The following is a 115,343-nucleotide window of genomic DNA, read 5'->3' as shown; positions in this document are numbered from 1 at the left end:
GATGGGGATATCTACTACATCTGGGTCACAGTTTGTATCCAGCATGGACACAATCGGAATATTCAGCTTTTGACATTCTTGAACTGCGTTATACTCCCGCCGTTGGTCTACAATTACCACGATATCGGGCACTTTGCGCATTGTTTTAATGCCGCCTAAGTATTTCTGAAGCTTCGTCATTTCCCGACGTAGCATTGATGCTTCTTTTTTCGGTAATAAATCTAGTGCGCCAGTTTCCTCACGGCGTTCTAAATCTTTCAGACGGTCTACCCGTGTTTTGATGGTTGCCCAGTTGGTCAACATTCCGCCCAACCAGCGTTGGTTAATGTAGTGGGAACCACAACGGCTGGCTTCTTGGGCAATAATTCCAGCTGCTTGACGCTTAGTGCCGACAAAAAGAAATTTCTTCCCTTGTTCTGCGTGCGATCGCATGTAGTTGTAAGCATTATCCATCAACTGGGCAGTTTGCACCAAGTCGATAATATGTACACCATTGCGGGAAGTATAAATGTAAGGAGACATTTTTGGGTTCCAACGCCGGGTCTGATGCCCAAAGTGAACCCCTGACTCCATCATTTGAGCCAATGAAACTACTGGCATATATTTTCTAACTCCTATTCGGGTTAAACCTCCATCCAAGCGTATTTCCAACTGGAAACACCCGAATTCTTAGATGTGCGAGATTATTAGTTAACCATACTAGGTTAACACATTATGTTGACATGTAGATTGATTGACAGAGCGAGGGCAATAAAATAGCGCTGCCCACTCAACAATTGGGAAGCGCTATGCTTGCTAGTGATGAAAATGTTGCTATTTTAAACATCTACTCGCGGTCTTCTTGATCCTTGGGCTTAGGTTTTTGTCGCCGTTGTTCGATCTGGTCGTCAATAGTTTCTCTCATTTTCCGATCAGCAGCGTCCATCGCAGAATACTTAAAGCGGTTGATTACGCCACTGAACAAGTTGCCAAAGAATCTTTCAATTTCTTGCATAATTTTATACCTCGATATTTAAAGGTAAATTTTTGACTCTACATTGGTCTTGGACTTTCAAGTGGAAGTTGGAAATAAAACGCTAACCTGTCCTAGAAGTATCTATTTGTCTCTGAGCGTCTCTGAGTGCTTAAAGGTCTGGCGGTTTATTTATCCCTTTGATTCAGTTTTGCTTGCGAATTACTGTATAAAACAGTCTTCTCAATTAAATCAGTATTGTTGAGACTTACTAGATTGAAACGCTATAGACATTCATCTATTGTATTCTGTCTAAGGTAATAAATGTAGCAAAGACGCAGGTAACAAATTGTTTACTTGGCATTTAGCTGAGATATAACCAAAAACCTGCAAGATGATCTGGAAAGGCTTGATTTTCTGTTGTAAATTATGGGTGAAAAACTTAGATATAGCAAATTTTCAAACCCAGACAGGATAAAGTTTTACAACCCGTATTGCAGAAAACTACACATATATCGATTTCATGTATTGTCTAAAATACTACTCATTTCTTGCTGATAACGCTTGGAAGTTATGTGTAGCATTTAAAACACAGATGTCACAAAAACATTGGTGATTTTAATAAAGTTAGAGATGCTAGTACCTAAAATGGAATTTTAACTAAAGCTGGAAACTGCGTGAAGAGTGCCTTCATTCTACTTCTCCGATTATGAGTATTATTACTCGTCAGGAAAGTGGAAGAAGTGTAAAAATATAATATTGTGGGCAATCTGGGTTGTCTTTACTACAGCGTGCAGCAATTTTTATAGTCCAGCGACGACCCTGTGTGTTACTCAATAGTATCGGGGTCTACATTGAGCGATCGCAACCTTGCCTTTAACTGTTCTATCTGCAATTCTGCCTGTTCTGCTCGTTGACGTTCTTGTTCTACTAGTTTTTCTGCCTGCTGTCTTGCTAAAACTTCCTGTCGTAAAGCTTCTACCAGTTCATCAGGAATCAGTAATTTTTCACCCGTATCCTCTCGATAAAACCCAATTAGCCTTTCCTCAACTACCAAGCGTAGTTGTAACGGTTCACTACGTCCATCTTGTATAGGTTCGTAGATTTCTCCCCGCAAGCGATAGCCACGTAGCTGCTGTTCTACCCACTCGCCTTTAGGGTCAAATAGCCAGTATTCCTTGACGCCTAGCTGCTCATAGAGGGTCTTTTTGAAGATTTCGTCTTGTCCCTTAGTACCAAAGGATGTCATTTCAAAAATAACTGTGGGTACTTGGCCCTCTTCCCAGATTTTATAGTTGTCCCGACCGCCAGGTGCAACATCAAAAATCACCATCACATCTGGAGCTACCCGCAACTTGGGAAAGCCTTGTGCATAGTAAAGAAATTGATTTGCCAATACTGTTGCCTGACGATTTGCCAGATACTGTTTCAGGACTTCCAAAGTAGTTAGCAAAGCATAAAGATGGTCGTAGGTTTCTGCCACTGGTTGACCATCAGCACTAGGGTAGAAGATTTCTGATTCGACATTAACAGGTACAGTAGCCGTCATGGTTGTAAAATCAGTGCTACGAGATTATTGTAGAATAACTCTACTTCTCCCTAAATTGGGATGTACAAGCTTTTCAAAATATAACTAGATAACTCACAAAATCCTTCGCCTTCGGTAGCGTTAGTAATGTAAGCAGGGTGATATTTTAACTGATTTACATATTCCAGCACATTGGCCACGCCTACAGAAACAGGAAAATAACGCCGATCAAATAAACTTTCATCATTGGGACTATCGCCCACAGTAACAATTTGCTCTGATGAATACTGGGGCAAATATTCGCGCAATACCTGCAACAATCCCACAGCTTTATCTTGTCCTTGGGGTTTAATGTGACACTGCACGTTGCTATAAGTAAATCCCCAACCCATTTGTTGACAGAGATTATCTAGGGTTTTTAGTTCGTCTTCACGCAAACCAGCTACATCAAAAGTCCAGTCAGTGATACGAAACCGATTATCAGCAGATTCTTGGATTTGAGGAAATTTAGTTTGTAAATTCTCAAAAGTCATAGCCAAGTGCTGGCGATGTTTAGCTAAATCGGCAATGGGTGTTAAGACTACTGGTTTTTTGTTTTCAGGGGGAAAGTACAAACCGCCATTTTCTGCCATAGCACCTGCCACTGGCATCAAGCTACTCAATCCACTCACCCACCCAGCAGAACGTCCTGTGACTATCAGCACCTTAATGTCAGCTGCTACTAAATCCTCTAAAGCTTGCAGCAGTGCGGGAGTAAATTTTCCTCGTCTAGTTAGCGTGCCATCCATATCTGTGGCTATCAGACGAATATTGCTCAGGCAAGTAGATGAAACCTCAGACAGAGCAGGGAGGTTCAAATGTCTGGACATATGCGGTTTGTAAAAAGCTGTAAAAAATATTAATGATACAGCAAGATGGCATTGAAGATTTGGGCATCCTAAACATCAGGAGTCAAGTTTTTCAGTTTCCAACCATGCCCACTTCGATGTTTCTTGCCCAATCGCCAGGGTCAAAGCTTAAAAAAGCATCCCAGGAAGTGCCAGCAAGTAATCCTCAAATACCACCATTATTGTTGGTAACCTCTGGAGGACTGGCTTTAGCGGTGATTGCTTTAATTGTGTATAGTAAGCTCCAGATGAATCAGCTGGAGAAAAAACTTAAGTTTGAACAATTCCGCGCGCGAGAACTAGAGAAAAAATTTAAGCTGGCGCTGGAAACAATTCGCAAAATGGAAACTAATCCCGATTTGGTCAACTCACGGGACTTTAACCTAGATTATCTGCGAATGCGGATGTCAGAGGAGGTGTTTCATTTTGCAATCCTTAATCAAATAAAGATTCAGATCAAAGAAAAAGTTACTCAAGCCCTGCGTCCAAATCAAGCACAACTTGGATCAGTCGGAATTGCTAATAGCGCTGGACGGCAAGTAGATGAAATTTTTGATGTAGAGTATGAAACTGGTAGTCCAGGGAACTCTGCCAAGCGAGTGCTGTTTCGCATTCAAATCCGGTTAATGAAGTTACCGACACAAGCAACTTCTGCGACTATTAGCCAAATTATTGACTGTATAGAAACTTACCTAAGCCCTATAGAAGACGAAGATAGTTGGCAACCAACAATTCAAGGTCGGATTGCTACCATGCATTGGGATCAAAAGGCTAAACCTACGCCTCTACTGGTGCTGGAGCAATCGAATGAAGGCGTAAATGTGACTTTTCGTACTAGTCGCCAACCAAATGCCTCAACTCAACAAAAGCCACCTGGAATGAAAAAATCAGGCTCGGCTAGACAATAATTATGGCTGGCATTAGTCATTCACAAAGGACAAATGACTAAAATCATGACTGAATAGCTGCATTTGGGGAATTACGGGTTAAAAGACCATCTTCCATTTCCACGATGCGATCGGCTATATCTAAAATGCGGTTGTCGTGTGTCACTAACAAGATAGTAGTTCCCTGATTTTTGGCTAGACTCTGCATTATTTCTACGACATCGCGTCCTGATTGTTTGTCTAATGCTGCTGTTGGTTCGTCTGCTAGCACCAGGGGAGGACGATTAACTAAGGCGCGGGCGATCGCAATTCTTTGTTTTTGTCCACCAGAAAGATTGTCTGGATAGTAATCAACTCTTTCTTCTAGACCCACAGACCCCAGCATGGCTTTTGATTTAGCCATTGCTTCTGTTTGAGAAATATTATCATTCAACTCTACCGCCATTTGCACATTTTGCTTGGCAGTCAAGAATCCTAGCAAATTGTGAGCTTGGAAAATATAACCAATGTTGCGCCGCATCTGCACCAGTTTGTTTTGACTGACACCAACAAGTTCTTCACCTAAAAATTTCAAACTTCCCTCTTGTACAGACCGCAAACCACCAATCAAGCTCAGTAATGTGGTTTTACCTGAACCTGATGGCCCGGTCATAATTACAATTTCACCAGAATAAATTTCTAGGTTGATGTCAAATAATATCTGTTTTCTAAGTGCCCCTTTGCCATAGTAGTGATTAAGATTTTTAATGGCAATCACAGGTTCTTTTTCTGTCATATTATTGTTAGTTATAACGTTAGCTTTTTTGAAATGGAACTGTAGTGCCTACTAAAAAGCAAGGTTTCTTAATTATTAATTGTAAGCTATGTTTTTAACCAATATCTTTTAATTAATATTGAATTAATTAAAAGATATCTGCTGGATCAGCAGAACGTAATTTTCGGACTGCGATCGCACCAGAGATAATGCACATTAGCATAGTCAAAATCAACACCATCACTGCACGTTCTAAACTCATAAAAACTGGCAAAAGTGTTGCTTCTCTGGCACTTTTATACATAAATAAAGCAAAAACTATACCAGGAAAATATCCTAAAACTGCTAATAATAAAGCTTCTTGAAGAATGACTGATAATAAATAGTTTTGTGTGTAACCTATTGCCTTAAGAGTAGCGTATTCAGCTAAGTGATCTGCAACTTCTGTATAAAGGATTTGATAAACAATCACAGTCCCCACAATAAAACCCATGACAGTCCCTAATGTGAAGATAAACCCAATCGCTGTACTATTTGCCCAGTAATTCCGCTCAAAATCAATAAATTCTTGCTTAGTTAAAACATTTACCTCGTTGGGTAAATATTTTCGTAATTCTTGAGCAACAACTTTAGCATCTGCTCCTGGTTTTAATCTAATCAGCCCAATATCAATTAATCCTTTTTGACGATTGTTGAATATCCGCAAAAAGTTAATATCGCTCGTAATTAAATTACCATCTGCACCAAAGGATGCACCTAATGTAAATAGTCCTTCGACTTTAATTCGCCGTCTTCGCACTTCTGCTGTTACAGTATTTCCTTGGTCATAATTAGCAGCAATTGGGCCATACTCCACTCTAGAAGAACGATCAAATAGAACTACATCAGGTAGTTTAAGTTTATCTAAATTTTCCTGAACTCCAGGTAAGTTAACTAGGTTATTTTCTGGGTTCATTCCAAATATCAGGATACTACGAGGGCGGCCTGTTACAGGATTTTTCCAGATTGTAAAGTCTAAATATATTGGATGTACTGATTGTACTGCGGGTAACTCTAAAGCTTTATATAATCGCCGTTGAGAAAAACTTCTCATGGCCAGAACAGCACTAGATTGACTATTGATTAAAACAATATCGCCCTGCAAGCTGCTATGAAATCGAACGTTACTATAATACAAAGCATCTCGAAAACCGAGTTGCATAAACATTAAAATATCAGCAAAAGAAATTCCAGCCAAAGCCACAGCTAGGCGAGTTTTTTCCCTTGTCAGTTGTAGCCACGACAGAGGTATTTTTTGATTCATTTTCTAAGCATCCAAGCACAGTTCAAATAATTCGTAATTCGTAATTCGTAATTAACTGTTGCTATTGACTTAAACCTACGATATTAGTTAGAAGGTTTAGATTTTTCATTCAACTCGGGTAAATTTAGTATCGAATTTATAGAATGTTTAAAGTTAATTAAACAGTCTATTGAAGAACATTTATCATCCAAAGTATCAAATTATGAATTGGTGTTACTGCTCACCTATAACTTAATTAGTTATTAATTTCGACAACAACTTTAGCGTAAGTTAAACCAGAAACTTTCTCGCTATCTTCTGGAGGCAGAGCAATTTTGACTTCTACGACTCTGGCATCCACATCTGCTGCTGGATCTGTATTCAGCACATCTTTTTTACCAATTTTTCTGCCAATTTCAGTGACAGTTCCCTTTAATTCGCCGCTAAATGCTCCATTATCGCTGGTGATAGTGGCGTTTTGACCAATACGCACTTTTCCAATACTGTCTTCGGCGACTTCAGCAATCACAAACATTTGGCTGGTTTGTCCAATTTCAGCAATGCCATTTGCACCTATGGCTTCGCCTGATTTGGTGTAAACTTTTAAAATCTCTCCAGCGATTGGTGCTTGAACGTAGCTCAATCTCAGTTCTGCTTCGGCTTTTCTGACATTTGCGATCGCATTACTAACTTGGGCTTGCGCTACTTGTACATCGGTGGGACTAACGTCCACAATTCTGCTCAGTTTGGCCTTTTCTTCATCGATTTGTCTTTGCAAAGTTGCTACGGTTTTATCGCGGTTAACTTTGGCTTCGATTAGCTGCTGTTGCAAAACTGCTAAATTTTGTATTTGGTTAGCTCTAGCCTCAGCAAGTTGTTGTCGTAGGGTTGCCAATGTCTGCTTTAGCGTAGCTTGGCTTTCAACAACCTGCTGATTAGCAGTTACTGCACTCAAGCGTCTTCTGTCCCGCTCTTGCTGAGAAATAGCACCTTCTCTGTATAAATAATCATAGCGTCCAGCATCGACTTGAGCATTGCGCTGTTCGGCTTGAATACGTGTAATTGTCGCTCTTAGAGCATCTCTTTGCCCACTAAGTTCAGCTTCTAGGCGATTCACGGTTGCTTGTTGGACAAGTTTATCACCACTTAACTGGGCTGCAATCCGCGCGATCGCAGCTTGTTGAGCATTCCTTTCGCCAATTAACTGCGCTTGTAGGCGAGCAATAACAGCTCTTTGAGCTTGAATATCTCTTGGAGATCCAGCCCTAACTTGCGCTAAATTCGCACGGGCTTCTTGCACTTTGGCTTTTGCCTCTTCTAGTCCGGCTATTTGGGTATCGCGGTTGTCCAAAATTGCCACAATTTGACCTTGTTTTACCTGTTCACCTTCTCTCACCAGAAGTTGCTGAATTCGTGACGATGGTGCTAATCCTGAGGATGGGGCGGACAATTTAACAACTTCCCCTCGCGGTTCCAAACGCCCAACAGCACTAATGCTATTGGTAGATGGCATTACGGGTGCCGATGTAGTTAGTTTTCTTAACTGCTCAATTTTAGCCGTACCTAGTATCCCAGCAGCGATTACTATTGGCACGGCTACAGCGATACCCCACCAAATCTTAGGTTGTTCTTCATTAAATGCCTGCTCACTTGGCTTTGGCTTTTCAGTCACCCTTGACATAGTATGTTGCCCGTTTACCTGAATTGTGCTGATGGAAGTAAAAATAAAAGGGTTTTTAATCAACGGCCAGCCACTTAGGACAAACAACACTGGTTTAAAGCTGGGTATGGCTTAAAATCCATTGTGTGATAAACATTCAACACTATGGCTTTGCAAAATGGTGTTTTCTATAGCGATGTCTTACGACAAGCCACTTCGCGTCTATGCTCGTTTGTATGCAATACACTGACCTAACTTCCATTCCTCTCTCCTTTTAGGAGGGAGGCTTTGAGGCTTACTTACTCCCCAACGCTACAAGGGTTGGGGTTGTTATTGTTAGGTCTGTATTGGAACCCAGAAGCGCTATAGTAGCTGGCTATTCAATAACTCTGAGTATTATTGAGACATGAGTGCAATGGAAGTTAGCAGAATTCACAAGCAGTATGAATCTAGATGTAGAAATGCGATATATCTTGTCTCTACACCAAATCCCAAATTGGTATGATGCGGTACTGTACTGCTACATTCACTACGGCTACAGTTAGTCACAAAATTGAAAAGAAACATCAAAAATAGACTGTTACCTTTGCTGGATACAATCTTGCTACAAAAGTTAGTCTTCCTTAAGTCAATGAACGATTAACTAACTAAAAAATATCTGTCAACTTGAGCATTTTTAACATTAGAGTTTCCTTAACTTTCTGGTCAATGAGTTAGCAGGGCCACTTGCTTGCACCTACCAAGACAACAAACCATCTTGTGATATTTGCTTCAAAGACCTTACCACTCTTCCTGTTGCTGTTTTGGGACTCCATTAAACTCTCGTTGAATGAATTCTACATTTATCCATTACGCGAAAACGTAACAGAGCCTACAGATGGAGGATATGGGCGAAATGGGGGAGATGAGGAAGTAAATTCTTCCTTATCTTCCTTGTCGTCCTTGTTTTTGAGCAATTAGAGATTTTTTTATTTTGAAGTCTCTTGTGGGAGGTCGAATAGAACTGTGGTCATGTAATGTTCTGCCCAAGCTGGGCCAAAGGCTTTTTCTAGTACACGGCGGGTTTTATCGTTTTGCTGCTGTTTGGTGCAGTAGTTGTGTTGTCCGGCGAGATTTTGTGTGACTTGTTCAACTGAAACAGGATGTGAGGCGATCGCTTGGGTGCAATGAATGTCTAAAAATTCTCGCACCCGCGAGAGAAACATTGTTTCTTCTTCTGGGGAACTGGGGCGCACAAAGATGCAAAAATCAGAAAAAATATTTCCCCATTCAGGTAATTCACGGGGTTGGGAAAAGTCAAGCACTGTTAACTGTGTCAGTGCAGAACTATAAGATTCTGGTAAGGTGCGCTCTAATTGGATAGGAGAAAGATCTGCGATCGCTGCACTAATTTGCCCTCTACCCCCAACTAAATCGCAACCAAACATCGGCAGGTTGTATTCTGGACGGGGAAACATGACGCAGTGCAAAATATCCAGCATATTTCCGATTTTTGCCAGTTCCAAGTGCATTTTTCGGAACTGTGGCGTTTGATAGCAGCGGTTTTCAATCGTCAGTTTTTCGCCTTCTAGTCTACCTTCCACATACCCCAACTCATCAGGCAAATGGTAGGGCGATAGATCCAGGTGCTGATGCCAAGCTGCCTCAATACAATCAGCTAGCTGACGAATTAGGGGATGTTGTTGCTCACGCAGCGAGGGCATAGAAGTAAATGACATATTCTAGTTGGGAATGCGATCTAGTGGCCAGTCTACAACCTGTGGTGCCATACCTGTTGTGGTCTGCAATATAAGCAAACACTTGCACCCAGCCAACGTAAATTTATAAGACAGCTACTTTTCACAATGATTATTTATTTTGTATTCTAGGTTACAGAAATAATTTTAGATTAGCCCATTCCTGAAGGCTAATAGAAAGCTATGAAACTAGATTCTCATAGACCAGATTTTGCTGTGCAACCAAAAAGGCATAATCTGGAAGGTTTACAGCAGTTAAGAACTTCTACTTGGGTAACCCTTTTGCAACTTCCCAATCCCTTTAGCTTTGACGAAGCACTTTTATTGTGTCCGGTTTCAGCAGATGAGTGGCTAGTCTGGATTCCAGATCATGGGGAGGCAATACTCAATATTAGTCATTTGTCATTGGTCGATAACTTTGGACAAAGGACTATTGCCAGAAATCTGTGACATCGTATCCCAGTTCTTCTAGCATCTGCCGCAGCAGGGGTAAACTGAGTCCAATTACATTGGTGTGACAGCCTGCGATTTTTTCGACGAAGAAACTACCAAAACCCTCAATGGCAAAGGCACCAGCACACTTAAGGGGTTCACCTGTGGCAACATAGGCTTTAATTGCTTTGTCGCTCATTTGAGCAAAGTAAACTCTTGTAACTTGAGACTTGACTAAAGTGCGATTTTGATATGTATCAATTAAGGCGTGACCTGTGTACAAGTCGCCAAAGTTACCTTGCATTATCTGCCAACGTGCGATCGCTTCAGAGAAGTCTGCTGGTTTGCCGTAAATTTCACCATTGATAGACAAAACTGAATCACAACCCATAATCAAAGCCGATTCAAACTGCGGGGCTACAGTTTCTGCTTTGTACTGGGCAAGAGTTTTGACCAATTGCGCTGGTTCACTTAATTGAATTTGTGACTCATCAAAGTCACTTGCTCGAACTATCGGTTCAATACCAACAGTTTGCAACAAGCGACGCCGCGCTGGGGAAGCTGAAGCAAGTACAAAAGGTGGGATTTTCATGAGATTTCTGAAAAATTTGACAATTGGGCATTGGTAATTAAGTTTCTTCTTTATCCCCTATCCCCTATTCCCCAATTAATAAACAGAAAAAGAATTTACAACCTCATCAATCATTCGTTTAACTTTCTGCCAGCGTTTTTCAGGAATTGAGGCGTTGAGGGTAAAAACTTTACCACGACTAACAGCGACGCTGGCGATGTTGTGTCGTTGCTGTTGATTGGGGAGTTTAACCTCATACTCTAAAAGGTAGTATGTTTTACCGTCTACTTCTCGCTGTGCGGCGTTGACTAATTCAGCTGAACGACCAGAGTCAGGAGGCGCCAGAGCTGCTTTTCCTAATTTATATCCTACTTCTGTTGGGGTTCCCAATTCTGATAAAGTTTTGCCTTCTGGAACTGGGCTAATCACAACAGAAACATTTTCAGACACCTCAATCAAATCGTGGAAAACCACATCTGGCCCGTTGGCAACTTTAACTTGCAGCCAGCCGTTAGGATATAAAAACTGATAGCCATCATTAGTGTCTACAAAGCTTTTGAGTCCAGCCGCAGCCGCTACACCAGAATTACTCAGGCTGAAGCTCAACACCAATAGCAAAATTAATATAATTCGTTTCCACATTTCTACAGATTCCTTTGGGCTGGAGACAACACCAGACTTGCATCATTTCTTGTTATTATTCTCCCACCAACCGGGACGCTTCGGATGACGCATTAATGGGGAGAGATAAATGCTCAAATGTCGGCAGATAGTCCCTGATTCCCTGGTGTATTGCAAGTGGTGTGGAATGCTTAAGCGTAGGTTATCGTAGACATCGCCTACCCGCCTCGGAATGAATTCCAAGGCTAATAGCTCAAGTCAGCTCAAGCTGACTAGAAGATTTTTAATCATTCCGGGAATACTAGACATAGGAAATTGCATCAAAAACGGCTCATACATGTCTCTGTGGCGACTTTACTATCATCTTGTTTGGGCGACAAAAGAGCGTCAGCCACTAATTACCCCCGAACGCGAAACCCAACTTTATAGTTACATCATTGGCAAAACCAATGCACTTGGTAGCATTGTCCATGCTGTGGGCGGAATAGAAAACCACATCCATGTAGTGGCTTCTATACCACCGAGATTTTCTATCTCTGATTTTGTCCAAAATCTTAAAGGCAGTAGCGCTCATCATCTCAATCATCTCTCGCCCTCACAAGATTTGTTTGGTTGGCAACGCGGATATGGCGTTTTTTTAATGGGAAGCAAACAACTTGAGCAAGCTGTTGTGTATGTAGAGAATCAGAAAGCGCATCATTCCAATGGAAGTACAATTTCATCTTTGGAACGGCATAATCATGAAGATGATGGGCCAAAACTCACGCAGCTAAACCAATGAATCCCATTAATCTTCACGTTCATTAAACCGTAGTCAGCTTAAGCTGACTTAAGCTATAAGCCTCAGAATTCATTCTGAGGCGGACTTGTGGTTAAGCCAATCATAGATGGATTTCCAATCTCGCGCCTGAACCATCACCCGCCATAGGTTAGAAACCCACGGCTCATAGCTCAAGTCATCTCAAAGATGACTAAAGAAAAGTTAAAGAAATTAAAGGCTAATTAAAAATACAAAAAACCCCGACTTGATAGCCGAGGTAGATGGGAGAAGTCCAAATGTCGATGGGATATACCAATACCGAAATCTTTTTTTCTTAGCCAACAACAGTTAGATAGTTAAGTTTAGTCTTTGCTAAGTTATGTAAATAAATTTAACAATAATATTACAAATAGTCAACTAGACTTGACAAAAAAAGACTCATAGATTTTATAAGAATTACTTATCAGCGACAGCATGGGATTATTTTTGAAGGCGTGGTGGGTGAAGTAGCGAAAATACAACAGTTACTGGCTAAGATAGGGAGATGAAAATGAGAACCGATCTGCTGTAGAGAGTAGAAAACTAAGCGATTAGCTGCATAAATTTAGGTAGTCGGAATTAAGCCAGTGATTTGAGAAGCTAGCTACCAGATCACCAAAGTCTTTACAATTCCCTTGTTAGCTCAAAAAGTATTTCTCGACCTATGACGAATCAAGCTCCTATCCCGGTTATTGTCAACGGTGCTGCTGGTAAAATGGGCCGTGAGGTGATTAAGGCTGTGGCGCTTGCGCCTGACTTAAACCTAGTGGGTGCAATTGACCACAGTTTGGAACATCAAGATAAAGACGCTGGAGAGTTGGCGGGTTTAAGCGAACCCTTGGAAGTGCCAATTACCAATCAATTAGAACCGATGTTGGGTTATGTGGCTGGTGACAGACAGTCTCCTCCAGGAGTGATTGTAGACTTTACCCATCCCGATTCAGTTTATGACAATATTCGTAGTGCGATCGCTTACGGTATTCGTCCTGTAGTCGGTACTACTGGGTTAAGTCCAGAACAAATTCAAGACTTGGCAGACTTTGCTGACAAAGCTAGCACTGGTTGTCTAATTATTCCTAACTTCTCTATTGGTATGGTGCTGTTGCAACAAGCCGCAGTCGCAGCCTCAAAATATTTTGACCATGTGGAAATTATCGAACTGCATCACAATCAAAAAGCTGATGCTCCTAGTGGTACTGCCATTCAAACAGCACAGTTACTAGGAGAATTAGGTAAAACTTTTAACCCTGCTCTTGTAGAAGAAACGGAGAAATTACCAGGAGCTAGGGGCAGTGTAGCAGATGAGGGGATTAGAATTCATAGCGTGCGCTTGCCTGGATTGATTGCTCATCAAGAAGTTATTTTTGGCGCAGCGGGACAGATTTATACTTTACGACATGATACGAGCGATCGCGCTTGCTATATGCCAGGAGTACTACTAGCGATTCGCAAAGTATTAGCGCTAAAGTCGTTAGTATATGGATTAGAAAAGATACTTTAAACTTTAAACACACTATTGGGCATTCATCACTGAGCACTCATGTTAGTACCACTGACTCGTCAAAAATTTGAACAAGTTGTTCCCCTAATTGCTACTGGTTTGCAATACAAGTACTACTGGGGGAAGTTCTCAAATTTTTTGCAACGGCTGTTAATTTCTGTAGTTGCCGTAGTTGTTATATTGCTTGTGACAGTCGTTTTTAGGCTTGAGTTTGCTTCAATAGAATTTGTGTTGGGGATAGTTAGCGCTTTTTTTTGGCTGTGGTATCCAGTGTTTCAAGCAAGTATGCGGAATTTGCAATGCCGCCGTTATAAATATGGTGGCTTTTTCCGTGGTCGAGTTTTAGATTGGTGGATTACAGACCAGTTGATGGGTAAACAAGAAACAGTCAACAGCAAAGGCGAATTGGTGATTGTCGAAAACCGAGAAAAACAAATTAACTTAGAAGTGGGTGATGAAACAGGATTTAGCATTGAGTTTGTAGCACCATTACGTCCTGCCCACAAAGTTATTACTCGTGGTCAAATCGCAGAAATGGTAGTAATGTCAAATCGCCCAGATTTGAGCACTATTGAAGAATTTAGCGATATATACTTTCCCAGTCGTGACCTGTGGGTTAGCGATTATCCTTATTTGCGGCGAGATTTCTTTAACGAAGTCGGTCGCCGCTTGCGTGAAGACCAACAACAAAGTCCGCGTCGGCGGCGTCGTAGAGCCGAGGATTAAAGAAGTCAAAATAATTCGTAATTAATCATGACGTTTAGTTATATCTTGCACCTACCTACTTTCCCCCCAGAGAATAAATTATCGGGCTAATAGCGCCAGTCCACTCAAGTGGACTCCAATCCTTATTCAGTCTTCTTTAAAAGACTTTAGCTAGTAGCCCCAGAATTCATTCTAAGGAGGTTATTGGGACTGGTGCAAGTTCTGTTTGCGGACTCGCTAACGTCATTTGTACTTCCAATCAGTCCTTGCGCTGTAACTTTTAATTACGAATTACAAGTTATTTGGTCAGCAATTAAAAGATTACGATTGGGAGCATCCTACTTTGATGAGTTTCCCTTTCAACTTATAGGTAACTGGTTCACAAACAAAACCTCCTGACTTAGGCTGTATATAAGTCCGCGTAGGTGGATTTTGTTTATTTAACTGCGATTTCCAATCGCCAGCTATTTTTTTCAAGATAGAATGCTTCCCTATAAACTCCGGGTCTGCAACAATATCATTAGGGCCATTAACACTTACCTTGGCACTATTAATGTATATATTATAGTCATAAATCACATTTGTACTTTTCCACTTACTGTTAACATTTTTGCCAGGAAAAGCATAGAGAATGTTATTTAAAATTTTGATGTCAGATGACTCATTAGCAAATATTTGCCCACCTGTAATCTCTGGACTTTGATTATTTAAAAACGCTGTGTTATTGACAATATCAACACGCTCGCTTACGTATGTATGAATGCCTGAACCACCATTATTAAATGTGAGATTGTTTTTAACTAAAGTACGTCCTTTATATGCCTTCAATGTTGAGTTCTTATGGTTATTTCTTAAAGTATCAATAATAATGCCATTACCGTCCGTGATCGTCCCGGTTTTTATCCAGGGAATGTATTGTCGATTGTTGTATATCTTGTTATTCCTCACGAACATTTTATATCCTTGGTAGCTATCAAAGCTCCAATTATTCAACATCGAAATGCCACTGCAAGCATAAACGTTGTACCAAGCATTATCGAACACTACGTTATTATCTACTGTCACATAGTCCGATTCAATCGCTGAAATGCCTGCTCCTCCACACTGATGTACCTTGTTGTTGACAATACGAATATGGTGAGTATGACCATTTTTTCGTCCATCCACACTGATGCAGTTTCCATTCGTTAGCGGGTTGAGTCTGTTAGTCTTCTGACTCATAGCATAATCAAGGGTTACGTTAGCATTGTTTCCTATTACCTCAAGACCGTTTACTTCAATATATGACGCTCCATTGTGAATCAAAATCCCATGCCATCCATTGTGCTGAATTTTCGGCTTATGGCCAGGATATGCTTTAAACTTAATCCATGCATTTGCTGTTCCAGAGCGAGTAATAGATAATACATCCCCATTCGGGGTTGCATTCCTGTACACTCCGTTCATAATCAGTACAGTGTCCCCAGGCTTCGTAAGATTTGCGGCCTTTTGAATGGTTTTAAAGGGGGATGAGGAAGAAACTCCGCTATTTTTGTCGTTTCCAGTACCACTAACATAATATGTTTTCGGAGTCGCTTTAGTGCTGATTAGCTGGCGGCTGGATAGGATAATTTCCTTGTTAGTGGATACCTGAGGGACTTTTTCAACTACAGATAATTTTATCTTTTCTCCCTCTGCCAAAAGACTTAACACCACGGGAATTGCAAGATATACGCTTAAACTGAAACCTTGAATTACCACAAGAAAAGGCTCCTTGATCGGCGGTACTTAACAACAATATCGGTATCTTCAGTATTTTAAAATACTATTTGGCATAAAGGGTATGATAGAGCCGACTTTCCTAACTTCCCTGATTTTTATCTTGTCCATAAGCTTGCCAAGCCAAGTCTACCAATCCATCAACGATCGCAGCTGCCACAACTGCATTACCTTTGCGACTGTCAATTGTAATGTGAGGCACTAGAGAGTCTTGTAAGCGCCCCTTCGCTTCATCAACATTTACAAATCCCACTGGAGTCGCAATTATCAAAGCAGGTCTAATTTCCTCAGCTTCAATTAAATCCACTAGTGCTGTTAGTGCTGTTTGCGCTTGTCCCACCACAAAAATGCCCTCTGGATAACGCTTTGCTAAGGTTTCTATTCCCCATGCTGCCCGAGTTTTTTCTTTTTGAGGGCGTGTCAGTGCTTCCATGCTGCAATATACCGGATTGGCAAAGGTGTTTTGAATCTCGTAGGCAATACCTACTTGTACCATTGGGACATCTACCACAATCGTAGTACGTGCAGCTAATGCTGCTGCTCCTGCTTGCAAGGCACGCTCAGAGAAACGAATCAAAGACTTATACTCAAAGTCAGCTGTAGAGTATATTACCCGACGCACAATCTCATACTCTGCGGGTGAAAAGACATGATTTTCAATTTCACTATCAATGATTGCTAAACTTTGAGCATCAGTTAGGTGCCATTCCATTTTTGTTGAGCTTCTCAAATATTAGCTTTCAGCTTATCAGCTTCAGAGAGTTAGGAGTTAGGAGTTATAAGTTAATTAAAAACTCATAACTCCTAACTCAGCCCTCATAACTCATTACTGGAAGAAGGCCGACTGAAAACAGGAGATAGGTAGGCAACCAAGACACCAATGAGAAACCCAGAGATATTGCGAACTAAAGGTAACCAGTCGCTTGTGCGTGTCACTACTGGCCCAATGCCAAAGGCAAGAAATAAGATTCCCCACAAAGGTGAGAAAATTAAAGCCCATTGCCAAGCGAAAACTTGTCCTTTATCGCGGGGTTGAGCAGCAAATCCACAAATCACCCCACCAATCACTGAGGTAATCAAGGTGAGAATCCACTGCTCTCGTGGCAGTCCGGGGACAACATTGCAACCACCCTTGAGTAAACAGCCTTTAACCGATTCTAAGGCTTGCAAAATGGCTTGGTCTTCGCCTTGTTCGCGGACAAAGTACAAATTACCGAAGCGGGTTTGCAGTTCTATCCAGAACGTCCGGGGTAAAAGTTCATAAACAGCATCGCCGACGCTAAAACTGAGGATGTTACCGCCACGAGAATCGGCAACTAGTAGAATGCTTTTGTCATCCAAACCCCAATATTTTATGACTGCCCGACCTGGGGTGCGGTCATACTGAGTCAATACTCGTAGTTTCCAGCCCGTATCGGCTTCAAACTGCTCTAAATCTTTGACAAGCTTTTCTTCTTGCAGGACAGGAAGAGATTTTGCTAAGTCTACAACTGGGGTAAAGGTGCTAGGAAGTAAGTCAGGATTGTCATAAGCCAGCGCTGGGGGAGAATGCATCACCCAAATTGACCCAGCCAGGAAAAATACTGCAATAGATACCAGAATTCGTCGCCAAAAACAAGATTGCATGGACGTTTTTATACAAATATCAACGGTAGAACTGAACAAGTTGTTTTAAAAGAGTACTGGAAAAGTGATACTTCTTTACACTTGTTTACTTTACTCTAATCTAAGGGATCAAAGCAAAGCGTTTTTGAGGAGTGGCAAATAGGGGATAGGAACTAGAAAATTCTCTAATCCTTACCAATCCTCTTGTCAAGAATTAAAAATTAAAAATTATTATTTATTTAGTTATTAATTATTTTTGAATTTCTAGAGAAGCCCCAGCGGCGGCTTGTCATCATTCGTCCATGTGCAGGGTGCACCTTCAAAGGTGTAATCAGCGCATTCATCAGAATGGTTCCGATGATACATGGTTTAGATATTGGTAGCTAATTTGAGATCCCAGGGCATGATTTTGGATTGGAGCAAAGCGACGATCAATCTTCATCATCAAAATTGGTTTCCCAGCTAGCGGCATCGCTGTAACTGTCATTAACGCGGTATACTTCTGCTTTGGCCCGACGATTTTCTTGCCTGAGCACTTCTCGTTCTCGCAACGTTAGTGGTGGTTTTTCATTGCTTGGCAAGCGATCGCTTGTTCGCCTCGCTGGTTTTTGGCGTGTGAAGTTTCTCCAAGCAGCTTTCGCGCCCACAAAAATGCTGCGTGTACCTACTTGCAGATTTTGAGCCTGAATTCTTGCACTATCAAGGCTTTGATCGACTTGTTTCACGACTTTATTAGCACTTTTTACACCTTCACTAACATCATCAGTTAAGTCAGTGATTTCCAAACCAGTCACACGGATTGCTTCTAGAGTGGGCGGTAACTCCCGTGAGAGTGTATCAAATAGCTTTTCTGCACTACGAGCAGCGCGTGCTAACTCCTGCAAAGCAGGTATTGCCGCCACTAAAACCGCAGTCAAACTTGTGGCGACTAAGAGTAAGGAAAGTCCCAACCAAAACAGGGGATCAATCACGGTTATGTCATTTATGAGCGTTCTAATTGCTGGGGAAGAGAATCTGAGTCTTCAACAGATGTTTGCCGCTTCAAGACTTGGCTTTCTCTCTGACTAGCATCTACACCTGCTGCGATCGCTTCTCGTAATCTATCTAAAGTCTCATCCCAGTTTCGCAGTGCGCTAGCAGAGAGACGATCTGCCTGGATTTGCACACTCGTTGATAAATCTTCTGCCAATTCTGGGATAGCATTAGCAGATTTTTTCAAAATTTTACGCGTTTCGCGCCCTGTGCGGGGAGCCGCAAGCAAACCGGTCAAAGCACCGATGGTAGCTCCCAGCATCAAACCGCCAATAAATACTCCAGAACGGTTATTAGACATCTTGTTGTTTCTCTCCTTACACCCATTTTAGGTGGGTTTTCTCTCCTTGCAAGACTCCACCGATTTTATTCAGTTAATCTATGGTGACAAAATATCAGCCAAAAATGTTGCTTTTATTCATAAGCTTACGAAAATAACGCTGCCAGATTTGCCGTCCTAGCAAAAGGAGACTGATAATTTGCCGCACTTGTAGGATTTGCATTTGTAGCGCTTGATTTTTTTGCCGTAAGTTATAAATATTTTCCTGGCTGAGATAAATATTTTCAGGTGCTTTATTCAGTGCTGCATGGGTACAACTTTCATAGACAGTTAACCTATCTGATATGTATGCTAGCTGCTGCTTGAGTTGCCATACCCGCCAAGCCACATAAAATAGTATCAGCGAAACGAGGGTGTTAACGAGGATAACTAAAATTACCATTGTTTATCTTCACCAATATCAGCTTTGAGGAATTGTTCTATATACTTGACTTGGCTCTTATTTAATGATGAAGAAACTAAAGGATGAAAATTCTGGCACATTCAGCCGGGATGATGGCAAGAAAGAGCAGTTAAATGATGCTGTGAGGGCTATTGAAAGGCTTTACTCGGTGAAAATTAGTGTAACAAAGGCTGATGCCTAAAAAATCGCCAATTCGCCAATTTTGTAACAACCATATGCTCACACCTCGCAAAACCACAGCTACAATTGCCTTAGATTCACGACTCGGTTTGCGAAATCAACCCGTATGCTCAATAAGCCCCAGCATTACTACGTTCTACTCCCTAATCTGATAATCCTAGTCAATTTGCGACCTTTGTGGGATGTAAGCACAATGGTATAGCCCCTTCAACAGACGGTAAGAGAACTACACTACACTCTTTACCGGAGCCTCCCCAGCATCACCTTTATTATTGTGCTCTTACCTCTACCAGTTTTCTAGTCTGTCGCATCAAGTTAACCAACATTTTGCCTGTAAACACCTCACTAGTAGTTCACCAAGCAAAAATTGCTAGATGTAGGCTGGTGAAAAAGAAAGTGGTCAAGGAGGGAGTTTATTAATTCCTCTTCCCTTATCTTTTACAATTTTCCCAGTCGAAGGCTTACTCATCTTCCTTTAACCTTTTCCTTGTTGAAAGCTTAACCCTAGTATTTCACTAGTTTGTTACTGATAATGATTATTTTTTCTATACATCCAGTAGGAGTTGAGGATGTCAAAAAAATTACCATCAACTAAATCCTTTCGAGCTATTTTTGTTGCCTTAACGATTGGATTTGTTGGGTGTGGAAATCAAACTGCAAGAACTACATTCACTCAAACTACCACCCAGGTAAATGAGAATCTTCCCCAAGTCGTAGCAACTACAAGTGTACTATGCGACTTAACCAGACAGGTTGCGGGGAATACTGTTAACCTTACCTGCTTGATTTCTCCTCCTGCTGACCCCCAATTTTATAAACCAAAACCGGAAGATCGTAAAGCCATTGAGCAAGCTAATCTTATTCTCTATAGTGGCTATAATTTAGAACCAAATCTGATCAAATTGATTAAAGCAACTAAAAACACTGCACCGAAAATAGCTGTCGGACAACTTGCGGTGTCTAAGCCACAAAAATTCCAGAAAGGCGGTAAGAATGTAACTGATCCTCATCTTTGGCACAATACTAAGAATGCTATCAGGATGGTAGAGGTAATTAATAGTAACCTGACAAAATTAGAATCTACTGATGCAGTGACTTATAACAGCAATACCAAAAAAATCACAAATGAACTTACTCAACTAGATAGCTGGATTAAGTCAAGAATTGCCACTATTCCTGCCAAAGAACGCAAGTTGGTTACAAACTCTGATGCACTGGGCTATTACGCCAAAGCATACGGTATTCCATTAGCAGGGAGATTACAAGGTATTAGTACTGACGAAAACCTGAGAGATCCAAGAGGGAAAAATTTAGTTGCAAATATTAAACGGGCTAAAGTGTCAACAATTTTTCCTGAAGCAGTAATTAACCCTAATGTTCTTCAATCTGTAGCCAGAGAAGCCGAAGTGAAAATTTCTGATAGGAAGTTATATGCTGAGGGACTTGGTGAACCCGGAAGCGAGGCGGACACTTATCAGAAAATGATGATTGCCAATACACGAACAATTGTAGAAGGGTTAGGAGGAACGTATTTAATGTTTCAAATGAAAGCTGCAAAGTAGCTATAAAATCAGTTTATTAATCTGATAAACTGATTTTATAGCTTAGATAAAATTCGGTTTATCAGATTAAATTTAGAAACCGAAAATGTGAATGCTATTTGTCTTTTAATCTGATATCAATAACAGTTGCATTGAAGTTGTAGTTAAAGCCTTCCAACTCAAATGGCATTCCAATTTTAACTTTACTACTACCTAGCACTAGTCCGCTTTCTGTACTTTTGGCTTTACCTTCTAAGGTCAAAAGCATATCTGTACTAAAATTGTTGGTTTTTGGATCTGGCAATTCTTTAACAGTGCCATCAGGTTGGAAAACATTGACTGTTCTAGGTAGCTGTTGAACGGATTTAATCTCAATCTCTCCGTAAGGTTGATTGCGGATAATAACATTAGTTTTTCCGCCTTTTTTTAAACCGTTATTGAATAATTGCTCAGGATCGCGGACATTCAAACCACGAACTACTAAATCTACTTCTATGGGTACTATTTTCTCACCAACTTGGGCAACACCCAAGCTAGATAAGATGCTAGACGAGACGACAAATATAACTAGCAGAGTTACCAGCGCAGCACCTAAATCTAGAAGGTTGATTTTGCCGAACAAACGGCCTTTTGAATCTAAAATAGCCATAAAAACTTTTCCGAGGTAATAGCGAAGTAATTGATTGTAGCAAGAAGGCTTTCGATGGGAACGGCAATTTTCCCTATTTGGTAATAACTCAAAGCGGCTGGGCGTTAGGTTATGCGACAGTTTATCACGAGTTCGTGCGGCAGCTAACGTTCAAATTTTTGCCCGTTAAGACTGACGCACCAGAAAGCAATATCTAGTGTTTAAGCCTAACTCTAGAGGGAATCTTTAACCCCCCGCAATTCGGTAGATTTGCGTAAGCATTAGCTGGATCACAACTCCTTTGCTCTTGAGTTAAGAATGCAACTTAGAATACTCTAAATCCGTCTCATCATTTGTCCCATTTATGTTCTCCCGAAATAATCTTCAGAGCGTATTATGTTTAATTGGAAAGGTTTTGTTGCAAGTTACCGTGTGTGGCGGCGTCGCTGGTTTTATCCCCTAATTTCGGTGGTAGTCGCCCTGAGTCTGTGCCTGAGTACACCCTTGCCTGGAAGAACTTTAGACTTCTTGCCTCTTATATTGCAGGGAGTCCAGGTACTTCAGCTTTCTAATATATCCGATCGCCAGGAAAGTGATATTGGCAAGCAGATTAATCAGCAAATACTGGGGAGTCAAGTCAAACTTTACCGGAATTCTGAAGTTAATCGCTATGTAGAACAAATTGGTCGGCGTTTAGTAGCTAGTAGCGATCGCCCCAACCTTCCCTTTACCTTCCAAGTAGTTGATGATGATGCTATTAATGCCTTTGCAACTTTAGGAGGCTATGTATATGTCCACACAGGTTTGCTGAAAGCCGCAGATAATGAAGCAGAACTCGCAAGTGTTATTGCCCACGAAATTGGTCACATTGGCGGGAAACACCTGGTTAAACAGATGCGGCAAAAAGCGATCGCTAGCGGTTTAGCAACAGCAACTGGTTTAGATCGCAATACAGCTGTAGGCATTGGTGTAGAACTTGCTTTAAATCGTCCCCGCAGTCGTAGTGATGAATTTGATGCCGATCAAAGAGGGTTGAGAACTTTGACACGCGCTGGTTATGCCCAGTCTGGGATGGTTACTTTTATGCAAAAGCTGCTGAAAAAGGGTGGTTCTGTGCCGACATTTTTGAGTACGCACCCCGGAACCAGCGATCGCATTGAGGGTCTCAGACGTGCAATTAACTCTCAACCGAGTAATGGAAATTATGGGTTGGATAATGCTAGTTATAAAGCTAATATTCGACCATTAGCGCGGTCTTAATCCTACTGGGAAGCTACTGCGTTGGGCCGGCAATGTCCGGCTTGTACTCCTAGGTCGAAGCAAGCTACGCACAGCGTCTCCGGTAGGAGAAGCAACTGAAATTATTAGGAAAAGACTTTCTTTATCCCTTCATCTACCTGATCTCGGATGATACTCATTTTTTGTTACGGCGATCAACTTTGATTTTAGCTGGATCAATTCTGATCGCTACATCTTCTAAGGGCAAGGTACGGAGATAATTTTTATAAATGTTAACTTGATAAACCAAGTTATTCGTGACATCTAGTCCAGTCAACCAGCCACTCCGGGGATGATAAGCGCCAGTATCTATGTCTAGCCATCCCTCTCCTTGTGCCAATTTACCAGGAGAAACACCCGGCAGAGTAAAAGTAATCGTGTGACCGATGATAATTAGCTTATCTGGAAAATAGGGTTTTTCAATGCTGTGAAATTCCTCTCGTATCCAGCACAGTTCATCGGCAGTTTGTTTTGCCACCGACTTGGAAGGGTCAACACCAGCATGAGTTAACCAAATATCCCCCAAGTCGAGATATGTAGGCAAACTCTTGAACCAATCCAAATGGTCATCGGGGATTGGAGCCTCATGGTAACTGGCTACGGTAGCTTGCCCCCCACTGCACAACCATGCTTGCATAGTCGGGGAGGAAGTTCTTTCATTGGTCAGAATGTTTAATAACATCTGCTCATGATTTCCCAGCAAACATGGGTAGTTATGCCGCTTGACAAAATTAACTACTTGTGAACTATGGGGCCCACGATCAATTAAGTCTCCCAGAAAATAGATTTGATCGTCTGACGTGGGGGCGATCGCCTCCAACAATGTCATCAAACCTTCATAGTGTCCATGCACATCCCCAATTACAATTCGTCTGGGGCTAGTTTCGCTCATTGTCTCTTAGCTTCAATAGTTTGGCTAATACTTCTGCTACAGTTTAAGCTGTCTGGTTTCCGTAATAGAAGGTAAAAATACTGAATAAGTTTTATTTTAATTTAATTATTCTCCCAAAAATAAAATTAATTTATGATGGCAATGGGTTGAAATGCATAGTCTTTAGTGCTATTCATTTGCGTTGTTAGCTTAAAATTTAAGCTGTTGCTGTATTACTCACTTTCTATCTCAACAATGTCTAAGGATTTTTCTGCTGATATTAGTTCGCGCATCTGCAAGCATATGAATGATGATCATGCTGATGCCATAGTTATTTATGCTAAGGCTTTTGGCGGTGTAACAGATGCGATCGCAGCACAAATGCTGTCAATTGATGCACAAGGTATGGATTTAACAGCGCAAGTGAATGGGGAAGCTGTGCCAGTTCGCATTCAGTTTGATCATGTTTTAGCAGATGCGGAAGATGCCCATCAAACTCTAATTGCGATGGTGAAGCAGGCGCGGGTGAAGGCAAAGTAGAAATTGGGATAATTATCGTATGACTAATGTTGACTTCTTCTCTGCCTAAAGACAAGGAGATTTTAATATAGCGATCGCTTCCATTTGTTAAGGTTGTGATAGAGTCTCACAATCTTGTTTTTCTAAAGCAATCGTACTTATCAGAGCAACAACCAAATCTTAAAGATTGTATGCCTCAAATCAGTCGTGGGTATAAGCCCCGACTGCATTCATCTCCCTTACCTCTTCCTTTACCACTGCGGCATAAGACTTGGTTTGGATAATTTCAAACTTCCAGTCTGAAGAATAATCAGGCAACTCATAACCAACACTCTTAATATGAGCCAACATCAACTCATCCCGTTGATGCCAAACTGCAAATATTTTCTCTCTGCCATCATAAAGGGTTTCTAGGTCGATTTGATAAACCTCGTTTACCCGCTTCAGTTTCAAGCCCAACAAATTTAACAGTCGGCTGAGTATTTTTATTGCTGAAACCTGCTCTTTTTCCCCAACTAAGTTAATACCAAGCGCTCTTTTAATATGCTTACTATGCTGAAAAACAACATTTTTCAGCATTATCAAATCTGGATTACTCTCCGTAAATTCTCTTCCTTCTTCGAGAAAGTGAAGCATTCCCAAAGCTCTCATCGCCTCAACTTTGAGCGTGTAAGTTTTTAAATCTGGTAGAAAAACTTTCCCTTCACCCCAAGACAATTGCTGATGCCATTCTTGCTGATCTCTGACGTGAAAATACTCGCTTTCGTGAGTTAGATAATAATGAATTAACAGTTGACGATAATATCCGTGGTCATCTTGCAATTTCAGCCAAGGAGTAACTTCTACACCATACCTTTGTCTGAGAACATATTTATTGATTTGGTTGCGTTCTCCATCAGACAGGGAGTGCTTCACTAATAGCTGATCATATTCTACATAATCGATATCTTTAGCATTAGCTACAGCAGTTGCTACAGATAGTTGATTTTGCTGCTTAATATCCTTAATTTTACGTTTAATTTCTTTGGCTTTTTGACGGCTTTGCGCCCAATCTTTTTGAACTTTGACAATTTCTAAAACTAATCTTCTGCGGGTAGCTAAATCATTAGCATCGGTTGCCAAAAACGCAAGGCGTAAATCTCGAATAATATTATTGTGAACAGCATTACTCCGCATCTGAATTTGATGCCCATCAGCAATCAAACCATCTTGCATCGATTGACGATAGAGGCGGATAGAGGCATTTACCCGTGCAGATAACTTAGCCCAAGTTCGCAAATGAATCGGGTCATGAACTAAAGGTAAATCCACATCTATTTTATGTAGTGGACTAAGCAAAGCTAAGTTTTCTTTTTGATTTTCTTGATACCAATCAGATAGCAAGCGATAATTTGTACTACCACTACCAATTAAGCCAATACCTCGTTTAGCGCACCAGACAACACGCGGCACATCATCCCGCACTCTCGCTAATGCTTGTCTTGCTTCCGAGTCAGGAATTACCCCTTGAAAAATGCCATAAACTCGGTCGAAATGTTGGACATCAATACTAATTCCCGTACCCAGGCTAGGGGTAACAAAAACGCCGTCATATTCAGATATTTTTTGATTGATTGCTGCGATAAAATCAACGGCTGCATGGCCAGGTGTGTTTGTAGTGTGGCTACTAACTACCAAGGTTTTGGGAAATTGCCTGCGTAATTTTTGTAAACGTTCTTTCAGATAACGTTCAATTGTTTCACAACTGTAACGCCCAGCGCGACTATCGGTAGTAACATAACATTTACGTCCAGCAAGTAAATCCAATTCCAGTTGGTGAATTAGCGGTGTTGGGTTCGGCGAATCATAAAAAGTTACATCCCAACCATGCTGAGGTTTCCACTGGTTAAGAACTACCCAAGGTGTTAATTTGATTCCTGCCAATCCCTGTAAATATTCAAGTGACACATCTGATAAATCAGCATCTTGGGCAATGACTAAACCCCCAGTTGTTAAAACCGTAGAAATTAATTGCTGGAATAATCTTAATATTTTTACACGCTTGTGTTTACAAGTATTACTGTTTAATAGATGCCACAAAGACTGCTCTACTTCATCCAAAATTACTATTGCTCCCTGCCAATTTTCAGGGTTAAGTTTCCAAATAGAATCAACGCACAATCCAAGAGAGTGTTGAGGAGAGAGAGAGCGGAGAATGGGAGGAGCGGGGGTAAGTGTTTTATCAATCCTTTTATCCCCATCTTCTTTATGTGTTCCCCATTGAATACCAATTTTCTCACACAAAAATCTTCCTAGTAGAATTCTGTGAGTAATTAATAAAACGGGTTGATTTCTAATTTTTGCCTGCTTAACAACGGCTTGCAATGCTGTAGTTTTACCTGTTCCTTTTGCAGACTTTACTCCTATTAATCCAGAAGTTGGGAAAGGGATTTCACCTATATAAGGGCGATTCAAAGTGAGAGCAGCAGGAATATTTAACTCAGTATGGGGTTTGGTTTGAGCAAGATAAATTTCTAAATCAACACTTTGACGATAAACTTTATCGAAACTACTTGCACCTTTAGCAACGATAAACTCATCAACTCCTTTTTCTATTCCTGGAAGTTCGATAATTTTAACAGTACATTTTTCTTGCTGAAATAAACAACCAAGTTGAGAAATAGCATTATTTACAGCAGCAATTGTTTTAGGTTGAGTTTCAAAATCAAAGCAAATATAAAAGCTACGTTTTGTAATTGCAAAGGCTGCTAAATCGGGAATCAACTGACGACGCGTAACTTTGCCAAATTCATCTTTGACAACCCGATAACCACTGGTAATTCCGGGAATAGCAATAGCTGCATATCCTTGTGTCAACAGTGTGGCTGCTTTCTTCACGCCTTCACAGAGAATGAGGGGAATGTTCTGTTGCATCACCCATTGCCAAAAGCCTCTAGCTTCTCCATCAGCAGTAATGGTGATCTCGTCAGGCATGACCAGATTGTAACGTCCAGCGACTTGCTGCCACACTTGCAGCGTTACCCGCAAACAAAACACCCGCGTTGGTGTGCTGGGGGGATGCTCGTATTTGATGGACTTACCATTGTGATTTTGTCGGGGTTGGTTTGGCTTAAAGCATCCCCATTCCATCATTTGCCAATTATTCAAAGGGTCTAGCCCCGAACACCACCAGCCACCTTCAGTAATATGAGCATAACGCTGCAACCATCCACTTTTCACCATTCCAGTATTGCTGCGGGGAAGCAGTTCAGAAATCAATAGGTACTCATAAGCAGTTACGCCTTGGAGTGACTTAAAATTGAGTTGCACTAAGTGTAAGTCTATACCACTACTCTTGACTAATTCCTCAAGGTGTTGGGGGTGTAAATAGTGCAGATGCATAGGAAAAGGTTTGAAGGGAAGTCAATGAGATTAAAACATTAACATGCATCTGCTTTTTTACTATAAGAGATATTGCGAGGCTTTTGTGATGCTTTTTTTACCTTGTTATGGGAGACACATCGGTTAAGCCTCTAGTGGGTTATTCTGCCTATTAGATCCCCGAAGTAATAATTTTGTATTGTGATATTTGTTCGCAATTAATTTTTATTTATCAGTAAATTTCTGAGTTAAGGAATGCGATCGCTAGAGGGGTTGCAGCAGCGATCGCCATAGGGTAACATCTTCATCTACTTCAGTAAAAACTTTACACTCAGCATCCACCTACTACCACGCCTCATGTTTGGGACGTGACATTTCTGATAAATCAAGACAAAAACGCTTACTCGACAGAACCCTTTAACCTCACTCCAAAGGTGTGCTAACAAAGTTTTGAGATAGCCTTGGCTGTTAATTTTTCTTTCGCAAACAAGGCTAATACAGATAACTTAACGTAACACTTTTACTCAAGTAGCACGGTAACTTCAAAAGCTGATTGGAGGTAAAATAGACAACAACTTTTAAAACAAGTTCAATCTGCTTTATAAACCCTTTGCTTTTAGTTCCGAATGTAGGAAATATGGCTTTATACTTTTTGAGTATACCGTGTGCTTGTTTCATCACTGGCTATTTTTTATTAAAAAAAAGTAATAATGAAATCTCACATTTAGTGGCTGTATTTGCAGCTATCAGCCTGATTTTGGGTTTAATGTTAGCTCCTTGGCAGATTTTACTTCTACTATTAATTCTTATTCTTATCAGTACAAGCTACGAATACTACACAAGCAAGGTAGTCAACAGGGAAATAGAATATACACAACAGCCAGTTCCCAAATCTGAACCAGATTATAATTTAATCTACCGTGGGGCTTCCTATCGTGCTGATCTTGATACTAAATCAAATGGAGTAAGTGTACCATTAGTAACCCATAAATTGAGCTTTAGGGGATGTACTTATTTTGTTTGCGCTGATCCTAATGCCCAATCGGCTGAAATCATTACACCACCAGTAACCTATAAATTGAGCTTTAGAGGAAGCACCTATTCTATAAACAGAACTGCACACAAAGAAATTAAATAGCAAAGAGTGTAGTAAAAGCAACTCAAATCATTTGTAAAGCAGACCTAATTCAAAGCTTGACAAAAAAGCCTATTTTGAAAGATAGGGGCTATGAGTTACACTGTTCATTAAAAATAGTGGCTGTAAGTATGGATTCTCTCAAAGACAAGATTTTAGAGAAATTAGAACACATCCCAAAAAATGCACAGTAGGAAGTTCTAGATTTTGTTGAGTTTCTAGAGTGGCGAAAGGAGAATCGTCAAGAATCTCAGTTATCTGTAGTCAGTGAAGAATCTGATGCGGGATGGCTAGAGACTGACTTATCAAATTTGGGTAACTATGAACCTTATGATTGGCAACCTGGCGAACTAGATAAGGGTGTACCTGTTAAGTGTGTTCCTGGTAATCGCTATTTCAATAGTGATATCGAGCTTGAAGAAAATCAATTCGGTCATCACTTACTAGATAAACAATCCGGTGTTGTTGAGTAAGTCGCCGCGACCAAGCATTTGAATCTAAATATTTCAATGGTTCAGGTTTGCCAATACCTGTAAAAGGATCTCGCATAATCGCTTCAACCAAGTTAAAAGCGCGAAGCGCTGTTTTGCGGTTTGTCTCTACCCAATAGGCGAGGTCTTCCCGAAATTCTGGATGAAATACAGCATCTCGAACTTTATTGTCTTGAGGTTGGGTTTCATCCTTATTCTTCGTCAATTCCCAACTCCTGACGTAGTTCGTTAATATTTTGAGGTTTTAAAGTTCTAGCTTTTGCTCTTTCCAAAGCAGTTAACAGACGGACTGCATTTTTAGGTGAACGAAGTAAATAAGATGTTTCTAGTAAACTATCTAGTTCATCAACAGCAATTAGGGCGACGCTTTCGCCTTCTTGCCGATTAATAATTATTACTTCTCTATCTGCAACTACTTGATCGCAAAGTTCGGCTAAGTTGTTACGAGCATCAGTCAAGTTTGTCTGGTTGGACATGGTGGGATATTTCCTAATGCTGTAGGCTTTACACTACATAATAGCTTGAGTGGTTGGAGGCGTGAGCGTTCTTTCAGTAATGTAATAAAAGTAACTAAAATTATCTGTAAAGTCATACCTAATTAAAAGCTGATAAAAAAAAGTCTATTCTAAAAAATAGGAGCTATAAGTTACACTGTTCAGTAAAGATCGTGGCTGTAAGCATGGATTCTCTCAAAGAAAAGATTTTAGAGAAACTAGAACGCCTTCCAGGAACAAGCAAAGCAGTGGTTTCAACATAAGCGTCAGCAAAATCAAGCAATGGTAACAACCAATTATGTTGTTATTGAACTGGTGGTTTTGCTAAATAGCCCTTTACGCGTACCTCGTTCGCAGTTATTTAAATACGTAGAAGCTGTCAGAACTGCTCCTTATATCAACTTGATTTATATTGAACCAACAATAGATTCAGCAGCTTGGGAGTTGCTCAAAACTAGAGAAGATAAAACTTGGTCTTTGGTGGATAGCACTTCTTTTATAGTCATGCAACAGCTTGAGATAAAAGAGGCACTAACCACAGATCACCACTTTGAACAAGCTGGCTTTATTCGTCTGCTGAAGTCAGAATAAGTAATAATAAAAGGCATTCATCTAAGATATGCCCTTTATTATTAAAAATTGCTAAACCGTTAACCTACGCTCCGACAGCTTCCTTCGCGGCGTACAATACCTCAGCGTTGATTTCTTTGAAACCGCGATCGCGGGCAAATTTCTCAGTATTTCGCTTCACTTTCCCGCGAACAAATCCAGGAATCTTATTCAATTCTGCTTGACCATCTTTTGTCCAATTCAAATCAGAATCAGCAGAAATTCCCCTAGTAATAACTTCTTTGGTATCGTGACCACCGAAGATTTCTAATAGGTGATCTTCCATTCCCAAAGTGAAGGAATTGTAGATCAAATCTGTAATCTGATTTGTACCTTCGTAACCCATAAATGGTTTGTAACCAATGGGGAAGTTTTGCACGTGGATTGGTGCAGCAATTACGCCGCAAGGGATGTCTAAGCGTTTACCAACGTGGCGTTCCATTTGAGTGCCGAAAATGGCAGAGGGTTCAACGCGGGCGATCGCATCCCCAATTTCACCATGATCTTCGGAGATTAGCACTTCATCGCAATACTCGCTAACCTGTTCGCGGAACCAGTCTGCATCATATTTGCAGTAGGTTCCAGCCCAAACAACATGAATCCCCATTTCTCGCGCCAGAATCTTGGTAATGGCGGCGGCGTGGGTGTTATCACCAAAGACCACAGCTTTTTTGCCAGTCAAGTTTTGACAGTCAATCGAACGGGAGAACCAAGCAGCCTGAGATACATGCAAGGTTTGCTCATTGATGAAGTTTTCGTAGTCAACTTCTGCACCTTGAGCGTTAATTACCTGCTGAATCTTGCGAATACAACGGGCAGTTTCCACTACACCCATTGGAGTAATGTCTATATAAGGTGTGCCAAATTGTTCTTCCAAGTAACGCGCTGTGGTCAAACCGAGTTCACGATAAGGCACTAGGTTAAACCAGGCTTGGGACATCTTTTTCAAGTCGTTCACCGAAGCACCTTCGGGAATTAAGGTATTTACCTCAATTCCCAAGTCAGCCATCAACCGTTTCAGTTCGGTGCAGTCGTGATTGTTGTGGAAACCGAGGGTGGTAGTACCGATAATGTTAACTGAGGGCTTTGCTGTTTTGCCCTCTGGCAATTCGCTCCGCTTCCGCGCCTTTTCAATGTAATATTGGACGATTTGATCCAAAGTGCGATCGGCGGCTTGCAGTTCGTTGTAGCGGTAGTGGTTTACATCCGCCAGCATTACGTCTCCTTTTGCCTCCAACTGCGATCGCTCAACAAAGTTGTGCAGGTCTTCTTGTAAAATGCTGGAGGTGCAGGTGGGAGTTAACACAATCAAATCTGGGTGTTCCTCGGCATCCTTGCGGATGATGTTATCTACCACCTTCTCTTGGGAGCCACGTGCCAAAACGTTGCGGTCAACGACACTGGTTGTCACTGGAGTGAAATCCCTCTCCCGCGATAGCATGGAGCGCATGACGTTAAAGTAGTCATCGCCAATGGGGGCGTGCATAATCGCATGGACATTTTTAAAAGAACTAGCGATTCGCAGAGTGCCGATGTGGGCTGGGCCTGCATACATCCAGTAAGCTAATTTCATGTTTGTGTTCTCCCTTTTCAACAGAAATAACACGGAGTCCGATAAGAGTGGACTATAAGTGCTTGATTATTATTAAATCGTTTCTGATTGTCTCAAAAGTTGTATCCCTGATGAAGTGAAGACTTGTAAGGGTTTTAGCTGCGGTGTGTAGGTGTAGGTATCGCTCAAACCTTGTTCCTGATTGGAATCTAGCTTCTGAATTTAACAATGTTACTGTTACTTTATTAAAATAAATCTTAATTTTTCGGCAAATTTATTTTCCATTTGGGGCGGTGTGTTAACCATCACCAATAAATTTATAAAATTTATGTACAACTTCTCCAAAAATACAAACATCCTCTAAGAGGATGTTTGTAAAGAATCAGGTTGTATAAATATCCCCCCTAACGGGACTTAAACAAGGAAAAAAAGGGGGAATAACACGAGCGCAATTTCTTCATTCGATCGAGTAGAAATTAACCTAGAGATGTGTTATTTACTGCCGAAAAATTTCTACTTTTTCTAACACTACATCTTGATTTGGACGATCTCTAGTCGTAGGTACATTGGCAATACGGTTGACTATATCCATACCTTCAATAACTTTACCAAAAACACTGTGTTTGCGGTCAAGATGAGGCGTTGGCCCTTCTGTAATGAACCATTGCGAACCATTAGTACCGCGTCCTGCATTTGCCATTGAGAGGATACCCGCACTAGAGTGCTTTAATTCAGGATGAAACTCATCTTCAAATTGATATCCTGGCCCACCAGTACCCCAGCGGTTAGCCATATCCGTATAACGACTAAGGGGATCGCCACACTGAATCATAAAATCAGGGATGACTCGGTGAAAGCGAACTCCATCGTAGGCAGGAGTCCCCTTTTGAGATTGACCTGTCTTAGGGTCTTTCCAATCGATTGTCCCGGTTGCTAAACCTACGAAATTTTTGACGGTGTTGGGGGTTTTGTCTTCCTCCAAACGAACTATAATTTGACCCAAGGAAGTAATTAAACGAGCGTGCAGTGTGCCTTCACCGGGAATATTAATTTCTGGAAAATTCATGAGGTATCCTATTTTGAAAACTGCCAATTTTGGGACTACGATAAGCTTATCAGCATTCAAGTTACAGGTTTACAGATTGCGAAAAAAATGAACCAAGGAAACTTTAGAAAACGAATATTTTACTCTGGTAAATTAATCGCTGGATTCCGGCTAAAGAATCCTCTAGGTACTAGCTTAAAGCCAACTCTGTGAACAGGCATCACAGGCCAATCTTCTGATCGCGGAATATGAGTTACGCCCATTGTGTACCACAGCACGATATCTTCACCCATCAAGGATTCATCGTCTGCAATATATTGTGGTAAACCCTGTCCAGGTTGAGTCTGGTTGGGATAATCTCCCCCAGCATAAAGTTCAGTAGGTTTATATTTTGTTACCCAAACGTGATGAGTCGCAAATTCTGCCCTTTGACGGATGTTTGAGCGTTCCACAGGCAAAAATATGGAGTTACCTCCAGGCATCAGCATATATCCAGGTGCAGCCCCTAGCATATTTTTCTTATCTGCACTAACAATCATCCATTCTCGACTGCTTTTCATATCCAGATCGCGCACAGCAGCCGTTTCTTTTGTTAGTGGGTTTTCTGCAACTGCGATCGCATTTCCTAAAGGATTTTTATCATCCATCGGCAAAGCTTTCACGTTCATTTCCATCACAGAATTAGCTTGACCATCGACATCGAAATCTAGGCGGTAGTTGAAAAAGTGTTGGTGATTCACCCCCACAATGTTTTTTGCGATCAATCGACCATAGGAATGATCGGCAGATTGATTTTCAGAAGCTGTTCCCTGCGCCAGTACGATACCCGTTAATTCATTTTGGACTTCCAAAGTCCCATCTTGATGAAAGATCCAATTAATGCTGTAATCATAGTTGTCAATCGCCACCGTCATCGTCATGACTAATTCTCTACTGCGACGGACATCATTACGCTGAGTGCCATACTCATAGTGCTTCCAGAGCATACCGTTATTTCGCTCGTATATGCCGATAACTCCTGGCATAACATAAGGTTCTCCGTCGCCATTAGCAAAGACAGCATCCAGCAAAAGACCATTTTCAGGAATTTCCTTACCTAACTCCATCGTGGTTGCTAGGGAACCAAAATTGTATTCCCCAACATCAAAGGCATTTCTGAATGACCAAGTGGGATCTGGATCGCCGTAAGGCACTACTGTCTCTGATAAGCTAGCGCGGTATAAAACTGGTCGGACATTTTCCCCGTCGTTGTGTGTGACTTGGTACAGCACTAATCCACTGCGGGGATGCATTACATAGCGAAATTTCCAACCTTGCCAGCTAATTTCATTGCCTTTGATCTGGAAACTTGCACCATTTGGTTGCAGTATCTTTAATGCTTTAAGTGGTGAAAGTAATTTACCCAAGGACTTTACATCGTAGTTCCAGTTTTCCTTGGAAAAAGGAACTATCCCCCTATCCACGAAACTGGAAATTTTACCTGTGTTCAAATTAACGGTTCCCAATATTCCTTCAATTGGACTGCCGTAATAATTCCAGTGTTGGCCTTTGTAGTAGAACAAACCCCGACAAAGACGGTTTCCTGCTGCTTCTTCCTGTTTAGTTAGGATTCCTGGGGCCCAACAACTAATTTTGACTTGGTTGAAGTCTGTAATTCCCCGCTTTCGCATCGCTGTTTGCCATCGGGGATCGGATTTAAAAGCTTGAGTTGCCAATTCATATTCTGAAGCAATGATCGCAGGTTGAACTGAGGGTATTTCTTTCCAAGAATTTAAGGTTTTGCTTGTTAGATCAACAATTGCTTCATAGGTTTTATTTAGCGTAGGACAGAGTCCTTGCCGCAGGCATCGCTCATAGATTACCAAAAAAGCTTTTCGTTGGAAAGCTTTACCTGGTGTAAATTTCAGAACTTCTTCTTTATCTGGTTCTTGTAAAGCAATAAGTGGAAAAGCTGCCATTTCGCTCAAAGTTCTTTCTCTTTTGATGACCGAAACGGCTGTACTAATTTCTGCCTCTGTTAGCGAAGTGAGAGGATGGAAAATCGAAGGCTGTTGAGCCGTCAATATTCCCATTAGTCCCAGTGAGATAGAAATGACGACAATGATGGCAATAGGTAGCCACAAAAAACGCTTTAGCCGCTTAATCATCTTTTACATTTTTACAAAAGACTTATAGTTATCTATTTCCATGCCTAAGCCTGAAAACCGATAAATTAAGAGGCTAAAGCCAAATTAATTTGTTGATAGTTGGGGGGATTAGGAATTAGGGATTAAGGACTGGAGACTAGTGAAGAGTTTTCTTTTCCCATACCCAATGCCCTTAATTTACGCAGAAACTAAACGGCGTAAAGATTCGGCACGACGTTTCGCAATAGAGTTATTTGGAGCAAACTTTAGTGCTTCTTCGTAAGTTTGTAACGCCTGAGTAGTTAACTTTTTTTTCTCGTAGGCGTGAGCAAGATTATTCAACCCTGTTACGTAGTCTGGTTTAGATTTCAAGGCTTCTTTATACTGACGAATTGCAAGGTCATATTGCTCTTGGGTAAAATAAACATAACCCAGCCCGTTGTAAATAGGGGCAATATTTTCTTCTTCCTCTTCTTGGGCAGCCTTGAGAGCTTTTTGAAACAGCGCGATCGCTTGAGAATACAGTTTTTTGTCTGAATAAATACTGGCTAACTCATAATATTCTTGAGTCGTACCCTTTTCTTTCTCTAACTTCTTTCGCAATCTTGCAAAGGAGCCTTCAATCTTGCGAGTTTTGAAAATCTGGCGAAAAACACCCACGGCTGCAATTGTGAGTATAACCACCAAAACTGAGAGATAAACAACGGCTAGACTGTTATCCATTGCTGCAAATACAAATATTAAAAGTTGTTTCTCTATCTATTATCAGCCTATTGTCCTTTGTCATTTGTGAATGACTAATGACTAATGACCAACTTACGGTAAGCCCCAATATTGAACACGTTGCTGGAGCCAACCTTCTGCTAAGTAACGAGCGATCGCTTCATTCACATTTCGTCTTAACTTATCGTACTGCAATCCCTTGGGCATCACTACAGACAAGGGTTCAGTTGATAGCTTAATTGGCAGTAAGCGATATTGGGGATATTGTTGCACCCAACCGCTCAGAACGCTAGCATCTGCGGCAAAGGCAAAAGCTGCATTACTTTCTATTTTCTCTCGCGCTTCGTCATAAGAATTCACTCCTACCAACTCGGCGTTTGACACAAAGTAACGCACTTTAGGAATGGTGCTGGAGTTATTTAATACAGCAATTTTTTGTTTTGCCAAATCACTTAACTGCTGTACAGAGGCATCTTTTGTAACTAATACAGTGCTATCCAAATAGTAGGGAACACTGAAACTAACTATGCGGCTGCGAGATTCAGTTGCTGTTACCCTAGCGATCGCAAAATCAACTTTCTTGTCTAAGACTACAGACAAGCGATCGCGATTCGCTACAGGTTTAAATTTTACAGCCTCGGCTTTACCAACTAAGTCAAGTGCTAATCGCTGTGCCAAGTCAATTTCCAAGCCTTGCAAATTACCGTTAGCATCTCTAAATCCCAACGGACGCAAGTTATCTTTAACGGCAACAGTTAGATAGCCCCGCTGCTGAATTTCTGGCATTTCGGCAGCAGATGCAGTTAATCCTGTCCCCACTATGGAAAAGCAAGATATCCAAAAAATAGTGGCGGATAATACCAGATGTAACCGAGTAATTATTTCCCATCTGTTACATCTGTTATACATCCCTTGCCACCTTTATCCTTTAGCTTGATTTGCTAGTTCAGCAACTTTGCCAAAGCTAGCTGGATCGAGGACTGCTAATTGTGCCAACATCTTGCGATTTAGTTGGATATCAGCTTTTTTCAAGTTACCGATCAACTGGCTGTAGCTCAACCCGTGTTGCCTTGAAGCAGCGTTGATCCGGGTGATCCAGAGACGACGAAAATCGCGCTTTTTCTTTTTGCGATCGCGGTAGGCACTCCGTAGTGCCTTCATCACTTGTTGGTTGGCAGTTCTAAACAGAGTTGAGTGAGAACCGCGAAAACCTTTAGCTAGTTTGAGAATTTTATTGCGGCGCTTCCGAGCTACATTACCGCGTTTTACCCGAGTCATAACTTATTTCCTAAAATACTTACAAATATGGGAGCATCAAGCGCACGTTAAGTTCATCGCGTTCATGTACAAGCGCACTCTGACGCATACTACGCTTTTTGTCAGAAGATTTGTGCTCTAAAAGGTGGCTTTTGAACGCTTTACGACGGACGATTTTGCCGGTGCCGGTGGCACGGAATCGCTTCGCTGCGGCTTTACGAGTCTTTAGTTTAGGCATGGTATAGCTTTAATTCGACACGATCCATTATTATATACTATAAAAATTGCTCGAATGGAAATTAAGTTAAATCGGTGCTCATAAACCGCTTCTAGACGAAGCGTTACTCAACTAAGTGGGTTTCAAACCCTCAATTTTTACTTAAGTAAAGACAAAGACAATTATGCGCGAGTGTTTCACCAATAGTTCCGAATTACGAATTAGTTAATTCGCTGCTGTTTGGGCTTCTTGATAAACTATTTCTTGAAATTGGATCATATCTTTTTGCGGATCGGCATGGCTAACTTTCACCACTATCTGTTCGCCCAAGTTAACAGAACGCTTGAAAACCATTGGTAACTGCAAACCCAAATCTTCGATCAAAATTAGGGCCAAGTTGCTGTCTTCCCGCAGCCACATCAACACTGTTACATCCCAAGTTTCCTCTGGATGACGGCGTAAATACTCTAAAGCATAATATCTATTAGTTTGCCGTTCCACCATCGTCACCTCTTGGGTGATGCTGGTGACAGTCATCATCACTTCTTTAAGTTGATCTGCGGAAAATGGCAGAACTTCACCCCGCAAATGCGCTTTAATTTGGAAGTGGGTAAGTAAGTCACTGTAACGGCGGATGGGAGAGGTTGCTTGGGTGTAGGTATCCAAACCCAAACCAGCATGGCGCAGAGGCGTAATACTCATTTCGCTTTTGGGCATACAACGACGCATAGCGCAAGCGCGAACGAATCCGGCGGGAAGTAGGAGTAATTCCTCTTCTGGAGGTAATTCCGGTTGGGGCTGACCACGAAAGGGCAAAGGTATATTATGAGCTTTACCATAACGTGCCGCAACTTCACCGGCAACAATCATCATTTCTGCTACTACTTGCCGCGACGGCGAATCGTCCAAAATGTCAATATTGATCTCATCATCTTTGACTTTGATCATCGCTTCGGGCATGGTGATGCTAATTGCCCCTTGAGCGAAACGCCAAGCTTTGCGCCGCTGTGCCCAAGTTGCGATCGCTGCAATTTCTGGTTCTGCTTGTACCCGTAATTGCAGCATTTCATCTACATCTTCGTAGGTGAGGCGATAAGTCGGCTTAATCGAGCTGGTATGAATGCTGTAATCTTCTACTCCCCCAGTTGTACCTAAAATAATCCCAAAACTGAGGGCGCAACAAACCCGTCCCTGGATCAGACTCATTGGCCCAGTCGCCAATACCTCTGGGAACATGGGAATCATTCCCGTAGGTAAATAGACTGTACTACCCCGCTTTCTGGCTTCCAAATCTAATTCATCTTCCGGCACTAACCATCGAGTGGGATCGGCGATATGCACCCACAGGCGTTCCCGGCCATCGGGGAGTACTTCCCAACTTAGACCATCGTCGATCTCTGTGGTAGTTTCATCATCAATGGTGTAGACCTTCAGGTGAGTCAGATCAAGGCGGTTTGTATCTGAGTCAATCGGCGGGAAATCCAAACGCTGTTGCGCCACTTCTAATACCTTATTAGGAAATTGGATCGGAATTGAAGAACGACGCAGGAACAAGTTTTCATAAGGACTCCAGCAACCCAAATCCACCAATAGTTGAAAGGCCCCTTGGGGTGTTGTAGGCCGTCCCAGCATGGTCATAGTTTCTAATACTGGAGCGCTTGGCGGATAAGCGCGAGCCAAGGAGTCATAATTGACCCCTGTTCGCACGGTGTCAGCAATCAGCGCGGCGTATTTTTCGAGTCCTTCTAAGCGCTGGCGATCGTGGCGCTGCCACTCTACTGCTTCGCCTTTGAGCGCCTGCTCTACACGAGTTAAAAATTCCTGCTGTCCCTTAGCTTTTAGTGCCTCTACTTCCATCTGGTGCTTGCGTTCTGCCACTTGAGCAGCAGTTCGGGCTTCGTAAGCGTCTCCTTTTTGCTTGAAATAGAGTTTGTCGTCTGATAACAAGCAATAGGCGGCGTAACAAGGAGGCGCAGTTGATTCAGAAAATAGCAAATTTGCCATTTGATCTGGGGTGACTGTTTCCCCATCTTCAACCAGTAATTCCCAAGCTACTTCTAAGCTAGATGGATCTAAATAAGGCTTGACCTGCTCCAAAAAACTGGCAATCTCAGAGGGCTTGTAGGTCTCTTTGGTAACTGTATAAGTTATTTGTCTAGGCGCGAGGCTGTGGGATTGACCACGTTCGTCTACCACAAACCAGCGGGTTTTACCATCTGGGCGTTCTACGATGCCCAGACGGCGATCGCCTTGAACCCTAAATTCAACTAGCGTCCCCTTCTCCACAACTCTCGCACTTTAATTTGGTGAACAGTTTAAAAAATAGTTTTAAGTATAGGAGTTAGGAGTTAGGAGTTTTGATTCTTAACTCCTGTACGCGATTCATCGCGTCTCTCCTGTACAGACGCGTAGACGCTCAAAGAGCGGCTTCTCGTAAGAGTATAATCGCGTCTCTCCTCTTTTTAGCCTTCCGCATTGATAAATGGCAACAAAGCCACAATCCGCGAACGTTTAATTGCTAATGTCAACTCTCGCTGTTGCTGAGATGTCAGCCCAGTAATCCGACGTGGCAGTATTTTACCGCGCTCGGTGACAAACTTACGCAATAAATCAACATCTTTATAATCGATTGGTTCTCCTGGCTTGATCGGAGAAAGGCGACGACGGAAATAACTCATCTCTACTTAATTTCCTTATGAACGGTATGTTTGTTGCAGTGGGTGCAGAACTTTTTCAGTTCTAGCCGGTTAGTGGTGTTGCGGCGATTCTTGGTGCTGGTATAACGTGAAACACCAGCAGAACGCTTGTCTGAATTTGTCCGACACTCGGTACACTCTAGTGTCACAATAATGCGGGCACCTTTACTCTTAGCCATAATCTTACAAACAGTGAAGCCTGAAGAGAATTAACACAAATGACTATCTTCTCACATTCCGCCGCATATTTTCAACTAATCTTTTAATTTTTATATCAAGCGAGTAGCCACGACGTGACGAAACTACGAAAGTTCCGCAATAGCGATCGTGTAAAGCTTGCCGCATCTGGGCATCAGATAAGGCAGTTCCACAATCAATTGCTAGGGGAAGTACTAGCAGTATAGCAGTGGGATTGGCTCTAATATTGCTGAGGGCAATTGACACTAAAAGGGCACCCAAGCCTACGATCGCCTCTCGCTTCACTAATGAGAGCAAATCTGGAATTCTGCCGACTACTTCCCCATCTTCAACTTCCAACACCTTTAAATCGAACGCCCAACGCCCTAAACTTTGCCCTTGATTGTTGTATACCACCAGCACCCGCAAAATCAGCCAAAATATCGCAAAAACTAGGATTTGCACAAATTGAATCCCGATATCGCCGCCTCCCAATAGGGAACTGAATAACCAGACACCAAGGAAATCAAGTCCCAATGCCATACCTCGCCGCCCAATTTCAGCCTTGGGATAGTGTTTTTGGGGAAGTCGTTCGATAGTCATACAAAATAGGTATTTTTATTTAGGGGTTGGGAAATAATGATTGCTCCTGTTTTTTATATTAAGGTGATGACTTGGGTTTGGCGTTTAAACTGTTGCCCATATAACTACGACACAACAACTGCTCTAAGCGTCATTTCTGAGGCAGGTTTGGGAGCTACGAATAACTTGCAGTCCAGAGAAATTCAATCCAAAATCCAAAATCTAAAATTGGTCAGTGTTACTTTACAGGGATACAGGTAAAAAGTCGGAGGCGATCGCTATGCTATCAGTCAACGATGCACAAGCAATTATTTTAAATTTGGTGCAGCCGTTGGATCATCAACGGGATACAGAAGTTGTAGATTTATTGACAGCCGATAGTCGCATTTTGGCAACACCTGTCACTAGTCCGCTAGATTTTCCCCATTGGGATAATTCGGCAATGGATGGCTACGCAGTTCGCTATCAAGATGTGCAGCACTCTAACCCCGAAAATCCCACCGTTTTAGAAATTGTTGAAGATATTCCGGCTGGGTATCAGCCCAAGTCTACGATTCAAGCAGGGCAAGCAGCAAGGATTTTTACAGGTGCGGTGATTCCAGCAGGTGCAGATACTATAGTCATCCAAGAAAAGACACGTCGGGAGGAAAACCGCGTATTTATCCTGGATACACCAAAACCGCAAGAATTTGTCAGACACAAAGCATCTTTTTATCAAGCTGGAACACAACTACTATCAGCAGGAATCAAGTTAAATGCCCCAGAAATTGCCGTATTGGCAGCAGCACAGTCTCCAAAATTAAGTGTTTATCGCCGTCCGCGTGTGGCAATTTTTTCCACTGGTGATGAGTTGGTGACAGTTGATCAACCGTTGCAACCAGGGCAAATTGTGGATTCTAATCAGTATGCGCTGGCAGCTTTGGTGAGACAAAGTGGGGCAGAACCGTTAATTTTAAGTATTGTCAAAGATGATCCAGTTGCTCTGGAGAAAGTTATTACCCACGCCGTTGCGATCGCTGATATAGTTCTCTCTTCTGGTGGTGTCTCAGTAGGAGATTATGACTATGTTGACAAAATTTTAGAGTCACTAGGAGCAAAAATCCACATTCGGGCTGTACAGATGAGACCAGGGAAACCCCTCACCGTCGCCACTTTCCCCAGTACAGACGCGATTAATCGCGTCTCTACAAACTCCCCACTCTACTTTGGTTTACCAGGAAACCCTGCGGCTGTGTTGGTGACATTTTGGCGGTTTGTGCTACCAGCAATCAAGAAACTTTCGGGAATTACTGAAGGTTGGGAACCAGTGTTTTTGAAAGTGCGATCGCATGATGAATTGCGATCCGATGGCAAGCGTGAAACTTACCTTTGGGGTAAATTGCATTTAATTGATGGAGTTTACGAATTTCACAAAGCTGGTGGTAGTCATAGTTCTGGCAATTTAATTAATTTAGCTCAAACCAATGCTTTAGCTGTTCTCCCGGTGGGTAAAACATTAATTTACCCACAAGAAGAGGTGCAAGTTTTGCAGCTTAGTAACGGTTAAAATACTTGCTCAAAAGCTTCAATCAAGCTGTTAACTTCCTCAAGGGTGTTGTAATGCACCATACTCACCCGGACTATTCCACCTTGGGATGCTAACCCCAGGTATTCAATCAGCCGTTTAGCATAAAAGTCACCGTAGCGAATCCCAATATAATGTTGGTCAATTTTTGCCGGAATGGTTGAACTATGCATTCCATCTACCACAAAAGATATAGTTGGCACACGGTATTGACGATCAGCCTTTGATTGACCAATCACTCGCACATTAGACTTGCTATTGAGGTAATTTAGGAGGCGATCGCTAATTTTTTCTTCATGTATGCTAATTAAATCAAACGCCTGCATCATTTGATTTCTCAAATCAGTTGCAGTTTGATCGCCGTAGTGCAGTTGTGCTAATTGACTTAAATAATCACATAAACCCAACATTCCGTAACTTAATTCAAAATTGACATTTCCTAACTGAAATTTATAAGGTATATCTGTCTGCTCAATAAAATAATGATTAAGACCAGGTAATCTTAATAAATGTTCTTCTTTGCCATAAAGTAAGGCATGATGTGGGCCATAGACTTTATAACAACTCAAAGTATAGAAATCAACATCCAAATCTTGGACATCAACTAATCTGTGGGGTGCATAAGCTACACCATCCACACAAATCATCGCGTTGCGATCGTGTACAAATGCAGCAATTTCTTTGATCGGGTTGATAGTTCCCAGAACATTAGAAGCATGAGTCAAGGCTACTAATTTTGTCCGCTGACTCATCAATGGTTCTAAATCTGCTAAATGAAGTTCCAAGGTATCGGGTCGAACTTGCCACACTTTAACCTTCATTCCTTGTTTTTCAAGAGCGACCCAAGCACCAATATTGGACTCATGGTCACAATTAGTAACAATAATCTCATCCCCAGGTGTGAAGGTTTGACCCAGACAAATTGAGAGAACTTTCAACATCATTGTAGTAGATGGCCCCATGACCACTTCTTTAGAAGAATTGGCATTAATGAAAGTAGCCATTCCCTGAGTTGCTAGAGCTAATCGTTCTCCTGCAAGTTGAGAAACCGCATAAGAAGCTCCCAACTGGACATCAGAACTTAGGAGGAATTCGCTAATTCTATCTACTACTTTCTTCAGGGTTTGTGACCCGCCGGCATTATCAAAAAAAGTCCATTCACCAGCTAGGGCGGGAAAATATTGCCGAACTTTATCAAGATTCAGGAGCATAGTATAAGTTTTCTAGAGAATGTTCTTTACCCTAGCCTACCTTTTGGCAAGTCGCCCAGAGAGCATCTACATCATCTTTTGGTGTTTACAGCTTGTTGTGCTAGCCTTCTTGCTCTGCAAAAATCTCTCTAGAGGAGTATACTTGGGAACCCAAAGAGTATCTTACTGATATATCTAACTTCCAGCAAGGGTTAATGTCTTGATTCTTCACAATTCTCGTCAGTTTTATTTGATAAGTTTAAGATACAGTCAAAGCAACTTTGTTTTGATTTTTAATTCCTTGATTGAAAATAAAGGAACTAGCTATGAACACTACGGTTAAATACGACATCGAAGTTATCAAGGAAGAAGCACTTCAACTTGTTAAAAGGGGACTTATTAACCGTCAGCAGCCAATTTATACCCTTTGTAAATATATTCCTCACCGGGATTGGGTTAATTTTGAACTTGAGTTAGAAAAAAACGAATTTCTACTCAGAGATAGAATTATCGATCTACTGAATCATGAATCTTGGGAAGACGATTGAGACTGTATCTAGAAGCTCAACTTTATTAGCAGCATCCCCATAAAAACAAAATTACAAATTCATTTTTCAGTATTAAAAACCCTCGAATTAAGTCGGGGGTTATAAGCAAGGATTATTAAAGTAAGCAATAAATCTCAGCTACGGTGTACACAAAAGTCTTCTAGAACTGCTCCACAAGGTTTTAATCTCCCCAACCCGTCTTAAAAAGCAAAAACTTCTCAAAGTCGCTCTTTTTAAGGCGAGCCACTGCGGTCTATTGGTGTCAACTTAACCCAAAACTCCTTTAAAAACTCGTTTCCAGCCAGAGCTTGGAAATGCATCTCATTGGGCTGCTACCTGCTGTTTGCCAGTAACGGAGGCGGTAGCACCCCTAGTAGGCATTCCCAGTCTCCGACTGGGAACGAGACAAATTCCCCGTTTTATCTTTCTGTTTTATCTTTCTAGCTGTGTCAGGTAATACCTCATGGATGAGCCACAGCCTGGAATTTTACGACAATTAATTGCTGGAATCAAGAAAAAATTATACTAAACAAATTTCAGTGATTTGGTATTAGGCAGACAATTCTTGTACCCCTATCCATTCAGTAATAGATTGCAATTGTCCTGCGTAAACAGTAGTACTTTTACGTTCTTGTTTTTCAGCTTTTCTAGGTAGTTTTCCTACGATAGCTTCGGTGAATGAACTGGAGTCGTTCAGATTATAAACAGGCATTTCTTGCCAGCAGTGGCGACAAAACCAGTAACTCTCTGCACCGCGTATATGTTCTAAAAGTATACTTGAACAGCAAGGACAGTAATTCATATTCTTCTCAAATCGTGTTGATAAAAGTGTTATTGCAAATCAGGATAGGCAGTTGACCAGCCCGTAAGTATTTAAAACTAGGTGTCTATATTTTGACTATAGTGTAAAAAAATGAGGAACTTGTGAGGAAATTCAAAACACTTAATAATTACGTATGATTTATACATATTTCTTAAGTAATGACCTCAGGGTTATTTAGCTATCTCTTCACAAGATCCTCAAATTATCTTCGTATAAATTCGTATAACTATAAATATGAAATGTGTGACTTAAGAGCAGCCTTACTTATGGCGTGCCATCTCCTATAAATACAATAAACAAGTCAAATCCTCTTCCTCGTGACCTTCTGGACTTCGGGTGATACTCCTACGTCACTACCGCTTAACACTAGCCGACTGGCTGCTTTATGCCCTGAAACCGTCTATTTGAGTAGCTCACCTGCTGCCTTGTTTATTGAAAGTCTTGCTGGAGGTTTATCAAAACAGCCGAAACACAACCTTTATGGCGACATTTGGCAACAAGGGTTTAATATTTCCACTCAACAATTCATTTCAAAGATTTCACACTAACAAGACTACCAAGACCATCAATTAAGGTAATCTCTTGAGATAGATGATCTGCTATCTCTAATTTGACAATAGAATGAGTTTGTCGGCTCTAAAATTCTATCTACTTCCTGGTTTAGTTCATAACTTGCATTGTGTTCCCTGTATAAGGTCTTGTAAAATTTATAGGATAAACTTATCAATTTAATTGATTGATAGTTGATTTATTATCAATTACAGCATAATAATTCCTGATTTTTAACAATTTACTTACTCTAGCTTCTGCTAGTTCCTCCTGATATCAAAGAGATCATTAGAATTGACGAATTCACTATGCGATTCAACGATCATCTGATTAACGTACCTAGCTTAAATCATGTTATTAATCGTTCTCCCTTAACGATTAACTCTGATAGTTTTGTAGTTGAAGCTATTGGCTTGATGAGTCAGGAAAGATGTAGTAATTATTCATCTAAAAATTTAAATTCGACATTAGGTTTAAGCTCTGCAAGTAAACCTTTAACTGGTTGCATCTTGGTTCTGGAAGGAGCAAAAATATTAGGTATTTTTACAGAGAAAGATGTAGTTAAGCTTCTAGCTTCGGGAGTAGACTTATCCACAGTAACAATGGCTGAAGTGATGACGCAGCCAGTAGTTACCCTTAGACAATCAGATTCTAATGATATTTTCATCGCCTTATCGTTATTGCGTCAGCATCAGACTCACTATTTGCCCGTTTTGGACGATCGCGGGCAATTGCTAGGAATCATCACTGAGACTAGCTTGCTACAAGCCTTTGACCTGATAAAAATGGTTGGGGTCATTGAAGGCTTACAGCAATATTTACAAAAATCCCCAGATGAATTCCGACGAGTTAATCAGCCAATTGAGATAGAGCAAGTCCGCTCTCAAACTCAAAACAACTTAAAACTATGGGTTGAGGCGCAATCGGCTGAGATCATGCAAGTTAATCATGAACTTCAGGTAGCCCTCGAAGAACTCCAGGTTGTGGAAGAAGAACTGCGCGAACAAAACGAAGAGTTGGCCGTTGCCCGTGAGCTAGTAGAATTGGAGCGCCAGCGTTACCAGGATTTATTTGAGTTCGCTCCAGATGGTTACTTGGTCACTGATACAGCAGGGGTTATCCAAGAGGCTAACCGAGCAGCAGCAACCTTGCTAGCTGTCCGCCAAAAATATTTGGTAAACAAACCATTAATTTTATTTATTGCTCCCCAAGACCGTCAGACTTTTACCACCCGGTTGAATAATTGGCAGCAGGTACAGGAGTGGGAAGTTTACCTAAAGCCACGAGGAGGTAGAAATTTTCCGGCTAGCATTAGAGCCGCTGCCATGTACGATTCAGAGGGTAAGCAAGTTGGCTGGCGCTGGTTACTCTGCGATATTAGCGAACGCCAACAGGCAAAGGAGTTACTGCGCCAAGTTAATGAGGAATTAGAACAACAAGTGGCGGAACGGACAGCAGAACTTGTTATGTCCAACGTCCTGTTGCAACAAGAAATTACCGTTAGCGAAGCTGCCCAAAGGGAACGCCAACGTGTAGAAGTTGCATTACGGCAGAGCGAAAACCTCTATCGCCAACTCGTTGAAAGCCAAACTGACATAATTCTCCGCATTGATTTGCAAGGACAGATTACCTTTGCCAACGTAGCCGCTTGTCAAACCTTCGGCTGGAAACAAGATGAGTTTTGTGGTCAGTCATTTTTCCCGTTTATTTATCCAGATGACTTACCTGAAGCGATGGAAGATATGACAATTTTAGAATCTTCATTGCATCCCTTGATTAATTGTGAGCGACGTGCATTGACAGCCAACGGTATCCGCTGGTTTCAATGGAATGCGATCGCAATTCATGATGACAAAGGAGAGGTTGTTGAAATACAAGGCGTAGGCAGAGACATTACCGAACAGAAAGCAGCGCTGCACGAACGCCAACTTGCAGAAACAGCACTGCGCCAAAGTGAGAACAAATTTCGCAGTTTTGCCGAAAACACCCAGGTCATCATCAGTATTGCTAGCCCAGATTCATTCCATCCCTTGTACATTAGTCCTGCTTATGAGAAGATTTGGGGCCGCTCTTGCCAAAGTCTTTACGACCAGCCAGACTCTTGGCTAGATGCAATTCATCCAGACGATCGCGATCGCGCCACCAAATCAGTAGAGCAACTACTTAGTACTAAATCTAGTTCAGTAGAATATCGGATTTTGCGACCTGATGGATCGATGCGCTGGATTTGGAATCGGGGCTTTGCTGTCTATGGTGACCAAGGAGAAGTTGACTACTATGGTTGCATTGCCGAAGATATCACCGAGCGCAAACTGGCAGAAGAGGCACTGCGCCAAAGTGAAGAGAAATTTCGCAATTATGCCGAAAACACCCACGCAGTTATCTGGATTGCCAACCTAGATTCATTCCTAACCTTGTACGTTAATCCTGCTTATGAAAAAATTTGGGGTCGCTCTTGCCAAAGTCTATTGGAGCACCCTGAGTCCTGGATAGAGAGCATTCATCCAGATGATCGCGATCGCTTAACCATTGCAGCAAAGCAAAAGTTTATTGATGAGTCCATTTCACTAGAATATCGAATTTTGCGACCTGATGGATCGATGCGCTGGATCTGGGATCGGGGCTTTGCTATGTATGATGGCCAAGGAAAAGTTCAGTACTATGGTGGCATCGCCGAAGATATCACCGAACGCAAACTGGCCGAAGAATTACTGCAAGAAAGTGAAGCGCGATTGAGTTTAGCTACCGAAGCAGCCCAAATGGGCATATGGGATCGGAACCTGATTACCAATACTTGTATTTGGTCTGCCAATATGGGGCCACTTTATGGTCTGCCGAACAACACCTTGTGTCCAACCGTTGAAGACTATTTCAATTTAATCCATCCAGAAGACCGGGAATCTGTGGCTGCGAGTGTAGCTCGGATGATTGAAGAAGGAAAGGGATCTACAGAATATCGAGTTGTCTGGCCCGACGGCAGCCTACACTGGTTAAACTGCAAAGGTCAGGTCTACTATAACGAAATCGGTCAGCCGATTCGGATGATCGGCACAAATAGGGATGTCACTGAGCGCAAGCTGGCAGAACAAAAAATCTTGGAACAAGCCGCTCTCCTTGATATTGCCACCGATGCCATATTAGTTCGAGATTTCCAGTCTCAAATTTTATTCTGGAATAAAGGTGCAGAGCGGATATACGGTTGGCTTTCTTCAGAGGTGATCGGAAAAAACCTCCACGAGATTTTTTACCCAGAAGGAACTCAGCACCAAATAGAAGAACCGCTAAAAAACGTAATTGAGAGTGGCTCGTGGCAAGGTGAGTTATGTCAAGTTACGAAATCTGGTAAGAAAATTATTGTGGAAAGTCGCTGGACATTGATGCGTAATTCTGCGGGAGAACCCAAATCTATCCTGACTGTTGACACTGATATCACCGAAAAGAAACAACTCGAAGAGCAGTTTTTTCGCACCCAGCGATTGGAAAGCCTTGGTACCCTTGCAAGTGGTATTGCCCACGATTTGAATAATATATTGACACCAATTTTGGCAGCGGCTCAATTGGTACAGGGAAATTTTTTCCAAAACGAGGAGCGTTCTGGACAACTGCTGGCACTTGTAGAAACCAATGCCAAACGCGGAGCAGCTTTAGTGAAGCAAGTCTTGTCCTTTGCGCGAGGATTCAAAGGAGAGCAGACAATTATCCAAGTCGAGTACCTGATTTCAGAAATTATCCAAATTGCTAAAGAGACATTTCCCAAATCGATTGAATTTTCCACAGTGATTTCAGAAGACATTTGGGCTGTCATTGGGGACACCACACAACTGCATCAAGTGCTGATGAATCTGGTATTAAATGCCCGCGATGCTTTACCAGATGGTGGCAATATCACAATTTCTGCGGAAAATAAGTTTATTGATGAAGCTTATACCAGAATGAACCTCGATGCTAAAGTTGGGCATTATATTATGATCACGGTTGCCGATAACGGAATTGGCATACCACCAGAAATATTAGATAGAATTTTTGAGCCGTTTTTTACTACAAAAGAGGTAAGTACAAATTCAGGCCTCGGTCTTTCAACAGTGCTTGGCATCATTAGAAGCCACGATGGTTTTATCAAAGTGTCTAGTAATGTTGGTAGAGGCAGCAAATTTGACCTGTTTTTACCAGCAGTGGAAGCAACTCAAGCATTCAAAATAGAAGACAAGGATCTGCTCCCAGGAGAGGGAGAATTGATTTTAGTTGTAGATGATGAAGCCCAAATTCGGGAGATTGCCACAATCATCCTGGAAAACCATAACTATCGAATACTAGTTGCCAGTAATGGCATAGAGGCGATCGCACTATATGCCCAACACAAGCATCAAATCAATGCCGTAGTGATGGATATAATGATGCCAGAGATGGACGGAATCACTGCTATTCGCACCTTGCAAAGAATGAACAAGCAGGTTCAAATTATTGCCTGTAGCGGACTTAACTCAATGGAAGTCTTTGCTCAAGCTGCTGATGCTAATGTGCAAGCAGTTTTATCAAAACCTTATACGGCCAGAGAATTATTGAAAAGTTTACACCACCTATTCAGAGGCTAGTAGCGCTACACCTCATTCGGAATACTCTAAAATCAATGCTTGAGATTGCTTTTCATTGCGATCGCAATGAGGTAATTTTGTCACGTTTTACCCTGCCTTCTGCTGCCTTGCCTGCCAATCTTTGTCTCCTGAGATGGATGGCAGAAAACCGGATCATTGACAAGGTAAAATTAGGACTTAATGCTGGACTATATACTAATGTAAAATGCCGCATATATTACTAGTAGATGATGAAGCACCTCTACGCGAAAGCCTAACTTACACGCTGCAAAAAGAAGGCTATACAGTGACAACAGCAGCAGATGGGCATAGTGCGATCAAACAGTTCCACAAGGAAGTACCGGATGTAATTTTGCTCGACCTCATGCTGCCGGAGGTTGGCGGTATGGAAATCTGTTGGCGAATTCGGGCTTTTTCGGATGTTCCCATAGTCATGCTGACAGCAAAAGATCAAGATATTGATAAAATTTGGGGCTTGGAAGCAGGAGCAGATGATTATGTCACCAAGCCATTCAATACCCGTGAACTACTGGCACGGATAAAAGCAGTGTTGCGCCGTCGTTCTGGGGATTAGTATTAAAGATGGGCTGGTTGCCTCGCATCAAATTAAATTCCATTCATGCTAAATTGCTAGCGACTTACCTGATACTGATCACCTTGGGAACCTCCTTGATGGCAGGCTATATCCTGTGGTCATTCCATGCCTACTTTATGCGATCGCGGCAAATGGATTTGGATAACTGGACAGCTGCTTTGAGCGAAAGTGCAGCAGATGCTTTAGAGGCAAATAATCTGCAACGCGTAGAATTATTGGTGCGGCGGTATGGGGCACCACAAACTGTCACACTTCGTATTTTTAATCAACAAGGTCGTCTCTTAGCAACTTCTGACCCAAAGCGAGACAAACAGGTTAAAGACTGGTACAAAGTTCCCGGAGTATGGGAAGCTCTGCAAAATCGTCCGGGACAAGGGGTCGCAAAAGGAATTTTATCAACTGAAGATCGCCTCTACATCGCTAGACCAATTGTGCGTAACGGTCAGTTTTTGGGTGTGCTGCGAATGTCCATCACTTTAGATCAGCTTCAGCGTCAGTTCGCTAGGGTGATTTGGAGTGTTTTGGGAACGCTGGCGCTGACAATCTTGCTATGTGCGCTAATCAGTACTCGCTTTGCTCGGAGTCTGTCAAAACCAATTGAAACTATGCGGAACTTTGCGATTCGCTTAGGTAGTGGTCATTTTGGTGACAAGCTGATTATCCATGAAAACAATGAGTTAGATCAGTTGGCCGCAGAGTTAAACCGAATGAGTGAACGGTTGGCTTCGCTAGATCAAGAACGCCGGGCTTTTTTAGCAAATGTCTCCCACGAACTCCGCACACCGATCAGCAATGTTCAGGTAACGATAGATGCACTCAGAAGTGGCGCATACGAAGAACCGCAATTGCGCGATCGCTTTTTTCAAACTATTGAGAACGAAATCAAACGCCTAGCACGACTGGTTCATGACCTGCTGGATCTCGGACGCTTGGAAGCAGGAGTTACTCAACTCGAACAGCAGACATTCTCACTGCGCGGTCTGATTAACCGTGCTGTCAGCGCGATGGAACCTCGAATGCAAGCCATTGGCGTATCTGTGCGCCTAAACGTGATTGACCTACAACTAGAAGGCGATCCAGAGCGGCTATTACAAGCTATTTTAAATGTGCTAGACAACGCTATCAAACATTCAGTACCCAATTCTTTAGTCTTTATTTCTGGGTACAGCGAGAGTAAGCAAGCAGTTGTGAAAATTCAAGACCAGGGAACAGGTATTAGTGAGGGTGATTTGCCCCGAATTTTTGAGCAGTTTTATACAACAGACCCCTCCCGTAAAGGCAGTAGTAACGGCCTAGGGTTAGCGATCGCCAAGCGCATTGTAGAAGCCCATAAAGGCAGCATCACAGCCAACAGCGTCGCTAGTCAGGGTGCAACTTTTACGATTTGCCTACCGCTAAAAGCGATCGCAAATGACCCATGAACCATGCCCCATTTCCTAATCGCTTTTAATTCGATGATTTCCTCACAAGTTCCTCAAATTATTTGCCTAAATTTAGAATGTGGGCAAAATCGGCAAAATGGGGTTAATCCAGCTGATGAATACTGTTAGGAAGATTAATGATGAGTTAGCGATCGCTGGACAAATTACACTAGACCAGCTAGAACAAATAGCTAATGAGGGTTATAAGTCTATATTAAACCTACGTTTGCCCGACGAAATAGACTTGCTGGCTAATGAACAGGAGAAAACTGAGTTTTTGGGGTTGTACTACCTTAACGTGCCAACTAAAACTGAAGACATAAATCATGAAGGTATGCTCCAGATATATCAGACCATCACTGAATTACCCAAACCCACTCTGATACATTGTGATAATTCAATTCGTTCAGCCGCAATAGTATTGTTGTATATCGCCATCAAACAGGGCATAACATTTGAAAAAGCGCTGCAAAAAGTTATTACCTTAGGCTTAATATAGTAGGAAATCACATCTGTGCATTGGTGTCAACTTAAGGTGAAAGCCAGCCTAGAAAAAGCTTTTAAACATTTTCTCTTACCTCGTTCCCAGTTGGAGACTGGGAATGCCCGTCGTTGAGGCTGCCGCCTCTCTTGCTGGCGGCAGAGCCGCTTTTAAGTTGCATTTCCAGCAAGAGGCTGGAAACGAGGTTTTAAAGGAGTTTTAGCGCCCCACGGGAATCTAATTTATATTCAAGATTTTGTGAAATGGTATTATACCATTTCACTTTAATAATGATACAAATACGCTGGTAAGGGCATGGCAATGCCATGCCCCTACGAGAAATCTATATGTATCAGGATTTTTGTGAAATGGTATAACATGGTGCATTAGGCACTCATGTCATGTTTTTTAAATTAAATTATTAATTTAAATTTTTCAGCATATTTAAAACTTGAGAAGATGCTTGACCACTAGAGCTAGTCACAGAGGATTTAGTATTTACTTGGTTCTGATTGGTTGTAGATGCAGGCGAGTTTGGAAGATGGTTATTGTCTTTGATTAAACGACTGTAAGTCCGTTGGGGAATGAAATGCAGTGGATTGTAACCAACAAAACGTAAAATCAGTACACAAGCCCAGGAATATCGACCATCGGAAATGGCTTCCATAACTTGGTCTAATTGTTCTGGACTAATGGCTTTTTGAAAATTTTTCTGAGAAGAAGAAATTTGGTAGTTCATAGCTAACCCTGATGTAACTTATCTAAATCGAGGTGTATCAGTTTATCCCACAATATTCTGTTTCCTGAATTGGGTTGAACAGTATATCTGCAATACAACGACGACAGATGATAATTTTGGCAGTGACTGTTTTAAGCTGATGCGCGTCTAAAGTATATAAACACTCTTGATGGTCGTTAACTGTTAACTGTTGACGGTTAACAGTCATCAGTCATTAGGTAAATATACAAATTAAATGCGTAACAGCTTATCAACCTTTAATCTGCTTACATTTGGTTTGATTATGCTAAAACTTGCTGGATTTAATTTATTTATAGGGTGATGTTCTACTGGCGATCGCGCACATTTCACTGTACTGCTTGACCGGGAATAGTGTTTTATGCCTGATTAAGAACTAACTTATATACATAGAATAATCTCTCTTTGCCACTACTCCAGCCAAATTGGCAGTTTTTTGTTTAAATTGGGCATTAGGTTCTCGCACTCCCCCAACTTCCTGATCTCTCTCATCCCATAGATTTGAAGTCCTCACAGCGTTTCATCCCAGAGCTAGAAGCGAGGGGTTTTCATGGTTGTATAGCATTAAAGGGGAAATGTACCTCACAGAACTGGAGAAAAATATGAGGTCGTGACCTAACTAAAGTTCTGGAATTCGTCATCATGTATGAACTAGTTCAAGCTGTCTTCAACGGTGATGAAAAAACTGCTCTACGTCAGTTAATTTATGCGTTGAGTGCTTCAGGGAAGCGTTACTTCCTAAGAAATGAGATTTTGCTCTTCTTTGCCGATTACTGTCATCAATCCCAAAAGCCAGCCTATTTTTATTACTCTTCTTCTGTTGGCAAACTGATCCAGTACACCCACGAAATAATTCTCGAAGAGGAAAGTACCTGGTTCGTAGTTCGTCCCAGGATTGCTAGCGAGGAAGTTTGGCAACTAACAGCCGATTTTAGTAGTTTCGAGCAGATGACGCCTCAAGCGCTGCTAGATGTGAGCGATCGCTTAGTCAATCGTTACCAACCCCACATTCTCGAAATCGACCTCCACCCCTTTTACGAAAGTTCCCCAAGAATTGACGACCCCAGAAATATTGGTCAAGGTTTAGCTTTCCTTAATCGTTACCTGTGCAATCAATTGTTGGCTGACCCCCAATATTGGCTTGAAATGTTATTTCAAGCATTACAGGGGCTGCAACACGATGGAATTCGCCTGTTGTTGAGCGATCGCATTCCCTCAGGGATTCACCTAGCCAAACAAATTAAGCTAGCACTCAAATTGCTGAATCAGCGATCGCCTGATGAACCTTATGAAAAATTCCGCTTTGCTCTCCAAGAACTCGGCTTTGAGCCGGGTTGGGGTAACACTGCGGTGCGAGTCTCCGAAACCCTAGAACTCCTCGACCGACTCATTTACTCTCCAGAACCTGGCATCTTAGAAGCATTTGTAGCCCGCGTCCCCGCTGTCTTCCGCGTCGTCCTGATTTCCATCCACGGCTGGGTTGGACAGGAAGATGTTTTAGGAAGAGATGAAACACTCGGTCAAGTTATCTACGTCCTCGAACAAGCCCGCAGCTTAGAAAACGAACTGCGTGAACAAATCAAACTCGCTGGACTCGATCAGCTAGGTATTAAACCCCATATAATTATTCTCACTCGGCTAATCCCTAACTGTGAAGGGACATTTTGCAACCTGCGCTTAGAAAAAGTTCAAGATACTGAAAATGCTTGGATATTGCGCGTTCCCTTTGGTGAATTCAATCCCGAAATTACTAACAATTGGATTTCTAAATTTGAGATTTGGCCCTATTTAGAACAATTTGCCCTAGATGCAGAAAAAGAATTACTAGCCCAATTCCACGGTAAACCGAATCTTCTTATTGGCAACTACAGCGACGGTAACTTAGTAGCTTTTCTTTTATCTCGCCGGATGAAAGTTACCCAATGCAACATTGCCCATTCCTTGGAAAAACCCAAATATCTATTTAGTAATTTATATTGGCAAGATTTAGAAGACCAATATCACTTCTCGGTACAATTCACTGCCGATTTGATTAGCATGAATGCAGCCGAATTTATCATTACATCTTCCTATCAAGAAATTGTCGGCACACCCGACACCGTAGGGCAATACGAGTCGTACAAGTGCTTTACAATGCCGCAGTTGTATCATGTGGTTGATGGGATTGATTTGTTTAGTCCTAAATTCAACTTAGTGCCGCCGGGAGTAAATGAAAATATTTTCTTTCCCTATAGCCGAAAAAAAGACCGAGATTCTAAACTTTCTACACAAGTCCACGACCTACTCTTTAGCCGCGAAGACCCCCAAATCTTTGGACATTTAGATCACCTTAATAAGCGACCAATCTTTGCCCTTGCTCCCATCACCTCAATCAAAAATCTCACTGGGTTAGCTGAATGCTTTGGCCAAAGTCAGGCGTTGCAAGAGTGTTGTAATCTGATCCTCTTAAGTAGTAAACTGCATCCACATGAAGCTACAAACCTAGAAGAAGCAGAAGAAATTCAAAAACTCCACGACATTATCGATCAATATCATCTCAATGGCAAGATTCGCTGGTTGGGAATGCGTATCCCTAGCAGTGAACTCGGTGAAACCTACCGAGTAGTTGCAGATTCTCAGGGAATTTATGTCCACTTTGCCCGCTTTGAATCCTTCGGTCGGTGTATTTTGGAAGCGATGATTTCCGGCTTGCCAACTTTCGCTACTCAATTTGGTGGCTCTTTAGAAATTATCGAAAACCAAGAAAATGGATTTAATCTTAATCCTACAGACTTACAAGGAACAGCAAAGAAAATTTTAGATTTCCTTGAACAATGTGATACTCATCCTGAACATTGGCACGAAGTCTCAGAATGGATGAGTCAGCGAATTCAGAATAGATACAATTGGCATTTACATAGCAATCAATTACTACTGCTAGCTAAGATATTTAGTTTTTGGAACTTTGTTGCTCCAGAAAATAACGAAGCCAGAGATCGCTATATGGAAACCTTATTTCATCTTATTTATAAACCTAGAGCCGAAAAGATTTTGGAAAAGCACATGGGGACTAATTTGTAATTCGTAATTCGTAATTCGTAATTCGTAATTCGTAATGGGCTTTGCCTTTCGTCAAGAAGCAGGAGGCAGAGCTTCCAAGAATGGTTTCCCAGCCTGGAGGCTGGGAACTAGTCAAAAGACTGATTCATCCACCAAATTTCCCCATTCCCCATTCCCCATTCCCTACTCCCCAATCTCTACTTTATGCAAACAAAAGGTCGTTCTCGCCATTTTATCTACACAGACTGGATATTAATCGAAACCCAGTTTGACCCTGAACAATTGCACTCTAAAGAAACGGTCTTTACAATCGGTAACGGATACCTGGGAACGAAAGGCAGTTTTGAAGAAGGTTATCCTCATGCATTGCCAGCTACTTTTATCCATGGTGTCTACGACGATGTGCCGGTGGTGTACACTGAACTGGCAAATTGCCCTGACTGGCTACCCTTGGTAGTGATTGTAAATGGCGATCGCTTCCGTCTCGATCAAGGTGAGATATTGCGTTACGATCGACAGCTTGATTTACGCCACGGACTTCTTAGCCGTTACTTGCGTTGGCGCTCTCCCAGTGGGAACACCATAGACATCAGCTTTGAACGCTTTGCTAGTCTTGCAGATCAGCATGTGTTGGCGCAACGCTGTCATTTAACGCCAGTAGATTTTGATGGGTTAATCGAAGTTCAGGGAAGTATCAACGGCTATCCAGAAAATCAGGGTTTTAATCACTGGGAAGGACTAGACCAGGGCAAGACTGACCAAGGAATCTGGTTGCAACGCCGCACCCGCCACTCCCGAATTGAACTCGGTATGGGCGCAAGCATGAGAATATCAGGCACTGAAGCATCTTTGCAAGTCAGTACCGCACCTGGTTATCCGACCTTGAGCACGACCTTCCTGGCGAAATCACAACAGACTGTAACGGTAGAAAAAATCGTCACAGTTTTTACCTCGCGGGAGACTGAGACACCAGTCTCAGCAGCTAGAGAAAAACTCGCGCACCTGCCAGACTACGCAACACTACTAAAAGCCAATCAGCAGGCATGGGATGAGGTTTGGCAGCAAAGTGACATCCTGATTGAAGGGGATAGCACAGCTGCTTTTGGGGTTCGCTACAATCTGTTTCAGCTGCTGATTGCTGGGCCACGCCATGATGACAGGGTGAGCATTCCTGCTAAAACCCTTTCTGGGTTTGGCTATCGCGGTCATATCTTTTGGGATACAGAAATTTTTATGCTGCCTTTTTTTCTGTTTACCCAACCAGCGATCGCCAGAAACTTACTCAGTTACCGTTGGCACACCTTACCAGGAGCTAGACGCAAGGCAACTCATTACAGCTATAAAGGAGCAATGTTTGCCTGGGAAAGTGCTGATACCGGAGATGAAGTAACACCACGTTGGGCACTGGGAAATGATTTTTATGGTGAAGACGTGCGAATTTGGTGCCGCGATCGCGAAATTCATATTAATGCAGATATTCCCTACGCCGCTTGGAACTACTGGCAAGCCACTGGTGATGATCAGTGGATGCAACAGCGCGGCGCAGAGATTATTTTGGATGCCGCTATCTTCTGGGGTAGCCGGGTCGAATTCAATCCTGAGTACCAACGGTATGAAATTCGGGGAGTGATCGGAGTGGATGAATACCATGAATTCGTCCACAATAACGCCTTTACAAATCGGATGGCGCAATGGCATCTAGAGAAAGCGATCGCAATCTATGATTGGTTGGCTCAGAAATTTCCCGAACGGGCTACGGAACTAGAACAAAAACTCAAACTTACCCCAGAAGAGCAATCGCACTGGCAAGACATCATCGCCAAAATATTGTTTCTCCATGACCCATTAACAGAACTAATCGAGCAATTTGAGGGATTTTTCCAATTGGAAGATATCAACTTAGCAGATTATGAACCACGCGATCGCTCCATGCAAGCCATCTTGGGTATTGAGAAAACTAATAAATATCAAGTAATCAAGCAGCCAGACATCTTGATGCTCCTTTATTTAATGCGGGAATCAGCAGATTTTCCCTACAACGAAAAAGCATTGCAGACCAACTGGGACTACTACGCACCCCGTACCGATATTACCTATGGTTCGTCTCTTGGCCCAGCAGTTCATGCAATTTTAGCTTCCGATTTGGGCAAATCAACCGAAGCTTACAAACTGTTTATGCAGGCGTTAATGGTGGATCTTGAAGATAACCGAGGTAACACCAGCGATGGAATTCACGGCGCTACTGCTGGTGGTGTTTGGCAAGCTGTAATTTTTGGATTCGGCGGTATTCAACTCACCGAAAATGGCCCTGTAGCCAACTCCCATTTGCCTGATGGCTGGACGCGCCTGAAGTTTAAACTGCACTGGCGCGGGAAATGGCATGAGTTCGATCTACGCAAAGGACAAGTCGCCCAAGATATAACTTGTCAACTAAAATATCTCCAACTTTCCCTCTCCTCAAATCCCCCAGATTTCCTTTCAGAAGCTTCTGAATACCAGACTTATTCTCCTGCTCTCTCAGTCCCCAGTCCCCAATCCCGCAGCGAAATGAACCACAACCCCAACATCCAAGGATTTATCTTCGACCTAGATGGAGTGCTGACAGATACAGCAGAACTTCACTATCTAGCTTGGCAGAAGCTAGCAGATGAAGAGGGTATACCGTTTAATCGAGAAGCTAACGAAGCGCTGCGGGGTGTATCCCGTCGGGCTTCCCTGATGCTGATTATTGGGGATAGAGCGTATTCGGAAGCACAAATCGAGGAGATGATGGAACGTAAGAATCGCTACTACGTGGAATTGATCCAACACATGACACCTAAGGATTTATTGCCAGGTGCGATCGCCCTCTTGGATGAACTGCGGCAAGCTGGGATTAAAATCGGTATTGGTTCGGCTAGCAAAAATGCCCAGACAGTAATCGAGCGATTGGGCATTGCCGACAAAATAGATGCGATCGCTGACGGTTATAGTGTACAGCAACCCAAGCCAGCACCCGACCTATTTCTGTACGCAGCCAAGCAGCTAGGACTCGAGCCAGAGCAATCTGTAGTTGTAGAAGATGCCGCAGCAGGCGTTGAGGCAGCTCTAGCCGCTGGTATGTGGGCAGTAGGACTTGGGCCCGCTGAACGAGTTGGAGCCGCTCATGTTGTTTTGCCTAGCCTAGCAGGCATTACATGGGCAGATTTAAGAGTCAAATTAAGCAATATTGCCAGACAAAAACATTAAACACAGAGCCGCCGAAGTGGAGCAATTAGTGTGTGGGGTGCAATAACTTTGGGAATCGTAACTAATTATCCGCAGATGATATTACTGATAACTGTTAAACTCCAAAAGCTAAGATCGTCTAAGTAGGAAATCTAAACAAAACCAAATTTTAGATATCCAAATTAGGAGTAAAAGCGTGAATTTGGGCGATTTAGCCTTACAGATAGAGGATATGCGTAAGCGCGTCGCCCTTTTGCAACGCCAGAGTGAACAGGAAAAAGCACAGGAAGAGATTAAACTTATTGCCACAGTATTAAAAGAAGTCCACTTAGCTTTAGAAGAATTGCAAATAGCGAATGAAGACCTACAGCAGCAGAATGAAGAATTATCCCATACTCAAAAGGACTTGGTAGCACAACGTCAACGCTACCAGGAATTATTTGAGGAAGTACCAGACGCTTATTTTGTGACTGATACAAAAGGAGTAATTCAGGAAGCTAACTCAGCCGCCACTACTCTACTAAACATTTCCAAGAGTTTCCTGTTGGGCGAACTCTTAGAGATTTATGTGGTTGAGAAAGAAATAATTGCTTTTCATCTGAAACTAACTCATCTGCGCGATCGTGCCGAAATCCCAGACTGGAAAATGCAAGAATGGGAAGTAAACCTGCGACCACGTGACAGAACGCCAATTATTGCTGCGGTTAAGGTGGTTGCTATCCGTAATCAACAAGGTAACTTAGTCGGTTTGCGCTGGATATTGCGGGACATTAGCGAAAGCAAGCGAACCCAAGCCAAGCTGCAATGGGCAGAACAGGCGATGCGCCAAGCGCTTGCCAAAGAAAGGGAGTTTAGTGAACTTAAATCCCGCTTGCTCACCATCACCTCCCATGAGTTTCGCACTCCTTTGGCTACTATCCACTCTTCTGCGGAACTACTAGAATATTATCGCCATCTATGGAGCGACGAGCGACAACAGACCCACCTGCGTCGCATTCAAACATCAGTTATGCACATGACCCAGTTGTTGAATGATGTATTGGTGCTGAGTCAGGATGAAACAGGCAAGCTAGAGTTTAATCCAACACCCTTGAATTTGGTGGAGTTCTGCCGCGATCTCTTAGAAGAATTACAACAGAGCGATCGCTCACAACATGCGATCGCTTTTAGCAGTGAGTGCCAATGCACACAAGCTAACTTAGACGCTAAACTACTACGGCAAATCTTGAGTAATTTATTCTCGAATTGTCTAAAATACTCTCCCATTGGTAGCACAGTTAAGTTTTCTGTCACCACTGCCAACGATCAAGCTATATTCCAAACTCAAGACTCTGGTATTGGCATTCCCCCTTGTGACATTGAACACATCTTTGAACCCTTCCATCGCGCTAGTAATGCAGGTAATACCCCAGGAATGGGATTAGGAATGTCCATCGTCAAGCAGGCTGTAGATTTACATGGCGGCGAAATTTTTGTCGAAAGTGCGATCGGTGCAGGAACTACCTTTACAGTCATCCTGCCATTTTCGATACATTTCCATGTATAGTGGCTTGCACTAATTCTGCTTTTATCTCTCATTGATTTGCTTTTGAATGTTGTTGCCTTCCAATCGATTGAAACTAAGACAGAGTAACACTTTCAGTCAATTTCCACTCAAAAAGACTGTACAATGATCAATAACTTTTATTTATTAAATTAAAAATAAAAAATAATTGCTGCTATGTTCAAAGGTCTTTAAAGTAGAGTTAGCCGGTCAATAATAAGTTGATTGTAAAGTTTTTCTTAACAATAGCTTAGGGAAACAAACTCAAGGACTTTGTATATTTAAGTGTGAGTTTAAAATATTACGCCTGTGGTCATCTCTAACAAATCAGAATACGCACTTCTAGCCCTGTTAGAGTTAGCAACCTGCTACCCTAACGGAGAAGCCCTGCAAATTCGAGAAATAGCGGTCTTACAAGACATACCAAACCGATATTTGGAACAACTTCTGGCAACACTAAGACGTGGAGGTTTAATTAAGAGTATACGCGGAGCCAAAGGTGGCTATGTTCTGGCACGAGATCCTGGAAAGATTACAGTGTTGGATGCTTTTAGCTGCATGGAAGGATCAGATATTGTTGTATCTGATTGTGAGCCTACTCCCAACACGGTAGAAGGTGAGCTAATTCAGGAAGTCTGGCAGGAAGCACGTCAGGCTGCTAACTCCGTTTTAGAAAAATATACACTCCAAGACCTTTGCGAACGAAGATCAATGCGAAAGCAGAAGGAACTCATGTATTACATTTAGGATGAAAGTAATAATCTGTGAGGCTGTTATATGCCTGAAGTCAACTCTCAACAGCCCATAAATAGTGCCGCTACTCTTGTAGAGAGTTATGCAGCAGGAAAACGGGACTTTAGTAAAGCAGAACTGGGTAATGCTGATTTACAAAGCATTAACTTGAAAGGTTCTGACCTCAGTTATGCTGACTTGAGTGAAGCTAATTTGAGTGGCGCTAATTTAAGGGGAACTGACCTCAGCTTTGCCGATCTGGGTCAAGCTAATCTGAAGGATGCCGATCTAAGGGGAGCATTGTTAATGTCAGCTAATCTCCGCCAAGCCGATCTCAAAGGAGCGAACCTGGAAAAAGCAGACTACGATCGCAGCACCCATTTTCCCCAAGATTTCGACCCAGCCAAAGCGGGTATGCAGATTAAATTTAAAGATTGATTAAATTAAATTGAACGATCGTACTTGCCTCAAGATAGAAGATATTTCTCCTAAAAGAGTTGTATTTTTGTAAAAAAGCCTATCTATGAGGTTGACAATGGAGGCGAAAAGTGAAACTCCCAACCGACGCGCACCACTAATTACTGCTGGAATTTTTCTTGGTGTGGGTCTTGGAGGGTTTATTGATGGAATTTTACTGCATCAGCTCCTCCAGTGGCATCACATGCTCAGTAACATTCGACCTCTGAACAACACGGCGAATATAGATTTGAACATGGTATGGGATGGATTATTTCATACCTTGGATTGGGTATTCACCGTGATAGGAGTTGTCTTACTATGGCGTGCTGGAGGGCGTGATGATGTCCCTTGGTCATCACAGACCTTTATAGGGTCAATACTGATTGGGACTGGGTTGTTTGACTTGGTTGAAGGTTTAATTGACCACCAAATTCTCGGTATCCATCATGTGAAACCAGGGCCAAATGAGTTAGCTTGGGATCTGGGATTTCTTGCATTCGGTGCGCTACTTGTTGTTATTGGCTGGATAATGATAAAAAAGTCAAGAGTCATTAGTCATTAGTTATTGGGCATAAGTTATATTCCCCCTTGTCCCTTTCTCCCCTTGTCCCCAGTCCCCCACTCTTTACTTTGCCCTATGCCTACAGATACTTTTGAAAAAACTAGCTGGAGTTGGCAGTTGTCTCAATTCCAACAACAAGTGGGAGAATGGTGGGAATACCAGTTTTACCGCTTTGAACGAGTTCTGCCAGAATTGCCTACTGGATGGTCGATTAGCCCAAGGCTTGGTGAGTTGCTAAAATTCCTGTTTTGGCTGGTAGTAGGCTTATTTATAGCTTGGGTGGGTTGGCGATTATGGCGAGAATTCAGTCCTTATCTATATTCTTGGCTGAATAGAAGTGGCAATCTCACTGATTTTCGCGTAAAAGCTGGCTCCAGTGAGACATCCGTAACTCTTTTGTTGGAGCGATCGCAACAATTTTACCGTCAAGGTAACTACCGTGAGGCTTGCCGTTGTATTTATTTAGCGATGTTGCAGCAGTTGCATCAAAATGCGATCGCACCCCACAAACTCAGCCGCACAGATGGAGAATATCTGCAATTGCTGCGATCGTCTGTGACTCCCATACAGCCTTATGAAACTTTAATTACTACTCACGAGCAATTATGTTTTGGTAATGCCGAGATTTTGCCAGACAATTATGAGCAGTGTCGGCAAGCTTATCGGGAAATTTCCCCAGAATGAAGAGAATATGGGGATAGGGATCTTAGATACATAGATATCTTAAAAAATCAATAGTTTTAGTGAAACTTAATATAAAACTAAGAAAAAGCGAGAGATAAGCATAAACACTTATCCTCGCTTTTTGATTACCTAAGCTGTGAGAGTTGCGATCGCCTGATCCACAGCTTCCAAGGCAGTGTTCACTTCTGCCTCTGTAACAATCAGCGGTGGTACAAACCGGATTACTTTTGGCCCGGCGGGTACGAGTAATACGCCCTCCTTGATGGCAGCATTGACGACATCGGCTGCGGTTAGCGCAATGTCGGCTCGCAACTCCAAACCGTTGATTAAACCCCAACCCCGAACTTCACTAATGTGTTGAGGATATTTCGCTGCGATCGCCCTCAATCCAGATCGCAATTGTTCACCCCTATCTTGCACATTCTGCAAAATATTTTCCCGTTCCAATGTCTGACAGACACTGAGTGCCACACCACACACAAAAGGATTGCCGCCAAAGGTGCTGGCGTGTTCCCCTGGTTGAAAAACATCGCAGAATTTCTTGCTCATCATTGCACCGATGGGGATACCGCCACCTAAGCCTTTGGCACTGGTGAAAATATCCGGTTCAACGCCGAGATGTTCGTAAGCCCATAACTTGCCACTGCGCCCCATACCAACTTGCACTTCGTCGAAAATCAACAAAACGCCAGTTTCGTCGCAAATCTGCCGGAGCTTTTTGAAGTAGGCAACATCTCCCGGACGCACACCGCCTTCTCCTTGCAATGGCTCAATCAGAATTGCTGCTACCCGGTAATCGCCTTCATCTAACTCGCTAATCGCCACTTCCACAGCGTTAATATCGTTGTAATTTACGTAGTGGAAACCAGGAACCAAGGGATCAAAATACTTTTGATACTTCGGTTGTCCCGTGGCGGTAATCGTTGCCAAAGTCCGTCCGTGGAAACTGGCATTGGCGGTTAAAATAATCGGTTTTTCAATGTCTAATACTGTGTGGGCATATTTCCGCGCCAGTTTAATTGCGGCTTCGTTAGCTTCAGCTCCAGAATTGCAGAAAAATATGCGATCGGCACAGGAATGATCAACGAGCCATTTTGCTAATTCACCTTGTTCAGGAATATAGTACAAATTAGAGACATGGTGCAGCTTCTGGATTTGGCGTGTTACCGCTTCTACCATAACTGGGTGGGCGTGCCCTAAAGTACAAGTGGCAATTCCCGCTACAAAGTCCAGATATTCACGCCCCTGTGTATCCCAAACCCGGCATCCAGCACCCCGTTCTAGGGCTAAGGGAAACCGGCCGTAGGTAGACATGACAGCTTCATTAAAGCTATCTGCATCAAAGGGGCTAGATGCTACAGACCCTGAATCTGGGGGGATGGTGGCTTGGTCAACGAGAGTTTGTAGGCTCACTACCGCTCCTCCTGAGAGTTTTTCATCATATAGTTATTTACTAGTTTCCTAGAAATCCCTAAAAATTACTTTTTATTTAGCACAACTCGTACTTCTTCTTAAGCTAACGCTTATATAACCTCAAAGGCATAGCGGTGGTGAAAAAAACTTTGTACTCAACACTTGAACAAGAGGATGAGCGACAGGCAATTTGCATAGGCGCAGCCCGTCCTCGTTATCGAGGGTGATCTATACAAATTATGAATTAGTTATTTTTCTGTGATTTTCAGTTCATCAATATTCCAAAAAGTTGGCCCCAAGGCAGAAAACTTGATGGGATTGACACGTTCACGCACCGCCTGAAATGAGATTGGATTCACAAGGCAGAATATCGGTAACTGTTCAGCAACGATTTGCTGAAATCTGTTATAAATCGCTTTGCGCTTGCTCTGGTCTAGTTCTTTGACTCCTGCGTCAAAAAGACTGTCAATTTCTCTCTCCCATTCAGAAACTACCCATCCTTGGAGTGGGGGTTTTCCTGGTGGAGCACCTTGGTTGAACTGATGAAATGAGCCTTGACTAGTCCAAAATAAAGATAGAAGATTAGGTTCAACATCTGCGCCGGGAACACCAAACGCACCTACATAACAATCCCAATCTCGACGAGAGAGCAGCTTTTGCAATACTACGTTAAAACTGACTACCTGCATATCTGCTTTGATCCCAATTTGACTGAGGTCTTGTTGGATTTGAACTGCGGCATCGATTCTTGATTGATCTTCCGATTTCACCAAGAGATTGAATTGCACGCGATTTCCATCTTGGTCTAACAGTTCTTTTTGGGAGTTGTACCTAAAACCAGCCTCTAACAACATCTGCCTGGTTTTCTGGGGATTATAATCATAAACTTTTAACCCTGCTGCTGGGGACAAGTAATAGGGACTTTGAACAGCAATTGGCGAATGTTGGATTTCACCTAAACCGCGATATATATTAGTTTTCATGCGGTTGCGGTCAATGGCATAGGCGACTGCTTGCCTAAAAACTAAGTTATTAAACCATCGAGATTTAATCGGGTCTATAAAAGGCTTACCTTTGCGATCGCGACCTTGGTTGAGATTGAAGCCCACAAAGCTAAAACCCGCAGTGGTTCCACCATTGTAAATAATGTATTTGCCTCGCTTTTCCTCTTTCTTGAGTAAGCCAAATACTGCTGGTGTCACATTTAAATTATCCAGTTCCCCTGAGCGAAATCTGAGTAACTGATTTTCGGTAGAAGCAATAATTTGCCAGACAATACGTTCAATATAAGGCTGAGGATTTTTTTGAACATCTTTGCGCCAGTAATAGGGGTTGCGTCGTAAAATCACCCGTTCAGAAGGAGTATAGCTTTCTATTTTGTAAGGCCCATTGGAGATGATTTTTTGCGGATCAGTATTGGTTCCCCACATTGAAAGAAACTGAGGATTACCATTGGCATCATTGGATAATACAGAAGAACGCAAGGCATGAGCAGGCAAAATTGCTAGTCTTTCGGCATATCTCAAAAAAGGGGCAAAAGGTTCCACAAAAGTAAACTCAACTCGCAGATCATCTAGTTTCTGCACTGATGGGAAAGTTTCTGTGTTACCAATACGTAAAAAATCTCTATATAAAGTGGGAATTTTTTTATTAAGATAAATGTCTCGATAGGTAAAGACTACATCATCCGCCGTGAGAGGTTCACCATCTGACCATTTCAACCCTGTTTTTAATGTAAAAATAATTCGCTTTTTATCGGTAGATATTGACCAAGATTCTGCTAGTCCTGGCTCCAATTTGGTAGTGATAACATTCTCATCGATCAATCCCTTGTAAATTAAAGGAAAAACACTGTAAGGAGAGTCATTAATGGCATAGTTAAAAGTAGTCGGGTCACTTAGTGAAACTAAAACTAATTGAGCTACCTGAGATGCTTTGCTTTTCATCTGTGTCGGGTGACAGCTTGTGAGCAAAAAACAACAAGATAGCAGCAAACCAACTACTAAATTCAGAGGTCGAACAACAGCAGCAATCATCTCTAGTTATTTACCTTGCAGCTACTATCTACACATTACAGTATGGTGATTGAGCAGTTAATAGCTGGGGCGATGCCTGCGGCGGGCAAGGCCTACGCACTGGGCAGTGTTTTCAGCTGGTTTTACCAAGGCTGTTTTGGGCAGCCATAAGGTAGTTTTAGTCTCAATACTGTTCGGTTAAGGCAAGAGACGCGATAAATCGCCGTCTCTACAATAATCAGTCTTTCGTCTTGACGACGATTAATCGCGTCTTTGTGATGATTTAACGTAACTATTTCATTAATTTTACGTTGCGTAATTTAGTTGGATTTCTTCTTGCCCAGTTACTTAGTTTCAATATACTAAAAAGGACGAATGCTAAAAAGTTAGCAGAAAACTAGAAAAATTAGGCTAGAAGAATTATTGTTACCTCATTCTCAACACTTGAACAAAAATATCGACGTATCCAAAAGGAGTTAATGACAGGGGCGATCGCTCTTGGCGGTGTTTTCTTCATTGGCACTTTGTGGTACTGCTTAGTGGAGGGTTGGTCATGGGAAGATGCGGCTTACATGACTGTCATCACTCTTGCAACTGTGGGATATAGTGAGACGCATCCACTGGGTAGCCGAGGACGGTTATTTACAATTGCCCTGATTTTGTTGGGTGTAGTGAATATCGGTTACATTGTCAACAGATTTACAGAAGCGATTATTCAAGGCTACTTTCAAGAAGGAATTCGGCTACAGCAACAGAGGCGGTTAATGGAATCCCTAACAGAACACTACATCATTTGTGGATTTAGCCGGACTGGTCGTCAAATTGCCAAGGAATTTCGGGCAGAAGGTGTACCTTTTGTGGTGATTGATTCAGACATGGAATCTATACAAAGGGCGCAGATGGAAGGTTATACAGCATATCAAGGTGATGCTACTCTAGATGACACACTTCTGAAAGTTGGCGTTGAACGGGCGATTTGTATCGTTGCAGCCCTTCCTTCAGATGCGGAAAATTTATATATTGTTTTATCAGCAAAAACTCTGAATACAGGAATTCGGGCGATCGCCCGCGCAAGTACAGAAGAAGCTTTACAGAAGCTACAACGCGGTGGCGCAGATGAAGTGATTTCTCCCTATATTACTGGTGGAAAGCGGATGGCTGCTGCGGCACTCAGACCCCAAGTGTTGGACTTTGTAGACGGGATTTTGACAGGTGCAGACCGTCAGTTGTATATGGAAGAATTTTTACTCGACCCAGCTTTTTGTCCCTTTGTGGGTCAGAGTCTGCAAAAAGCGAGATTGCGATCGCAATCTGGGGCATTAGTTCTGGCAATTCGCCGTCTTGATGGGACTTTAATCGGTGGCCCCACTGGCGATACGGTTCTAATGTCGGGAGATCGGCTAATTGGTATGGGTACAGCTGAACAGTTGCGTAGCCTGAACCAAATTCTTGGCCCGATTAATTCCAAGCAACTACGGCGACCGAAAAATAGCTGATATTATTTTTCCTTATTGACAGCCGAATCTCTGCAAATAGCATTTAATAGTTTAAGCCTCCTCTAGCCACTGCAAAATACTAGCCTTGCTCTCTACCAAACCTTTGTATACTAAAGCTTCTGGTGTCATTGACTGAATTGCAGCATACAGCTTAGACCGTAACACTGGGTCTTTTTTAACTACACCACAATCTCTAAAGTAAGTACGAATACTAAACAGGGCTGCTTCATACTCCGGTAGTCCCCAAATAACTTGTCGCTCAATTCGCAGATAAAGCTGGGGATGCTGAGAATCAAAGCTTCTACCTTGCCATTGGCTAACTGATACACCAGGCGGCGGTTCGGGATGGTGGTTAAGGCGGGTGTCGGTACTCAAGCCCCAAGCAAAGCGCACCATTGGTTTGTGGGTAATCATTGTATGAGCGATCGCACTTGCACGCCGATTAATTTTTTCCATACCAGCCACAGGTGCATGTATCGTAGCGAAATCTCTACCAATTTTCTCCTCAGCTGACCAGTGATTGGGATAGCAGAGATGAACTGCACTCAGCCAATTCTTACCATCAGCAGATCGGCAGATAATTGTCAGGTCTTCTTGTACCTGTGCTGCAAGTGCATCAAGAGTAGAGGCGTAAGCTGGAAAAACTGGACTACCTTGAACTTGCTGTAATTGCCAATCTGCATCTAGGTAAAAAGTTTCTCCGGTCAGTTGGCTGTGAAATTTCAGGATGTTATCTATTGACTTTTGACAGCTAAAATGATCTGGGTGTTCTTGGGTGAGGCGATTAATTATTAAACGAGCGATCGCACCTGCTACAGTCTGAGAATAATTGCAGGTTTGATAGTACTTGTTCAACCGTTCCGCACGGGCTAAAAGTTTAATCTGACGGTAGTGGGTAAAATCATCATCAATTTGAAATATCTGCTGATCAGCCTGAGTATTACCAAAACAGAAACCAAAAGGCATCATCCCCGGCTTGACTTCGTAGCGTCCACTCATGAGAGGGAAATAGCAAGCCGCACTACTAGAGGCTTCGACTGTCCTAGCTTCCTGAAACAAGTTGTCTAGAGACACAGATTATATAATGCTGGTTTTTATTCTCCTCATTTCCAATATATATGAAGGAATGAGGGAGATCAGGAAGAAATAACCAATGACTAATGACTAATAATCAATTTCTTTCCACCCATGTATAGATGCTATGCCTTTTGTAACCCATTCGATCACAATTGGGGGAGCTTCTGATATCAAGATGCTAGGATAAACTGCTGCACCCCAATCGGGATGCACTAACACACGGCATTGATTTTTAATCACTGGATAGTTGAGCAAAGCTTTGACAACTGCTGTGTCATCGTGGGGAATTGCTCCGGGATGGGACAGTAAAGGATAGCCTGTACGAGGGTCGATCAGGTCTGTTAAATAGCCGCGATCGCGCAGATTAAATGCTAAATCACAGCCAAATCTCATAAATTTTTCTCGCAGGCGTTCTTTCTCTGACTCTACTTCTGCTGTTTTTTCGACTAATTGATAACGCGATTGTTGTAATACAATCACTACTCGTAAAAATGGCTGCCGTTTCCAATCTGGTAATATCCGTTCGCAGTTGGCACAGATATATTGACTGGGAGCATGAATTGAAATTTGAACCGCTTGTCCTGTTTCGCCAACTAAATTAATGGGACAGGCTTGCTCCGAAGTGTAAACTTTGGGATAGTTCACTAAATTGATTCGGCTTATACAAATTTTTTAATTTAATCTACGGTATAGATGATACCTCTTAAAAGTTCAGAAAAATCATCAAATTTATATAATATGTTACTTTTTTTGGAAGTAGTTACTAATAATTTGAGAATTTTAATCCGAACTTTATCCTTTATTAACCTGTTTTAATGGGATTTGCTGCGATCGCTGTAGGCATTGGCATAAATGCAGCCGGTAGTAGACAAGCGATGCCTATGGCGGGCTACGCCTACGCTCCTGAAATATGTTTGAGCAAAATCCCAAAAAATGACTTCCATCTCAGACTATTTGCAGTCAAAACCAAAATGGTATAACTGTCAGCAAAGCTGGAGTAAACAGGCTTCTGGTGAAGTAAAGCGTGTCGAAGTTTTACTCAAAGGTGAGCAAAAAAAACAAACTAATCTTATCTGCTTGGAAAAAGTTAGAGCTATTAGCCTACTTTCCATAGCACCCAATTAATTGAGTTTTAAAGAATTCACCGGCACTTTATCCCAAGAATCCACTGTCCGCAATTGTGCTACCCAACCTGCTGCCTTTTGCGTCTCGGTCAAATTATTCTGAAAGGAATCATGGCACTCTTTGGCTTGAGATTCATTACAAGTGGCAATACAGGCATGAATCATCCCAGATGGATCAATTTGCTCATTTACCCAAATAATCATGAAATATTTCCTCAAGAACTGTAGCGAAAAAACCTATTCGTTATTTTAGAATACTATTAGAGTCAATAATTCCAGAGCAAAATCGGTAACAAGTAGCAAACTAATCCCAATTACCGATTATTAATTTACATTAACCAGTTCCGCTTCATCTGGTAGGCACATGGGATTTATTTCCTCTTTCGTAGCGGCGGCGGTAGAGTAATTCTAACTGTCCACCATATTCTTGAATCCAGGCAATCTGGCGCTGGTAGAGTCCTCGGAAGGTATTTGCAAATAAAAGTGTAAAAATTGCCACTACCAACCCTGATGCTGTGGATACTAAAGCTTCACTAATTCCAGATGTTACACCTGTTGTTTTAGTACCTCCCACATCTCCGATATTTAGAGAGGCAAAGGAGTTAATTAATCCTAAAACAGTGCCGAGAAGTCCCAACAGAGGAGCAAGACCAATAATTGTCTCAAAAATATTTTGGGAGCGCTTGAGTAAAGGGATTTCGGCTTGTGCTTCACTTTCTAATGCCAAACGAAATTCCTCTGGTGTCGGCTCTTCCAATTCTAAAGCTGCTAAAAAAATTCGAGCAATCGGTAAATCAGTATTTTTCTGTAATTTTTCTAAAGCACCAACTACATTATCAAGGCGATAAAGCTGTAGCACCTCTCGCACTACCTTGTTTTGCCGATTATTTATCCTTACCCAAAAGATGATCCGTTCGATAATCAGCGCTACTCCTAACAAAGAGAACGCTAGCAGAGGCCACATGACCACGCCACCTGCTGTAAACAGATTACTAATTTCCATTTATTATTTTTTAACTCTCCAACAACGCTAGGTTAACAGATCGTTGAAATGGAGCAGTTTAAGGCTGCATTGTAGTTACAGCAACTTTTGGGCTATCCTCAGTTTGGCCGATCGCGATCGCGGATTCTTACTAATTTCCTCTTCTTGGGCAATAATCGGTTTTTTTGTCAATACCTTTAATAAAGGTGAATTTCTTAAACCGTGTTTCACCGGACGGTCTTCCAAACTGTGAAAACTGATAATCGCAATTCTGCCACCAGGGACAAGGGCATTTGGCGCTTTATCCAAAAAGGTTTCTAGAGATTTTAACTCATCGTTGACGACAATTCGCAGAGCTTGAAAAACACGGGTAGCGGGGTGAATTCTCCCATAACGGTATTTCGGGGGAACTGAAGAAGCGATCGCATCAGCTAATTCTGTAGTCGTGTGCAACGGTCGTCGTTCTACAATACGACGAGCAATGCGCCGTGATAATCTCTCTTCACCGTACTTAAAGAAAATATCTGCTAATTCTGGCTCATCCCAATTATTAATCACATCAGCAGCAGTTAGCGATCGCCCTCGATCCATTCGCATATCCAAACTCGCAGCTTGGCGAAAGCTAAAACCCCTTTCTGCTTGATCTAAATGGTAAGAACTGACCCCCAAATCGGCTAAAATACCATCGAAAGTGTTAGGGGGGAACTGGTAGTCAGCAAAATTGCTATAAATAAATTGTACGCGATCGCCATATTCAGCTAAATTCTTCTGCGCCGCTGCTAAAGCTTCTTCATCTTGATCAACTGCCGTTATCCGCACATCCGCCGCAGCTTCTAAAATTAAGCGACTGTGACCACCACCGCCTACCGTCACATCTAAATAATGTCCGCCTGGACGCACCGCCAAACCCTCAGTTACCTCCCGACCCAAAACGGAAATATGAGAAAAAGCCAGTTCTTGTTCTTCTAAATCTAGCGGTGTTTGTAAATCTGATTTCATCTTTAAATTTTAATTTTATTTTTGTTTCTATTTGGTAAGACTTACACCAAAAACCTCTTAAACTCCTGTTTCTCCGTGTCCTTTGCATCTTCTGTGGTTAGATTTAAGTGCTGTTAGCACTTATTCCTAATCACCAACATCAGGATTTTAAATGCAAAAAGAGATTAGATGAAAAAAAACCTGTGCCTCAATCCCTTGCATATCAAGCTTCCCTATAATAATTGAAGAGGTGCAACGAAATGAAACATCAATTACAATACCTTCGCTGCTATCCTCTCTCCAACATAACCCTGTAGAGTCAAATTTATATAGATTGCCCCTACAAACCTCATTTTGGCAGACTAGATAAATCGGCTGTGGTTGGCATCTAGGCGGTTCAATTCAAAATTTTCACGAACGGAGAACACGAAATCTATGACCAGACTAGAAACCCGCACTGAACCAATGGTGCTAAACATGGGGCCACACCACCCCTCAATGCACGGGGTTCTGCGGCTAATCATGACTCTGGATGGCGAGGATGTCGTTGACTGTGAACCAGTTATCGGCTATTTGCACCGGGGAATGGAAAAAATCGCCGAGAACCGCACTAATGTAATGTACGTTCCTTACGTTAGTCGCTGGGACTACGCGGCGGGAATGTTCAACGAAGCCGTCACTGTCAACGCCCCAGAAAAACTTGCAGGTGTCGCTGTCCCCAAACGTGCAAGCTACATCCGCGTCATCATGCTGGAGTTGAACCGCATCGCTAACCACTTGCTATGGTTTGGCCCCTTTTTAGCTGACGTAGGCGCTCAAACTCCCTTCTTCTACCAGTTCCGGGAACGGGAGATGATTTATGATTTGTGGGAAGCTGCCACAGGTTATCGGATGGTGAATAATAACTACTTCCGTGTTGGTGGAGTAGCAGCGGATTTACCTTACGGTTGGGTAGATAAGTGTCTGGAATTCTGCGACTACTTATTACCTAAAGTTGATGAGTACGAACGCTTAGTAACTGATAACCCCATTTTCCGGCGACGCGTTGAGGGTATTGGGACTATCACCCGTGAAGAAGCAATTAACTGGGGACTTTCTGGCCCAATGTTACGCGCTTCTGGTGTGCAATGGGATTTGCGGAAAGTTGACCATTACGAATGCTACGACGATTTCGACTGGGATGTGCAGTGGGAAACCGCCGGTGATTGCTTTGCCCGTTACGTAGTGCGGATGCGGGAAATGCGCGAATCTGTGAAGATTATTCGCCAAGCAATTAAAGGACTTCCTGGCGGCCCTTACGAAAATCTGGAAGCGAAGCGTTTAGCCGCAGGTAAAAAATCCGAGTGGGACGCATTTGATTACCAATTCATCGGTAAAAAAGTTTCCCCTACTTTCAAGATTCCCAAGGGTGAAATCTACGCCCGTGTAGAAAGTGGTAAAGGTGAATTGGGAATTTATTTGGTTGGCGATGATAACGTCTTCCCTGCACGGTGGAAGATTCGCGCCGCAGATTTCAACAACCTCCAGATTGTTCCACATTTACTGCGCGGCATGAAGGTTGCAGATATTGTGGTTATTCTCGGCAGTGTTGACGTAATCATGGGGTCTGTGGATAGGTAGAAAATATCTATCTAAACATTTTTTAGAGCAGTTGTATTATGCAACTGCTCTTTTTTTGGGTTAAAGCAGGAGACGCGATAAATCGCCGTCTCTACAAAGGATTGATTATTGTACAGACGGCGATTTATCGCGTCTCTAATCTGGCTAGAAAAATTTTTTACTCATATAACAGATGTACAAAATCTTGATTAATAGAGTTTTAAATAATGCCCCGGATATTTGACAACATTGATTTACAACTACTACCGATTTTACGAGAAACCCTCAAAGTCTCTTATCGGGCAGATTTTTGCGTTGGCTATTTCAATCTCAGAGGTTGGCGAAGAATTGATGATTTAATCGAACAGTATGTTGGTAGTGAAAATGCTTGCTGTCGTTTGCTAATTGGGATGCAAAGCTTACCCAGTGATGAAGTTCATGCGGCATTTTCCCTGAGTAGTGGTGATGGACGGATTGATAACAGTAGCATTGTGCGGTTTAAAAAACGCATGGCGGCGGAATTTCGTCAGCAGTTGACTATTGGTGCGCCGACTAATGAGGATGAAGCGGGGTTGCGGCGGTTAAGTTATCAGCTAAAAAGTCAGAAAGTAATTATTAAACTGTTTCTTCGTCATTCTCTCCACGCCAAGTTATATCTTGTATATCGTAATGACCCCAACGCTCCAACTGTGGGATTCTTGGGTAGTAGTAATTTAACCCTTCCTGGACTGGCAAAACAAGGGGAGTTGAATGTTGATATTTTAGACCACGATGCGTGTAATAAACTGCAAAAGTGGTTTAGCGATCGCTGGCAAGATTACGGTTGTGTAGATATTTCCCAAGAATTGGCGGAAATTATTGACCAAAGCTGGGCTAGGAAAGAGCTAGTTTCACCTTACTACATCTACCTCAAGATAGCTTACCACTTATCCCATGAAGCGATCGCAGGACTTTCAGAATTCCGTATCCCCCGCGAATTTAATAATTTATTTGATTTCCAAAAAGCTGCCGTACAGCTAGCAGCCCGTCATGTCACTAGGCGTGGTGGCGTATTAGTGGGCGATGTTGTCGGTTTGGGTAAAACTTTAGTTGGAACCGCCTTAGCCAAGATATTACAAGAAGATTGTTTTTTAGAAACACTAATTATTTGCCCGAAAAACTTGGTTTCAATGTGGCAAGAATATGTAAATAACTATCGCCTACTTGCCGAAGTGATGCCAATTAGTCAAGTACAAAATAAGTTACCAAAACTCCGCCGTTACCGCGTTGTGTTAATTGATGAAAGTCATAATTTACGGAACCGCGAAGGCAAACGTTATCGAGCAATTACAGAATATATTGCTACTAACGAAAGTAAATGTATTTTATTATCTGCTACTCCATACAATAAAAGTTATCTTGACCTTTCTGCCCAACTGCGGCTATTTGTGCCAGAAGACCAAGATTTGGGGTTAAGACCAGAAGCTTTAATTAATGAACTTGGCGGCAGTTCGATAGGAGAATTAGAGTTTATTAGAAAGCATCAATGTTCTGTCCGTTCTTTAGCTGCTTTTGAGAAAAGCGAACACCCTGATGACTGGCGAGAATTGATGAAGCGTTACATGGTGCGACGCACTCGTTCTTTTATTAAAGATAATTATGCCCACACAGATGAAACCGGACGGAAATATTTAGAATTTGCTGATGGGAGACGTTCTTATTTTCCCCAGCGTCTACCTCGCAGTCTCAAGTTTCCTTTAGAAGGTTCTGACACTGACTTTTATTCTCGGCTTTACTCTGAGCTAGTAGTAGAAGTAATTAATCAACTTAATTTACCTCGTTATGGGCTAGGAAATTACGTTATTGCTAAACACAAACAGCCACCTACAGACACCGAACAACGCTTTCTTAATAGCTTATTCCGTGGCGGTAGGAGGTTAATGGGTTTTTCGCGCACTAATTTATTTAAACGTTTAGAAAGTAGTGGTGTTGCTTTTATTCAATCAATTGAACGTCATATATTACGGAACTTCATTTATTTATATGCCCTAGAAAATGGGCTTGATATTCCCATTGGAACTCAGGAAGCTGAGTTATTAGATACAAGTAATAATGATGAAGATGCTGATTCTGTAGCAGCAGCTTTGTTTGATACTGAAACGGAAGATGATGATTCTGACCTAACCCCCCAGCCCCCTTCCCTACTAGGGAAGGGGGAGAATTCAAAGCCTCTCTCCTTGCAGGAGAGAGGTTTTCCAGATTATGTGAAAAGTCAAGAAAATATTTTTCGTCAAAGAGCAGAATCAATTTATCAAGAATATACCACGCGATATCAAAGGCGATTTAAGTGATTGCGTTCTACACTGTTTGATATTAAAAAACTGAAACGGGATTTATTAGAAGATGCCAAAGCACTGATTAATGTGCTGCAACAGTGTGGCGAGTGGAATTCTCAAAAGGATGAAAAACTTACTGCTTTAATCAAACTGTTAACAAAAACTCATCCAAAGGATAAAGTACTAATTTTCACACAATTTGCCGATACAGTCCGCTACCTTACAGAGAATTTGCAGTCGAGTCGTATTACTAATGTCGCAGGAGTAACAGGTCAATCTAAAGACCCAACAGTAATGACGGGAAGATTTAGCCCTGTGAGTAATGGAAAACGTGAACAAATTTCATCATCAGATGAGTTGCGAATTTTAATCGCCACCGATGTTTTAAGTGAAGGTCATAATTTGCAAGATTGTGCAATTATCGTCAATTGGGATTTACCTTGGGCGATTATTCGTTTAATTCAACGCGCCGGACGGGTAGACCGCATTGGACAAAATGCTGATAAAATTCTCTGTTATTCTTTTTTACCAGCCGAGGGAGTAGAACGCATTATTAATTTGCGGGGACGACTCCGCAAACGACTACAAGAAAATGCGGAAGTGGTGGGAACCGATGAAGCATTTTTTGAAGATGATGATGCACGAGTAATTCTCGACCTCTACAACGAGAAATCTGGAGTTTTAGATGGCGAAGAAGATACAGAAGTTGATTTAACTTCAGAAGCATTTCAAGTTTGGAAAAAAGCCACCGATAATAATCCAGGTTTGAAAAAAACCATTGAAGAAATGCAAAATGTAGTTTATTCTACCCGCGTCCATACTCCGCAACCTGTGCAACCAGAGGGAGTATTGCTTTATATGAAAACCACTGAGGGAAATGATTCGTTGATTTATGTTGACCGCGATGGAAATAGCGTTACTCAATCACAATTAGCAGTTCTTCGGGTAGCGGCGTGTGAAGAATCTACCCCAGCAATACCCAGAGATAAACAGCATCACGAGTTAGTACAAAAGGGTTCTGAGTTGATTGCTGAAGATGAGAAAAATGGAGGTGGTCAATTAGGGCGACCATCAGGTGCAAGGTTCCGCACTTATGAACGGCTGAAGGGTTATGTTCAAGAAATGAAAGGAACACTTTTTGTTAGTGAAGAACTTTTAAAAGCAATTGATGAGATTTATCGTTATCCTTTGCGACAGTCAGCTATTGATACTCTTAACCGCCAACTGAGAAGTGGTATTAATAATCATCAGTTAGCTGAGTTAGTTGTGGCGTTACGAATGGATGACCGTTTGTGTATTGTGACGGAGGAACTGGAAAAACGAGAACCTCAGATTATTTGTTCGCTGGGGTTATTTAATAATTCGTAATTTCTCATTAAGGCAATAGACGCGATAAATCGCCGTCTCTACAATAATTAGCTTTTTGTAGAGACGGCGATTCATCGCGTCTTTGTTATATTTAAAGTTATAATTTAACTATTTTAGGAGTAATTTTTATGGTTATATTATCATCTAATCTTTCTTTAACAGAGTTTCTGCAATTACCAGAAACCAAACCAGCTAGTGAATATATTGATGAAAAAATCTACCAAAAACCAATGCCGCAGGGAAAACATAGCAGAATCCAAACTCGTTTATCAACCGAGATTAATCAGGTAAGCGAGCCTGAGCAAAAGGCTTTAGCATTAACTGAATTACGCTGCACATTTGGAGGACGTTCTTTAGTTCCAGATATTGCTGTATTTGAGTGGTCACGGCTTATTGTTGATGAAGATGGGGAAATTGCCAATAAATTTGAAACTTATCCAGATTGGATAATTGAAATTCTCTCACCTGACCAATTTCCTAACCGGGTGATTGATAAAATTATTTTCTGCATTAATCATGGGACAAAATTAGGTTGGTTTATTGACTCTAATGATAAATCTGTGATGGTATTTCAACCTAATAAATTGCCAGAAGTAAAATATAATAATGATAAATTGACTGTTCTTGATGAATTAGCAGATTGGCAAATTACGCCAGCAGATATATTTAGTTGGTTAAAGGTTAAATAGCAAAAAAATTGTAGGTTGGGTGGAGGCTTTGCGTAACCCAACATCCTGATATTTGTTGGGTGGAGCGGAGCGCAACCCAACCTACGTTTAATGCACTGTTTGATTTGCTTCCAACCAGTTAAGTAAATCCTCAAGGGCTGTATCTTTTCTTAGTGCCATTCCTCTATGGACTTTGCTTGTGTAGCTGCGAATTACTTTTACTCCTCAACCTACGCTTACACCCAATGGCAAGAGACGCGATGAATCGCCGTCTCTACAATAGTTAGCCCTTTGTAGAGACGGCGATTCATCGCGTCTTTGTTATATTGCGGAAAACACCGAAATGAGAAAGCATTTAAGCCTTTTGAGAAAGCAATATCTCCTTTTGCTTGCTAAATCTACCGAAATGAGAAAGCATTTAAGCATTTTGAGTAAGCAATATCTCTTTTTGCTTGCTAAATTTACCGAAATGAGAAAGCATTTAAGCATTTTGAGTAAGCAATTAGGCATTTTGAGAAAGCATTTAAGTATTTTGAGAAAGCAATTAGGTATTTGAAGAAAGTAATTAAGCATTTTGATAAAGTAATCAGCAAATATACTTGACGATTAAAAATCTCACTTGCATATAAATAAGTCGGCGTTTAGATAACTCAATAACTTTCCGTAGTATCTCTGAAGCTTAACCAAGCATAAAGGATTTATAAAGTATCAAAAGCATGGTTAAAATTTAACTCCTATAAATAGGGTTTCTTAAAGTCCGCCAGCGCGGACTTAATTTTTAGAGCCACAGATTTATTTTCTGAGTGGCAAATTTCCCATGCTCTTTTTTTATTCTTAAAGCATGGGAAATTATGTCGCTTAATTTTCAACGAACACGCGATTTACTCTATAACTTCCAATTTAGTGATTTGTTTATTGAGGAATTAGGTTGGTCGCAACCCTCAAGACAAAAACCTGTAACTTTAAGAATTGACAACAAGAAATATCAATACCAGAAGATTGCTGAACTTTCGGGTGTTGCAATCTTTGAAGTCACCGCAGCAGATGGGAAAATACCAGAGGCTAAGGTTAGAGATGAGATTTACAAAGAAATTAATAAGCTGATAGCTGAAAATCTCCTAATTTTTATTACCGAAGAACGCACACGCAGTCTTTGGTATTGGGTGAAAAGAGAAGGAAGTAAAACCTCTGTTCGTGACCATTTATATGTGAAGGGTCAACCAGGAGACTTATTTTTAAGCAAGCTTGGTTCTTTAGTCATTGATATTACTGAATTAGAGCATGGGGAACCGACTGTTGTCGAAATTGCTTATAAACTACAACGCGGTTTTGATGTTGAGCCAGTAACTAAGAAGTTTTACAAGGAATTTCAAGAGCAACACCAAAAGTTTTTGCTGTTTGTGAAAGGAATTGATAATGAGATAGATAGACGTTGGTATACATCGGTAATTCTCAATCGCCTGATGTTTGTCTATTTTCTCCAGCGTAAGGGTTTTATTGATAATAAAGATTTAAATTATCTGCAAAATAAGCTTGAGCAAAGCAAACAAAAAGGTGAAGATCATTTTTATGGTGAATTTCTCAAGGCTTTGTTTTTTGAAAGCTTTGCTAAACCTGAAATTGAACGCGATTTATCTGTACAAGAATTGGTAGGAAAGGTTAAATACCTGAATGGTGGATTATTTCTCAAGCATCATATTGAAGAGAAATATCAGATTTCTATTGTTGATGAAGCGTTTGAGCAAGTTCTAGATTTATTTGGTCGTTATTCTTGGAATCTAGATGATACGCCGGAAGGAAAAGACGATGAGATAAATCCTGATGTCTTGGGATATATTTTTGAGAAATACATTAATCAAAAAGCTTTTGGAGCCTATTATACTAGACCGCAGATTACAGAATATCTCTGCGATAGAACTATCCACAAGTTAATTGTAGACCGCGTAAATAATGCGCTGTCTGATCAGTATAAGCCATTTGAGGATATTAACGAACTTCTTATCAAACTGGATACAAATGTTTGTCGTCTACTAATGGATGATATTCTTCCTAATTTATCAATTCTTGACCCAGCTTGCGGTTCTGGTGCTTTCCTTGTTGCGGCGATGAAGACGCTAATTCAAGTTTACAGCGCGGTATTCGGGACAATTAAATTGATGGATGATGACACTCTCAAAAATAAGCTTGAAGAGATAGAAAATTTTCATCCATCACTACCTTATTTTATCAAAAAGCGGATTGTTTCAGATAACCTCTATGGTATAGACATCATGGAGGAAGCAACGGAAATTGCTAAACTGCGTCTTTTCTTAGCGTTGGTTTCTTCTGCTAATGATGTGGAAGAGTTAGAGCCTTTGCCTAATATTGATTTTAATATTATGGCGGGTAATTCGCTGATTGGTTTAATTAAAGTTGATGATACTGCTTTTGATGCAGTGGGTAATTCACTACAAGGAAATCTATTACAGTCTTTAGCCGCAGATAATTATAAGAAAATTCTATAAGAAAAGAATAAATCTGTTGAGTTGTACAAAAAACACGCTTTTTTACCGAAAGCTTTACCAGATACAGATACACCTCAAGATACTCGATTGATACACCTCCGGAAAAATATTGAACAACTCAATAAACAATCGCAAGAAAAGTTAAATCTTTTGCTGTTGGATGAGTTTAGTAAGCGTTTGGGTATCAAGTATGAGGAAGTTCAGTTAACTGGAAAATCACAGAAGCGGGTTTTGAAGGTTGAGGATATTGCAGCTTTGAAGCCGTTTCACTGGGGTTATCATTTTAACGAGGTTTTAGAACGCGGCGGTTTTGATGCGATTATTACTAATCCGCCATGGGAAATATTTAAGCCACAGGCAAAAGAGTTCTTTGCACAGCATAATGAACTGGTGACTAAGAACAAGATGGATATTAAGGATTTTGAGAAAGAGCAGAATAAACTATTACAAAATCCAATAATTGCAAGTGCTTGGTTAGAATATCAAAGTCAATATCCTTATGTCAGTGCTTATTACCGTTCATCTGAACAGTATAAAAATCAGATTTCTATTGTGAATGGTAAAAAAGCAGGTACAGATATTAATCTCTATAAGCTGTTTACAGAACAGTGTTTTAATCTTTTACGTTTAGGCGGTGAGTGCGGAATTGTGATTCCTAGCGGGATTTACACCGATTTGGGGACTAAGCAATTGCGGGAAATGTTGTTTAGTCAAACTAAAGTTACTGGGTTATTCTGTCTTGAGAATCGTAAGGAAATCTTTGAAGGTGTTCATCGCAGTTTTAAAATAGTTGTTCTTACTTTTGTTAAAGGTAGTAAAACAACTGATTTTCCATCTGCTTTTATGCGTTTGGATGTGCAGGAACTCCAAAGTTTTCCTAGTGATAATAGCTTGCAGATTACCATTGACATGGTTCGTAAACTTTCACCTGATTCCCTTTCTGTAATGGAGTTTAAGAATGAGGTTGATATCCGCATAGCTGACAAAATGCTTAAGTTCCCCTTACTGGGTGAAAAGATTGAAGGTAAATGGAATTTGCGCTTAACCCGTGAGTTTGACATGACAAATGATAGTCATTTATTCAAGCAACAGCCTGTTAAAGGAAGATTACCATTATATGAAGGTAAGATGATTCATCAGTTCACTCATCTATATGCTGAACCGAGATATTGGGTAGGGGAACAGGAAGGAAGGAAAGCTTTATTAAAACGCAATGAAAATGATAACGGTCAAAAAGTAGATTATCAAAGTTATCGTCTAAGTTTTAGGGATGTGGCGCGAAATACAGATAATCGCACAATGATTGCAGGAATTATCCCGCCTAATATCTTTGCAGGTAATACACTAATAGTGTCACAGCAATTCACAAAGCAAGACGAATTACTATTTGTTGTGTCTGTTTTAAATAGCTTTGCTTGCGATTTTATAATTCGCCAAAAAGTAACGGCGCATTGCAATATGTTTTATGTCTACCAGCTACCAGTCCCACGCCTAACAAAAAACGATCGCAGCTTCAACGATATTGTACAACGCGCCGCCAAACTCATTTGCACCACACCAGAATTTGACGAACTCGCGCAAGAAGTCGGTCTAGCTTCTCATCAACAAGGCGTTACCGACGAAACAGAACGCGCCAAACTCCGCGCAGAACTCGATGGAATGGTAGCACATCTTTACGGTTTAACTGAAGATGAATTTAGCTACATCCTCACTACCTTTCCGATTGTGAATGCAACCGTTAAAGAAGCAGCATTGTCAGCTTATCGTAACTTTGCCCCAATGTTTGGAAACTCAGAATTAGTCTCTTGTTAGTCTCTCGTTCTCATGCAGAGTATGGAAACAAAGAATACTATCAGTATGACTAAGAGGTTGTTTGAAAAGTAATTTTCTGTATTTTTGCACTTATTGATCCCCCCTAACCCCCATTAAAAAGGGGGGAACCAGAATCAAAGTCCCCCTTTTTAAGGGGGATTTAGGGGGATCTAAAACGTTTTGCTACCCTGAAAAATATTTTTCAAACATCCTCTAATATCTGTAACGAGGAATACAAACTAAATTGTTACATTAGAGTTTGAAGTATATTTATTGCCTCAAGCTAGGGAAAGACAAAACATATTATTTGTAAATTTCCAAAATTCTTAATACTAAATTTATAATTTTGAATTATCTTTGGTGCGAATTAAAAATTGTAGTTTCTTAATAATTTATTTAAAATTCCCCGTGGAGGTTGAATAGTATTATGTTTCGTTAAAATGGAATTGCTGCTATAAATAGAACAATGCATTTACATAAAGTCTAATAAATTACTATATAAATCCGGCAGCATTTACCTAGTCGTAATTTTAGAACTGTGCAAATTCATCCTCACTCCGAATTTAACCATAGCCGCGATCGCCGTGAACAGGGTTTGCAAAAATTGCTCGACCGCCTTGTTAAATCAATTCAGCGCGATGAGTTAGTCCGGCAAACAACCAATCAACTCAGAGAATTGCTTCAGGTTGATCGGGTGGTGTTGTATTATTTTTACAATCAGTGGGAAGGACAAGTGACTTTTGAATCTTTGAGTTCTAAAGAATTTTCAATACTTGGTTCCACTGGCCCAGATGAATGTTTTAATGATCAGTATGCTGCTTTATACTTAGCAGGACGGGTAAAGGCGATCGCTGATATTGAATTAGAGCCAATCCAGCCTTGTCACCGAGATTTTCTCCGCAATATGCAGGTTCGTGCCAACTTGGTTGCACCAATCGTCATCCCCAGAGGATTATGGGGATTGCTAGTAGCACATCACTGTCAAGGGCCTCATGATTGGTCGCCATCAGATATAGAAATGATGCAAACAGGGGCACAAACTCTAGCAACAGATAGAAATATTCTGGAGAGCTAAAATAATTCGTAATTCGTAATTCGTAATTCACGCCGTGTGCAACTTTCTCTCAGACCTAACCCCCAACCCCTTCCCTACAAGGGAAGGGGAGCAATAATCAAAGCCTCTCTCCGTTTCGGGGAGAGGTTTGGAGAGGAGTTTTAAAAATAAGTAGTAGTTAAAAGGGCGATTAGAAACCGCTTCTACACAAGGCTTTACCCGCCTCCGTGGGTTTCAAACCCTCAATTTTTTCTAGATAAGGAGAAAGAATTATGAAATTTGGTTACACGGTCATCTGGGTAGACGATGTAGTTAAAACAGTTGAGTTTTACGAAAAAGCTTTTGGTCTAGTTCGTCGCACTCTCCAGGATAAAGGACAATCTATCTGGGCTGAAATCGAAACCGGCAGTACTACACTAGCTTTCTCCTCTAGTAGCGAAGCACAGAAATTATTTCCTGGTGGTTTCCATCCCAACGATCCCACACAACCACCCCCATTAATCCAGATATCATTTATCACTCCTGATGTTGGTAGCGCTTACATGAGAGCGATCGGAGCAGGCGCAAAAACACTAGATGCCCCGAAAACCCAGCCTGGGGGACAAACAATTGCTCGTGTCCGCGATCCCAATGGTGTGCTGGTGTCGTTGGTAAGTGGCTGAAATTCTTACAAATGAATTTAGTCAAGATAGCTTTCTTATGCTTGTGATTCAGTCAATATAGAGAAAGTCACTGCTTAAACTGTCTGTTGAAGACTTAGAAGTTAAATTGAATTCATGACTCTTAACTCTTGACTTTCCTATGGATTCCAATCCAGCATTGTGTGCAGCGATCGCAAATCATATTACCACTAGTCCCCAACAACGAATTACTTTTGCCCAATTCATGGACATGGCATTATACCACCCTGAATATGGCTACTATTCCAGCGATGCAGTCAAAATAGGCTTTAAAGATAGTGATTTTTTTACTTCTCCCAACCTCTGTTCTGACTTTGGCGAGTTACTCGCAGAACAATTTTTGCAAATGTGGGAGATTCTAGGAAAACCTGTACCGTTTTCTCTAGTAGAAATGGGAGCAGGTCAAGGATTGCTGGCTTTGCATATCCTCAAATATTATCAGCTAAACTACCCAGATTTTTTTGCGGCGCTGGAGTACATCATTGTTGAAAAGTCGCCAACTTTAAGACAAGAACAGCAGCAACGCTTGCAAGATTTCCCTGTGCGTTGGTGCAATTTAGAGGAGATACCACCAAATGCGATCGTAGGTTGCTTTTTTTCTAACGAGTTAGTAGATGCGTTCCCCGTCCATCAATTCACTTTAGAAGCGGGAGAACTCCGAGAAATTTATGTTACAACACCACAAAACTTAACCCCTCAAGAAGGCAAGTGTGAGTCCTTCTCCCCTCCCCTCATAGGGGAGGGGTTGGGTGAGAGGTCAAATTTTGCATTTTTAGAAGTGACAGGGGAACCTTCAACGCCCCAACTAGCTGAACATTTGGATTTAGTAGGAATCGATTTAACCCAAAGTGTATATCCAGATAGCTACCGTAGTGAAATTAATTTAGCTGCTCTAGACTGGTTGAGTATAGTAGCAGACCGCTTGCAGCGCGGTTATGTGTTAACAATTGATTATGGCTACCCCGCCAGTCGTTACTACAATCCCAGGCGATCGCAGGGAACGCTACAGTGCTATTATCAGCACCGTTTCCATGACAACCCTTATATCAATATTGGGCGACAAGATATCACTGCCCATGTTGACTTTACAGCTTTGGAACGCTGGGGTGAGAAGTGCAATTTAAAGAATATTGGTTTTATCCAGCAGGGATTATTTTTGATGGCATTGGGGTTAGGCGAACGGTTAAGCCGCGTCTTCTCTACGAGACGTTACGCGAACGACGAACGTATTGCTGCCCTTTCTTATCAACAGCAACCCCTCTCACAGTTACTACAGCGGCGGGATGCACTACACCAACTTCTAGATCCCACAGGGTTAGGCGGCTTTGGAGTCCTAGTTCAGAGCAAAGGTCTGAACAATACAGAAATTTCTCAACCACTGAAAGGATTAACTTTGCCAGAGTAAACGTAAATTTGAAAAGTTAAAACTCTATTTAAGAATGCAGTATTAGTCTTATTTAGACTAGCATAACAGTGATTACTGTAAAGTTAAACACACTACCAAAGTAATAATTATGTCCACTCATGACCTGTTAATGCTAGCAACACTACTTACCCCTGGTATTTTACTTTCAGTAATAATCATGGTGACTTTTGCCGCCGGTGGTTGATTACCAGAGACGCAATTAATCGCGTCTCTACTGGGAGTAGAGAAACTGGGATTTGGGATTATATCTTAAGTCTCAAATCACTACTTCCCAACAAATTTGAATCAAACAATGCAAACGCAATGTCCACGATGGGCTATGACGCTTGATGACTCGCTATTGGTGACGCTGTATTAAAGGAACATGAAAAATGAAGGTGGCATTTCTGGGAACTGGACTGATGGGACTACCAATGGCTCAAAGGTTATTAGCCGCAGATATACAGCTAGTTGCCTACAATCGCACCCCAGAAAAATTAGCACCACTACAAGCAGCTGGGGCTGAAATTGTCACACATCCCCGCCACGCCATTCGTGCTGCTGAGTGCGTAATCCTCATGCTGACTAATGCCCCGGCCATTTATAATGTGTTGCTTTCAGATACTGCTTGGCAAACTTTGGAAGGACGCACGATTATCCAAATGGGAACAATTACTCCCACAGAAAGCCAGGAAATTAGAGATGCAGTTGTTGCTGGTGGTGGTGAGTATTTAGAAGCACCTGTATTAGGGAGTATCCCCGAAGCAAAAGCTGGCAACTTGAGTGTTATGGTAGGTGCCGAGCCAGAACAATATCAACGCCATTTAAAGTTACTCCAAAATTTCGGGACAGAACCTTTACTTATCGGCCCAGTGGGAGCTGCTGCGGCGCTAAAATTGGCACTAAATCAACTAATAGCTTCTCTAACAACTAGCTTTGCTCTGAGTCTAGCTTTTATTCAGCGTCAGGGTGTCGACGTGGATGTGTTTATGCAAATATTGCGCGACAGTCCACTTTATGCACCTACCTTTGACAAAAAGCTACAACGGATGTTAGATGGCAATTATGCTGATCCCAATTTCCCCACAAAACACTTGCTTAAAGATACAGAATTATTTATCTCGGAAGCCAAATCTCGGAGTTTGGATCTCAGCAGTATTAAAGGTGTGCGGCAAATCTTGCAAACAGCCGTGAAAATGTCATTTGCAGATGATGATTACTCATCACTATTTTCTGTAATTAAAGAATGGGGAGAAGGGATCGGGGAATAAATTTTTTGAGGGACACACATCTGTCAACTTAATCTAAAAGCCTCTCTAGCACAAGCTTTTAGATATTGTCTCGTTTCCAGTCTCTGGCTGGAAACGAGATTTTAAAGGTGTTTGGGCTTAAGTTGACACGTATGCTCAACGGTGCGCCCCTAATTGAAAAATGTTGTGATTTAAAACACATTGAAGAAAGTTTCTCCCTACACCCCGACATCCGTGATATACCCTTTAAAAATGCTGAATCAAAAGGTTTTAACTGAATCGTTTATAAGGATATTACTGCCCATTAATAGTAGTTGATGGAGGAAATGGTAGAGATTCAGGTTGAGGCTGAAGTTCCGGTTGAGGCTGAGGTTCCGGTTGAGGATTGAGAAATTCCTGCCAAGCCCTAATTTGCTCTTGCGCTGCACTGTAAGCAGCACTACCGCGTGGAATAGATTTGGCAATGTTAATGCCTCTAGCAATATCAGACTGACCTTGAGAGCGTGCTATTTCTAACAATTGCTGACTCCACTGGTCAATAGCCAGATTTGCATCCATACGTAAGATGCTATTGTTTGAAACCCGATCTGCCAGCCGTATTGCTTCAACCAAAGCTTCTGGAGTGCCAGCCGCCCCAACTTCCTGGGCTTTTCTCCAGTTTTCTCTAGTGCGGATTTGCCCTTCCCAGTCATTTATTGCAGCTTGTGCTTCCCCAGAAAGCGCCCTTCCCGACGAGGCAATTTGTTGAGCTGCGCTAATGGCGGCAGTAAGATTTCCACTCTGAGCCAATTCTTGTGCCTGATCCAAATAGGGTTGGTCTTGAATTCGCTGAATCTTTCCTACCCAAGTACGAATTTTTTTCCGTGCTTCTGGATATAATGCCCGACCTCTACGAATTTCGCTAGCCTGGGCGATCGCAGCTTGTAAGGAGTTAATATCGTCAAATATTGCTATCTGTTCGGCGCGTTCTAAGTAAGGTTGGTCTTCAATTGTCTCCACTTGAGCACGCCAGCGACCCATTTCTTGTCTAGCTTCTGTGGCGCGGGGGTTACTAGCAGGAATCAGCTGTACTTGAGCGATCGCTGCTGTTAAATTATTAACTGTTCCCTGACTAGCCAATATTCTCGCTTTTTCCAGATGGGCAACATCTTCAATTTCCAATTGCCAACGAGCAATTAATTGCTGTGCTTCGTTATACACTGGTCTGGAAGGATCAATTTGTTGTGCTTGAGCGATCGCTGCCTCCAAACCAGAAACGTTGCCTATCCAAGCACTCCTTTTCGCGTCAGCTATGGCGATAAAGTCATCTGTTTCGCCTTGTAGTTTCGTAATCTCTGGAATTTGTCTAGCAATATTCAGCGCTTCATCTGCATCCCGCTTATCTAGTTTTGCTTGTGCCAAATCAAGCATTTTGCGTCCAAATGCCGGAATTGCTTCCTGAGCTTTTTGATAAATGTAACTTTCTTGCCCAATGGACTCGGCTAACTTGATAGCTTCTAATAAATTATCAACAACTTGGCTTTTTGCTAAACTTTCAGCTTTTCCTAACTTATCGCCATCTTCCCGCGCTGTGGCAATTAGACGATTCAATTGGTCGTATTTAGTACCCGCCCAGTATTGATTGTCTACACGCAGCATTTTGGCGGATAACATGAACGCTGATTGCCAGCGCCGTTCCTTTACTTCTGCGATCGCACCGTTGTATGTAGCTTCTGCCTTTGACCAAATTGTCTGCCATTTGCTAATTTGCTCATCGACTAATTTATAAGCTGCCACATCTTCGGGTATTTTTTGAGCAGTAGCGATCGCTTCCTCTAAATTCCCAGTTTGGAAACTTTGATCAGCTAGCTTCAAAATATCCCGCGACCATTCTTCGATGAAACGATCAATTTCTCCATGTAACGGGTGATTTTCTGGTAGTTCCTTCACCAGAGCGATCGCTTGCAATAGGTCGTTCACTGTCTGCTTAGAAGCCGCCAACTGGGCACAGTGTAGCCGCACAGAAGCACTAGCTAGAGGCCAGAAAATCGAGGGGCAATTAGGGGCAGTTGGCAACTTCAGCAGCATTGCCATTGCCAAGAATCCCACGCTGCCGGGAATTAACATTAGTAGTACCAGCCATAATGTCCAGCTTTTCATCCAGCGTGGCCACTTTGCAAAAGTACTACTGAGTTGGGCAGTTTCTTTTGAATTACTATTTATAGGTAATCCTTCCGTATGGTTTTTTTTTCGCCGCTTCACTGACTTGGAGGTAGAACCAGTAGCTGGGACATCAAATGGCTGAGTTTCACCGAATTGTTCTGTTCGGGATAATCTTTTGTTTTGATCTGGCTCTCTTCCACTGGCTGAAGACCAACTGTCTGGAATATCCCGCTCTGTCATCTCTCACACCAAAATAATTGAATCGCGCTCTGTTTTAGGTAGATAATTCCATTGTTGACATAGTAACTTTCTCATGATTAAAAAGCCACTTTTTTGATTATCTCTCTCTACAGAGTACCATTAGCAATCTAAAAAATCAGTGCTATTTTATACTTTATCCTAAAACAGTAGATTCAGTTTGCAAATCGGCAATTAGTTGAGCTAACTGATCGCTACTTGCCTGGTAAACGTTGCCGCAAAATTCGCAAGTTGCTTCAGCACCATCATCTTTAATTATCATATCTTGCAGTTCAGCTTCTCCCAAAATTTTCAGTGCCCCCAAAACGCGATCAAAAGAACAACCACAGTGGAAGCGCAATATTTGTCGTTCGGGAAAGATTGCCAGCCCCATGTCTCCCAATAAATCACCAAAGATTTCAGTCAAAGTCTTCCCAGCTTGCAACAATGGCGTAAATCCTGCTAGACCAGCTACCCGTGATTCCAAAGTTTCTACTAGGGCTTCGTCTCTGGCAGCTTTGGGCAATACTTGTATCAGTAATCCTCCAGCAGCCGTTACTCCACCTGCTCCCACAAACACACCTAAAACTAAAGCTGAAGGTGTTTGTTCGGAATTCACTAGATAATGAGCTACATCATCGCCAATTTCGCCAGAAACTAGTTCTACCGTACTAGAGTAAGGATAACCGTAACCGATATCCCGGACAACGTAGAGGTAGCCATCACCCACTGCACCACCAACATCTAGCTTACCTTTGGCATTGGGAGGCAATTCCACCGATGGATTTCCCACATACCCGCGTACCGTGCCATCTAAGCCTGCATCTACCAATATTCCACCCAAAGGCCCATCACCCTTTACCCGGACATTGACCCTCGATCCAGTTCGCTTCATACTAGAAGCCATTAACAAGCCTGCTGCCATAGTCCGACCCAGTGCTGCCGTTGCCACATAGGAAAGCTTGTGGCGTTCCCGTGCTTCTTCTGTTAAACGTGTGGTGATCACACCTACGGCACGAATTCCACCTTCGGATGCTGTTGCACGAATTAACTGATCCGCCATGAATAACCTTACATTTCTTAACAAGTTCACTTTTTCTATTCTAAGTTCTCTGCTGGTAGAAAAGTGACGTAGTAATAATCAGTGATTCTATTTGCAATATTAGAAATAGCGATGTCTCACCTTTAGGTAATCCTAGAAAAATGCTGGGTAATTTTCAACAAAGCCAACTGCGGATCGAAATCGAAGCACCAACAGATGCAATTCGTGACAGTCTACTGCATCCGGTACAACTCGAAAAATGGCTCTTAGGGCAACGCTTTGCGCCAGGAATGCCAGAAGAACTACTTCCCGGATTCCAGTTTACAACTTGGACTGGGCCAGTCCCAATTCATCATCAAGTAGATGTTGTCAAATCAAACTGTCTCCGCTTGGTACTTAGCGGAGGCATTGACGGGTTCCACGAATGGTACTGGGGAGAAGGTTGGGTACAGTCCCGCTTGGAAGGAGTTTCACTTTTGCCCTTGAATTTGGGTCAAACTTTGAGTTTGTTGAGCTTGCGTCAGTTTCTGGCAACTCAAGGACGTTGAATTAACTGGATGTGAAGGGATTGGGGATTGGGGAATTGGTCAAACAGGGCATTGGGTATTAGTTATTCTCCTCGTCCCTAGTCTCCAGTCTTGTCAGAGGTGAAACCTTTTTAAATCACCAGATATTTCTGATAGTGATTGCTGGTGTTGTAGTCATGGCATGATCTCATTTGCCTTTACCTGATTCTAATTCGGCTTTACCACCAATACCGAACAATTAGCCTCTTCCACAACTTGACTGCTAACAGAACGCTGGACAATTCGCTTCATCCCAATCAATCCCCGGCTGCCAATTATAATCAAGTCAGTTTTGTAAATATTGGCAAGGCGGATAATTTCTTCGGCAGGATCGCCAGTCACCAGTTCTAACTCACTTGTGACTGATAAGCTTTCCTGATAGGATTGCAGTTGTTTTTCAATATGAAAATAAGAGAAGGTTGGCGACTCTGGCTGAGGACGATCAGCGGGTAATTCCATCTCTGACTCTGGCGTAAGAAACACATGACAGAGAATAACTTTGGCATCTTTTGACAACGCCAAATTATCTAAAGTCTGAATAACTCGTTCTGAAATTTCCGAACCGTCCAGAGCTACCAAAATATTCTTTAGCACCGCTCTCGTCTCCTAAAGAGTAGACCCCTTACATAAGTATGTAGCAAAACTTGTTGGCAGCTACACTAAATTAATTTCCATTAATTTAGTGTAGCTACCCACTTAGTTTATATATTGGGGGCTGTCCTATAGGTCGGTTTCACCCCTTTTGACGCTGGTGCGTTGTAGTCACTTGCGTAGAGAATATTTTCGCCAGTTCTTTGGGGAGGGTAACCCTCCTCTGAACTGTTCGCTGGCTTACTATACAGGTAAATCCTTGCTTAATAAGCCAGTGGATTAGGTGGGCAATGCCCAATTTGTAGATGACCGCAAAAGGCTTAAGGCATGGTAGCAACTAGCGTGCGTAGACGTGTAGCAGCTTGTCGCCAGACATAGCCATCCAAACTTTTATCTGGAATTTATCAAGTGACTTTTGCCAACAGTATTAGAAAAAATTAAGCATTCCCAGTCACTCTTCTTGCTGAATTCGGCGTCGGACTGAATCAGCATGGGAAGGTAAACCCTCTGCTGTTGCTAGCACATCAATTGCACCAGCCACATTTTGCAGTGCGGTTTGGGAGTATTGAATAATACTGGAGTGTTTGAGGAAAGTTTCCACCCCTAATGCCGAAGCATAGCGGGCAGCACCAGAAGTTGGCAAAGTATGGTTAGGGCCTGCCAAATAGTCTCCTACAGCTTCTGGTGTTGAGTAACCCAAAAAGATTGCCCCAGCGTGACGAATCTGTGGTAAGAGTGCCCAAGGGTCTTTAACTTCTAATTCCAGGTGTTCGGGGGCAAATTCATTTGAGAGTTCTGCTGCTGCTTGGAGCGATTCCACAAGAACAATCAACCCATAATGAGCGATCGCTTTTTCTGTGTCTATTCGCCGTGGATGATCCACTAGCTGTCTTTCCAAGGCTACTTGCACGTTTTTCGCCAAAGCAGCATCTGTCGTCAGCAAAATTGCTGCCGCCATTGGATCGTGTTCAGCTTGGGCCAGCAAGTCAGCAGCTACATGCACCGGATTTGCAGTTTCATCAGCAATCACCAGCACTTCGCTGGGGCCTGCCAAAGAATCTATGCCTACGGTGCCATAGACAAGTTTTTTCGCTAGGGTGACATAAATGTTCCCAGGCCCAGTAATTACATTCACTTTTGGAATGGTTTCTGTTCCATAGGCTAAAGCGGCGATCGCTTGTGCGCCCCCAATGCGATAAATTTCTTGTACTCCTGCTTCTTGGGCAGCTACTAACACTGCTGGGTTAATTGCACCTCCTGGTCCTGGAGGTGTCACCATTACCACATGGGGTACAGCAGCTACCTTTGCCGGAATTGCATTCATCACCACTGTACTGGGATAGGCGGCCCGACCACCAGGCACATACAACCCTGCTCGGTCTACAGGGGTGTAGCGTTTGCCCAGAACTATTTCATCGTCACCGAAGTGTACCCAGCTTTTTGGGACTCGCTGACGATGAAACGCTTCAACTTGGCGGCAAGCTAGCCGAACCGCGCCCAACAACTCTTTTGACACCTGCTGATAGGCTGCATCTAGTTCCGAGCCTGTAACTCGGAGTTCTTCTGCTTTCAGGGTTTGTTTGTCAAATTCGGCTGTGTAATGCAAAACAGCTTTGTCGCCTTGGCGCTTCACTGCTTGCAAAACTTCCCGCACCGTTGCTTCTTTGTGAAGCACCTGTTCGTCATGGGTGCGATCGCAGATCCGTTGTAGTTCTGCTCTGACGTCTGCCTGCTGAGTAATGATTCGCAGCATGGAGTAAGGACAATGCCAAAATTATAATATTCACACCTGAGATTTAGTATTGCTCTTGACCCACTGGGGTGTGCAAGCTGACTCTAATTCTCTTCTCTAGCTTAACCTGGATTTTTTTGATACTCTCAAGCCTGCCAGCACATGGTTTGCTTAAGAAGGCGACTTAATTACTCAGTCCGACCAGCCTCCATAGGCTAGCGGCAGGAAGAAGGCGTGCCATTTCTCGTTCCCCTTACGCCCTTGCCCTCACTCTTTACGGGGTGCAGGTGGTATGTTTACACATCCAATCCCCCGGATTTACAGGGGGTAGGGTCTGAGTATAATTTTTACTTATTTTCCTAACTTTTAGTAGTTAACATATGTACAGAAACGATAATATGATATCGGTTCTATACTTATGAATCTCCTAAAATTTAGATGTTTACAGTTCCTTGCCTTTGACAATACACTGTTTTAAGGTCAGATTGGTCGTATTGGCAATCACATTGCTTAACTAGGTGATGAGTTAGGATCACTGTTTTATTTGATGTACCTCATTTTAACGCATTTCCTAAATTGACGACACACCAAATTAAAGACTGGAGATTAGGGGTCAGGGAAAGGGACTAAATTCTTCCCCCTCTAGTACCCAATTTCCAATGATAGTTTTTTTAGGAAATTATAACATTGGCAATTTGGATGCTATATTAGTAAGTCTAGTAGTGTGTGTACATATTAATAGTATTTTTGGAATTGACTGTGGCGAATACAAAGTCTGCTCTCAAGCGTGCCCAAATCGCAGAACGTAACCGACTGCGTAACAAAGCTTACAAATCAGCAGTCAAGACGCTGATGAAGAAATACTTTAATGCTGTAGCTGTCTATGCAGCTAATCCTACCCCAGAATTAAATCAAGAAGTACAGGCTCGGTTATCCGAGGCTTACGGCAAAATCGATAAAGCGATCAAACGGGGTGTCCTTCACCCCAACAATGGGGCAAGGAAAAAGTCGAGATTGGCTCATAAACTAAAACCCATAGCTCAAGCAGTTGCTGAATAGTTATTGGTGAGTCAGTGCTGTGTTCTGATTCAAGGAACCACTGCGTTACGAACTTTCCTAAAGTTCTAGCTAGTGGGGTGAAACGCCAAGGGGAATGGTAAGTTCAGTGCAGTCTTGAGGGTTTCCACACCACTTGCTCTATGGTTCTTAACCCGTCCGTCGCAGTGGTTCCCCATGAGCCACTTAAGTTGTTTTGGCTGTGCCAAATTAAAATAATTGGCGGGCGTGGTTTACCTCTTGAGCCGCTTGGTGATCACAAAGCGGCAACCACAGTAGAAAAATTCACCCGCAGGGTCATTTGTCCTTAGTCGTGATAAGGGCTAATAATTTATGACTAATGGCAAAGGGCAAAGAATGCAACTGATAGACACGCACGTACATCTCAACTTTGATAGTTTCCAGCCGGATTTAGCAACAGTGCGATCGCGGTGGCAACAAGCAGGAGTAGTACGTTTAGTACATTCCTGTGTTCACCCAGAAGAGTTTTCCAGAATTCAATCCATAGCACACGAGTTTCCCGAAATCAGCTTTGCCGTAGGATTACATCCTTTAGATACGGATAAATGGAATAGCGAGACAGCTGATAAAATCAAAACTTTGGCGAGTTCTGACTCGAATGTGGTAGCCATCGGGGAAATGGGGCTGGATTTTTACAAAGCTGATAACTATGAGCATCAGCTTATGGTGTTTGAGTCGCAGTTAGCGATCGCATCTGAACTCAATCTACCAGTGATTATTCACTGCCGCGATGCTGCTGCCCAAACTAGAAAAGTGTTGCAAAAATGGCGGGAACTTAAAGGAGAAAGAGTACGGGGTGTTATGCATTGCTGGGGAGGAACGCCAGAAGAAACTCAATGGTTTCTCGATTTAGGCTTCTACATCAGCTTTAGCGGGACGGTAACGTTCAAAAATGCCAAAGCAATCCAATCCTCAGCTGCGATGGTGAGTAGTGATCGCCTACTGATTGAAACAGACTGCCCATTTCTCGCCCCAGTTCCTAAACGAGGCGAAAGGCGCAACGAACCTGCCTACGTGCTTTATGTAGCCGAGCAAGTAGCTAAACTGCGTCAAGAAACGGTAGAGGCGATCGCCGATCAAACCACCCAGAATGCCTGTAAATTATTTGGTCTGTCAATATAAAGTGTCTTTGATCTCTTTTATTCAATTGTGCTAAAAAAATAAAACTCTAGGGGGACAAAAATATGCTAATATTATTCCCTCAAAAACATTTTGCTTGCGCCATAATGATAAAGGAAGGAACCTAAAATTTCTGAGCCTATTTTTCCGTGCTGTTATCGGCTTGGCCATCCTCCAAATCTCTACAAGCGGATGCTCTCCACACATGACTAACCTTGCCAACCCAGGTTGAGCTAGACTTTTGCACAACACTGGCTTGGTGTTTATTGAACATATTCAAAATCGTTAAACGAAATTGCCTTGTGAGTACAATCCAGCAAAATGAAGTGATTCTGATTCAAAGCCGACAAGGTGCGGATCATTCCCTCAGTCTTAGGATATCTAGGATATCACTGAGAGTATAAATAGCGGGGTGGATTTAAGACACACCGTCTAGAGCTGCGTCAGCAAATTAACGCGCTTTTTGGAGGGGAAATGAAGAAAGTAGATAAAACTCAGGAATATCTCAACTGTATATTCTTCTTAAATCAAGACTATAGTGGGTTTTTGGCGTCTGAGTCCCCGATCGCGGGTGATTACCCCCTTGTCCAAATTGCTCATTCCAGCTTTAATCGCTGCGTTTGCCCACACCTGTAAATAGCAAGTGTGTAAGAAGAAGTTCCCAAACAGCTAAGGACACTGGCTAGCAGTGGGAAGCATCAAACAGCAGTGTCCAAGGGAAAATTTTACCAGGTTGACAAAGGAAGAGGCATGACTAAAGAAACATACATGGAACCCGCCTTTCTGTTGCCCGACTTGATTGAAATCCAGCGATCAAGCTTTCGCTGGTTTTTGGAAGAAGGGCTGATAGAAGAACTTAACTCCTTTAGTCCTATTACAGATTATACGGGCAAATTAGAACTGCATTTTTTGGGTCATAACTACAAACTCAAGGAGCCAAAGTACAGCGTCGAAGAAGCCAAACGGCGGGATAGCACTTATGCCGTTCAAATGTATGTTCCCACACGGTTGATTAATAAGGAAACCGGGGAAATCAAAGAGCAAGAGGTATTCATTGGCGATTTGCCTTTGATGACTGATCGCGGCACGTTTATTATTAACGGAGCCGAGCGGGTAATTGTCAACCAAATAGTGCGATCGCCAGGAGTCTACTACAAATCAGAAATCGACAAAAACGGGCGACGTACTTATTCAGCTAGCTTAATTCCCAACCGGGGAGCATGGCTGAAATTTGAAACAGACCGTAACGATTTAGTGTGGGTACGCATCGATAAAACCCGCAAACTCTCAGCGCAAGTACTACTAAAGGCTTTGGGTTTATCAGATAACGAAATCTTTGATGCCTTACGCCACCCCGAATATTTCCAGAAAACCATCGAAAAAGAAGGGCAGTTTTCTGAAGAAGAAGCCCTAATGGAGTTATATCGGAAACTGCGTCCTGGTGAACCACCCACAGTATTAGGTGGACAACAACTCCTAGACTCACGATTTTTTGACCCGAAACGTTATGACCTTGGTCGCGTCGGACGCTACAAGCTCAACAAGAAATTGCGCCTTTCTGTCCCAGACACAATGCGCGTTTTGACTGCTGGGGATATCTTGGCAGCCGTGGATTACCTGATCAACCTAGAATATGATATTGGTAATATCGATGACATTGACCATTTAGGTAACCGTCGGGTGAGAAGCGTCGGGGAATTGCTGCAAAACCAAGTGCGGGTAGGCTTAAACCGTTTAGAGAGAATCATTCGGGAACGGATGACTGTATCCGATGCTGAAGTGCTAACCCCTGCTTCCTTGGTGAACCCCAAACCATTGGTAGCAGCAATTAAAGAATTCTTTGGTTCCAGCCAGTTAAGTCAGTTCATGGATCAAACAAATCCCTTAGCAGAACTGACCCACAAACGCCGTCTGAGTGCCCTTGGCCCTGGTGGTTTAACCCGCGAACGCGCTGGGTTTGCCGTGCGGGATATTCATCCTAGTCACTATGGACGCATTTGCCCGATTGAGACACCAGAAGGACCCAACGCCGGATTGATTGGCTCGTTGGCAACCCATGCGCGGGTTAACCTGTATGGGTTTTTAGAAACACCTTTTAGACCTGTGGAAAATGGGCGAGTCAGATTTGATCTGCCTCCAGCCTATATGACAGCCGATGAAGAAGATGATCTGCGGGTTGCTCCTGGAGATATTCCTGTAGATGAAACCGGGCACATTATTGGACCACAAGTGCCAGTCCGCTATCGTCAAGAATTTTCCACCACAACACCAGAACAGGTGGACTACGTAGCAGTATCTCCAGTACAGATTGTGTCGGTAGCGACCAGCATGATTCCCTTCTTGGAGCATGATGACGCTAACCGAGCGCTGATGGGATCGAACATGCAACGTCAAGCAGTACCCCTGCTCAAACCAGAGCGCCCTCTGGTGGGTACAGGTTTGGAAGCGCAAGGAGCAAGAGACTCCGGGATGGTAATTGTATCGCGTACTGATGGCGATGTCACTTATGTGGATGCCACAGAAATTCGTGTCCGTCCTAAACCTAATACCTCAGAAATTAAATATACCCTTTCCAAGTACCAACGTTCCAACCAAGACACTTGTTTAAATCAGAAACCTCTCGTCCGCATTGGTGAACGGGTTGTTGCCGGTCAGGTGCTGGCTGATGGCTCCTCCACCGAAGGCGGTGAATTGGCACTGGGGCAAAATATCGTAGTTGCCTATATGCCTTGGGAAGGCTACAACTACGAAGACGCAATTTTAATCTCCGAAAGACTGGTGCAGGATGATGTCTACACCTCAATTCACATTGAAAAATATGAAATTGAAGCTAGACAGACAAAACTGGGGCCAGAAGAAATCACCAGAGAAATTCCCAACGTCGGGGAAGATGCCTTGCGTCAGTTGGATGAACAGGGAATCATTCGCATTGGGGCGTGGGTAGAAGCTGGGGATATCTTGGTAGGAAAAGTCACTCCCAAGGGTGAATCTGACCAACCGCCAGAAGAAAAACTGTTGCGGGCAATTTTCGGTGAAAAAGCGCGAGATGTGCGGGACAATTCCCTGCGAGTACCAAATGGTGAAAAAGGTCGCGTAGTTGATGTGCGCTTGTTTACTCGTGAACAAGGCGATGAACTGCCACCAGGAGCCAATATGGTAGTCCGGGTGTATGTTGCTCAAAAACGCAAAATCCAAGTTGGCGACAAAATGGCAGGACGCCACGGTAATAAAGGGATTATTTCTCGAATCTTACCAGCGGAAGATATGCCTTATTTGCCCGATGGTTCACCAGTGGATATTGTACTTAACCCCTTGGGTGTACCCAGCCGGATGAACGTCGGACAAGTATTTGAGTGCCTCTTGGGTTGGGCTGGTCAAACCTTGGGAGTGCGATTTAAGATTACTCCTTTTGATGAAATGTACGGTGAAGAGTCATCTCGCCGAATCGTGCATGGCAAATTGCAAGAAGCACGAGACGAAACAGGGAAAGACTGGGTATATAACCCAGATAACCCAGGCAAAATCATGGTGTATGACGGTCGTACAGGCGAACCCTTTGACCGAGCAATTACCATCGGTGTGGCTTACATGCTGAAGCTGGTGCATTTGGTCGATGATAAGATTCACGCACGTTCCACAGGCCCATACTCACTGGTGACTCAGCAACCCTTGGGTGGTAAAGCACAACAAGGTGGTCAGCGGTTTGGAGAAATGGAAGTCTGGGCATTGGAAGCCTTTGGTGCCGCTTACACCTTACAGGAATTGCTCACAGTTAAATCTGACGATATGCAAGGACGAAATGAAGCGTTAAATGCGATCGTTAAAGGTAAGGCAATTCCTCGGCCTGGAACGCCAGAGTCCTTTAAGGTGCTAATGCGCGAGTTGCAATCATTGGGGTTAGACATTGCCGTACACAAGGTAGAAACCCAAGCAGACGGCAGTTCTCTAGATGTGGAAGTCGATTTGATGGCAGACCAATCAGCCCGTCGCACACCTCCTCGGCCAACATACGAATCTCTTTCCCGCGAATCGCTGGAAGAAGACGAGTAAATAATTCGTAATTGATAATTCGTAATTCGTAATTAATTCTTAAATTACGAATTACGAATTAGAAATTGTTAATTACGAATTAAAAATTGTTAATTACGAATTACGAATTACGAATTAGAAATTAGAAAGATGAGACCTGCCCAAACTAATCAGTTTGACTACGTAAAAATCGGCTTGGCTTCCCCTGAACGGATTCGGCAGTGGGGTGAGAGAACATTGCCCAATGGCCAAGTAGTCGGTGAAGTTACCAAGCCAGAAACGATTAACTACCGAACTCTCAAGCCAGAGATGGATGGCTTGTTTTGTGAACGCATCTTTGGTCCTGCAAAAGATTGGGAATGCCATTGTGGTAAGTATAAAAGGGTTCGTCACAGAGGTATTGTCTGTGAACGCTGTGGGGTAGAAGTCACTGAGTCACGAGTGCGCCGTCACCGCATGGGCTATATTAAACTTGCCGCACCAGTAGCTCACGTTTGGTATCTCAAGGGTATTCCTAGCTATATTTCCATCCTGTTAGATATGCCCTTGCGGGATGTCGAGCAGATTGTCTATTTCAACTCTTATGTTGTCCTGAGTCCAGGTAATGCCGAAACTTTAACTTACAAACAGCTACTGAGTGAAGACCAGTGGTTGGAAATAGAAGACCAAATTTATAGCGAAGATTCTGTACTGCAAGGCGTAGAGGTAGGTATTGGGGCTGAAGCGCTGTTGCGTTTGCTTGCCGATATCAATTTGGAACAAGAAGCCGAAAGCCTACGCGAAGAAATTGGCAACGCCAAAGGACAAAAGAGAGCCAAGCTAATTAAGCGACTGCGGGTAATTGACAACTTCATCGCTACTGGTTCCAAACCAGAGTGGATGGTAATGGCAGTTATTCCCGTGATTCCCCCCGACTTGCGCCCAATGGTGCAACTAGATGGCGGACGGTTTGCCACCAGCGATTTAAATGATTTGTATCGGCGGGTAATTAACCGCAACAATCGTTTGGCACGCTTGCAAGAAATTTTGGCACCAGAAATTATTGTGCGGAACGAAAAGCGGATGCTGCAAGAAGCAGTGGATGCTTTGATTGACAATGGTCGTCGGGGACGCACTGTGGTAGGGGCAAATAACCGACCTCTAAAATCTTTGTCCGACATTATTGAGGGTAAGCAAGGGCGTTTCCGACAAAACTTGTTAGGTAAACGGGTTGACTACTCTGGACGTTCTGTAATTGTGGTCGGGCCAAAGCTGAAAATTCACCAGTGCGGTTTGCCTAGAGAAATGGCGATTGAGCTATTTCAACCATTTGTGATTAACCGCCTCATTCGTAGCGGCATGGTAAATAACATTAAAGCCGCGAAAAAGCTGATATCCCGCAATGATCCCAGTGTTTGGGATGTGCTGGAAGAGGTGATTGAAGGACACCCTGTAATGCTAAACCGGGCACCAACGTTGCACCGTTTGGGTATTCAGTCTTTTGAACCGATTTTAGTAGAAGGTAGAGCGATTCAACTGCATCCTCTGGTGTGTCCAGCATTTAACGCCGACTTTGACGGCGACCAAATGGCGGTACACGTCCCACTGTCGTTAGAAAGTCAGGCTGAGGCCCGGTTGTTGATGTTGGCTTCTAACAATATTTTGTCACCAGCCACGGGTAAACCCATCATCACGCCCAGCCAAGATATGGTATTGGGAGCCTATTACTTAACAGCAGAAAATCCCGGTGCGACAAAAGGTGCAGGAAAGTACTTTTCTTCGCTAGAGGATGTAATTATGGCTTTCCAGCAAGAGCAAATTGACTTGCACGCCTATATCTATGTGCGGTTTGACGGTGAAATAGAATCAGACCAACCGGACACAGAACCCTTGAAAGTGACGGAAAACGAGGATGGTACCCGCACATTACTCTATAAGTTCCGCCGAGTCAGACAAGACGCTAAGGGCAATGTAATTTCTCAGTATATATACACTACTCCTGGTCGCGTTATTTACAATAATGCGATTCAGGAAGCACTTGCGAGTTAATTTGTAATTTCTAATTCGTAATTCGTAATTAATTCTTCAATTACGAATTACGAACTACGAATTACGAATTATTAATTATTGATGACTCAGGACTAATGACTAATGACTAACGAAAAAATGATTTTTCGCAATCGGGTGGTTGATAAGGGTCAACTGAGAAATTTAATTTCTTGGGCCTTTACGCATTATGGTACGGCGCGAACCGCAGTGATGGCGGACAAACTGAAAGATTTGGGATTTCGCTACGCTACCAAAGCAGGGGTTTCCATCAGTGTAGATGACTTGATGGTGCCGCCAACTAAGCGATTGCTCTTAGAAGCAGCCGAAGAAGAAATTCGCGCCACCGAAACCCGTTACCAACGGGGAGAAATCACTGAAGTAGAACGCTTCCAAAAGGTAATTGATACCTGGAATGGTACCAGTGAAGCTTTGAAAGATGAAGTAGTCGTTCACTTCAAGAAGACTAATCCCTTGAACTCTGTGTACATGATGGCATTCTCCGGGGCACGGGGTAACATCTCTCAAGTCCGGCAATTGGTAGGGATGCGGGGACTGATGGCAGATCCTCAAGGGGAAATTATCGATTTGCCTATCAAAACCAACTTCCGTGAAGGACTCACTGTAACGGAATACATTATTTCGTCTTACGGTGCCAGAAAAGGATTAGTGGATACTGCCTTGCGGACGGCTGACTCTGGTTATCTCACCCGCCGTTTGGTGGACGTATCCCAGGATGTGATTATTCGGGAATTTGACTGTGGTACCACCAGAGGAATTCCAATTCGACCGATGACAGAAGGTGCCAAAACCTTGATCCCTCTTGGAACCCGCTTGATGGGACGGGTAATTGGCGAAGATGTGGTGCATCCGGTGACAAAAGAAGTAATTGCACCACGTAATACCCCAGTTTCTGAGGACTTGGCGAAGAAAATCGAAAAATCTGGGGTGGCAGAAGTTATGCTGCGATCGCCCCTAACTTGTGAAGCTGCACGTTCTGTCTGTCAACACTGCTACGGCTGGAGTTTGGCCCACGCCAAGATGGTAGACTTGGGCGAAGCTGTGGGGATTATTGCCGCCCAAAGTATTGGCGAACCTGGTACCCAGCTAACCATGCGGACATTCCACACAGGTGGGGTGTTTACTGGGGAAGTGGCGCAACAAGTTCGTTCTAAAATCGATGGAACTGTTAAGCTTCCCCGCAAACTGAAGACCAGAACATATCGTACCCGCCACGGGGAAGATGCCCTCTATGTTGAGGCTAATGGCATCATGCTTTTGGAGCCAACAAAAGTAGGTGATGTTACCCCAGAGAACCAAGAGGTTCATCTTACCCAAGGTTCAACACTATATGTATTTGATGGAAATAAGGTAAAACAAGGTCAGTTGTTGGCAGAAGTTGCCCTTGGTGGACGCACAACTCGGACTAATACAGAAAAAGCAGTTAAAGATGTAGCCTCTGACTTAGCAGGGGAAGTGCAATTTGCCGAAGTAGTCCCAGAACAAAAAACTGACCGTCAAGGTAATACCACAACCACAGCCGCACGCGGTGGCTTGATTTGGATTTTGTCTGGGGAAGTTTATAACTTGCCACCTGGTGCAGAATTGGTGGTCAAAAATGGTGATGCGATCGCCTCTAATGGAGTTTTAGCAGAAACCAAGTTAAGCAGTTTGCACGGCGGTGTCGTGCGCTTGCCAGAAGCTACCCCAGGTAAGAGTACCAGGGAAATTGAGATTATCACCGCTTCTGTGGTTTTAGACCAGGCAACGGTGACAGTCCAAAGTTCCCAAGGTCGTAATAACTACTTAGTCTCCACTGGCAATAGCCAAGTATTTAACCTCCGGGCTACACCAGGCACAAAAGTGCAAAATGGTCAAGTAGTAGCTGAGTTAATTGATGACCGCTATCGCACAACCACTGGTGGTTTCCTGAAATTCGCGGGTGTAGAAGTCCAGAAAAAAGGCAAAGCCAAGCTGGGTTATGAAGTCGTGCAGGGTGGTACCCTTTTGTGGATTCCCGAAGAAAGCCACGAAGTTAATAAAGATATCTCCTTGCTGTTGGTAGAAGACGGTCAGTTTGTGGAAGCTGGCACCGAGGTAGTAAAAGATATCTTCTGCCAAAACAGCGGTGTGGTAGAAGTCACCCAGAAAAACGACATCCTGCGGGAAGTGGTGGTGAAGCCAGGGGAACTGCTGATGGTGGACGATCCAGAATCAGTTATCGGGCGAGATAACACCTTCATCCAACCAGGTGAGGAATTTCAAGGCAACGTCGCCACAGAATTGCGCTATATCCAGTATGTAGAGACACCAGAAGGCCCCGCCCTGTTGAGTCGTCCAGTAGTTGAGTTTGCCGTACCGGATAATCCAGATGTGCCATCAACTACATCGGTGAGTCAACAAACTGGGCGATCGATTCAGTTGCGGGCAGTGCAGCGACTACCTTACAAAGATTCGGAACGCGTCAAATCTGTTGAAGGCGTGGAACTGCTGCGAACCCAGCTAGTGCTAGAAATTGAGCAAGAAGGTGAACAGGATCACAATGCTTCGCCTTTAGCAGCAGATATTGAATTGGTACAGGATACTGAAGACCCAGAAGTTCAGCGCTTGCAGCTAGTGATTTTGGAGTCCTTGGTAATTCGTCGAGACATTACTGCTGATGCCACCCAAGGTAGCACCCAGACAACACTTGAGGTACAAGATGGGCTTTCCATCGCCCCTGGATCTGTGGTAGCACGTACCCAAATCTTGTGTAAAGAAGGCGGGATAGTGCGGGGCGTCCGAAAAGGAACCGAAAATGTGCGTCGCTGCTTGGTCTTGCGCGATGCTGACAGGCTTACCATTAATACTAGTACTCAGCCAAAGGTGAAAGTGGGTGACTTGCTAGTAGAAGGTACAGAAGTTGCTCCTGGAGTTTTTGCCCCAGAATCAGGGCAAGTAGAAGATATCAAAAGTGCAGCTGCTGCATCTGCTGGGGAATCCGCTCTGAGTAATAAAAACTACGTTATTACTACCCGCATTGGTCGCCCTTATCGAGTCAGCCCTGGTGCTGTGTTGCAGATAGAAGATGGCGATTTGGTACAACGGGGTGATAACTTGGTGTTGTTGGTGTTTGAACGCGCCAAAACCGGAGATATTATTCAAGGTTTGCCCCGGATTGAGGAACTGCTTGAAGCTCGTAAACCTAAAGAAGCGTGCATTTTATGTCGCCGAGCGGGTGAAGTTAAGGTAGTTTACGCTGAAAGTGGTGATGAAGCGATCGCTATCAAGGTCGTAGAATCAAATGGCGTGGTAACTGATTATCCTCTAGGCCCAGGACAAAATTTGATAGTACCAGATGGAGCGACTGTGTTAGCGGGACAACCATTAACCGATGGTCCATCCAACCCCCACGAAATTTTGGAAATTTTCTTTAGCCTGGGTTCCGAAGATGGAATCTATGCTTGTGCTAGCCATGCTTTGCAGAAAGTACAGTCATTCTTGGTAAATGAAGTGCAAATGGTGTATCAATCTCAAGGGATTGATATTTCCGATAAGCATATTGAAGTCATTGTTCGCCAGATGACCAACAAAGTCAGAATTGATGATGGTGGTGACACCACCATGCTTCCTGGTGAATTGGTAGAACTGCGCCAAGTTGAGCAGGTGAACGAAGCTATGGCAATTACAGGCGGTGCGCGGGCACAGTATACTCCAGTATTGTTGGGTATCACCAAAGCATCGTTGAACACCGACAGCTTTATTTCCGCCGCATCCTTCCAAGAGACAACACGGGTACTTACCGAAGCAGCGATCGAAGGCAAATCCGACTGGCTGCGCGGCTTAAAGGAAAACGTGATTATCGGGCGATTGATTCCGGCTGGTACTGGGTACAATACTTATGATGAACCTGGTGCGATCGATGATTATGCTGCTGAAATTACCAGTAGTGTCTTGGATGAAGTTGATGATCCCCTGGATATGGTCTTAGATGATCGTACAGCTCGCACCTATAATTTAGATTCTCCTACTCTTGGGGAATCTGGTTTTGGTAGCAGACGTGCAGAAAGGTCAGTTCTAGATGACGAAGATGAATTAATCGCCGATGAAGTAGCAGACGACGACGATTACGAGGAAGAAGAGGAAGACGAGGAAGATGATTTCGACGACGAGTAGAGACTTGAAATTTTTCGTCTCTATTAAAAGGTAAAAACTAAAAAGGCAAAAGAAAATCTTCTTTTGCCTTTTTATTTTGCTCTCTAAAAACACATTTTTAAATCCTCAAGATTCTGGTTCTGGCTTTCGAGCTAGTAGTCAGTCAATTACGGCGATTCAAAAGTAACATCCTCATAGAAATCTGCAACAGAACACCGAAAATCTACACTAGCCAGATGAATGATATCTTCTTGTCCATATGGATAAAGTACCCATCGTTTCTCTGGGTTACGACGAAAACACTCAACATTTAACCGAGTTTGACTGACAAGTACATATTCCTGAAGCGACTCCATCTGTCGGTAGTCAGCAAATTTATCACCTCGGTCAAAGGCTTCTATTGTCGGAGATAGCACTTCTACAATTAAGCAGGGGTAACGTAGAAAGTTATCAAAAGCTCTATCTCGTTGGTCACAACTGACTATAATATCGGGGTAGTAATAGATGTTAATCGACTCAATATGTGCTTTGGTGTCTGAGATATAAGCCTGACAAGCACTCCCGCGCAAATGATTTCTCAACATTGAAGCAATATTAAGAGAAATAATGACATGAGCATTACTTGCCCCTGCCATTGCATAAACCTGTCCTTGTCTATATTCATGCTTGATAGGACTAGTTTCTTCTCCTTTTAGATAGTCTTCTGGAGATATATAGCTAGAATTTGGAGTTGCAACCATCTGTAATAAGCTTGTGTGATGCCTTGTATGTAGTTTAAGAGAAGCTTGACGGCTAAGTCCGCTAAGTACACGTCACCATAAATCTAGCAATAGCTAGATGCTGCAATTCTCTCAAGAGCTATAATCTACATCTGTTGCACCGAGAGATTAACTTGTGGATGTCATATTAGAACGATCGCACCAATTAAAACAAGCCTTAGTTGATTTTGTTCTTGATGCTGAAGGCGAACTGGCACAAGCACTGGAAACTTATGCAGCCGCACAGTTGCGTCGTGGAAGTGGGGATAGTACACAGCAGGACTTAATCATCGATAGCTTTCTGACAGCCGGGAAAGTTGGTGATAAGTCACCATTAGAGTTGTTTATCGAAAGCAATCCAGATTTAGACCAGAGCGATCGCAACCTGATCAACAGTTGGCATCATAGTTTTATTGGCTTATTTGCCATTACCAACATCTTACCTGATGGCTTTGAATTGACGAACTGGTTGACAGATAAACGCTACATCGTCAAGCCAAACAATACTCAAACATTACAGGCAATATCTCGATTGAAAGTCGGAGAAATCTTGCTCACTCGCATTTCTCCCGTTACCGATAGCTACTGGATGTTATCTGGCCCCTACACAATAATGGGTAAATTAGGTAAACCAAAACTTGCTGTAGCAATTGGTAATTTCAAAGAAAACTATAAAAGTAATCTTTACAGCGATGCTCCAGACTTGCTAGAAGAAGCTTGGCAGTCAGTAGAAAAATATCATCAGCAGTTTGTGGACTTTTTTGGTACTGATGAAATCACACTATCTGGATACCATTTGAATAAAAAAATAGCGGAATTTCAAGAAGTAATTACTGAAAAAACTTTTGCAGCCGCAGGAATTGATACTTCCAAATCTCTTGCTGAAGTGGCAGAAGCAGCTGGCATTGGCGACGAGGAAATAAAAGCCGCAGCAGAAGAGTTTGGTGCAGATTCCAACGTAGTCTCTGAAATGTTTAACAGCAAAGGCGGCAATAGCAAAATGGTGATGCCAAAGGTTGATTTGCCTGCTGAACTCAAAAAAGCAGAACAGGTAACGGCTCTTTCTCATCCCCGTTGGGGACAAATGTTTTTACCAACATATAGTAAGGTACAAGCAATCTTATCGGCAGAGGACTGGCAAAGTGTTCAAGGATCTGAAAAACTAGTTCGCTACTACCTTGAAGATAAAAGTATTAATGCCTTTATTTGGCATCGATTAGCGCAACAATATCCAACTCAATTAGAAAATGTGTTGCAAACATTTTTGCAACGTCCAGAGTTTAGGCTTGAAAGTGACTTGGATACACTTTTGCAAGAATTCCACAAACCTATTGAACCAGAGTTGCCAGACATTGCCAGTGTACCCATACATTTGCATAACTTATTTCAGGAAGCTTTAGGAGAAGTTAACAAATCGAAGCCCAAGGGTAAGGGGCAACAAAAGCCAGCAAAGGGTTTTCAACGAGGATAACAAATATATCCAACATCTCACTCTACCTACTTAGGGTTATATGGTTTCCAAAGTAGAGCCTTTTGTTGGAGCGTACAGTTAGCTGTACGCTCCAAGTGCCTATTGGGTAAAATCAGTGTCAAAAACGAGATGAAAACGGGATAGTTAGATTTAAACATCGATAGATAGCAAGTGAGCAATCTCACCTACGATTTCCTCTGGACTCTCAAGCTTGACTAGAAATCGATTAAAACCAGCATTCAAAGCCTTATAACTTGAAACCTCGCGTGTATAAGAAGTGATAGCGATCGCAGGCAACTGTCTTAAGAATGGACAAGAATGCACTCGAATTTGCTCAATTAACCAATTGCCATCATGATCGGGCAGCTTTACATTGCACAGCAGAATATCGGGATGAAGCGATTCTACCAAGGCAAGGGCTGCTTCTGCATCGGTTAAAGCCATCACCTCTGCACCTGCTGCCTCCAAAATAAAGATGAGCAAATCTGCAATATCTGGCTCATCCTCTACCAGTAAAATCAGGGTTCCAACAAGCCGCTGGAGCGAATTTAACTCAGTTTCTTGATTGATTTTTTGATCGGTTGCCATGCCGTCCCTTTATTGCCTGTTGTGGTTTACTATTTCTATTGCAACGCATAGAGCGGAATAAATATTCACCCTAAATACACAAATCTGGGGTGAAAAGCACTTTTGTATAGTTAAATTTCTTAACATTCTCTCTAACATTTTTAGGTTTTGGTGATGGCTTTTTGTAGTGTTCACAAAGTTGACTAATATTTTTTGGTAATAGGTAATTGGAGAAAAGCTATTACCCATTACCCATGACTCATTACCGAGGTTCAGCTTGAGTTAAAACTGTTAATACTTGCGGTGGTGTGGCATCCGGCGGATAGAGAAAGTCAACTTCTACTAAAGAGCGATCGCCTGCTTTCATATTTAATAAAACTAACGGTTCCCCTGGTTGACCTCTCTTTTGTACTAAATGCACAAATTGAGTTTGTGGCTGATTTTGCTCATTTTTGTAACGTACCCGTACTGTACCTCGAAAGAATACTTGACGGGCTGGTGTAGTAAAAAAGCGTAACCCTGGTTTGACTAACTGATCCTCCTTGAGTGGTGTTTGTATGGATACACTAACAGTTTGAGGACTTTGAGTATTGTTGTATAGCGGCAACTTGAGATTATATTGAATTCCATAGTTGCCATGAGCGCGATATGCGGTATCAGGATAGCGCACCAGCATAGGCGCACTTTGAATTTGACCCGTTCCTAAAGTACCGCCATGCAGGCTACTTAGAGCGTAAGAAAACGCTTGACCAGCCTGGGGAATAGTTAGATACCTGGCTTTAGGATTATCTACTAATAAGGCTCTCCATCGTGAACCAGCAGCCACTCCAGCAACACGCCCATAAATTCTTGGCTTGTCAGTTTCCTCTAAGGGAGTGGGGGTTTTATCGCGTGACCCAGACACATCACTATTATTGAGTAAATTTTGCCACTCTTCCAAAGTAGGTGATCGCTCACTGCCATCGGGATTCACACGCGCAAACATGGCTAGGCTGGCTGCATAGACAGTGCCATTACTTTGCAGTCGCATGAACGTAGACCGACCATTGAGGGGTGGTGTCAATCCCTGCACCGGAATTGGTAAATTTAGTAACATCTGACTTTGCCCTGCTGGAATCTCAATTTGGGCAGGGAAAATTTCTTGTCGCCGTCCCCTCAGCACATCAGACATGACGCGATCGCCTGGACCTGCAAAAACTTTACCTAAAAGATTTTGGCTAAAGGATGGTAATTGAATAAATGGTGCATCTGGTTGACTCAAATAACTCGCCGCCTGCCAAATATTCAGCTTCACTGGTTCCGAAGCAGGGTTATGCAAAATTATTCCTAAATAAAGAGAACGCAAATTCTCTGGTGGTTCAGCCTTAGCAACGTGATGGGCAAAAATATCAAATCGTCCCCGAAAGGGAAAATTCAGATGCGCCGTTGGCACTTTTTTGTCATCTGGTGGAAAGGTGGAGAGTAAAATTCCTTCTTTCAACACCAATTCTGGACTATTGCTGTTAAACGTTGGCACTGTATCCAACTGGCCTGGTAAAGGACGTACTTCTTGTAGTTGCACAACTTCTTCAGGTGGTGGCGTGGCAGGAGTTGATTGGGCAATTGGGAAAATTAGTAACAATGGCAACATATACTTAGATATTTCTTTCACCATACAGACATTAACAACTTGATGAAAGTGCCAATTTGTTAATAAATAATATGAAATCTGCAAGAATCCACATCAAATTTTCTTGATTGAGAACCGAAACGTAGACAAATATACAACGTACCGTGAGTTTGTTTTGGCTTAAGTACTCTCTGTGAGACACTATGCGAACACAGACAAATTTACCGCAGTCGTGGCTAATCTCAATTGCCCCTGCTCCCACCACTAATTTTTCTAAATCAATTGCTCTCTGCAAAACAATTTCTCTACAGCTTAAGTAGAGCAGCGTAAATAATTCAAGGTTTGTAGTGAGAACTAAAGTTCTCAAATAAGGGCTGAAGCCCTGACTACAAAATAATTTCAATATTTTTTACATTACTTAATCTAATTTGATTTATTCTCGCCTACTTACTTAGCAACTGCTTCCACACTTAATTGTGTACGGCTTGCAGCCATGCCACAACAGACGATGTAATCAGGTTTAATTGCGTTGCATTGCATTGATTTTTTCATTACCTGAGTACTGGCAAGTTGCACATCTACGGGTAACTAGCGTAAAAAACTTAAGTCATCTGGTATCAGATCAAGTTTGGTAACTTCAAATAATAAATCATCAGAATAATTCGACTGTTGATATTTTCGCCAATTGTCAAAAGAAGTTAATAGAATTCTTTTCTTCATAACAAATATTATTTAGAATAGAAAAACCCTCCATAATAAATTTACAAGGAGCAGGTAAATGCCAGTAATTGCGGTCGTAGACTACGAGATGGGAAATTTGCATTCAGTCTGCAAAGGCTTGGAAAAAGCTGGGGCAACTCCTAATGTTACTTATTCTCCAAAGGAATTAGAGCAGGCAGATGCAATAGTTCTGCCGGGAGTAGGAGCATTTGATCCAGCAGTGCAACACCTGCGAGCGCGTGGTTTGGAACAACCTATTAAAGAAGCGATCGCATCTGGTAAACCTTTCTTAGGAATTTGTCTAGGATTGCAAATTCTCTTTGAATCAAGTGCAGAAGGCACCCAACCAGGATTAGGAATTATTAAAGGAAAAGTGCGGCGGTTTCGTCCAGAACCTGACATTACTATTCCTCACATGGGTTGGAATCAACTGGAAATGACTCAGGCAAAAAGTATTTTGTGGGAGCATTTGCCGTCCGATCCTTGGGTATATTTTGTCCATTCTTACTATGTTGATCCAATAGATCCGCAAATCCGTGCAGCAACCATCACTCACGGTACTCAAACCGTCACAGCTGCGATCGCCCATGAAAACCTGATGGCAGTGCAATTTCACCCCGAAAAATCCTCTAATATTGGATTGCAAATCCTGTCTAATTTTGTTGCTCAAGTCCGCGAAAAAATTCCTGCCTAATACTTTTTTTGTGATTTTTCTTTTGTTGTTTGTCCTTTTTCATTTGTTAATAAATGAAAATGGCTAATGACCAATGAATAACAACCAATCCATCATGAGCCTGAGGATTTACGGCAATCGCCAGCTAAAAACTTTACCAGGAAAAGAAACTAGGCCCACCAGTGCGCGGGTCAGGGAGGCAGTGTTTAATATTTGGCAGGGAGAAATTGCAGGTTGTTACTGGCTAGATTTGTGCGCCGGTACTGGTTCAATGGGCGCAGAGGCTTTGTGTAGAGGAGCCAGCCTAGTAGTGGGAATTGAACAATCGAGCCGAGCCTGTGCCACCATCCAACAAAATTGGCAACAGGTAGCTAATGTCGAGCAAGAACTTCGGGTATTGCGGGGAGATATTGTCCAACAGTTAAAGAACTTATCAGGCAAGCAATTCAATAGAATTTACTTTGATCCACCTTATGCCAGTGGATTGTACCAGCCAGTATTAGAAGCGATCGCTCACTATCAACTTTTAGATCCTAGCGGTGAAATCGCAGTTGAACACGCCTCACAAGGTTGGACACCGCCAGAGATTCCCAATTGGGAAATTTGCCGCGAGAAAATTTACGGCAACACATCACTTACTTTCTACAGAATTGTGAAATGAGAAAAGATTAGGGGGAGACAAAGGAGCAGGAGGAGAAAATTTTCCCTTGTCCCCCTCATCTCCCCACTCAAAACTCAACACTCAAAACTCAGCACTCCTTACCCTCCTAACTGATTGGGGCGCTTGTATTGCTTATAGGCAGCATAAAACAGTCCGGCGAGGGTGACGAAAACTAAACCAAGGACAATACCTGATAGCAGGGGCTCAACCACTGTAAATCTCCTCTTTGTATTTATTAAATATTCGTTGCCTGTTTTTGATTTTACCAAATTTGGTATGAATCCTGCGCCCTACAGCCTTTTTGGAGGGCAACTGCCCACAAGAAAATAGTCTTCTGTGCTTGCAGACACAATCAAGAACTTTTAAGCTATGTGTAGGAAATAAAAACTTTTTAGCACACCTAGACTTTCACAGCAAACCTTTTGGATAACCAGATTACCAAACCTGAAATTTTGATTCAGCGGATCGTTTTATTGACGCTGGCTATACTGCTAGCAGTCCCTTTGGGCTTTTTTGGTGTTCAGTTGGTTCAAGCCTCCGATCCATACGTCAAGAGTGTTCTATCCTTAACAGGAAACTCAGTTCAAGGACACGCGATCTTTCAAATTAACTGTGCTGGTTGTCATGGCTTGGAAGCAGATGGGCGAGTAGGACCCAGTTTGCAAGCTGTCTCAAAGCACAAGTCTCGATATGGACTGATTCACCAAGTGATAAGTGGCGAAACGCCGCCAATGCCAAAATTTCAACCTAGCGCCCAAGAAATGGCAGATCTTTTGAATTATTTAGAGTCGTTATAGACCTTAGATTTTTGGTTGCGGGATACATAAATCTCTCATAGAAAAAAGCAGCATATCCTATGTTGCCTTTTTCCATCTCTAAGAACTTTTAACAGACGACGGGAATTTTTATAGATGTGCAAAGCAAGCGCGGTCTGTCAGCAGCAGTCCATATGCGGGGTGCACCTTCAGAATGAAACAAAGCTGAGTTAGAGCCAGCATTGCTGTTTAACTAAAAACTCCTTTGTTAGGAGAGGGTTATCTCAAAGCACCCTAGCTCAGTCTGATAACTTCATCTTCTAAGTTGCAGTGGCGACAAGTGTGATTAGTTCTTTGTCCTTGTCTTTACATCTGAATCGGATTTACGTATTATCTTTGATAAAAACTCATATAAACTGTATATTTTAAAGTATGTTAGTAAGTCACTATTTAATTATTGCGAAAGTAAGGTACGCTAATCTTAATCGGTAGGATTAAGACAAAAGCTCCCAATGAATGGGCTATGGTTTAGCTTCTTTGACAGACCAGATATTCTTAAGATGCCCGAAAGCTAATGACTGAAGCCATCCAAATCGGTAATCGTACAATCACAGCTAGTGAACTGATTTCCTTACTGACAAGTTACCAAATGCTGCCACAGTTGCAGCGCGAATTTATCATCGATGAGGCGATAGAGCAAAACTCACGCTCCGCGAAGGTAGCTATAGAGTGTACACCAGAGGAAGTAGCCCAAGCTAAACAGCAGTTTTACGCTGAAAAACAGTTCAAAAATGAAGAAGACATCCAGGCTTGGATGGCACATCAAGGGCTGAATCCCGAACAACTAGAAGTTATTACCACTCGTAAGCTTAAAATTGAAAAATTCAAGCAAGCCACTTGGGGTAATAAACTGGAATCCTACTTTTTTCAGTCAAAGGCAAAACTTGACAAAGTAATTTATTCTCTGCTGCGAACCCAGGATGTGGGAATTTCCCAAGAACTTTACTTCCGGATTCAGGCAAAAGAAAACTCTTTTGCTGACTTAGCGCGGGAATACTCACTTGGACCAGAAGCCCAAACTGGTGGCTTGGTAGGTCCAATCGAACTGAATGCACTACATCCAGTAATGGTGCAAATGCTTTCTAGCAGTCAACCAGGCCAAATATTGCCTCCTACCCGCATCGCTGAATGGTTTGTGATTTTGCGGCTGGAAAAATTTATCCCCGCACAACTGGATGAATTTATGAAAGCGCGGCTGCTGAATGAACTCTTTGAAACCTGGCTACAAGAACAGCAAAAGCAAATCATGTCTAGACCACAAGGCGAGGGGAGCATAGGAAGACAGGGAGAGAGCGATAAAACTTTAACCTAACCCTCTTCTGTCACTTTGCGGAGTCAGCAAGTAATCACTAAGTGAAATTATCCAGAAGCGTAATAGGGTTTAAACCCACATTCCGCCCCCTAACTGTTACAAGTACATTAGTAATTAACAAATTTGTAGTAAATCAAATTCATAGCCTGACTCACTTGGATCTTTATCTACTGTTTCTAATAATTTATCTATATAAACTTGGTTAGCTTTTCTATATTCTCTTTTTATTCTTCCGTCTTCTAAGCTTTCTATCTTATTTGGATCTCCATGCACGCACCAATATGCTACTGTTCGACGATAGCAACCAATTACTAACGCTATCTCTTCTTGCGTCCTCCCATCATTCATCAATAATAGTATCAAAGCTAGCTCTCTCATTTCAAAGTGATCGCTTTGTTTTAACAACTGTTGTAGATGTTATTTTTGTTCTAACTTAGAAAGCCAATAGCCAGCATAACAACCTGTACCCGAAGTTATATTCATCTTTATTATATGCAAATTGTAGGTACAACAGCTTAGCTCAAAGTATTGAGGGGATATAACAAAAGCCTCCTCAAGAAATCATGAGGGGGCTTTGATATAAAAATGAATCCTGGCATCGAGCTATTTTTGCGTAGGGCTACCCCTAAACTATCGTGGCCGC

General features: G+C 42.4%; 101 protein-coding genes and 1 pseudogene (1 of these 102 running past the window's edge). 48 read left to right on the top strand and 54 right to left on the bottom strand.

From position 1 onward, the window contains the following. The 4 genes from rpsB to ACEYW6_RS16620 form a co-directional block, all read right to left on the bottom strand. Nucleotides 1-600 carry the 5' portion of a 30S ribosomal protein S2 gene (rpsB, locus tag ACEYW6_RS16635; protein WP_412980571.1) on the bottom strand. 195 nt of this gene lie to the left of the window's left edge, so only the first 600 of its 795 coding nucleotides appear in the window; its start codon is at nt 598-600; its stop codon lies beyond the left edge, outside the window. 226 nt (nt 601-826) lie between these two features. Then, complete coding sequence (locus tag ACEYW6_RS16630; protein ID WP_190895302.1) at nt 827-994, bottom strand: hypothetical protein; 168 nt, start codon at nt 992-994, stop codon at nt 827-829. A 787-nt stretch (nt 995-1,781) separates the two neighbouring features. Beyond that, nucleotides 1,782-2,501, bottom strand: a complete 720-nt coding sequence (locus tag ACEYW6_RS16625) for a Uma2 family endonuclease (RefSeq protein ID WP_412980570.1) — start codon at nt 2,499-2,501, stop codon at nt 1,782-1,784. Nucleotides 2,502-2,551: 50 nt separating this feature from the next. Then, nucleotides 2,552-3,349, bottom strand: coding sequence for an HAD-IIB family hydrolase (locus ACEYW6_RS16620; protein ID WP_412980569.1), 798 nt, complete (start codon nt 3,347-3,349; stop codon nt 2,552-2,554). A 104-nt stretch (nt 3,350-3,453) separates the two neighbouring features. Between ACEYW6_RS16620 and ACEYW6_RS16615 the strand changes: the two genes are divergently transcribed. After that, nucleotides 3,454-4,275 carry a hypothetical protein gene (locus tag ACEYW6_RS16615; RefSeq protein WP_412980593.1) on the top strand — a complete coding sequence of 274 codons (822 nt, stop codon included), beginning with the start codon at nt 3,454-3,456 and terminating at the stop codon, nt 4,273-4,275. A gap of 43 nt (nt 4,276-4,318) precedes the next feature. Here the strand turns inward: ACEYW6_RS16615 and ACEYW6_RS16610 are convergent, their stop codons facing one another. The 4 genes from ACEYW6_RS16610 to ACEYW6_RS16595 form a co-directional block, all read right to left on the bottom strand. Next, nucleotides 4,319-5,029 carry a DevA family ABC transporter ATP-binding protein gene (locus tag ACEYW6_RS16610; protein ID WP_190895305.1) on the bottom strand — a complete coding sequence of 237 codons (711 nt, stop codon included), beginning with the start codon at nt 5,027-5,029 and terminating at the stop codon, nt 4,319-4,321. Between the two features lie 127 nt (nt 5,030-5,156). Further along, entirely contained in the window at nt 5,157-6,311 is a 1,155-nt protein-coding gene (gene devC, locus ACEYW6_RS16605; protein ID WP_412980568.1) for an ABC transporter permease DevC, read from the bottom strand. A 235-nt stretch (nt 6,312-6,546) separates the two neighbouring features. Beyond that, complete coding sequence (locus ACEYW6_RS16600) at nt 6,547-7,971, bottom strand: HlyD family efflux transporter periplasmic adaptor subunit (protein ID WP_412980567.1); 1,425 nt, start codon at nt 7,969-7,971, stop codon at nt 6,547-6,549. 947 nt (nt 7,972-8,918) lie between these two features. Next, nucleotides 8,919-9,668, bottom strand: coding sequence for a phycocyanobilin:ferredoxin oxidoreductase (locus ACEYW6_RS16595; RefSeq protein WP_412980566.1), 750 nt, complete (start codon nt 9,666-9,668; stop codon nt 8,919-8,921). A 201-nt stretch (nt 9,669-9,869) separates the two neighbouring features. Between ACEYW6_RS16595 and ACEYW6_RS16590 the strand changes: the two genes are divergently transcribed. Further along, a complete protein-coding gene (locus ACEYW6_RS16590; protein ID WP_412980565.1) occupies nt 9,870-10,136 on the top strand; it encodes a hypothetical protein in 267 nt (88 codons plus the stop codon). Here ACEYW6_RS16590 and ACEYW6_RS16585 read toward each other — a convergent pair. Together ACEYW6_RS16585 and psbP are read right to left on the bottom strand one after the other, a co-directional pair. Beyond that, nucleotides 10,117-10,710, bottom strand: coding sequence for a Maf family protein (locus ACEYW6_RS16585; RefSeq protein ID WP_412980564.1), 594 nt, complete (start codon nt 10,708-10,710; stop codon nt 10,117-10,119). The two genes, ACEYW6_RS16590 and ACEYW6_RS16585, sit on opposite strands and share 20 nt — an antisense overlap. A 75-nt stretch (nt 10,711-10,785) precedes the next feature. Beyond that, nucleotides 10,786-11,331 carry a photosystem II reaction center PsbP gene (psbP, locus tag ACEYW6_RS16580; RefSeq protein WP_190895311.1) on the bottom strand — a complete coding sequence of 182 codons (546 nt, stop codon included), beginning with the start codon at nt 11,329-11,331 and terminating at the stop codon, nt 10,786-10,788. Between the two features lie 316 nt (nt 11,332-11,647). Here psbP and tnpA point away from each other — a divergent pair, with 316 nt between their 5' ends. From tnpA to ACEYW6_RS16565, 3 genes are all read left to right on the top strand, one after another. Continuing rightward, the gene (tnpA, locus tag ACEYW6_RS16575) at nt 11,648-12,091 is read left to right on the top strand and encodes an IS200/IS605 family transposase (protein WP_412980563.1); all 444 of its coding nucleotides are present in this window, start codon (nt 11,648-11,650) and stop codon (nt 12,089-12,091) included. A 682-nt stretch (nt 12,092-12,773) separates the two neighbouring features. Next, entirely contained in the window at nt 12,774-13,610 is an 837-nt protein-coding gene (gene dapB, locus ACEYW6_RS16570) for a 4-hydroxy-tetrahydrodipicolinate reductase (protein WP_412980562.1), read from the top strand. Between the two features lie 39 nt (nt 13,611-13,649). After that, entirely contained in the window at nt 13,650-14,336 is a 687-nt protein-coding gene (locus ACEYW6_RS16565) for a phosphate ABC transporter permease (protein ID WP_190895314.1), read from the top strand. 300 nt (nt 14,337-14,636) lie between these two features. Here the strand turns inward: ACEYW6_RS16565 and ACEYW6_RS16560 are convergent, their stop codons facing one another. From ACEYW6_RS16560 to ACEYW6_RS16535, 6 genes are all read right to left on the bottom strand, one after another. Further along, nucleotides 14,637-16,055, bottom strand: coding sequence for a DUF1565 domain-containing protein (locus tag ACEYW6_RS16560; RefSeq protein WP_412980561.1), 1,419 nt, complete (start codon nt 16,053-16,055; stop codon nt 14,637-14,639). A gap of 100 nt (nt 16,056-16,155) precedes the next feature. Next, a complete protein-coding gene (locus ACEYW6_RS16555; protein WP_190895316.1) occupies nt 16,156-16,785 on the bottom strand; it encodes a precorrin-8X methylmutase in 630 nt (209 codons plus the stop codon). 104 nt (nt 16,786-16,889) lie between these two features. Next, nucleotides 16,890-17,699, bottom strand: a complete 810-nt coding sequence (locus ACEYW6_RS16550) for a TPM domain-containing protein (RefSeq protein WP_190895317.1) — start codon at nt 17,697-17,699, stop codon at nt 16,890-16,892. A gap of 410 nt (nt 17,700-18,109) precedes the next feature. Beyond that, the gene (locus ACEYW6_RS16545) at nt 18,110-18,649 is read right to left on the bottom strand and encodes a DUF948 domain-containing protein (protein WP_412980560.1); all 540 of its coding nucleotides are present in this window, start codon (nt 18,647-18,649) and stop codon (nt 18,110-18,112) included. Nucleotides 18,650-18,660: 11 nt separating this feature from the next. Further along, nucleotides 18,661-19,011: a YtxH domain-containing protein gene (locus tag ACEYW6_RS16540; RefSeq protein ID WP_190895319.1), complete on the bottom strand. Its 351-nt coding sequence runs from the start codon at nt 19,009-19,011 to the stop codon at nt 18,661-18,663. A 94-nt stretch (nt 19,012-19,105) separates the two neighbouring features. Next, a complete protein-coding gene (locus ACEYW6_RS16535; protein WP_412980559.1) occupies nt 19,106-19,432 on the bottom strand; it encodes a hypothetical protein in 327 nt (108 codons plus the stop codon). Between the two features lie 64 nt (nt 19,433-19,496). Between ACEYW6_RS16535 and ACEYW6_RS16530 the strand changes: the two genes are divergently transcribed. Next, entirely contained in the window at nt 19,497-19,634 is a 138-nt protein-coding gene (locus ACEYW6_RS16530) for a hypothetical protein (protein WP_412980558.1), read from the top strand. A 568-nt stretch (nt 19,635-20,202) separates the two neighbouring features. Then, a complete protein-coding gene (locus ACEYW6_RS16525) occupies nt 20,203-21,195 on the top strand; it encodes a metal ABC transporter solute-binding protein, Zn/Mn family (protein ID WP_412980557.1) in 993 nt (330 codons plus the stop codon). Between the two features lie 94 nt (nt 21,196-21,289). Here ACEYW6_RS16525 and ACEYW6_RS16520 read toward each other — a convergent pair whose 3' ends face one another. Continuing rightward, nucleotides 21,290-21,823: a DUF4330 domain-containing protein gene (locus tag ACEYW6_RS16520; protein WP_412980556.1), complete on the bottom strand. Its 534-nt coding sequence runs from the start codon at nt 21,821-21,823 to the stop codon at nt 21,290-21,292. A 375-nt stretch (nt 21,824-22,198) separates the two neighbouring features. Between ACEYW6_RS16520 and ACEYW6_RS16515 the strand changes: the two genes are divergently transcribed. Next, complete coding sequence (locus ACEYW6_RS16515) at nt 22,199-23,062, top strand: M48 family metallopeptidase (protein WP_412980555.1); 864 nt, start codon at nt 22,199-22,201, stop codon at nt 23,060-23,062. Nucleotides 23,063-23,216: 154 nt separating this feature from the next. Here the strand turns inward: ACEYW6_RS16515 and ACEYW6_RS16510 are convergent, their stop codons facing one another. Beyond that, nucleotides 23,217-23,972 carry a metallophosphoesterase family protein gene (locus ACEYW6_RS16510; protein WP_412980554.1) on the bottom strand — a complete coding sequence of 252 codons (756 nt, stop codon included), beginning with the start codon at nt 23,970-23,972 and terminating at the stop codon, nt 23,217-23,219. A 234-nt stretch (nt 23,973-24,206) separates the two neighbouring features. On the opposite strand from ACEYW6_RS16510, the gene ACEYW6_RS16505 reads away from it, so the two are divergent. Next, a complete protein-coding gene (locus ACEYW6_RS16505) occupies nt 24,207-24,491 on the top strand; it encodes a DUF2470 domain-containing protein (protein WP_412980553.1) in 285 nt (94 codons plus the stop codon). A gap of 180 nt (nt 24,492-24,671) precedes the next feature. On the opposite strand, the gene ACEYW6_RS16500 is transcribed toward ACEYW6_RS16505, so the two are convergent. Next, nucleotides 24,672-27,851, bottom strand: coding sequence for a plasmid replication protein, CyRepA1 family (locus ACEYW6_RS16500; RefSeq protein ID WP_412980552.1), 3,180 nt, complete (start codon nt 27,849-27,851; stop codon nt 24,672-24,674). A 616-nt stretch (nt 27,852-28,467) separates the two neighbouring features. Here ACEYW6_RS16500 and ACEYW6_RS16495 point away from each other — a divergent pair. Continuing rightward, nucleotides 28,468-28,968, top strand: a complete 501-nt coding sequence (locus ACEYW6_RS16495; RefSeq protein WP_412980551.1) for a hypothetical protein — start codon at nt 28,468-28,470, stop codon at nt 28,966-28,968. Nucleotides 28,969-29,361: 393 nt separating this feature from the next. Here the strand turns inward: ACEYW6_RS16495 and ACEYW6_RS16490 are convergent, their stop codons facing one another. Then, a complete protein-coding gene (locus ACEYW6_RS16490) occupies nt 29,362-29,661 on the bottom strand; it encodes a Txe/YoeB family addiction module toxin (RefSeq protein WP_412980550.1) in 300 nt (99 codons plus the stop codon). Next, entirely contained in the window at nt 29,648-29,932 is a 285-nt protein-coding gene (locus ACEYW6_RS16485) for a type II toxin-antitoxin system Phd/YefM family antitoxin (RefSeq protein WP_412980549.1), read from the bottom strand. Before ACEYW6_RS16485 ends, ACEYW6_RS16490 begins: the two co-directional genes overlap by 14 nt. Before the next feature lie 300 nt (nt 29,933-30,232). On the opposite strand from ACEYW6_RS16485, the gene ACEYW6_RS16480 reads away from it, so the two are divergent. Further along, a complete protein-coding gene (locus ACEYW6_RS16480) occupies nt 30,233-30,541 on the top strand; it encodes a type II toxin-antitoxin system VapC family toxin (protein ID WP_412980548.1) in 309 nt (102 codons plus the stop codon). A 64-nt stretch (nt 30,542-30,605) separates the two neighbouring features. Here ACEYW6_RS16480 and bchB read toward each other — a convergent pair whose 3' ends face one another. From bchB to ACEYW6_RS16425, 11 genes are all read right to left on the bottom strand, one after another. After that, nucleotides 30,606-32,132 (bottom strand): ferredoxin:protochlorophyllide reductase (ATP-dependent) subunit B, encoded by a 1,527-nt coding sequence (bchB, locus tag ACEYW6_RS16475; RefSeq protein ID WP_412980547.1) that lies wholly within the window; start codon nt 32,130-32,132, stop codon nt 30,606-30,608. A gap of 475 nt (nt 32,133-32,607) precedes the next feature. After that, nucleotides 32,608-33,177 carry a peptidylprolyl isomerase gene (locus tag ACEYW6_RS16470; protein ID WP_190895335.1) on the bottom strand — a complete coding sequence of 190 codons (570 nt, stop codon included), beginning with the start codon at nt 33,175-33,177 and terminating at the stop codon, nt 32,608-32,610. Nucleotides 33,178-33,296: 119 nt separating this feature from the next. After that, a complete protein-coding gene (locus tag ACEYW6_RS16465; protein WP_412980546.1) occupies nt 33,297-35,303 on the bottom strand; it encodes a primary-amine oxidase in 2,007 nt (668 codons plus the stop codon). A gap of 177 nt (nt 35,304-35,480) precedes the next feature. Next, a complete protein-coding gene (locus ACEYW6_RS16460; RefSeq protein WP_412980545.1) occupies nt 35,481-36,005 on the bottom strand; it encodes a tetratricopeptide repeat protein in 525 nt (174 codons plus the stop codon). A 93-nt stretch (nt 36,006-36,098) separates the two neighbouring features. After that, nucleotides 36,099-36,914 (bottom strand): transporter substrate-binding domain-containing protein, encoded by an 816-nt coding sequence (locus tag ACEYW6_RS16455; protein WP_412980544.1) that lies wholly within the window; start codon nt 36,912-36,914, stop codon nt 36,099-36,101. Between the two features lie 12 nt (nt 36,915-36,926). After that, nucleotides 36,927-37,283 (bottom strand): 50S ribosomal protein L20, encoded by a 357-nt coding sequence (rplT, locus tag ACEYW6_RS16450; RefSeq protein WP_069069781.1) that lies wholly within the window; start codon nt 37,281-37,283, stop codon nt 36,927-36,929. A gap of 19 nt (nt 37,284-37,302) precedes the next feature. Then, on the bottom strand, nt 37,303-37,500 hold the full coding sequence (gene rpmI, locus ACEYW6_RS16445; protein ID WP_109007939.1) for a 50S ribosomal protein L35: 198 nt from the start codon (nt 37,498-37,500) through the stop codon (nt 37,303-37,305). A gap of 204 nt (nt 37,501-37,704) precedes the next feature. Further along, nucleotides 37,705-39,765, bottom strand: a complete 2,061-nt coding sequence (locus ACEYW6_RS16440; protein ID WP_196513352.1) for a ribonuclease catalytic domain-containing protein — start codon at nt 39,763-39,765, stop codon at nt 37,705-37,707. Between the two features lie 176 nt (nt 39,766-39,941). Next, nucleotides 39,942-40,157: a 30S ribosomal protein S18 gene (rpsR, locus tag ACEYW6_RS16435; protein WP_012411240.1), complete on the bottom strand. Its 216-nt coding sequence runs from the start codon at nt 40,155-40,157 to the stop codon at nt 39,942-39,944. A gap of 2 nt (nt 40,158-40,159) precedes the next feature. Next, the gene (gene rpmG / locus ACEYW6_RS16430) at nt 40,160-40,354 is read right to left on the bottom strand and encodes a 50S ribosomal protein L33 (protein ID WP_094333178.1); all 195 of its coding nucleotides are present in this window, start codon (nt 40,352-40,354) and stop codon (nt 40,160-40,162) included. 43 nt (nt 40,355-40,397) lie between these two features. Beyond that, on the bottom strand, nt 40,398-40,955 hold the full coding sequence (locus ACEYW6_RS16425) for an RDD family protein (RefSeq protein ID WP_412980543.1): 558 nt from the start codon (nt 40,953-40,955) through the stop codon (nt 40,398-40,400). A gap of 259 nt (nt 40,956-41,214) precedes the next feature. On the opposite strand from ACEYW6_RS16425, the gene glp reads away from it, so the two are divergent. After that, nucleotides 41,215-42,480: a gephyrin-like molybdotransferase Glp gene (gene glp / locus ACEYW6_RS16420; RefSeq protein WP_412980592.1), complete on the top strand. Its 1,266-nt coding sequence runs from the start codon at nt 41,215-41,217 to the stop codon at nt 42,478-42,480. Here the strand turns inward: glp and ACEYW6_RS16415 are convergent. Continuing rightward, nucleotides 42,477-43,709, bottom strand: coding sequence for a cysteine desulfurase-like protein (locus tag ACEYW6_RS16415; protein WP_412980542.1), 1,233 nt, complete (start codon nt 43,707-43,709; stop codon nt 42,477-42,479). The two genes, glp and ACEYW6_RS16415, sit on opposite strands and share 4 nt — an antisense overlap. 305 nt (nt 43,710-44,014) lie before the next feature. On the opposite strand from ACEYW6_RS16415, the gene ACEYW6_RS16410 reads away from it, so the two are divergent. After that, nucleotides 44,015-44,236, top strand: a complete 222-nt coding sequence (locus ACEYW6_RS16410) for a DUF4327 family protein (RefSeq protein WP_190895342.1) — start codon at nt 44,015-44,017, stop codon at nt 44,234-44,236. Between the two features lie 550 nt (nt 44,237-44,786). Here ACEYW6_RS16410 and ACEYW6_RS16405 read toward each other — a convergent pair. Further along, on the bottom strand, nt 44,787-45,038 hold the full coding sequence (locus ACEYW6_RS16405; protein ID WP_412980541.1) for a hypothetical protein: 252 nt from the start codon (nt 45,036-45,038) through the stop codon (nt 44,787-44,789). 878 nt (nt 45,039-45,916) lie between these two features. On the opposite strand from ACEYW6_RS16405, the gene ACEYW6_RS16400 reads away from it, so the two are divergent. Then, on the top strand, nt 45,917-50,200 hold the full coding sequence (locus ACEYW6_RS16400) for a PAS domain S-box protein (RefSeq protein WP_412980540.1): 4,284 nt from the start codon (nt 45,917-45,919) through the stop codon (nt 50,198-50,200). Nucleotides 50,201-50,252: 52 nt separating this feature from the next. On the opposite strand, the gene ACEYW6_RS16395 is transcribed toward ACEYW6_RS16400, so the two are convergent. Beyond that, nucleotides 50,253-50,414, bottom strand: coding sequence for a hypothetical protein (locus tag ACEYW6_RS16395; protein WP_412980539.1), 162 nt, complete (start codon nt 50,412-50,414; stop codon nt 50,253-50,255). Between ACEYW6_RS16395 and ACEYW6_RS16390 the strand changes: the two genes are divergently transcribed. From ACEYW6_RS16390 to ACEYW6_RS16380, 3 genes are all read left to right on the top strand, one after another. Continuing rightward, nucleotides 50,406-50,774: a response regulator transcription factor gene (locus ACEYW6_RS16390; protein ID WP_196513358.1), complete on the top strand. Its 369-nt coding sequence runs from the start codon at nt 50,406-50,408 to the stop codon at nt 50,772-50,774. The genes ACEYW6_RS16395 and ACEYW6_RS16390 overlap by 9 nt on opposite strands. A gap of 8 nt (nt 50,775-50,782) precedes the next feature. After that, nucleotides 50,783-52,216, top strand: coding sequence for an ATP-binding protein (locus ACEYW6_RS16385; protein WP_412980538.1), 1,434 nt, complete (start codon nt 50,783-50,785; stop codon nt 52,214-52,216). 115 nt (nt 52,217-52,331) lie between these two features. Beyond that, complete coding sequence (locus ACEYW6_RS16380) at nt 52,332-52,715, top strand: beta-lactamase hydrolase domain-containing protein (protein ID WP_412980591.1); 384 nt, start codon at nt 52,332-52,334, stop codon at nt 52,713-52,715. 403 nt (nt 52,716-53,118) lie between these two features. On the opposite strand, the gene ACEYW6_RS16375 is transcribed toward ACEYW6_RS16380, so the two are convergent. Together ACEYW6_RS16375 and ACEYW6_RS16370 are read right to left on the bottom strand one after the other, a co-directional pair. After that, nucleotides 53,119-53,436, bottom strand: coding sequence for a HetP family heterocyst commitment protein (locus ACEYW6_RS16375; RefSeq protein WP_190897170.1), 318 nt, complete (start codon nt 53,434-53,436; stop codon nt 53,119-53,121). 37 nt (nt 53,437-53,473) lie between these two features. Then, on the bottom strand, nt 53,474-53,644 hold the full coding sequence (locus tag ACEYW6_RS16370) for a hypothetical protein (RefSeq protein WP_412980537.1): 171 nt from the start codon (nt 53,642-53,644) through the stop codon (nt 53,474-53,476). 452 nt (nt 53,645-54,096) lie between these two features. Here ACEYW6_RS16370 and ACEYW6_RS16365 point away from each other — a divergent pair, with 452 nt between their 5' ends. From ACEYW6_RS16365 to ACEYW6_RS16335, 7 genes are all read left to right on the top strand, one after another. Further along, nucleotides 54,097-56,514 carry a sucrose synthase gene (locus tag ACEYW6_RS16365; protein ID WP_412980536.1) on the top strand — a complete coding sequence of 806 codons (2,418 nt, stop codon included), beginning with the start codon at nt 54,097-54,099 and terminating at the stop codon, nt 56,512-56,514. Between the two features lie 183 nt (nt 56,515-56,697). Continuing rightward, nucleotides 56,698-59,721 (top strand): beta-phosphoglucomutase, encoded by a 3,024-nt coding sequence (pgmB, locus tag ACEYW6_RS16360; protein ID WP_412980535.1) that lies wholly within the window; start codon nt 56,698-56,700, stop codon nt 59,719-59,721. Nucleotides 59,722-59,896: 175 nt separating this feature from the next. Further along, entirely contained in the window at nt 59,897-61,246 is a 1,350-nt protein-coding gene (locus ACEYW6_RS16355) for an ATP-binding protein (RefSeq protein ID WP_412980534.1), read from the top strand. Between the two features lie 306 nt (nt 61,247-61,552). Next, nucleotides 61,553-61,990, top strand: coding sequence for an RrF2 family transcriptional regulator (locus tag ACEYW6_RS16350; RefSeq protein ID WP_190897163.1), 438 nt, complete (start codon nt 61,553-61,555; stop codon nt 61,988-61,990). Nucleotides 61,991-62,020: 30 nt separating this feature from the next. Beyond that, on the top strand, nt 62,021-62,413 hold the full coding sequence (locus tag ACEYW6_RS16345) for a pentapeptide repeat-containing protein (RefSeq protein ID WP_412980533.1): 393 nt from the start codon (nt 62,021-62,023) through the stop codon (nt 62,411-62,413). 97 nt (nt 62,414-62,510) lie between these two features. Continuing rightward, on the top strand, nt 62,511-62,996 hold the full coding sequence (locus ACEYW6_RS16340; protein WP_412980590.1) for a DUF2243 domain-containing protein: 486 nt from the start codon (nt 62,511-62,513) through the stop codon (nt 62,994-62,996). Nucleotides 62,997-63,071: 75 nt separating this feature from the next. After that, nucleotides 63,072-63,680: a DUF4129 domain-containing protein gene (locus ACEYW6_RS16335; RefSeq protein ID WP_412980532.1), complete on the top strand. Its 609-nt coding sequence runs from the start codon at nt 63,072-63,074 to the stop codon at nt 63,678-63,680. Between the two features lie 129 nt (nt 63,681-63,809). Here ACEYW6_RS16335 and ACEYW6_RS16330 read toward each other — a convergent pair whose 3' ends face one another. Both ACEYW6_RS16330 and ACEYW6_RS16325 read right to left on the bottom strand, forming a co-directional pair. Next, on the bottom strand, nt 63,810-65,093 hold the full coding sequence (locus ACEYW6_RS16330) for an aspartate aminotransferase family protein (protein ID WP_412980531.1): 1,284 nt from the start codon (nt 65,091-65,093) through the stop codon (nt 63,810-63,812). 248 nt (nt 65,094-65,341) lie between these two features. Beyond that, entirely contained in the window at nt 65,342-67,129 is a 1,788-nt protein-coding gene (locus ACEYW6_RS16325; protein ID WP_412980530.1) for an ABC transporter substrate-binding protein, read from the bottom strand. 458 nt (nt 67,130-67,587) lie between these two features. Here ACEYW6_RS16325 and ACEYW6_RS16320 point away from each other — a divergent pair, with 458 nt between their 5' ends. Then, on the top strand, nt 67,588-68,604 hold the full coding sequence (locus ACEYW6_RS16320; RefSeq protein ID WP_412980529.1) for a potassium channel family protein: 1,017 nt from the start codon (nt 67,588-67,590) through the stop codon (nt 68,602-68,604). A 51-nt stretch (nt 68,605-68,655) separates the two neighbouring features. Here the strand turns inward: ACEYW6_RS16320 and ACEYW6_RS16315 are convergent, their stop codons facing one another. Beyond that, nucleotides 68,656-69,603: a heme-dependent oxidative N-demethylase family protein gene (locus ACEYW6_RS16315; protein WP_412980589.1), complete on the bottom strand. Its 948-nt coding sequence runs from the start codon at nt 69,601-69,603 to the stop codon at nt 68,656-68,658. A gap of 165 nt (nt 69,604-69,768) precedes the next feature. Further along, entirely contained in the window at nt 69,769-70,326 is a 558-nt protein-coding gene (locus ACEYW6_RS16310) for a methylmalonic aciduria and homocystinuria type D protein (protein ID WP_190897147.1), read from the bottom strand. 288 nt (nt 70,327-70,614) lie between these two features. On the opposite strand from ACEYW6_RS16310, the gene ACEYW6_RS16305 reads away from it, so the two are divergent. Beyond that, nucleotides 70,615-70,806: a hypothetical protein gene (locus tag ACEYW6_RS16305; RefSeq protein ID WP_412980528.1), complete on the top strand. Its 192-nt coding sequence runs from the start codon at nt 70,615-70,617 to the stop codon at nt 70,804-70,806. Here the strand turns inward: ACEYW6_RS16305 and ACEYW6_RS16300 are convergent. The 3 genes from ACEYW6_RS16300 to rsmH all read right to left on the bottom strand — a co-directional run bounded on the left by ACEYW6_RS16300 (nt 70,803) and on the right by rsmH (nt 72,786). Beyond that, a complete protein-coding gene (locus ACEYW6_RS16300) occupies nt 70,803-71,009 on the bottom strand; it encodes a glycogen debranching protein (protein WP_412980527.1) in 207 nt (68 codons plus the stop codon). The two genes, ACEYW6_RS16305 and ACEYW6_RS16300, sit on opposite strands and share 4 nt — an antisense overlap. A gap of 145 nt (nt 71,010-71,154) precedes the next feature. Then, nucleotides 71,155-71,808, bottom strand: coding sequence for a MotA/TolQ/ExbB proton channel family protein (locus ACEYW6_RS16295; protein ID WP_412980526.1), 654 nt, complete (start codon nt 71,806-71,808; stop codon nt 71,155-71,157). Between the two features lie 75 nt (nt 71,809-71,883). Beyond that, nucleotides 71,884-72,786, bottom strand: a complete 903-nt coding sequence (rsmH, locus tag ACEYW6_RS16290) for a 16S rRNA (cytosine(1402)-N(4))-methyltransferase RsmH (protein WP_412980525.1) — start codon at nt 72,784-72,786, stop codon at nt 71,884-71,886. Between the two features lie 414 nt (nt 72,787-73,200). On the opposite strand from rsmH, the gene ACEYW6_RS16285 reads away from it, so the two are divergent. The 11 genes from ACEYW6_RS16285 to ACEYW6_RS16235 all read left to right on the top strand — a co-directional run bounded on the left by ACEYW6_RS16285 (nt 73,201) and on the right by ACEYW6_RS16235 (nt 87,441). Continuing rightward, the gene (locus tag ACEYW6_RS16285) at nt 73,201-74,385 is read left to right on the top strand and encodes an NAD(P)H-quinone oxidoreductase subunit H (RefSeq protein ID WP_012411270.1); all 1,185 of its coding nucleotides are present in this window, start codon (nt 73,201-73,203) and stop codon (nt 74,383-74,385) included. Between the two features lie 206 nt (nt 74,386-74,591). Then, nucleotides 74,592-76,694: a phospholipase D-like domain-containing protein gene (locus tag ACEYW6_RS16280; RefSeq protein ID WP_412980524.1), complete on the top strand. Its 2,103-nt coding sequence runs from the start codon at nt 74,592-74,594 to the stop codon at nt 76,692-76,694. Continuing rightward, complete coding sequence (locus ACEYW6_RS16275; RefSeq protein ID WP_412980523.1) at nt 76,695-78,047, top strand: C-terminal helicase domain-containing protein; 1,353 nt, start codon at nt 76,695-76,697, stop codon at nt 78,045-78,047. Nucleotides 78,048-78,175: 128 nt separating this feature from the next. Next, the gene (locus tag ACEYW6_RS16270) at nt 78,176-78,736 is read left to right on the top strand and encodes a Uma2 family endonuclease (RefSeq protein ID WP_412980522.1); all 561 of its coding nucleotides are present in this window, start codon (nt 78,176-78,178) and stop codon (nt 78,734-78,736) included. Between the two features lie 322 nt (nt 78,737-79,058). After that, nucleotides 79,059-79,271: a hypothetical protein gene (locus tag ACEYW6_RS16265; protein ID WP_412980521.1), complete on the top strand. Its 213-nt coding sequence runs from the start codon at nt 79,059-79,061 to the stop codon at nt 79,269-79,271. Nucleotides 79,272-79,566: 295 nt separating this feature from the next. Continuing rightward, nucleotides 79,567-81,219, top strand: coding sequence for a DNA methyltransferase (locus tag ACEYW6_RS16260; RefSeq protein WP_412980520.1), 1,653 nt, complete (start codon nt 79,567-79,569; stop codon nt 81,217-81,219). Nucleotides 81,220-81,240: 21 nt separating this feature from the next. Further along, the gene (locus tag ACEYW6_RS16255) at nt 81,241-83,031 is read left to right on the top strand and encodes an Eco57I restriction-modification methylase domain-containing protein (protein WP_412980519.1); all 1,791 of its coding nucleotides are present in this window, start codon (nt 81,241-81,243) and stop codon (nt 83,029-83,031) included. A 538-nt stretch (nt 83,032-83,569) separates the two neighbouring features. Next, nucleotides 83,570-84,106 (top strand): GAF domain-containing protein, encoded by a 537-nt coding sequence (locus ACEYW6_RS16250; protein WP_412980518.1) that lies wholly within the window; start codon nt 83,570-83,572, stop codon nt 84,104-84,106. A 251-nt stretch (nt 84,107-84,357) separates the two neighbouring features. Continuing rightward, entirely contained in the window at nt 84,358-84,747 is a 390-nt protein-coding gene (locus ACEYW6_RS16245; protein WP_412980517.1) for a VOC family protein, read from the top strand. Nucleotides 84,748-84,886: 139 nt separating this feature from the next. Beyond that, entirely contained in the window at nt 84,887-86,170 is a 1,284-nt protein-coding gene (locus ACEYW6_RS16240; RefSeq protein WP_412980516.1) for a class I SAM-dependent methyltransferase, read from the top strand. A 392-nt stretch (nt 86,171-86,562) separates the two neighbouring features. Further along, on the top strand, nt 86,563-87,441 hold the full coding sequence (locus tag ACEYW6_RS16235; protein ID WP_190897122.1) for an NAD(P)-dependent oxidoreductase: 879 nt from the start codon (nt 86,563-86,565) through the stop codon (nt 87,439-87,441). Nucleotides 87,442-87,714: 273 nt separating this feature from the next. On the opposite strand, the gene ACEYW6_RS16230 is transcribed toward ACEYW6_RS16235, so the two are convergent. Both ACEYW6_RS16230 and hslO read right to left on the bottom strand, forming a co-directional pair. Beyond that, nucleotides 87,715-89,802, bottom strand: coding sequence for a chromosome segregation ATPase (locus tag ACEYW6_RS16230; RefSeq protein WP_412980515.1), 2,088 nt, complete (start codon nt 89,800-89,802; stop codon nt 87,715-87,717). A 154-nt stretch (nt 89,803-89,956) separates the two neighbouring features. Continuing rightward, nucleotides 89,957-90,862: an Hsp33 family molecular chaperone HslO gene (gene hslO, locus ACEYW6_RS16225; RefSeq protein ID WP_412980514.1), complete on the bottom strand. Its 906-nt coding sequence runs from the start codon at nt 90,860-90,862 to the stop codon at nt 89,957-89,959. A gap of 140 nt (nt 90,863-91,002) precedes the next feature. On the opposite strand from hslO, the gene ACEYW6_RS16220 reads away from it, so the two are divergent. Beyond that, nucleotides 91,003-91,389, top strand: coding sequence for a hypothetical protein (locus tag ACEYW6_RS16220; RefSeq protein ID WP_190897116.1), 387 nt, complete (start codon nt 91,003-91,005; stop codon nt 91,387-91,389). Between the two features lie 186 nt (nt 91,390-91,575). On the opposite strand, the gene ACEYW6_RS16215 is transcribed toward ACEYW6_RS16220, so the two are convergent. Both ACEYW6_RS16215 and hisD read right to left on the bottom strand, forming a co-directional pair. Next, complete coding sequence (locus tag ACEYW6_RS16215; protein ID WP_190897114.1) at nt 91,576-92,001, bottom strand: universal stress protein; 426 nt, start codon at nt 91,999-92,001, stop codon at nt 91,576-91,578. Between the two features lie 448 nt (nt 92,002-92,449). Then, nucleotides 92,450-93,751, bottom strand: coding sequence for a histidinol dehydrogenase (hisD, locus tag ACEYW6_RS16210; RefSeq protein ID WP_190897112.1), 1,302 nt, complete (start codon nt 93,749-93,751; stop codon nt 92,450-92,452). Nucleotides 93,752-94,489: 738 nt separating this feature from the next. Between hisD and rpsT the strand changes: the two genes are divergently transcribed. The 5 genes from rpsT (at nt 94,490) to ACEYW6_RS16185 (ending at nt 106,135) form a co-directional block, all read left to right on the top strand. Continuing rightward, nucleotides 94,490-94,789, top strand: a complete 300-nt coding sequence (gene rpsT / locus ACEYW6_RS16205) for a 30S ribosomal protein S20 (RefSeq protein WP_190897110.1) — start codon at nt 94,490-94,492, stop codon at nt 94,787-94,789. Between the two features lie 354 nt (nt 94,790-95,143). Then, the gene (locus tag ACEYW6_RS16200) at nt 95,144-95,929 is read left to right on the top strand and encodes a TatD family hydrolase (protein ID WP_412980588.1); all 786 of its coding nucleotides are present in this window, start codon (nt 95,144-95,146) and stop codon (nt 95,927-95,929) included. A 747-nt stretch (nt 95,930-96,676) separates the two neighbouring features. Continuing rightward, on the top strand, nt 96,677-99,976 hold the full coding sequence (rpoB, locus tag ACEYW6_RS16195) for a DNA-directed RNA polymerase subunit beta (protein ID WP_196513532.1): 3,300 nt from the start codon (nt 96,677-96,679) through the stop codon (nt 99,974-99,976). A 129-nt stretch (nt 99,977-100,105) separates the two neighbouring features. Continuing rightward, the gene (locus ACEYW6_RS16190; RefSeq protein ID WP_196513533.1) at nt 100,106-101,983 is read left to right on the top strand and encodes a DNA-directed RNA polymerase subunit gamma; all 1,878 of its coding nucleotides are present in this window, start codon (nt 100,106-100,108) and stop codon (nt 101,981-101,983) included. A 102-nt stretch (nt 101,984-102,085) separates the two neighbouring features. Then, nucleotides 102,086-106,135: a DNA-directed RNA polymerase subunit beta'' gene (locus tag ACEYW6_RS16185; RefSeq protein WP_196513534.1), complete on the top strand. Its 4,050-nt coding sequence runs from the start codon at nt 102,086-102,088 to the stop codon at nt 106,133-106,135. A gap of 146 nt (nt 106,136-106,281) precedes the next feature. Here the strand turns inward: ACEYW6_RS16185 and ACEYW6_RS16180 are convergent, their stop codons facing one another. Next, on the bottom strand, nt 106,282-106,854 hold the full coding sequence (locus ACEYW6_RS16180) for a Uma2 family endonuclease (RefSeq protein WP_412980513.1): 573 nt from the start codon (nt 106,852-106,854) through the stop codon (nt 106,282-106,284). 154 nt (nt 106,855-107,008) lie between these two features. Between ACEYW6_RS16180 and ACEYW6_RS16175 the strand changes: the two genes are divergently transcribed. Further along, nucleotides 107,009-108,343, top strand: a complete 1,335-nt coding sequence (locus tag ACEYW6_RS16175) for a hypothetical protein (protein WP_412980512.1) — start codon at nt 107,009-107,011, stop codon at nt 108,341-108,343. Nucleotides 108,344-108,493: 150 nt separating this feature from the next. Here ACEYW6_RS16175 and ACEYW6_RS16170 read toward each other — a convergent pair whose 3' ends face one another. The 3 genes and pseudogenes from ACEYW6_RS16170 to ACEYW6_RS16160 all read right to left on the bottom strand — a co-directional run. Beyond that, nucleotides 108,494-108,931, bottom strand: coding sequence for a response regulator (locus ACEYW6_RS16170; RefSeq protein WP_412980511.1), 438 nt, complete (start codon nt 108,929-108,931; stop codon nt 108,494-108,496). 241 nt (nt 108,932-109,172) lie between these two features. Further along, nucleotides 109,173-110,540, bottom strand: a complete 1,368-nt coding sequence (locus ACEYW6_RS16165) for a DUF3370 domain-containing protein (protein ID WP_412980587.1) — start codon at nt 110,538-110,540, stop codon at nt 109,173-109,175. 432 nt (nt 110,541-110,972) lie between these two features. Then, a pseudogene (locus tag ACEYW6_RS16160) lies at nt 110,973-111,239 on the bottom strand (peptidase C15); the annotation flags it as partial. A 58-nt stretch (nt 111,240-111,297) separates the two neighbouring features. Here ACEYW6_RS16160 and hisH point away from each other — a divergent pair. Then, the gene (gene hisH / locus ACEYW6_RS16155; protein WP_190897094.1) at nt 111,298-111,933 is read left to right on the top strand and encodes an imidazole glycerol phosphate synthase subunit HisH; all 636 of its coding nucleotides are present in this window, start codon (nt 111,298-111,300) and stop codon (nt 111,931-111,933) included. Nucleotides 111,934-112,027: 94 nt separating this feature from the next. Then, nucleotides 112,028-112,573, top strand: a complete 546-nt coding sequence (gene rsmD, locus ACEYW6_RS16150; RefSeq protein WP_412980586.1) for a 16S rRNA (guanine(966)-N(2))-methyltransferase RsmD — start codon at nt 112,028-112,030, stop codon at nt 112,571-112,573. A 98-nt stretch (nt 112,574-112,671) separates the two neighbouring features. On the opposite strand, the gene petG is transcribed toward rsmD, so the two are convergent. Then, nucleotides 112,672-112,785: a cytochrome b6-f complex subunit V gene (gene petG / locus ACEYW6_RS16145; protein WP_063721252.1), complete on the bottom strand. Its 114-nt coding sequence runs from the start codon at nt 112,783-112,785 to the stop codon at nt 112,672-112,674. A gap of 210 nt (nt 112,786-112,995) precedes the next feature. On the opposite strand from petG, the gene ACEYW6_RS16140 reads away from it, so the two are divergent. Both ACEYW6_RS16140 and ACEYW6_RS16135 read left to right on the top strand, forming a co-directional pair. Then, on the top strand, nt 112,996-113,370 hold the full coding sequence (locus ACEYW6_RS16140; RefSeq protein WP_196513540.1) for a c-type cytochrome: 375 nt from the start codon (nt 112,996-112,998) through the stop codon (nt 113,368-113,370). Between the two features lie 532 nt (nt 113,371-113,902). Next, entirely contained in the window at nt 113,903-114,700 is a 798-nt protein-coding gene (locus tag ACEYW6_RS16135; RefSeq protein ID WP_412980510.1) for a peptidylprolyl isomerase, read from the top strand. 114 nt (nt 114,701-114,814) lie between these two features. Here the strand turns inward: ACEYW6_RS16135 and ACEYW6_RS16130 are convergent, their stop codons facing one another. After that, entirely contained in the window at nt 114,815-115,078 is a 264-nt protein-coding gene (locus ACEYW6_RS16130) for a hypothetical protein (RefSeq protein ID WP_412980509.1), read from the bottom strand. Nucleotides 115,079-115,343 lie beyond the last annotated feature (265 nt).

Source organism: Nostoc sp. UIC 10607, from assembly GCF_047228265.1.
Lineage (GTDB): Bacteria > Cyanobacteriota > Cyanobacteriia > Cyanobacteriales > Nostocaceae > Nostoc > Nostoc foliaceum_A.
The sequence above is the reverse complement of the archived record's forward strand: the minus strand, read 5'-3'. Positions and strand labels throughout refer to the sequence as shown.

Excerpts from the sequence above, each read along its gene's own strand:
- ACEYW6_RS16630 (WP_190895302.1), bottom strand. The coding sequence starts at position 994 with ATGCAAGAAATTGAAAGATTCTTTGGCAACTTGTTCAGTGGCGTAATC.
- ACEYW6_RS16625 (WP_412980570.1), bottom strand. The coding sequence starts at position 2,501 with ATGACGGCTACTGTACCTGTTAATGTCGAATCAGAAATCTTCTACCCT.
- ACEYW6_RS16620 (WP_412980569.1), bottom strand. The coding sequence starts at position 3,349 with ATGTCCAGACATTTGAACCTCCCTGCTCTGTCTGAGGTTTCATCTACT.
- ACEYW6_RS16615 (WP_412980593.1), top strand. The coding sequence starts at position 3,454 with ATGCCCACTTCGATGTTTCTTGCCCAATCGCCAGGGTCAAAGCTTAAA.
- ACEYW6_RS16610 (WP_190895305.1), bottom strand. The coding sequence starts at position 5,029 with ATGACAGAAAAAGAACCTGTGATTGCCATTAAAAATCTTAATCACTAC.
- devC (WP_412980568.1), bottom strand. The coding sequence starts at position 6,311 with ATGAATCAAAAAATACCTCTGTCGTGGCTACAACTGACAAGGGAAAAA.
- ACEYW6_RS16600 (WP_412980567.1), bottom strand. The coding sequence starts at position 7,971 with ATGTCAAGGGTGACTGAAAAGCCAAAGCCAAGTGAGCAGGCATTTAAT.
- ACEYW6_RS16595 (WP_412980566.1), bottom strand. The coding sequence starts at position 9,668 with ATGTCATTTACTTCTATGCCCTCGCTGCGTGAGCAACAACATCCCCTA.
- ACEYW6_RS16590 (WP_412980565.1), top strand. The coding sequence starts at position 9,870 with ATGAAACTAGATTCTCATAGACCAGATTTTGCTGTGCAACCAAAAAGG.
- ACEYW6_RS16585 (WP_412980564.1), bottom strand. The coding sequence starts at position 10,710 with ATGAAAATCCCACCTTTTGTACTTGCTTCAGCTTCCCCAGCGCGGCGT.
- psbP (WP_190895311.1), bottom strand. The coding sequence starts at position 11,331 with ATGTGGAAACGAATTATATTAATTTTGCTATTGGTGTTGAGCTTCAGC.
- tnpA (WP_412980563.1), top strand. The coding sequence starts at position 11,648 with ATGTCTCTGTGGCGACTTTACTATCATCTTGTTTGGGCGACAAAAGAG.
- dapB (WP_412980562.1), top strand. The coding sequence starts at position 12,774 with ATGACGAATCAAGCTCCTATCCCGGTTATTGTCAACGGTGCTGCTGGT.
- ACEYW6_RS16565 (WP_190895314.1), top strand. The coding sequence starts at position 13,650 with ATGTTAGTACCACTGACTCGTCAAAAATTTGAACAAGTTGTTCCCCTA.
- ACEYW6_RS16555 (WP_190895316.1), bottom strand. The coding sequence starts at position 16,785 with ATGGAATGGCACCTAACTGATGCTCAAAGTTTAGCAATCATTGATAGT.
- ACEYW6_RS16550 (WP_190895317.1), bottom strand. The coding sequence starts at position 17,699 with ATGCAATCTTGTTTTTGGCGACGAATTCTGGTATCTATTGCAGTATTT.
- ACEYW6_RS16540 (WP_190895319.1), bottom strand. The coding sequence starts at position 19,011 with ATGTCTAATAACCGTTCTGGAGTATTTATTGGCGGTTTGATGCTGGGA.
- ACEYW6_RS16535 (WP_412980559.1), bottom strand. The coding sequence starts at position 19,432 with ATGGTAATTTTAGTTATCCTCGTTAACACCCTCGTTTCGCTGATACTA.
- ACEYW6_RS16530 (WP_412980558.1), top strand. The coding sequence starts at position 19,497 with ATGATGAAGAAACTAAAGGATGAAAATTCTGGCACATTCAGCCGGGAT.
- ACEYW6_RS16525 (WP_412980557.1), top strand. The coding sequence starts at position 20,203 with ATGTCAAAAAAATTACCATCAACTAAATCCTTTCGAGCTATTTTTGTT.
- ACEYW6_RS16520 (WP_412980556.1), bottom strand. The coding sequence starts at position 21,823 with ATGGCTATTTTAGATTCAAAAGGCCGTTTGTTCGGCAAAATCAACCTT.
- ACEYW6_RS16515 (WP_412980555.1), top strand. The coding sequence starts at position 22,199 with ATGTTTAATTGGAAAGGTTTTGTTGCAAGTTACCGTGTGTGGCGGCGT.
- ACEYW6_RS16510 (WP_412980554.1), bottom strand. The coding sequence starts at position 23,972 with ATGAGCGAAACTAGCCCCAGACGAATTGTAATTGGGGATGTGCATGGA.
- ACEYW6_RS16505 (WP_412980553.1), top strand. The coding sequence starts at position 24,207 with ATGTCTAAGGATTTTTCTGCTGATATTAGTTCGCGCATCTGCAAGCAT.
- ACEYW6_RS16500 (WP_412980552.1), bottom strand. The coding sequence starts at position 27,851 with ATGCATCTGCACTATTTACACCCCCAACACCTTGAGGAATTAGTCAAG.
- ACEYW6_RS16495 (WP_412980551.1), top strand. The coding sequence starts at position 28,468 with ATGGCTTTATACTTTTTGAGTATACCGTGTGCTTGTTTCATCACTGGC.
- ACEYW6_RS16485 (WP_412980549.1), bottom strand. The coding sequence starts at position 29,932 with ATGTCCAACCAGACAAACTTGACTGATGCTCGTAACAACTTAGCCGAA.
- ACEYW6_RS16480 (WP_412980548.1), top strand. The coding sequence starts at position 30,233 with ATGGTAACAACCAATTATGTTGTTATTGAACTGGTGGTTTTGCTAAAT.
- bchB (WP_412980547.1), bottom strand. The coding sequence starts at position 32,132 with ATGAAATTAGCTTACTGGATGTATGCAGGCCCAGCCCACATCGGCACT.
- ACEYW6_RS16470 (WP_190895335.1), bottom strand. The coding sequence starts at position 33,177 with ATGAATTTTCCAGAAATTAATATTCCCGGTGAAGGCACACTGCACGCT.
- ACEYW6_RS16465 (WP_412980546.1), bottom strand. The coding sequence starts at position 35,303 with ATGATTAAGCGGCTAAAGCGTTTTTTGTGGCTACCTATTGCCATCATT.
- ACEYW6_RS16460 (WP_412980545.1), bottom strand. The coding sequence starts at position 36,005 with ATGGATAACAGTCTAGCCGTTGTTTATCTCTCAGTTTTGGTGGTTATA.
- ACEYW6_RS16455 (WP_412980544.1), bottom strand. The coding sequence starts at position 36,914 with ATGTATAACAGATGTAACAGATGGGAAATAATTACTCGGTTACATCTG.
- rplT (WP_069069781.1), bottom strand. The coding sequence starts at position 37,283 with ATGACTCGGGTAAAACGCGGTAATGTAGCTCGGAAGCGCCGCAATAAA.
- rpmI (WP_109007939.1), bottom strand. The coding sequence starts at position 37,500 with ATGCCTAAACTAAAGACTCGTAAAGCCGCAGCGAAGCGATTCCGTGCC.
- rpsR (WP_012411240.1), bottom strand. The coding sequence starts at position 40,157 with ATGAGTTATTTCCGTCGTCGCCTTTCTCCGATCAAGCCAGGAGAACCA.
- rpmG (WP_094333178.1), bottom strand. The coding sequence starts at position 40,354 with ATGGCTAAGAGTAAAGGTGCCCGCATTATTGTGACACTAGAGTGTACC.
- ACEYW6_RS16425 (WP_412980543.1), bottom strand. The coding sequence starts at position 40,955 with ATGACTATCGAACGACTTCCCCAAAAACACTATCCCAAGGCTGAAATT.
- glp (WP_412980592.1), top strand. The coding sequence starts at position 41,215 with ATGCTATCAGTCAACGATGCACAAGCAATTATTTTAAATTTGGTGCAG.
- ACEYW6_RS16415 (WP_412980542.1), bottom strand. The coding sequence starts at position 43,709 with ATGCTCCTGAATCTTGATAAAGTTCGGCAATATTTTCCCGCCCTAGCT.
- ACEYW6_RS16410 (WP_190895342.1), top strand. The coding sequence starts at position 44,015 with ATGAACACTACGGTTAAATACGACATCGAAGTTATCAAGGAAGAAGCA.
- ACEYW6_RS16405 (WP_412980541.1), bottom strand. The coding sequence starts at position 45,038 with ATGAATTACTGTCCTTGCTGTTCAAGTATACTTTTAGAACATATACGC.
- ACEYW6_RS16400 (WP_412980540.1), top strand. The coding sequence starts at position 45,917 with ATGCGATTCAACGATCATCTGATTAACGTACCTAGCTTAAATCATGTT.
- ACEYW6_RS16390 (WP_196513358.1), top strand. The coding sequence starts at position 50,406 with ATGCCGCATATATTACTAGTAGATGATGAAGCACCTCTACGCGAAAGC.
- ACEYW6_RS16395 (WP_412980539.1), bottom strand. The coding sequence starts at position 50,414 with ATGCGGCATTTTACATTAGTATATAGTCCAGCATTAAGTCCTAATTTT.
- ACEYW6_RS16385 (WP_412980538.1), top strand. The coding sequence starts at position 50,783 with ATGGGCTGGTTGCCTCGCATCAAATTAAATTCCATTCATGCTAAATTG.
- ACEYW6_RS16380 (WP_412980591.1), top strand. The coding sequence starts at position 52,332 with ATGAATACTGTTAGGAAGATTAATGATGAGTTAGCGATCGCTGGACAA.
- ACEYW6_RS16375 (WP_190897170.1), bottom strand. The coding sequence starts at position 53,436 with ATGAACTACCAAATTTCTTCTTCTCAGAAAAATTTTCAAAAAGCCATT.
- ACEYW6_RS16370 (WP_412980537.1), bottom strand. The coding sequence starts at position 53,644 with ATGACTGTTAACCGTCAACAGTTAACAGTTAACGACCATCAAGAGTGT.
- ACEYW6_RS16365 (WP_412980536.1), top strand. The coding sequence starts at position 54,097 with ATGTATGAACTAGTTCAAGCTGTCTTCAACGGTGATGAAAAAACTGCT.
- pgmB (WP_412980535.1), top strand. The coding sequence starts at position 56,698 with ATGCAAACAAAAGGTCGTTCTCGCCATTTTATCTACACAGACTGGATA.
- ACEYW6_RS16345 (WP_412980533.1), top strand. The coding sequence starts at position 62,021 with ATGCCTGAAGTCAACTCTCAACAGCCCATAAATAGTGCCGCTACTCTT.
- ACEYW6_RS16340 (WP_412980590.1), top strand. The coding sequence starts at position 62,511 with ATGGAGGCGAAAAGTGAAACTCCCAACCGACGCGCACCACTAATTACT.
- ACEYW6_RS16335 (WP_412980532.1), top strand. The coding sequence starts at position 63,072 with ATGCCTACAGATACTTTTGAAAAAACTAGCTGGAGTTGGCAGTTGTCT.
- ACEYW6_RS16325 (WP_412980530.1), bottom strand. The coding sequence starts at position 67,129 with ATGATTGCTGCTGTTGTTCGACCTCTGAATTTAGTAGTTGGTTTGCTG.
- ACEYW6_RS16320 (WP_412980529.1), top strand. The coding sequence starts at position 67,588 with ATGACAGGGGCGATCGCTCTTGGCGGTGTTTTCTTCATTGGCACTTTG.
- ACEYW6_RS16315 (WP_412980589.1), bottom strand. The coding sequence starts at position 69,603 with ATGAGTGGACGCTACGAAGTCAAGCCGGGGATGATGCCTTTTGGTTTC.
- ACEYW6_RS16305 (WP_412980528.1), top strand. The coding sequence starts at position 70,615 with ATGACTTCCATCTCAGACTATTTGCAGTCAAAACCAAAATGGTATAAC.
- ACEYW6_RS16300 (WP_412980527.1), bottom strand. The coding sequence starts at position 71,009 with ATGATTATTTGGGTAAATGAGCAAATTGATCCATCTGGGATGATTCAT.
- ACEYW6_RS16295 (WP_412980526.1), bottom strand. The coding sequence starts at position 71,808 with ATGGAAATTAGTAATCTGTTTACAGCAGGTGGCGTGGTCATGTGGCCT.
- rsmH (WP_412980525.1), bottom strand. The coding sequence starts at position 72,786 with ATGAAATCAGATTTACAAACACCGCTAGATTTAGAAGAACAAGAACTG.
- ACEYW6_RS16285 (WP_012411270.1), top strand. The coding sequence starts at position 73,201 with ATGACCAGACTAGAAACCCGCACTGAACCAATGGTGCTAAACATGGGG.
- ACEYW6_RS16280 (WP_412980524.1), top strand. The coding sequence starts at position 74,592 with ATGCCCCGGATATTTGACAACATTGATTTACAACTACTACCGATTTTA.
- ACEYW6_RS16270 (WP_412980522.1), top strand. The coding sequence starts at position 78,176 with ATGGTTATATTATCATCTAATCTTTCTTTAACAGAGTTTCTGCAATTA.
- ACEYW6_RS16265 (WP_412980521.1), top strand. The coding sequence starts at position 79,059 with ATGAGAAAGCATTTAAGCCTTTTGAGAAAGCAATATCTCCTTTTGCTT.
- ACEYW6_RS16260 (WP_412980520.1), top strand. The coding sequence starts at position 79,567 with ATGTCGCTTAATTTTCAACGAACACGCGATTTACTCTATAACTTCCAA.
- ACEYW6_RS16245 (WP_412980517.1), top strand. The coding sequence starts at position 84,358 with ATGAAATTTGGTTACACGGTCATCTGGGTAGACGATGTAGTTAAAACA.
- ACEYW6_RS16240 (WP_412980516.1), top strand. The coding sequence starts at position 84,887 with ATGGATTCCAATCCAGCATTGTGTGCAGCGATCGCAAATCATATTACC.
- ACEYW6_RS16235 (WP_190897122.1), top strand. The coding sequence starts at position 86,563 with ATGAAGGTGGCATTTCTGGGAACTGGACTGATGGGACTACCAATGGCT.
- ACEYW6_RS16230 (WP_412980515.1), bottom strand. The coding sequence starts at position 89,802 with ATGACAGAGCGGGATATTCCAGACAGTTGGTCTTCAGCCAGTGGAAGA.
- hslO (WP_412980514.1), bottom strand. The coding sequence starts at position 90,862 with ATGGCGGATCAGTTAATTCGTGCAACAGCATCCGAAGGTGGAATTCGT.
- ACEYW6_RS16220 (WP_190897116.1), top strand. The coding sequence starts at position 91,003 with ATGCTGGGTAATTTTCAACAAAGCCAACTGCGGATCGAAATCGAAGCA.
- hisD (WP_190897112.1), bottom strand. The coding sequence starts at position 93,751 with ATGCTGCGAATCATTACTCAGCAGGCAGACGTCAGAGCAGAACTACAA.
- ACEYW6_RS16200 (WP_412980588.1), top strand. The coding sequence starts at position 95,144 with ATGCAACTGATAGACACGCACGTACATCTCAACTTTGATAGTTTCCAG.
- rpoB (WP_196513532.1), top strand. The coding sequence starts at position 96,677 with ATGACTAAAGAAACATACATGGAACCCGCCTTTCTGTTGCCCGACTTG.
- ACEYW6_RS16190 (WP_196513533.1), top strand. The coding sequence starts at position 100,106 with ATGAGACCTGCCCAAACTAATCAGTTTGACTACGTAAAAATCGGCTTG.
- ACEYW6_RS16185 (WP_196513534.1), top strand. The coding sequence starts at position 102,086 with ATGACTAACGAAAAAATGATTTTTCGCAATCGGGTGGTTGATAAGGGT.
- ACEYW6_RS16180 (WP_412980513.1), bottom strand. The coding sequence starts at position 106,854 with ATGGTTGCAACTCCAAATTCTAGCTATATATCTCCAGAAGACTATCTA.
- ACEYW6_RS16170 (WP_412980511.1), bottom strand. The coding sequence starts at position 108,931 with ATGGCAACCGATCAAAAAATCAATCAAGAAACTGAGTTAAATTCGCTC.
- ACEYW6_RS16165 (WP_412980587.1), bottom strand. The coding sequence starts at position 110,540 with ATGTTGCCATTGTTACTAATTTTCCCAATTGCCCAATCAACTCCTGCC.
- hisH (WP_190897094.1), top strand. The coding sequence starts at position 111,298 with ATGCCAGTAATTGCGGTCGTAGACTACGAGATGGGAAATTTGCATTCA.
- rsmD (WP_412980586.1), top strand. The coding sequence starts at position 112,028 with ATGAGCCTGAGGATTTACGGCAATCGCCAGCTAAAAACTTTACCAGGA.
- ACEYW6_RS16135 (WP_412980510.1), top strand. The coding sequence starts at position 113,903 with ATGACTGAAGCCATCCAAATCGGTAATCGTACAATCACAGCTAGTGAA.
- ACEYW6_RS16130 (WP_412980509.1), bottom strand. The coding sequence starts at position 115,078 with ATGAGAGAGCTAGCTTTGATACTATTATTGATGAATGATGGGAGGACG.